The organism is Pseudovibrio sp. JE062 (assembly GCF_000156235.1).
Lineage (GTDB): Bacteria > Pseudomonadota > Alphaproteobacteria > Rhizobiales > Stappiaceae > Pseudovibrio.
Genome location: NZ_DS996805.1, coordinates 62,672 through 159,765, shown reverse-complemented (window position 1 = coordinate 159,765; position 97,094 = coordinate 62,672). Strand labels below are relative to the sequence as shown.

Below are 97,094 nucleotides of genomic sequence, written 5' to 3'. Positions count from 1 at the left end.
CAAAATTTGGCAAAGCAATCAATCGGCTCGACCGCGTCGATGGACATATTGATGCCCGACGAGATGGAAGATCGCAATATCAACCTAGTAGTTTGAAAGGGGAGAAACATCACCACGTGAAAGTAGTGTGTTTTTTTTAACACAACGGCTTTTGGGAAGGCGTAATCCGCATAAATCATACGGGCTAACTCATAGCTATTCTAATTTCACCTAACCAATTGAATTTATATGAACATTCTCCCTCACAGGCGATGAGATCGATGAGTACTAACTATTAAGATTATGCAATCCCAGAGAGTTACTGCAAAAAATCGCGCACTGGGGATTAAAATGCTGACTAAAATTTAACAAGCAAATTTGAAAGAGAAATAGGCAAGCGCATTTACTAGCCGACCTCAACAAACAGAGGAACCCGGTGGTTTTGGACACCACCGGGAATGAGAGTCATTGGAAAATCAGGATTATTGAAGGTCCAATGAAGGTCTAAGGCTTAAGTCAGCCTTAGAAAGAACGCTCTACGCGGAAGTTCAGAGTAGCAGCATCTTCCTTGCTTGAACCATCGACATCCTTCTGTTTCCAACCTGCGCCAGCAGAGAACAGAAGACCGGAAACCGGACGATACTCAAGAGTACCTGCAACAACAGTTTCATTGAAATCAGCCATCAGACGCTCATCACCAGATTCAACATCCAGATAGGACGCTTCAAGACCGGAAGAGAATTCTGTTGTCCAGCTGTGTTTGTAACCACCAGCAACAGACCATGCTGTGTTGGTTTCAACATCGCCGCCATCAAGAACAACTGCATCAGCTGTATCGTCAGCACCAACATATGCCATCGCACCATCTGCATATGCAGCCTGGAAGTTGATGACGTCACCTGGAGCAATCATGTCGAGGTTAAAGCCAACACCACCTGCTACTGCATAACCAAGTTCAGAAGAGTCGCCTTTTACAGCATCAACTTTGGTCACAGCACCAGAAAGGCCAGCCCAGCCCCACCCTTGGTTCAGGAGAACTTTCGCAACAAATGCTGGAACAGTATTACCTGCGTCATCACGGTCTTTATCAGCTGTGTAGATTGTGAAGTCATCGCTGGTATCGCCAGGCGTTCCTGCATCATCAATAGAACTTACACCGGTGATCACGCCATGCTGACGGTCAGAGTTATCTTCAATGGAAGCAGCAAGGGTCAGACCGTTTGCTAGAGCATAGGTGTAGGATGCCTGCCATGCAGTGTCGTCAGACATGTGACGGTCAAATACGTTGGAAGACAGGTTGCCAGTCCAGAGATCAAATGCGGAAGTTGCGCGACCGAAAGTGAAACCACCGATCTGAACGTAACCTTTATCCAGCTTAACGCCTTCATTACCGCGCTTGTCGGTGTCAGAAGTGAACTGGAAGTCTGCGTAAGTGCGGATCAAGCCCAGCTCAGACTGAGTGCGGGTGTCAACACGCAGGTTTGCACGAGCACGGAAGTTCTGGTTGTTTTTGTCGTTACCGTAATCTTCGTCTTCGGTCAGGTTGTTGATTTTTGCTTCAACACGGATACGACCGCCGATTTTGATTGCAGTCTCGGTACCTGGCAGTACGAAGAAGCCTGCGCCGTATGCGTCGTTGATGCGTACGTAGTCTACTGGCGCGATGTCAGCTGGAAGATCAGCAGCCTGAGCGGAAGTTGCAGCAGCTGCAGCAGCGGCTGCGATTGCGATAGCCTTAAAGTTCATAATTCTAACTTTCTTTAAAACCAGAGCAGCTCGACCCTATGTCGATCCCTGACCACTCTGGCTCCCCACTTGCGCTTGCTGGTCAAATCAATGTTTGAAACAGTGATTTTCTCAGCGGGCACCGTCATGTGTGCCCCGCGCTGTTCACAACATCAATATTTGTGATATTTAGATTTTAATCAATCATTCAAATGGAGTTTGAATTTGGTGAATTGGCAATGTGACACAATTAACACACCAGAAATGAAGGGATATATTGCGGTTTAGCATCATCTCAGAGCGCTCTCAAAGAGAACTTGAAGCAACTCACAAGTAAATATACATCATATTTTGTGATATTATGAATTAACTGATCCATTCAAGTCATACTGACTACGACCCGAGCACATTCACCCCATAACTCTATATTTTTCGCGATAAAATTCAGTGAACCAAACTTAGAAATACAGACCTAAACACGAAACTCGTGATCGAACACATCACATATGAACTGCGGCACATTAATATAAACATTTTTGATTAATAACATAGCGCCAAATACATAAAAGCAATAAAACTCAACAATATCAAATACTTAAAACTAAGATTGCTTCAAATTTGCTCACCTAAAGTCTAAATGCATTTTTTGACAATGCCGTGCGCAATGTGGACAAGCCTACCCAAAACCCGTTTTTCCCGATAAAACACACCACAAAACAGCACTCAAAACAAAAGGGCAGCCACTTATGTGACTGCCCTCTTCAATCAAAACCGTGTTTGAGACTTAAGCTTGTCCCTCAATCAACTTCCGGCGCAACCATCCCGAGAGCTGATCCATCAGCATCACAACAATAATAATGAGGAAGATAAGGTAGAGCGTGTTCTCCCAATCCTGGCGCGTGCGCATTGTCTCAATCAGCTTGAGGCCGATGCCCCCTGCTCCCAGAGCCCCAATCACAGTCGCGCTGCGGGTGTTACTCTCCAGATAGTAAAGCATCTGAGAAATGAAGAGTGGCAGGATTTGCGGAAACAGTCCGAACCGATATTTCTGAACCGGAGAAGCGCCCGTTGCCTGAACACCCTCAGCCTGCTTTTTATCCGCGTTCTCGATCGCTTCAGAAAACAACTTACCGAATGTCCCCGTATCCGTGAAGAAGATCGCAAAGATACCGGAGAGAGGCCCCAACCCAAACGCGCGGATAAAGATCAGTGACCAGATCAGCATGTCAACTCCGCGCAGGAAGTCGAAGAACCGCCGTACACCAGTCCGCGCCAATCTAACCGGATTCACATTCGCCGCAGCAGCAAACGCCAATGGCAAAGCCAGAATGCCAGCAATCAATGTCCCAACCACAGCCATGATCAAAGTCTGCAGCAAAGCAAAATAGACTTCGCCATGTTGCCACTCACTATTTGTCCAAAACTCACTGAACATAAAGCGCAGGTTGGAGATGTCCGGATCAATCCTGTCAGAAGAGAATGCCAGCGAAAGCAGCTCCCCCGAGCTCAGCCCATTCAGCTTGCTGTCAAAATCAAACCAGAAGTTCTCCCAGCCCACAAAGTAGCGATGCACCTCAACCTTGCTCTTCGTCAGCCAGATACGGGTATATAAAGAGGGACGCGCATTCACTTGCGTCTTGGAAACCTTAAGCCAGTCAGCCTCCGTACCAGAAACAAACTGCGGCACACCATCTCCAACCTTGAACACAAAGTCCTGCTCATAAGAAGGATGGGTGTAGGTCACCAACCCATCGCCAAACCGCAGCACCCCATCACCGCCAAGATCAATGGTGGTTTGACTGCCAGACTGCGCAATCCAGTTCGGCTGCTCTTTATATTTAGAGCGCCGATTACCCTCCAGGCTCACAACAAAGCCCTGATCCGCTTTTTTGAACTGATACTTCGCATGCACTTTGTGAGCATAAGCATCCAGCGCAAACAACTGCGCCATGTCCCCGCGAGCTTTTTCAATCACGCCCGGCACGCCGAAAGCAAAAAAGCAAATCACGAGATAGACAATAACGAGCAGAGAAAGCCCGGGCCCTAACAGTCGCTTTTTCCATCCCTGCTCAATGATACCCGGATAAAGAGTATCCAACCGCTGCGCATCATCGGAAAGCGCGGCATCTGATAAACGAATATCTGTCATAGTGCGCTCCCTCAAACCTGACCTGTCTGACCAATCAGCTTCTGCCGCATCCACCCGCTCAGGTAGTCAATGGATGTGATAGAAATGACCAGCATGAAGATAATGACGAGAATGTCGGCACCGTAGTTCCAATCCACCACCATCTTCAGCTCCGCTCCAAGGCCACCTGCCCCTACAAAGCCGAGGATGGCCGAGGCGCGCACATTCACCTCCAGGCGCAGCAGCCCATAAGAAAGAAAGTTCGGCAGCACCTGAGGCAGAATGCCAAAGCGGATTTGCTCCAGCCAGTTGCCACCCACACTGCGGATCCCCTCAACAGCCTTCAGGTCACAATTCTCATTCACCTCAGAAAACTGTTTGGCCAAAGCCCCGATCGTGTGCGTGGTCACTGCAATCACAGCAGCAACTGGGCTCGGCCCAAAGATCAGCACCAGCAAAAGCGCAATCACGATCTCAGGAAACGCACGGAAGATATCCATCACGCGGCGCATGGCACCAACAACAAATCGGTTGCTCACCAGATTACGGCTAGCAACGAAACTCAACGCTCCACCAAGAAAGAAAGCCAGAAGCGTGGAGACCAGTGCAATGTTCACCGTCTCCAGAAGATAAGGGAGGTATTGAAGCACAAGCCCGAAGAGACCAACCAATCCCTTTTCATAGGCCCCGACGAAAAGCTCTACCGGATAATCAAAGAACTTATCCAGCCCGGCCCAAAAACCACCGGAGTTCGCCTCGTCGGCAATGTACAAGCCGCCGAAAATGCTCAAGGCACAAAGCCCAAGCAATGATATTGTATAAAGAGTACGGCGCCGGGCAACTCGCTCATAGGTCTGAGAGATCTCGGCCAGACGGGAAGCTTCGGCAAGCGCCAGATGAGCGGCCACTTCAACATCCTCCAAACAGGAAAAAACTGAGAGCCCTCGCGACCCTCATAAAGAAAGGGCGCGGTGAGATCCGCGCCCTTTAACAATCAATGAGAGTTAGTTAGCTTTTTTCGCTTCAATCTTACGGCGACGCGCTTCAACAATGGTCTTGTAGAAGTCATGGTTCACGTCCACGAAGTCAGCATACTCACCGCCCTGTGCGGAGTAAAAACACTCGGTGTTGTCGGTCACCATGGACTTCAGCGAGGCAACAACCTTCTGCTTCACATCAGCAGGCAAAGACTTGCGCACAACAAGCGGACCATTCGGGATCAAAGGTGACTTCCACACCTGAACCAGATCGGACATATCAACCATGCCCTTATCAACCATCTTACGCAGGTTGCCAGAGGTGTAGCCCTCTTCCCATTCACCAACGCCGGATGCCCAGGTCACACCACCATCAACATCGCCATTCAACACAGCCAGAACGTTCTGCTCATGACCACCGGAGAACTGAGTAGACGCGAAGTACTCATCCAGTTTCAGGCCCATTTCATCAAAAGCAACTGAAGGCACCAGATAACCGGAGGTCGAATTCGGGTCAGCAAAACCCATGCGCTTTCCCTTCATATCTTCCAGCGTTTCAATGCCGGAATCTGCACGCGCCACCATCACGGAGTAATAGCCAGTCGCGCCATCAGTCTGCTTGGTGGTCAACACAGGCTCAACCGCATCCGGAGCAGAAAGGTAAACTGCAGAATAGCCAGAAGCGCCAAGCTCAGCATAATCCAGGTTTCCGCCCTTCAGGCCCTCAATGGTGCCAGCATAGTCCGCTGCCGGAAAAAGCTTGACCGGAACACCAAGAAGCTTTTCAAAACGATCAACCAGACACTGGTTGGAACGAAGACGATCCGCTTCGTTTTCACCACCAAGAATACCAATGCGGAACTCGGTGATTTTCTCTTCAGCCAGAGCCACAGGCGCAGCAAGAAGGGTTGTGCTGACAGCAAGAGCTGCAGCAACTTTAGCGACGATTTTCATCAGAGCACTCCAATATCAGAATAAAAATCTAAAACCCGCTGCTACTCAGCAGCAGAGACGACAGGTGAAACCTCACGTGTCGCCAGTTCCAGGGCAGCGATCTTTGCACCTTCGCTGCCAAGAGACGTAGAGGTCATCCCCTCCTCAAAGCTCTCATCTGCACCGTAAATCTCACGGGCAACGCTGGTAGAAAGCTCATCCGGCTTCCCATCAAACACAATCTCACCGTCACGCATGCCAATCGCGCGGTCGCAGTAGTTGCGAGCTGTATCAAGAGTATGGAGGTTACAAATAACTGTCAGACCATCTTCGGTGTTGATCGCCTTCAGCGCATCCATCACCACCTGCGCATTCATCGGGTCAAGCGACGCAATTGGTTCATCCGCCAGCAGCATTTTCGGCTCCTGCATTAAAGCACGAGCAATCGCCACACGCTGCTGCTGACCACCAGAAAGATTTTCGGCCCGCTTCAAAGCCGTTTCAGCAATACCCAAACGCTCAAGCTTCAAAAGAGCCTGCACCCGTTCTTCCCGGGTGAACAGCTTGAGCATGCTGGAAACAGTGCCATGGGCATTGAGCCGACCAAGCATCACATTGGTCAGAACATCAAGCCGTGGCACAAGGTTGAACTGCTGAAAGATCATTGCACAGTCACGCTGCCATCTGCGCTTATGCGCACCCTGTAGAGCCAGCACATCCACACCATCAACAAGAACCCGCCCGTCAGTGGCAGGGGTCAGCCGGTTGATCATCCGCAGCAAGGTGGACTTGCCTGCACCAGAGCGACCAATGATGCCGATCATCTGAGGCTTCTCGACAATAAAGCTTGCGCCTTTTACGGCAACATGCGCCCCAAATTCTTTTCTAACGCCTTCAAACTGGATCAAGAGTTCAACCCCGGTGCCTGTTAAAATTTCACGTACTAGGCACACGCGATTGTTACAGACAAATGACGCCTCTCCTCAAACCCACCCCGTCAAAAAACCGTCACACCCCACCTCCCCAACCTAGCTGGCAAAACAAGCGATCCATTACGTTTTTGTGACAGAGAGGGGAAATGCATCAGCGCGCAGACGCACCTGCGAGATATGCGGAGCTAGAAGAAGAATCGAAGATATGAATTAAGAAAAATCAGCTTCTTGCTTTCAGCCGATCACTCACACAGCAACTGGACATTGCGTTGCCGCCTGACACGGCATAATATCAATACATATTGCATAAAATTAATACTATGAAGCCATGAAACCAAACGAACGTCTTAGAACTGCTCGCTTCAATGCGGGCTTTAAAACAGCTTCGGCTGCCGCCAGATCTCTTGGTGTCAATGTGAGCACCTACTCAAGTCATGAGAATGGCTCCAGGTCCTTTGGCCAGGAAGAAGCGACCCATTATGCGCGCCGCTTCAAAACATCTCCTCAGTTCCTGCTGTTCGGGGAAGACCAGATACTCACGGACACAAAACCAAACGCTGAGAACCTGACACACAGCCTTCTGGGAGAAATTGCAAACGATCCTAACAGGCCCCAAACAGATAAACTTGACTTGGAGTTATTCTTACAGTCTTTTGAAGAAGGAATAAGACTCGAAGAACAGATTCTTGAAGGAAGGGGCAGCATAAGAGATTTATCTATTATAGTTGAAAATATATACAACGCAGCGAAGACGAAGAATACTAATAAATGATATTTTTTAACTAACGGATACTGCCTTATAGCTTGATCAGGCGCTCTTATCGGAAGTACCTAAAGAGAGACACATATGGAAAACGAAAGCGCACTATCACTCATCTGGCATCGCCCAACCCTCTCACATAAGGAAGAGGTACTGGACCTTATTAAAACTGCCGAGAAGTTTGACCTGATCACAGCACTTAAGATGATGTGCATTAATCTTTATGATTGCCCCTACATAGATTTACTGAGCGAAAAGCAACAAAAGGAAGTGATCAACGCCTTCCGCCCTGCGCTGGTTCTCGCCTACACACAGCAAAGACAGGAGCAGGAAGTTGCTTGAATATACCGAGAGGCGACCAGCAACAGCACTCATACTCGAAGAATTGAGCACAACGGGCGCACAACTTTTGCACATCTGGAACCAGTCCAATGGCCACCTCTCACCCGAGTTCATTGATTACGCCCGCAAAGTATTGCTCATGGCGCCTCCGGCAACACCGAGTGACAGTCCTGACATTCTAATGATCGGAACCGAGAGCTTCGCACGTCATGTGTTCGGCTCAAAATGGGCGCAGCATCCAACCAGAGCTCGAAAAGCAATGCCGCAAACCTACCGAAAACTGGTGGCGAGCAGTTACTGGAATGCCTATCAAACCAACAAGCCCATCTTTGATTTGATTGGCGCGAACCTTTCCGATGAGAGCTATCGCGAGTATTGCAGATTGATCCTGCCCGTGCATTCACGAGCAGGAATATCTCAGCTTGTTGTATTCACGCAGGAATTACCCAATCAAGCATCGCGCGCTATATCCTCAATCAACTGAGTAAGCGCATAGGAAGGGTTTGCACACAACGCTAACCCTTCAGGAAAATCCCGTGCTGGAACTTCAAAGCGAATTCCATCGGGCTGGCCGACCATCCATCCCCAACGTGCTCCATTTCCATTCAGGAAATCAGCAGGCCGCATCCAGCAATAAATCCAGTCAAGACGCCAGAGATCGAAAGCCAGAAGTTGCGCAAGTTCCATCAATCTTCGCGCATATCCCAGTTTTCTCAGGTCCGGCCTGATCCAAAGATCCCCCAGATACCCAACTTGCCCTGATATACGTTTCGCAATCTCCGGCTGAGCATCTGTCATCTGCACCGGGTTGCCATTCACGTCGTCATATCGCAAGCGCCAATAAGATGCCCAAAAATCAGAGAGCACCATCCCATGCAGCGGCTCCAGCCGAATTGCCGCAAAACCGCAGAACTTCTTTTCACCAGGAAGCCTGAGCCCTATCCAGGCGGCATTCTCTTTACTCTGTCCATTGAGAGAGTGAGCAAAATGAGGTGTAAGCCCTCCCTTGACCTTCGGCAAAGCCTTGGCCGCGTCTGCAAATGAATCTCCCTGTAAAATCTCAAAACCATTTTTTTCAAACTCAGAAATCAGCTTAGCCGCTGCCTGATAGAGCACTAAACGTGCCACCACCATGTCGGTACCTCCAAAGACTCAAAGAGCAAACAGAATCAGATATCCACACTAAACCTAGTGAATTTACCCCCTAAATCTAACAATCAACATACTCTGGCTTTTGTCCAGATTCACGACACAGGACAGCATGTGCAAAATTGATACGTTACGCATTGGGGTAGCGTCTGCGAGAGCAATTTTTTTTAACACTAAATGTGTGAGTTTAAACATCATGACTGACTTTGAAGTAATTAAGCTTCTTCGTGAACATCGAAGAAAACTATCTCGTCTTCCAGCAGGTTCAATTGTCCGTTTCAAAGGCAGCTATCCCGAAGACCTAGGAGAATGCAACATTGGCATTGTGCAACGCGATGCAGCCCTGAGTGCTGTGGTCGTCCTGTACATCGATGCAGAAGGGCAACCTCAACAAGCGGTCGCAGCTGCATCAGATCTGTCTATTGTTGAAAGTGAACGAGATGAACCTTTAGATCAGGACAACACAGCCCGAAATACACGCGATGACCTGCAGCCGGGCATTAACAAACTGACCAGCCAGATCAAAAGCGCTGCCATATCTGACACAGACAAGGCAACCCTTGCCTTGCGCGCAGGAAAAGCAATCCTCTCAAACATTGCAGATGAGATCTTGGTAAGCCAGTTCACTGAGACGCTGGAAACAGAAGACGCAACCACCATTTAATGCATCTGTTTCTGATGAGGCGCTAAAAGCAACGGCGGCTTCCGTAATAAAGTGGCAGGGCCCCGCCCTGCTCCTCTCTACACATGTGGTGCAGGAATGAACAAAGGCACAAGCCATAACAGGCTGACTTGCCTGTATTTTCATTCAATCATGTAAAGGGAAGATGGCGGACACGGAGGGATTCGAACCCTCGAGACCCTTCCGGGCCTACTCCCTTAGCAGGGGAGCGCCTTCGACCACTCGGCCACGTGTCCATGCCCGGGTAGATACCCACGAACCATCTGAAATTCAAGAGCAAGTAGCAACTGTAGCTGTGGAAACAGAAAATACCCTGTGTAGAAACTACAAAACATCGCAGACCTCCCCGATTTCTCCTCAGCAAGAAATTTTAGGCGCCCTCTTTACAAGAAACCAAAACAGGCGTAAATTTCAATCAATCGATTGATTAAATAAGAAGATGCCATCATGTCAAACACCCCTACCCCTACCCCTGACGAACTGCGCGAAGCGCTGGCATCTGACACGCCCTCCGCAAAGACAAAACGGGATCTGATTGAATCTGCCCTCTACCACTTCGGCCACGAAGGGTACGCCGGCACCTCAACCCGCTCCATCGCGCAAACCGCAAAAACAAACATCGCCTCGATCGCTTACCATTTTGATGGCAAGGCTGGATTGAAGCGTGCCTGCATCAACTTTGTCGCCATGGCCATTGGAGATGTGCTCTCGGTCATCCTGAACAGAAAGCTCACGGACATTGAGCATCTGTCGCCAGAAGAAGCACGCGCCAAAATTCTGGAGATGATCGACCGCATGATTACCTTCACCCAGACCAACAAGCGCGCGGAGCTGGTGATTGGCTTTATGCTGAAGGAAGTGCTCCACTCTCCTGATGAAATCGATACGCTCTATCACTTGCTCTTTGAACCGCTGATGGACCGCATCACCGCCCTCTTCAGCCGCGCCACCGGACAGCCCGTCACATCGGATGAGCTAAAGCTCGCCATCTTCGCCATGATCGGCCAGCTGCTTTACATCCGTCTGGCCCGCCCACTGGTGCTGAAACGCATGGGCTGGCAGGCCGTTGGCCCGGATGAGCTGGTGCAGATCAAGACGATCCTGACACGCTCCATCAATGCCCTCCTCGATGATCTGTCGAAAGGCCCGGACCATGCTTAATGTCTGCGCACTTCCCATTGTTGCTGGGTGGGTCGCGTTTTGTGCGCCAGAACCCAACCTCACCGCTGGCTATGTCGAAGGAGAGTACCTCAAGCTTGCGCCGGTGGAACTCTCCGAGATCGCTGATGTGAAGGTGGAAGAAGGAGAACTGGTCAAGAAGGGCCAGCTCATCGCCGTGCTGGAAGCCTCCGATGCCACCATGAAGCTGGCTGAAGCAAAAGCACAGCTACAGCAGACACTCGCCTCCCTGAACGATCTCAAACTCGGCAAACGCCCGGAAGAGATAGACGTGCTGAACGCCACCCTGCGCTCAGCACAGGCACAGGCCAAGCACTCCCAGAACGTCTACGACAGATATCAGGGCCTCCTCACCCGCAAAGTCATCTCGCAGGCGCAGTTTGATGAGGTGGAAACCGCCCTCCTCGTGGCACAGGCCCGCATCACCGAACTGAAGGCCCAGCTTTCCGTCGCCAAACTGCCAGCCCGGGAAGACCAGATCGCCGCGGCTGAGAGCCAATATGAAATGGCCAAGGCAAAAGTTGATCTGGCAGAATGGCTGCTGGAGAAGCGCAAGATCTACGCACCAGAAGATGCCAAGGTCACGGACGTGTTCCTGCACTCTGGCGAAATGGCAGGTCCAACCGCGCCTGTTGCCAGCCTGTTGCCCGTCAACTCCATCAAGCTGCACTTTTATGTGCCGGAAGAGCACTACGGTCAGCTGAAGCTTGGCACCAAATTCAATGCCAGATGCTCCGGCTGCACCACGCTGCAAGCCCTGCAGATCACCCATATTGCAGAAGGTCCGGAATTTACACCGCCTGTCATCTATTCTTTAGAGACACGAGAGAAGCTGGTCTACGAAATACAGGCCAAGCCTATCACCACGCATTCCCAGTTGAGACCCGGTCAGATTTTTGACGTTGATCTGGACAGTTTGCAATGAACGCAATCGAAGTCACAGGCCTGACAAAACGCTTTGGCGATAAGCTGGTCGTCAACAATGTCTCGCTTAAAGTCAAATCAGGTGAAATTGTTGGCTTCCTCGGCCCCAACGGCTCAGGCAAAACCACCAGCATCCGTATGATGTGCGGCCTGCTGCGTCCAGATGAAGGCCACGGCCAGGTGCTGGGCTACGATCTGATCAAAGACCGCCTGCTGATCAAAAGCCAGGTCGGCTACATGACGCAGAAGTTCTCATTCTACGAAGACCTGACCATCGAAGAGAACCTGAGCTTTGTGGCGCGGCTTTACAATCTGAAGCCTGTCAAGAAACACACCACTGGAACACTCGAAAAGCTCGGTCTGCTTTCCCGTCGCAATCAACTGGCTGGCGAACTGTCAGGGGGGTGGAAGCAGCGCCTTGCTCTGGCAGCCTGCACCATGCACAAGCCTAAACTGCTCCTGCTGGACGAACCAACAGCAGGCGTGGACCCCAAAGCCCGCCGCGACTTCTGGGAGGAAATCCACCGCCTCGCCGCTGATGGCATGACGGTGCTGGTTTCCACCCACTACATGGATGAAGCAGAACGCTGCCATCGCATCACGTACATCTCTTATGGCGAACTTCTGGCCGATGGCTCCCTGCACGATGTCATCGCAGATGCCGGACTGCACACATACTCACTCACTGGCCCCAACCTTGAACGGTTCATTCCTGAGCTTCAAAACAACAAAGGCGTGCAGCAGGTTGCACCATTCGGCAACTCACTGCACGTCACAGGAACAGACCTTCAGGCCCTGAAACACGCGCTCAAACCACTTGAGCAGTACGAAGACATCCAGATCGAACAATCAGAAACCAATCTGGAAGATGTCTTCATCAAGTTCATGAGCGACAGCACGGACAACATGCAATGAGCAGCATCTTCTCCCTACAGCGGCTCTTCGCCATGCTCATCAAAGAGTTCATCCAGATGCGCCGTGACCGCGTCACCTTCGCCATGATGCTCGGCATACCGCTGGTCCAGCTTGTGCTGTTCGGCTACGCCATCAACAACGACCCACGCGGCCTGCCAACAGCGCTGGTCTCTCTGGCAAATGATCCCTATTCCCGCGCAGCTGTCACCGCATTGGAGAACTCACAGTACTTCAAGTTCACGGAGCGCAACATCTCGCCTTCAGAGGCCCGCACCTTACTCAGGAAAGGCGAAGTCACTTTTGTGGTGACGATCCCGAGCGACTTTGCCAAACAGGCAGAAGCCGGAACGCCCAACGCTCTCATTGAAGCAGATGCAACTGACCCGGCGGCCTCCGGCGCAGCTGTAGCATCAGCCCCCTCCATCATTGAACGTGCCGTGGCCTCCGTGAAGCAAAAGAACCCCAGCCTGAAGCAGGATCTTTTAAAGTCCAGCACGATCATTCATCGCAAATACAATCCGGAAGGCATCACCCAGTACAACATCGTGCCCGGCCTGCTTGGCGTTATCCTGCAGCTGACACTGGTGATGATGACAAGCATTGCTCTCACCCGCGAGACCGAACGCGGCACCATGGAAAACCTGCTGGCCATGCCCGCCTCTCCCTTTGAGATCATGTGCGGCAAGGTCTTGCCCTATCTGGCCGTGGGTGCAGTTCAGGTCGCTGTGGTGCTGGTTGCTGGCCGCATCCTGTTCAGCATTCCGTTTGAAGGCGACCTGATACTGCTCATTGGCGCTATTCTGGTATTCGTGCTCTCACTGGTGCTGCTGGGGTACTTCATCTCCACTATCGCCCGCACTCAGATGCAGGCCATGCAGATGACGTTCTTCTTCTTCCTGCCATCCCTGCTACTCTCCGGCTTCATGTTCCCATATGCAGGCATGCCGGGCTGGGCGCAGACACTGGGCGAGATCTTCCCACTCACCCATTTTCTCAGAGTGGTCCGCGCGATCCTGCTCAAAGGAGCGGAATGGAATGAGATTTCCGTCAGCGTCTACACGCTCTTCCTCTTCGTTGCGGTGCTCCTGATGCTGGCCCTCAAGAGATTCAAACGCACACTGGACTAAGACAAGAAACAAAAAGAGGCACTGAACTCCAGCGCCTCTTTTTTATTCATCAGTTCGCTTCCAAAGCCTCAGCTCTTTGAGAGGTCTCTCCCTCTCCTGAACCATTTGAGACAAGGTTTGCCATCAGGCGGAAGGCTCCCGGCACCAGCTTCTCCATCTGGTGATGCAAAATAAGAGAGGTGTGAATGTGCTGGCCTTGCCCAAACGCACCAGAAAGCAGAATGCCCCGGTGAGGCGCTTCATCCGGGTCTGCCATTTCCAGCAGCGGCTCATAGGCCTCATCCCAGCTCTTGGCAAAGTACAGCCCGCGCTCTTTGTGCCAGTTCGCCCAATCATTCTCACCAATGGCGTTCGGCTGGTTGAGCAAGTCATGCTGCGGGTTCAGATAGCGCACTTCTGCGTTTTCATCAGTCACCCGCCAGCGCAGGCTTGGCGAGCCAATCTCAAGCCGTTTCATCGGAAGCTTGTCCGCATCCCAGCGATCCCATGGGCGATGATAAAGCGTGATCAGACGACCACCGGCCTTCACCCACTCATGAATCTCTTCAATGCCGTCATGCAGATCCGGCCTGTTGCGGAACGCGAAGATACCAATCACCAGAGTGTCCAGCTCTTGCAGGCGTTGCGCACTCAGCTCTCCAGCGGACAGCTCCACCACATCAGCACCAATGTCACTGAGCCATTTTCCAACCCGATCATTACCGCTGCCAACGTAACCAACACGCTGAGCTGCAAGACGAGCCTCAACCACACAAACGCGAATTGTCGCTGCCGTGACCCACACCCGCTGACTCACGTGCGGATAGGAAATCACATGCACCGTGTGAGCAGGCTCTCCATCTTGCAGGATTGGCAGCTCATAAAGCCCATCAGCCACATCATTCGGCAGTGTCAGCTGAAACACACCATCGTCTGAGCGCACCTGCCAGCCATCCGGCACATCAAGTGACAAGCCAGAAGCATTGCCACTCACAGCAGCATTGAGAGAACGCCCCACCAACGCGCTGTTGAGCACGAAGTTGGCTTCATCAAGCTCCACCACATGACTTGGCAAAACAACAGGCTCCACCTCAAACGCAAGCCGCGTTTCAACCTCCACCCCATGGGATGTAAACTGAAGCTTTGCACATGGTGCCTGAAGAACATCTGGCCGATAAATCGCGGGATACGGATCGCTGGTCGCAGCATCTGCACCCACCTGAACACGGCCCTCTTGCAGGCTCCACCCATCAGGCAGATCCAGCTCATAGCGCACGGCATCGCGGTTACATTCAAACGTGATCTCAGCCGTATCACCACGCTTCAGCTGATCCTGAGAGAGACGAAGAGAGGCAACAACGCCTTCGGAGAGCTCCAGCACTTTCGCCAGCTGCAGCTCTTTGCGCTGCAAGCGGTGTAGAACTTCATCACGCGCTGCCTCAGGGCATTCCTCCTGAGCTTTACGAACCAGCTTCAGGGCCTGCGCTGCTGCCGCCCCAATCATGGCACGGTTCGGAAACGCCTCAATCGCATCCAGGCAGTGATCGTGTGCCTTGTCCAAAAGAGTGCCCAAGGCAGGCGCACCCGCAAAGGAGGCAAGCTCCGAAAGATCACGCGGCAGGTTGTCAGAAAGAGACTGCTCCTCCGTGCCAACGGTGCTTTCTGCCAGATGCAACGGCCAGACGTTGTTGGTGCTGTAATTCCGCCAGCGTCCCATGCCTTGGGTTTTGTGGAACGCACGCGATTGCTCGCCAATCTGTGCCCAGCTCCAGCCGGTGACTTCTTCCTCACCATTGCCATCAAACTCAAGCGTTGCAGGCGGTGGCGGCACTTCATCATCATACGCCCCACCGGCGCCAGACCAGGCTGGCAGATAAAGCTTCTTCACCGTCCAGCACGGCAGATCAACATCAGGGAAATCAGGATCAGCCGCCGCTTTCATCACCTCAAACGCAGCCTGTGTCATGGCGCGGTGGTGACCATGCTGGCCGGGAATGTTCAGAAAGGTCGGGCTGATGATGTCCGGACGCTCTTGCCGGATGATCTCAACAAACCGCTTCAGCGTGCGCTGATGCCCCCATTTGCCAAGCGTCTCCACCCCACTCTTGGAGAACCCGAAATCAAAGATATCATCCTCAGCATTTTCAGAGAGCCAGTACATGCGCATGTTCAGCACATCACAAGCTTTCTCCATCTCAGCCGTGCGCAGAACACCGAGGTTCTCAGTGGCCTCAGTGCCAATATCATTCTGTCCGCCCTCACCGCGGTTAGCGCAAGCATAAGACAACGCAATTCCGTCACGAAGACCGATGGCCGCCAGCATTTCAGAAATCTCATCATCCGGATGAGCACCCGTATTCATGAAGGAGACTGTTGACTTGAGCGGCTGCAAGGCACGCCAAAGCTCCACCATCCGCACATGTTGCTTATGCGCGGCAATACGTTCTTGATCTGAAAGTGGCATCTCGTCCCCTCAGGCTACCTTCGAAATACTTGGAATATACGTGTCGTGAATAATCAGAGCCGCTGCGCCAAGCGCAGCCGTCATCCAACCGGAGGCACCGCGCACCACGCGCGGCAAAGTCCGGTCAGCGCGAACGGAAACCGTCGCATCAATCAGATCCAGCTTATCAATCAGCCGCTCCAACAATTCCGGCGGCATGGCGCCACCCAGAATAACGGCCTCCGGATCAAACAGATTCTCCAGCGTGCCAATGGCCTGCGCCAGCGGATCAGCCGCTTCACTGATCCACTCTTCCAGATCAGGATCATTGGCAGCCAGCAGATCAGAAAGATCCTTCTGGCTCTCCGCAGACTTACCGCGCTTTTGCAAAAACTCGCTGGCCGCCATACGGCTGGTGTAGGTTTCAAGGCACCCGCGATTGCCACAGGAACAAAGCCGTCCACCCCGCTCCACAACCACGTGCCCCAGCTCACCTGCGTTGCCAAACGCACCGCGCAGGATCTCACCGTTGGAGATTACACCAAGGCCAAGGCCAGTCCCGAAATAAACAAAACAGAAGGATTGCAGCTCCGTTGCCGAGCCCGTGGTCTGCTCGGCAATCGCCGCTGCCGTCGCATCATTTTCCACCCGCACTGGCACCTGCAGCACGTCTTCAAACAGCGCCTGCGGGTCTTTATCGTCCCAGCCAACCAGCTCCGCTTTACCCGCACCGGTTAATCCTACGCGTCCAAACGGGCCCGGCATAACGATTCCCGCACCCAGAACAGGTGGCGCGTTCTTGCCAATGGATGAAAGCGCCTCATCACAGGCCGCCTTCACCGCAGGCAGAACAACAGCCGGTTCACTGCTCTTGATGTGTATGCGTTTGGTATAAAGCGTGTCGCCGAGAAAGTTCACCAGCGCGCATAAAATCGCGTTGGGGCGAACCTCCACCCCCAGCGCCACAGCGCCTGCCGGGTTCAGCGTATATTGCACCGCAGGCAGTCCGCGTCCTTTTGTCTGGCGCTCGCCAGCAAGAATCAGCGCCTCACCTTCCAACTCCGCTATGATGTTACTCATCGCTTGTGTGGACAAACCAGTCAGGCGAGCAAGTTCTGCACGTCCCAGTTTACCATGGGAACGTAAGTGTCCGAGAACGACTTTCCTATTGTGAAGTCGAGTTCTTTCAGCGTTTGAGCCAATGATTTTAAGTGGTGCTTTTCGATGCATATCTATCCATTAATTCAAAACACTTGAATATTCAACTTAATTGAATTAAATCTGTTCAGCATTGTGAAATATTAAGAGAAGAACATTTCTTTTCGCAATTTATCAAAAGAAGCTGGGGCGAGGAATAGAGGGCAGCTCCGACTTTAGGACTTAGGAGAGGGTCAATGAAGCAATTGAAAAAGTGGATGCTGGGGGCAACCACCGCAGCTTGCGCAATGTATGCAGCAGGCAGCGCACAAGCAGTTGAAATTGAGTACTGGCAGTATTTCTTTGAGCCACGTGTGAAGGCCATGGAAACCCTGATCGAAAACTTCGAGAAGGCCAATCCGGACATCACCGTGAAGATGACCCACTTCCCGTATGCGGATTACCGCACGAAAGTGGCAGCAGCGATCCCTGCAGGTCAGGGCCCGGATGTGGTGCAGCTGTTCTATGGCTGGCTGAACGACTACGTCAACGCGCAGCTCATCCAGCCGCTACCAAACGACGTGTTCCCGCCAGCTGAGATCGAAGCTGAGTTCTTCCCAATGGTTCAGGCCATGAAGCGCGGCGACCAGTACATGGCCCTGCCAACCGCAGTGCGCTCGCTGGCTCTGTTCTACAACAAGCGCCTCTTCGACAAAGCAGGTATCGACGGCCCGCCAAAAACACTGGACGAGCTGGTTGAAACTGCCAAGAAACTCACCCAGACAGACGGCGCAGGCAACCTTTCTACCGTTGGCATCACCACCGGCATGAACGCGCAGGATCACCACTGGTTCCGCGAAGTGCTCGTACGCCAGTTCGGCGGTGATCCGTACATGGATAACTACAAGAAGGTGAACTACAACACAGACGCTGGTAAAGCCGCTCTGAAGTACTACTCCGATCTTGAGTTCACCCACAAAGTGACCGCAGCTGGCTTCATGGATGAGCCGCAGGCAGCCTTCAAGGCAGGCCGCGCAGGCATGCACATCGATGGTTCTTTCCGCATCGGCGCACTCAACAAGGTTCGTGGCCTCAAGTGGGGCGTGGCAGAGCTGCCAGCAGCTGCTGACGGAACCCAGTCCAACTACTCCTCCTACTGGGTCAACGGCATCACTTCCAAGGCAACCGGTGAGAAGTACGACGCAGCCGTCAAGTTCATGAAATACGTGACCTCCGATGAGGCCATGCAGGTCTGGCTCGACACCGTTGGCGAACTTCCAGCAAAGCCATCCGCTGCGATGACCGATGCAAACGCAAACCACGAAGTCTACGGCCCGTTCATCAAAGGCCTCGGCTACGCAAAGACAACCATCTTTGCCAACGAAAGTGGTCAGCGTCAGGCTCTGATGGACATGGTTGGCCGTATGCGTCTTGAAAGTCAGTCTGCAGAAGATTCCCTTGCTCAGGCAGCAGGCGAAGAGCAGAAGATCCTCGACGACTACTACAACTAAGCGTCAAAAACCGCTGCTTCTGCGAAGATTGGAACCCGCTCTTCGAAAGAAGCACGACGCAAAACAAAAGCATGTGAGGGCGATCCCTTTGCCCTCACATCTCAAGGTCAGCATATAGGGCAAAGGCTCTTTCAGCAGAGCCACAAAACACCTTAAAACAAAGAGTTAGAGCAGTCTCATGAATCATATTATGAGCAAACTGCTGCAATTCCGGCTATAATCAGGGGGCGGTTTTGGGGATTTATAAAAGGCTCTCGATCTCGCAAAAGCAGATCGTCTGGGCATGGGGGCTACTCGCCATCCCGATCGTTTTTTATGTGGTTGTGCGCTTCTATCCAACAGCGAACGCCATTCTGCTCTCTTTTCAGGAATGGAACCTGCTTGGCTCCCGCAGCTGGACCGGGTTCGACAACTACGTAAAGCTATTCAGCGATCCAACCTTCTGGAAAGTGTTCGCCAACACCTTCCTCTATCTGATATTGGGAACACCAACTTCCCTGCTTCTGGCATTCGTGATCGCATTCCATCTGGATAAGCTGCGCTTCATGCACGGCACCATCCGCGCACTGTACTTCCTGCCATTCATGACCAGCGCTGTGGCCATGGCATGGGTCTGGCGCTGGTTCTACCAGCCGGTTCCAATCGGCGTATTCAACAACGCTCTGGCAACCTTCGGCATTCCGCAGATCCCATTCCTGAACTCCACCACCTACGCCCTGCCATCCATTCTGGCACCAGCCATCTGGGCAGGTCTCGGGTTCCAGGTCATCATCTTCATGGCAGGCCTGCGCGCCATTCCGCAAACCTATTATGAGGCAGCCCGCATTGATGGCATCTCCGCATGGGAAACCCTGACAGAGATCACCATCCCTCTGCTCAAGCCAACCATCGTCTTTTTGGTTGTCTTCTCCTCAATCGGCTTCCTGCGCATCTTCGACCAGGTCTTCAACATGACCACGAACGATCCGGGCGGCCCGCTGAACTCCACCAAGCCGTTGGTTCTGATGATCTACGACACGGCCTTCAACTCTTTTGACATGGGGTATGCGGCAGCACAAACGGTTGTCCTGTTCACCGTTCTGCTCGTCGTCAGCCTGCTGCAACTGCGCGTCATGAGGGATAAGTAATATGGCTTTTTCAGAAACACTGGACACAGGCAAGAGCGCTGCATCCCTGCGCAGCTCAGCCCGCAGAAAACGCAGTCAGGCACAATTCATCCGCTGGCTCCTGCTGTTTGCAGGCGGCATCGCCATGATCATGCCAATCGTGTTCATGCTGTCCACGTCCTTCAAATACCCGTTTGAGGTCTACAACTTGAACCTCATCCCGGAAGAACCAACCATCGAGAACTACACCTACGTTCTGGAAGATGGTCGCTTCTTCGGCTGGTTCACCAACTCGCTGCTCATCGCCACCATTACAACCATCTGTAATGTGCTGTTTGACAGCCTCGTCGGTTACGTCCTGTGTAAGTACACCTTCCCGGGCCGTTACGTCATCTTCATCGCCATCCTGTCGACCTTGATGATCCCGACCGAAATGCTGGTTATTCCGTGGTATCTGATGAGTTCCACATTCGGTTGGCTCGACACCTACTGGGGCATCATGTTCCCGGGCCTCATGACAGCCTTCGGCACCTTCCTCATGAAGCAGTTCTTTGAAACTGTGCCGGATGACTTCCTAGAAGCAGCACGCATCGATGGCCTCAACGAACTGCAGATCTGGTGGACCGTGGCCATGCCGCTGGTGCGCCCGGCTCTGGCAGCTCTGGCAATCTTCGTGTTCCTCGGCAACTGGACCGCCTTCATCTGGCCGCTCATCGTCACCAACAGTCAGGAAATGTACACCCTGCCCGTTGGCCTCACCACCTTCTCCGTAGAAGCGCAGGTGGAGTGGGAGCTGATCATGACCGGCGCAGCAATCTCAACCATCCCGACCCTGATCGTATTCCTGGTGTTCCAGCGCTACATCATTCGCGGCGTAGTAATGGCAGGGCTTAAAGGATGATCGACAGTTCCAAGTTCCCGCATCCGGTCTACAAGGACACCGTGCTTGCACCGCTCTTTGAAGGGGTCAAAGCACACCACACCACCTCGATCACGCAGATCAATCAGGCACATCTGGTGATGCTGTGCGAGACTGGCATCGTGCCACTGGAAACCGGCAAGCAGATCGCCAAGGCGCTGGTCGAGATCGAGAAAGGTCTGGCCGATGCTGATCCGGAATACACAGGCGAGTACGAAGACTACTTCTTCCTCGTGGAAGCTGAGCTGAAGAAACGTCTGGGCCCGGACATTGCCGGCATGCTGCACACAGCCCGCTCGCGCAATGACATGGACCATACAGTCTTCAAGCTGGCACTGGCCAAACGCTGTGATGCCCTCACCCAGCAGGCACTACACCTGTGCGATGTGCTGATCAGAAAAGCTGAGATAGAGAAGGAAACGCTGATCGTTGCCTACACCCATGGGCAACCGGCACAGCCATCCACCTTCGGCCATTACCTGTCCGCAGCGCTGGAAGTGCTGCTGCGCGATCTGGAACGTCTGAAGCTAGCAAGAGCTGGCATTGACCACTGCCCAATGGGTGCAGCAGCCATCACCACCTCCGGCTTCCCGATCAATCGCGAACGCATGGCAGAGCTACTGGGCTTCAGTGAGCCTCTGCTCAACTCCTATGGCTGCATTGCCTCAGTAGATTACGTGACAGGCCTCTATTCGGCCATGAAGCTCATGTTCCTGCATCTGGGCCGCGTCATTCAGGATATGCAGTTCTGGAGCGCGTTCGAGGTCGGCCAGCTCTACGTGCCAAACAGTCTGGTGCAGATCTCGTCCATCATGCCGCAAAAGCGCAATCCGGTGCCGATTGAGCATCTGCGCCATCTGGCCTCCGTCACCGTTGGCCGCTGCGATGCAATCGTCGGCACCATGCACAACACCCCGTTCACAGATATGAACGATAGTGAGGGTGAAGTGCAGCAGGCAGGCTACGCCGCCTTTGAAAGCGGCAGCCGTGTGCTGGACCTGTTTGCAGCACTCATCGCAGCAAGCTCCATCAACGAGGAACGTGTTGCCAAAAACACGGACGCCTCCTGCATCACCATCACAGAGCTGGCAGACACACTGGTGCGGGAGGAAGGTCTCTCCTTCCGTCAGGCCCACGAGATTGCAGCGGAAACAGCCAAGGCTGTGATCGCAGAGCAAAAGCCACTGCGTGATGGCTTCGACCCGTTTGGCAAGGCCTTTGAGGCCCATGTACAAAGGGTCTCCCGCATGAGCGAAGATCAGTTCATGCATGCTGTCAGTGCAGAAAATTTCGTTGCCATTCGCACCCGTCCCGGCGGGCCAGCTCCGAGTGCATTGGACGCTGCTTTAGAAACCTACAAGCAGTTCGCCAAGGCATTGAGAGCCAATAACAAATCATTTGTAGATCAAAGCGCGCAGGCCACCAAGGTGCGCAGCGCTGCTTTTGCAAAACTAGTGCAGGAGTGATCGATTGACCACCGTATCTCTAAACAATCTCGTTAAGTCCTACGGGAACACGCAGGTCCTGCATGGCATCAATCTGGACATCCAGTCCGGCGAGTTCGTTGTTCTGGTCGGCCCGTCCGGCTGCGGCAAATCCACCACCCTGCGCATGATCGCAGGTCTGGAGGAAGTCTCCGCTGGCGACATCCGCATTGGCGGTGATGTCGTCAATGACATGGAGCCCAAAGAGCGCAACATCGCCATGGTGTTCCAGAACTATGCGATCTACCCGCACATGTCCGTGCGCAAAAACATCGGCTTCGGACTGCGCACCTCCAAACTCTCCAAGGAAGAGAAGGATGCCCGCATCGATGAAGTGGCAGGCATTCTGGAACTCACTGATCTGCTCGACAGAAAGCCAAACCAGCTTTCCGGTGGCCAGCGTCAGCGTGTTGCCATTGGCCGCGCCATGGTGCGAGACCCAGCCGCCTTCCTGTTCGACGAGCCACTGTCTAACCTGGACGCGCAGCTGCGCACCCAGATGCGGTTGGAGATCAAGAAGCTCCACCAACGCGTTGGCAACACGATCATTTTCGTGACCCACGATCAGGTGGAAGCCATGACCATGGCAGACCGCATCGTGATCATGAAAGACGGTCACATCCAGCAGGTCGGCACGCCGTTTGAGGTCTTCTACGAACCAGCCAATATCTTCGTGGCTCAGTTCATCGGCGCTCCCTCCATGAACATGCTCAAAGGCATTGTGAAGGGCGAAACCATCGCGCTGGAAAACGGCACAGCCATTCAGCTGCCAACCACCAAGCTCAACGAAGACCAGAAGGTCGCCGTTGGCCTGCGCCCGGATGCCCTGCTCGTTCAGGAAGGCGAAGGCCTGTTCTCCGGCGAAGTCTCCGTGATCGAGCCTCTGGGCACCGACACTCTCGCCTACGTGAAAGTGGGCGATGAGGAAGTCATTGCAAAAGCCTCCGGCAGAACACCACCAGCCGTAGGCGACACAGTCAACCTGCATGCAGCACCTGAAGCCATTCACTTGTTTGATGCAGACACCGGGGAGGCTATCCGGTGACCTCAAAAGAAACCGATGGGGCAATCGTCTGTGCGGGACGGGTTTATTGCGACCTCATCTTTACAGGGCTCACCGAACTGCCAAGGCTAGGCGAAGAAACCTACGCCAAGGATCTGGCAGTTGAACCCGGAGGCGGCGGTTTCATCACCGCTGCCAACCTTTCCGCGTTGGGCCACAAAACCACGCTGCTGGCGTCCATGCCGGGCGGCCCATTCGGCTCTGCGATCCTTGAAAAGATGCAGCGCAGCGGCGTCGACCTAAGCCTCTCGCCGTACGATCAGGCCAATGGCGCGCAGGTCACAGCCGTAATCGGTTGTCTGGAAGACCGTGCCTTCCTGACCAAGCGCAATGGCACCGCCGTTCCAAGAGACATGCTGGACGCGTTCAGCGCCTCAAAAGCCAGACATCTGCACATTGGTGAGTTGGCAACGCTGCAAGAGCTGCCAGAACTTCTGGAGATCGCCAAAGCAGCTGGCATGACCGTCTCGCTGGATTGCTCCTGGGACCAGAACTGCCTGCTCAATGGAGACGTTCAGGACCTCATCGCACAGGTGGACCTGTTCCTGCCCAACGAGATGGAAGCCGAGCATCTGGGCTACCTGAAAGATCCGGCCAACTGCCCGACCCTCACAGTGGTCAAGAAAGGCAAGGCAGGCGCAACTGCCATAACGCCCGATGGCGAAATCACCGTTGCCGCCGACCCGGTACCCGTGGTCGACACCACTGGCGCAGGCGATGCCTTCAATGCCGGGTTCTTAAGCTCGTGGCTACGCGGTGCAGACATTGAGACCTGCCTGCACGACGGGAATAAGTGCGGCGCAGCCGCTGTCATGCGCGTCGGTGGCGCGCCTTAATCAAACAAAAAAGGGTCACGAGCACCGTGGCCCTTATCCCCCTTCTATCCCCGCATCTCTCACTCTTCCGCATAGCTTGCAGCCGCAGCACATATGCGCGCATCACTGCAGTACCGATGAACGCACCCTTTTACCTCTTCAACGCAATTTTTACAAAACAACGCACATTGCAACGCAAAAATTAAAACGTATTCTCTGATTTCTTAGGAAATCGTCAACAAGACCAAAAATCCTATATTTTCAGCCATTCTTGACAGATCAAAATTTTGATTCCTAAAATACAAACGTTTTAATTATTGCTTTTTCGGTTCCGGAAGAGCGCATACTGTCGGATTTCATAAAGTGGCTCGCGCAACAATCAAAACCATCGCTCAAAAAGCTGACCTTTCCGTCGGCACCGTCTCCAGAGCTTTGAAGGATTGCTCCTCAGTTAAGGACAAGACCAAGGAACGCGTACGCCAAATCGCCGAGGAAATCGGCTACGTCCGCAACCTCGATGGCCTGCGCCTGCGCACAGGCCGCACCTACTCTGTCGCCGTTGTCATGACTACACCAACCACTGGCAGTCATGAGTGGGAGGGCGTTGAATACACCAATATTCTCAATGGCATAATGGGCGCCCTACGCGGCACCTTGTATCGCGCTGCGATCTATCCGGTCGATGATTTTGACAGCAGCTTTCAGGAAATTCGGAACATCGTCGAGCAGCGTCTGGCCGATGGCATCATCATCTCAGGCACCCGCCCCGATGACACCCGCATCAGCTATATGCTGGAAAAAGACTTTCCATTCGTCACCTACGGCATGAGCGAGCACTTCACTCCTTACTCCTATGTGGACGCACACTCCCAGCAAATGTCCTATGAGGCCACCGCCCGCCTCCTCCGCCTCGGCCACTCCAACATCGTCACTATCAACCCGCCAGACGAGCTGATGTACTCAAAACAGCGCCAGCGCGGTTACCTGCGAGCGCTGGAAGATGCGGGGATAAAAACAACAGCAGATTTCATCGCCACCGGACCGCTTACACCGGAGTTCGGCAAAGCGACTGTTAAAGCATTGTATAATCACAACAATAAGCCAACAGCCTATATTTGCGCCAACGAAGCGAGCGCACTCGGCGTGCTGTCCGCCTTTCACGAACTGGGCATAGAGTTCGGCAAGGATGCGATCGTCAACGCCACCGACGACATCAACGTCAGTGCATATTTCACCCCACCGATCACGACATATTACCTGCCCATTGAAGAAACCAGCAAGGCTCTCGGCGAGTTCATCATTCGCCGCATAGAGGGAGAGCCGGCACAAGACCTCCAAAGAATGGTCATGCCACAACTGATCGAACGGCAGGACGACCGCCTGAAACCTTAGGCTTCAGGCACACGCGGCCCAGCGCTCTGGCTAGGCCAAGCAAAATTATGAGGAGAGCATAATATGTTACGTGAATTTATTGCCGCGACAGTATTTGGAACCATGATGATCGCAGGCGCACAGGCCGCAGATCTGGGAGGACATGTCCTCAAAGTCGGCTCAGACACCACCTACCCGCCAATGGAAACCGTTGATGAGAAAACCGGCGAAATCGTTGGGTTTGACGTAGATATCATGGACGCCATCTGCGCGAAAATTAATTGTAAGGCAGAGTTTGTAACCACTGCATGGGATGGCATTTTTGCGGCGCTGGTTCAGGGCGAATTCGACGTGGTCATGTCCGGTGTTTCCATCACGGACGAGCGCAAGAAAACCATGGACTTCTCTGATCCATACCTCGTTGTCAGTCAGGCAATCCTGCTGCGCGTCGAAGATGAAGGCACCTCACTGGACGCCTTCCAGAACGGCAGCAAAACACTCGCAGCCCAAACCGGCACCACCAACGCCCAACTGGCTGAAAAACTCGTTACACGCGACAACACCCGCCTCTACGATACCTTCGCAGCCGCCATTCTGGCCCTGCAAAACGCTGACGTAGACGGCGTCATCATCGACGGAACCTCCGCTCACGCTTACGAGCAGGAATTTGCCGGCGAACTGACTGCCGCAATCAAAGGCCTGGAATCCGACCCACTCGGCATCGTGTTCCAGAAAGGCTCTCCAATGGTTGACGCCTTCAACGAAGGCCTCGAGCAAATCAAAGCAGACGGTACATGGGATGCCCTCGTCGCCAAGTACTGGGGCGTTGAGAACTAATCTCTTCAGGCACCTCGCCTAAACCTCCGGGGCGGGCCTGTTCCCTGCGAGCAGCCCGCTCTCCCAATGTATCGAAGCGATCCACGAAACACATCAACCCATTGATGTGAGTGGAGGATTCCCGTGAATGTCTTAAGAACTCTGCGGCCCAGCAATGTCATCCTCATTGCTGCAATGCCCTTCATCATCTACCTGTTTGTCTCGACCAACAATTACAAGCGCTCAATCTACGCCATTGTCGGCATCGGAGAGAACGCCAGCACGCTGTTCGCAAGCTTCCTCTGCGCACTCGCCGTCTTCTGCGCAGGCTTCTGGCTGGCCTACTCTCTGTTGAAAAATACAGAGAAAAGCAAAGCCAGCCAACTCAGCCAGAATGCAGCTCTGATAATCTACTTTACACTTCAGGCACTAATCGCCACCAACACCGTAGACCTGTCCATCTTCGCAGACTCCATCATCGCCAACAGCGTTGATCCTTACACATCCGACCTCATTCAAAAAGCCGTCAGACCACGTCAGCTCACCCCTGAAGCCCAGGTACTGGTGCTCAGCATTTTCTCCAAAGCAACCTTCGCCTACCTGATTGCCTCACTTGGCCTGCTACTGATTCATTTTCTCAGCAAGTCAAAGCAAGCCCTTGTTTCTTTAAGTAGATACGGACTGACCCTATTGCTCCTAGCCAATGCACTTGGAGCGTTCTACATCCTGTTCGTAGCCCATGCCGGATTTGCAGCTGGCCTGATGGTGACACTACGAGCAGCATTCTTCGCCTACTTCACCTCCATGATCCTTGGACTGATCTGGGCTGGCCTGCAAAGCCTGGAGAAGAAGAAACACACCAACCTCTTCTACGCCATCGCAGCGCTGATCTTCTTCGGCCTCTGCACCTTCTTCGCTATGCAACCGCAGCAGTCCTACAGTCTGATCGGCTCTCTGGAAGGCCGCGTCGCCATCATCAAGGGCACACCACAACCAGTCACCGACCAGATCCGTTTCGGAGAGTATGACGGCGCTAACCACACCAGCATCGACATCCGAAGCGTGAAGGATCCGAGCCACGCATTGATCACCGTTGAAAAGAACAAACGTGTATCAGCAGCCTTCATACCGACTGAGGCCGTTCCAGCCGATGCAAACCTCCTCTGGCAAACGTCGTTTCTGCCGGATGAAAGCAAGTACCCGGCCATCACATTTGGCGTGCTCGGCTTCTTCACCATGCTGCTCGTGATCTGCTCGATCTACCGTGCCGAACACCCACTTGCCATCGCCGCAGAGTTCTTCATCGACACCGTTCGCGGCATCCCCATGCTGGTGATCATCCTTTACGTTGGCTTGCCCCTCAGTGGTGCCATCAAGAGTGCATCGGATGGAGCAATCAACCTTTCCAACATGACCCGCGGTATCGTCGCCATTTCCATCGGCTATTCCGCCTACATGGCAGAGATCTTCCGCGCTGGCATTCTCGCAGTCCCTAAAGGGCAGATCGAAGCAGCCAGAAGCCTTGGCTTAAGCCGTTGGCAAGTCGCACGTTTTGTAGTGCTGCCTCAGGCCCTGTCTATCGTCATACCTCCACTGGGCAACGAGTTCATCGCCATGCTCAAGGACACATCCTTGCTGTCCATTCTCTCTGTTCGTGACGTTACACAGCGCATGAGAGAGTTTCAGGCGAGCAGCTTCTTACCCTTCGCCCCGTTCAACTCCGCTGCAATTCTTTATGTGGTTCTCACACTGGGCGCAGCCAGCATAATCAAATCAATCGAGAGACGTTATGAGCGCAAATCACACGAATAAACTGGAGCGCCTCCAGCAGCTGGCAAACTCCATTAGCCTCCCCAAAGATATGGTGCTTGGTGCAGCAACCGCTTCTTACCAGATTGAAGGCGCCGTCAACGAAGGTGGCCGTGGTCCAACCGTTTGGGATCATTTCACCCACATCCCCGGCAACATCGCGGATGGCACCAACGGCGACATCGCCTGCGATCATTACCACCGGTTGGAAGAAGACGTCGCCCTGATGAAAGAGCTCGGCCTCACCGCCTACCGCTTCTCCATCTGCTGGTCACGCATCCTGCCGAACGGCAGAGGCCCACTCAACGAAGAAGGCCTTGCCTTCTATGAACGCCTGACTGACCTACTGCTGGAAGCAGGCATCACCCCCTACGCAACGCTGTATCACTGGGATCTACCACTCCCCTTACAAGAAGAAGGCAACGGCTGGCTGCGCAGAGGTCTCGTGGACGATTACGTCCACTATGCCGACATCACAACAAAGCGACTGGGCACAAAGATCAAACACTGGACCACCTTCAACGAGCTCTTCACCTTCACCTGGTGGGGCTACGGCCTGAAGGAGGATGCACCCGGCCTCGGCGGAGGCGCAAAGGCAGCACTGGCCGCAAGCCACCACGCCCTCCTCGCCCATGGCAAAGCGGTACCTGTCATCCGCAAGAACGTCCCAGACGCACAAATCGGCATCGTCCTGGACCTGAACCCGGTCACACCAGCCAGCAGTGCCCCGGCAGACATTGACGCTGCACGGCGCTTCGAAGGCTGCCAGAACCGCTGGTATCTGGATGCCGTCTTTAAAGGCCAATATCCCGCTGATATGCTGGAGACTTACAAAGACGTCCTACCAGCCATAGAACCCGGAGATCTCGACAAGATCGCGCGGCCACTGGATTACCTCGGCATCAACATCTACCGCAGATCTATCATTGAGGATGGAACGGAGTTCGCACCCGTCAACTTCAAACGGTATTTACCAGAGGGCCAATACACCCAGATGGGTTGGGAAGTGCATCCGCAGTGCCTCTATGACATCCTCCAGTACGTCAACACCAACTATGCGCCGAAGCAACTCTACATCACGGAGAACGGCGCAGCATTTCCAGATACGGTAGAGGCAGATGGCAGCATTCAGGATTGGGACCGCAGCACCTATGTGCTCACCCATCTGGAACAAGCTGCCAGAGCTATTGAAGATGGCATCCCACTCAAAGGCTATTTCTGCTGGACCCTCATGGACAATTTCGAGTGGGCCGAAGGCTACCTGCCACGCTTTGGCCTGATCCACGTGGACTTCGAAACTCAAAAGCGCACCATAAAACAGAGCGGCAAGCTTTACGCCATGGTCGCAAACCAGCGCAAGGCACACCGCAGGAAAGCTGAGGCCTAGAACATCCGGTCTTTGAGCGAAAACCATGTGTAACTGAGAGCAAGAAGATGGCGCCGCATAGATCCAAACGGAAACTGTGTCGGCGCCGCTTTCAGGAACGCTGGATACGCTAGTTTGGTCGTCTCACCCAACATCTCATGGGCAATCAACCGTCCGGCATAAGTCGCCATAGCCACCCCGTTTCCGTGATACCCAAAGGCTGCATATAGCCTGGATGTATTGGGCACAGCCCCAACAAACGGCACCAGATTGTTTGTAAGACACGCCAGCCCTGACCAGAAGTCAGGCGTCTCCACCTTCGCCCATTCCGGGAACATTCGCTCAAAGTCTTGCCGCGCCGCTTGTCTCATCCGCTCTCGCGCCTGAGGCGCCGCGCTCACACTACCGCGCATGCCAAACATCATCCGATTGTCCGGTAGCAGGCGGAAGTAGTGCAGCAATGTCCGCGTGTCATACGCCATCTGATTGGAGAACCAGCCCTGACGCTTGAGTTCGTCCTCAGAAAGCGGGCGTGTCATCAGGATATTGGATTGCACCGGAAGATACTTGCTGGCCAGCCACTCCGGCATATTTTCAGAAGAATATCCGTTAGTGGCCAGCAACACCTTCTGCGCACGCAAGTGCCCCTTGCGCGCCTTCAAAACATATTGCCCATCATCAGCAGGCACGATGCCAAGCACCTCTGTTTGCTCGTAAAACCGTGCACCTTGAGCCTTCACCGCAGCAGCAAGACCTCGCGCATACTTGTAAGGGTGCAAGGCAAACCCAACGGGAATGGTCAGGCCAGCGGAGAGCCCGGACGCGTTCATGCCGAGTTCTGTCAACTCATCCTTGTCATGGAAATGACAGCTGAGCCCGTAGCGTTTTTGAATGTCAGCAGCCGTATCTTTCAGTTGATCAACACGCCGCGGTTTATGCGCCAAGAGCGTTTCGCCATTAGAGGCCACATCTGCATCGATCTCGAACTGATCCAGCAGCTCCGCAACAAGATCAATGGCTGTTCGCTCCGCATAAAAATACCGCCGTGCCTCAACCTCGCCATAGCGTCGGATCAGCTCGTCATCCTCCGCAATGGTACCACCCAGACAGCAAAACCCGCCATTGCGACCAGAAGCTCCCCAGCCAATATGCCGGGCATCCAGCACAGCAACATCAACGCCCTGCTGAGCAAGCTTCAAACCGGCGGACAGTCCTGTGTAGCCACCACCAACAATCGCAACTTCACAGGAGCGCTCCTCCTGCAAGGGCTCACCCAAAACGTCTGGCTCGAACGCACGATGCCAGAAGTTCTGTGCCACCGGTTGCTGACCATAAGCATCAGCCTGAAATATGCGCTGCAAACTCAATCGAGTCTGTGCCTCCTCAAAAGCTACTTGATGCCTTGAGCAGTAACATCAGCAGCCGTCATATCCAACGCACGATGCGCCTTTTCAATCAGCTCATCCACCTCACTGCGTGTGATGACTAGCGGCGGCGAGATGATCATGCTGTCGCCAACATGGCGCATCACCAACCCGCTCTCAAAGCAGTGATCACGGCAGATGGTGCCAACAGTTCCTCTTTCAGCTTCAAAAGAAGCACGCTGTGCTTTATCCGGTGAAAGCTCCAGAGCACCGACCAGACCGCAAATCCGCGCCTCTCCAACCAGAGGATGCTCTCCTAGCAACTTCCACTTCTCTGCCAGATACGGCCCTGTATCACTCGCTACTCGTTCAGGCAGGCGCTCATTCTCAATGATCTCAAGGTTCGCCAGTGCCGCCGCACATGCAGCTGGGTGAGCTGAGTATGTAAAGCCGTGATAAAACTCGCCGCCATGCTCAATAAAGCCCTTGGCAACCTTCTCACTCACAACAACAGCGCCAATCGGCAAATAGCCGGAGGATAGTCCCTTGGCGATCGGCATCAGGTCTGGTTTGAAGTTGAATGTCTGCGATCCAAACCAGTTACCAGTCCGCCCAAACCCGCAAATCACCTCATCCGCAATCAGCAGGATATTGCGCTCCCGACAAATGCGTTGGATCTCCGGCCAGTATGTCTCTGGCGGAATAACGACACCGCCCGCGCCCTGAATAGGCTCACCAATGAACGCGGCTACGTTGTCCTCGCCAAGGCGCTCTATCTCCGCTTCAAGCTCACGCGCCCGCATCAAACCAAACTCGGCGGGATCCATATCTCCGCCTTCGCCATACCAATAAGGCTGGTTAATGTGGGTGATATCAGGAATAGGCAGCCCGCCCTGCGCATGCATCGCACTCATGCCGCCCAGACTGGCGCCTGCCATAGTGGACCCATGATAAGCGTTATGGCGGGAGATGATGGTCTTTTTGGTCGGCTTGCCTTCACTCGCCCAGTAGTGCCGTACCATGCGCACCACGGTGTCATTTGCTTCTGACCCGGAGCCCGCAAAGAAAACATGATCCAGATGGTCCGGTGCCAGTTGGGCGATCTTCTCTGCAAGCGCGATAGCTGGCGGGTGTGAAGTCTGGAAAAACGTATTGTAGTACGGCAGCTGCTGCATCTGCCGATGAACCGCCTCGATGATCTCAGTACGGCCATACCCCACATTCACGCACCAGAGCCCGGCCATACCATCAAGGATTTTGTGTCCCTCAGAATCCCAGAGATAAACCCCCTCAGCCCGCGTAATCACGCGTGTGCCCTTGGCATTAAGGGATTTGGTGTCCGTAAACGGATGCAGATGGTGAGCCGCATCCTTTTCCTGAAGAACATGGGTAGGCGGAAGATTAGCGATATAGTCCATGGGGGTCTTTCCTTCCGAGAACGTACCTGCCCTGCAATCCGGGCAAGAGAAGCAAACTCCCCATTATTTTGTGATCACAAATGAGCGTGAGTCAATCTCTATGTCTCAACCCTGACCACCATCGCCGTCTTGCTAATCAGCTCTCGCACCGTACAAACACTGCGAGAAGCAACAGATCATCAGGCTTTATCAGAAAGGCCGAGGGATTCTCGGATGAACCCCATCCCTTGCGCAATGTCCTCTTCCAAAGCAGCTTGCAGTGCTTTCTGATCTAGTGCTTTCAGCGCCTCCAAAGCCTGTTTGTGCTGGTCTTCCAGATTCGCGGTGCCAGACCGGCCGTAGACAAGACGCATGAAAGGACCGAACTGAACCCATAGGTTTTTGACGAGCTTGATAAGAACTTCGGATCGACTTTTTGAGTACAGATAAAAATGAAACTCGTAGTTTCCGCGCATGTAGCCTTCAACATCGCCTGTCTCCAGAGCAAGATCTATCTGATCATCAATGTCTTGCAGCGCCTTTATATCATCATCACCCAAATGGAGCAGAGCCTTGGATGCCAGCTCCACTTCCAACAACCGGCGAGCAGACCAGATTTCATCAACGATCTCTTGGGAAACATCAGGAATGGAAACGCGTCTATTGCCGTGTAATTCCAGCGCATTTTCTGCAATCAGGCGCCGCACAGCCTCGCGCACCGGCATGGCGCTCACCCCCAGCTCATCCGCCAGACCACGCAGGGTCACAGCCTTGCCAGGAAGAAAGCCGCCAAACAAAATTCGCTCTCGCAACTGCCGGTAAACCTGCTCATGCACCGGTATGCCCGCATCAGCTGCAACGGCACTTTGTAAAGTCATCTTACTCATGAAAGAACTATAGAAGCCCGCGAACCAGCTGCAAAGATAATTTGATCACAAACTATTGCCTAGCTGAGAATTCTGTGGTCATCTTTCAAAACAGGCACACAAAAAAGAACAACGGAGACTGCCGGATCCAGACAGGCCAGCACCAATGCTGCGCAGCAATTTGAGGGGGAAGATGAAATGAGCTCAAACTTCAAGTCCAGACTGACGGGAACTGTGGCAACCGCAATGATGGTTGCACTCGCAGCCAGCGCAGCACAGGCAGAGGGCACCGTCAATGTCTATAACTGGTCAGACTATATCGACGAAAGCGTCTTGAAGGATTTCGAGGCTGAAACCGGCATCAAGGTCAATTACGACGTCTTTGATTCAAACGAGGTCCTGGAAACCAAACTGCTCGCAGGCACCACTGGTTATGACATCGTTGTTCCAACCGGCAGCTTCCTGTCCCGCCAGATTCAGGCAGGCGTCTTCCAGAAGCTGGACAAAAATGCCCTTCCCAATCTGAAGAACATGTGGTCCGTCGTCTCCGACAGAACTTCCATCTATGACCCGGGTAACGACTATTCCATCAATTACATGTGGGGCACCACCGGCATCGGCTACAATGTTGAAGCCGCCGCTAAGCGTCTGGATGGCAAGCCGGTCGACAGCTGGGAAATCATCTTCAACCCGGACATCCTTGCCAAGTTTCAGGACTGCGGCATCCATATGCTGGACGCGCCAACAGAGCTCATCCCGGCAGCTCTCAACCACCTTGGCCTGAACCCGGACAGCCATGACAAAGCGGATATCGAGAAAGCAGCTGAGCTGCTCAAAACCATCCGTCCATACGTTCAGAAGTTCCACAGCTCCGAGTACATCAACGCCCTTGCCAACGGCGACATCTGCCTTGCAATCGGCTGGTCCGGCGATGTGTTTCAGGCGCGCGACCGAGCCGCTGAGGCGGATAACGGCGTGACCGTCAATTACATCATCCCGAAGGAAGGCGCCTTGATGTGGTTTGACCAGATGGCAATCCCGACGGACGCTGCCAACTCCAAGGAAGCGCATATGTTCCTGGATTACATCATGCGCCCGGATGTCATCGCCAAGGCCTCCAACTACGTAGTCTACGCCAACGGCAACAAAGCCTCCCATGAGTATCTGGATCAGGAAGTGCTGGAAGATACAGCAGTGTATCCTGATGAAGCGACCATGGAAAACCTATACGTCACAACCCCTTACCCGCCAAAAATTCAGCGTGTTGTGACCCGTGCCTGGACTGCTGTGAAATCCGGTCAGTAACTCTTGGCTGCTGCGGGCAATCTTCATTGCCCGCGCACCTCCCATGTTTCCTCGGAAGCGCAATGAAAACAGAGAGTGGAGCGGGCCACTATGGAAACTCTGGTCAACACGCAACCAGTCTGCAAATTCGCACCTTGGGAAGATCCCACCCAGGAACCCTTGGTACGTTTTGAAAATGTCACGAAGAAATTCGGTGACTTCACTGCCATCGAGGATCTGACGCTCAACATTTACGAGCGCGAGTTCTTTGCCCTTCTTGGCCCGTCCGGCTGCGGCAAAACCACCATGATGCGCATGTTGGCTGGCTTTGAATATCCAACCGCAGGCAACATCATGCTCGGCCAGAGCAATCTGCAAAAAGCCCCGCCGCACAAGCGGCCCGTCAACATGATGTTCCAGTCCTACGCCCTCTTCCCGCACATGACGGTGGAACAGAACATCGGCTTCGGGCTGAAGCAGGAAAAGACACCCAAGCCTGAAATCAGACGACGTGTAGAAGAAATGTTGTCGCTGGTGCAGCTGGAGCCCTTTGCCAAACGCAAGCCACACCAACTCTCGGGCGGCCAGAAGCAGCGCGTCGCCCTTGCCCGTTCTCTTGCTAAAAAACCCAAACTCCTCTTGCTGGATGAACCTCTCGGCGCGCTGGATCGCAAGCTGCGCGAGCAGACCCAGTTTGAGCTGATGAACATTCAGGAGCAACTCGGCCTCACCTTCGTCATCGTCACGCATGATCAGGAAGAAGCTATGACAGTGGCCAGTCGCATCGCCGTGATGGACCACGGCAAGATCGTACAGGTCGCCACACCCGCTGAAATCTACGAGTACCCGAACTCCCGCTACTCCGCAGACTTCCTTGGCGATGTAAATATCATCGAAGGCCGCATCGACGTCACCACGGGCGAAACAGCCGGCCTCCACTGGGCGGAAGGCGAGACGCCACTAGCCGTCTCAACCAAACTCCGCCCACAAGCAGGCACCACAGCATGGCTCGCTGTACGCCCGGAAAAGCTACGTATCTCCAAGGACAAGCCGGAGAACACAGACAACTGCGTGAAAGGCGAAGTCTGGGATATCGGCTACACCGGCAACATCTCCACTTACCACGTCAAAGCTTCCAACGGCACGATCTTGAAAGCGCAGGTGTCCAACCGCGAACACCTCGCCGACCGCCCAATCACATGGGAAGACACAGTCTACGTCTACTGGGAAAAAGGCGCTGGCGTCTTTCTGGAAACGTGAGGTGACCCATGGCCGTTGCAGACATCACCTCACCCACGGAAGAAACGCAGGATACCACCAATCTGGACACAGGCTGGGGCCGCAGACTGCTTATTGCTGTCCCATACATCTGGCTCCTGATCTTCTTCCTCGCACCATTCGTGATCGTTCTCAAGATTTCCCTGTCAGATGTCATCCTCGCACGTCCGCCCTACTTTCCAACCTTCGACTTTGCTGAAGGCTGGCAAGGCTTCTGGGCCATGCTGCAGGCGTTTGATCTGGAGAACTATGTCTGGCTGACGGAAGACTCGCTCTATCTCAACTCGTATCTCAGCAGTCTCAAGATCGCCTCGGTCTCGACCTTGCTCACACTCCTGATTGGCTACCCGATTGCTTATTCCATGGCCAAAGCCCCCAAGGAGTGGCGGGCAACTCTGTTGATGTTGGTGATCCTGCCTTTCTGGACCAGCTTCCTCATCCGCGTTTACGCATGGATCGGCATTCTGAAAAAAGAAGGCTTCCTCAATTACTTCTTACTCTGGACAGGCATCATTGATGAGCCGCTGACGATCCTGAACACAGACACCGCCATCTACATCGGCATCGTCTATTCCTATCTGCCTTTTATGGTGCTTCCGCTCTATGCCGTGCTGGAAAAGCTGGATGGATCACTGCTGGAAGCAGCAACGGATCTTGGCTGTTCTCCCATGAAAGCCTTCTGGGTGATCACGCTTCCGCTTTCCCTGCCCGGCGTTTGGGCGGGCTGCTTCCTCGTCTTCATTCCTGCGGTCGGTGAGTTTGTCATACCGGACATTCTGGGCGGCTCCAGCACCATCATGATCGGCAAAACGCTTTGGGTGGAATTCTTCTCCAACAGAGACTGGCCAGTAGCCTCAGCGGTGGCAATCCTGTTGCTGCTCATGTTGATCCTGCCCATCATCCTGTTCCAGAAACAGCAAGAGAAACAAGCGGAGGCCAGCCAATGACCCGCTTCAACTGGTTCAACACCACAACGCTCACACTTGGCTTTGCCTTCCTGTATCTGCCGATCATCCTGCTGATGATCTACTCTTTCAATGAATCCAGACTGGTCACCGTTTGGGCAGGTTTCTCCACCAAATGGTACCAGTCCGTCTTCTTCAATGAGAGTTTCATCAACGCTGCCTGGGTGACATTGCGCGTCGGTTTCATCTCCGCAAGCATCGCCACCGTACTCGGCACCATGGCCGCACTCGTGCTTAACCGAGCTGGACCGTTCCACGGCAAAACCCTCTTCACGGGCATGATCTATGCGCCCATGGTCATGCCTGAGGTCATCACTGGCCTGTCGCTGCTCCTACTCTTCGTCTCTCTGGACTTCACCCGCGGCTTCTGGACAGTCACGCTCGCCCACATCACTTTTTCCATGTGCTACGCTGCCGTTGTCGTCTCTGCCCGTCTGGTAACGTTTGAACGAAGCCTTGAAGAAGCCGCGCTGGATCTGGGCTGCACCCGCTTTTCAGCCTTTATGCAGGTGACACTACCCATCATCTTTCCAGCCATTCTGGCCGCATGGCTGTTGGCCTTCACACTATCGCTGGATGATCTGGTCATTGCCTCCTTCGCCTCCGGCCCCGGTGCCACAACATTGCCCATGAAAATCTATTCTCAGGTGCGCATTGGCGTTTCACCTGAAATCAATGCCCTGTCTTCCATCCTCATCGCTGTCGTTGCCGTCGGCGTGGTCACCGCCTCGCTGGTCACAAAACAGGCACAGGTCAAGCGCATGAAGGAAGAACGGCTGGCCATAAGCTCAACCTGATCGAGGAACGAAACGTGTCTGATGTAAAACACCCATCCTCGCTAGATGAATACTCGCATGGAGATCTGGCCTACACCCGCTCCACGCTCTACGGCACCATAGCGGAATCCAGCTATGCCGGTGCGCTCAGCTTCATGCGCCGCAAGTTCACCAAAGACCTGACCGGCGCTGATGTCGCCGTTCTGGGCATTCCGTTCGACACCTCGGTCAGCAACAGACCGGGTTGCCGATTTGGCCCACGCGCCATCAGGCAAGCCTCCTCCATTCTGGCGTGGGATCATGCATGGGGCTGGTCTTTCGACCCGTTCGACCGCCTTGCTGTTGTCGATTACGGCGACTTTATCTTCGACCCCGGCTACCCCATGAGTGTACCGGAGGAGCTGGAGCGTCAGGCTGCCAAAGTTCTGCAAGCAGATGTCGCTACGCTCATGTTGGGTGGAGACCACTTCAGCACCTACCCCATGCTCAAGGCACATGCCCAAAAGCACGGGCCCTTGTCCCTCATCCAGTTTGATGCCCACAGCGATACATGGACGGACAACTCCACCCGCATCGACCACGGCACCATGTTCTACAGAGCAGTGAAAGACGGCTTGATCAACCCGGAAACATCGATACAGGTTGGTATCAGAACCAACAATGAAGACACGCAGGGCCTCACCACAATTACGGCGGACTGGGTGCGTAATAACGGGGCGCAGGCCACCATTGATCGCATGCTTGAAGTCATCAGCCAAACCGCCTGCTACATCAGTTTCGACATCGACTGCCTCGACCCAGCCTTCGCCCCGGGCACAGGCACACCAGTCGTTGGCGGCATGAACACCGGGGAAACTCGCGAGATCCTGCGCGGCCTTGCCGGAATAAACCTGAAAGGCATGGACCTTGTGGAAGTGGCCCCTGCCTACGACCATGCTGAAATCACGGCCCTTGCCGGAGCCACATTAGCGCTGGACTTGCTATGCATCTACGCCAGCCAAACCACCAGATAAAACAACAGACCAGATCACGACCAGAAGAGTTCGCATGCCTACCCTGACCGCTGTAAAGCCGCAATTGGATCAGTTTCGCCTAGAAGCCGATGCCTTCCTGAAACAACACCCGGATCTGGAAAAGATCGAGATCCTCTACGCAGGTTTCTGCGGCCCGCTCAGAGGCAAATGGCTACCCGCTGAAATGCTGCAAAAGCTGACAGAAGGCGGCGTTCGACTGCCTCTTTCAACAGTCGCATTGGACATATGGGGCGTCGATGTTCCGGCAACTGGCCTCGCCATTGAACGCGGCGATCCAGACGGTGTATGCATTCCCGTTCCCGGAACTTTGAAGCTCGTGCCATGGGCTAAAGTGCCGACCGCACAGGTGCTAGTGACACTCTTTGAGATTGATGACCAAAAGCCAACCCCGCTGGACCCCCGCTATGTGCTGGAAATCGTGGAGAAGAAGTTCCAGAACAAGGGCCTGACACCCGTTGTCGCCACGGAGCTGGAGTTCTACTTCATCGATATAGAGCCCGGCCCAACCGGCCTGACACTGCCGCCTTGCATTCCCGGTACCAATCAACGCCTAGAAGCTTCGCAGATTTATGATCTGGACATCATGGCCCAGTTTGAACCTCTCCTCATGGAGATCAATCAGGCCTGCAAGATTCAGGATATCCCGGCAGACACCACCATTTCTGAGTTCGGCCACGGCCAGTTCGAGATCAACCTCTTGCACGTGCCAAGCGCAGTAGAAGCAGCAGATCATTGTCTGATGTTCAAACGCGTTGTTCGTCACATCGCACGCAAACACGGCATGGATGTCACGTTCATGTCCAAGCCATACGGCGAGGAAACCGGCAGCGGTTTCCACGTTCATACCAGCCTGCTGGATGCGCAAGGCACTAACATCTTTAGCAGCACAGCGGAAGAAGCCAATCCCGCACTCCGCAATGCCATCGGCGGCCTGCTGGACACCATGCTGGACATGCAAATTCTGTTTGCCCCACACGCCAATTCCTATCGCCGCCTGCAACCCGGCTCCTACGCCCCCATCACGTGCTGCTGGGGCTACGATCACCGCGCTGCTGCCATTCGCGTGCCCGCAACCCAAGGCAAAGGCGCACGGCTGGAACACCGCGTGGCTGGCGCAGATGCAAACCCGTATCTGGTTGTTGCAGCCATTTTGGAAGGCATTCATCTTGGCCTTGAGAATCAAAGCAACCCCGGCATGCCCATCACACTGGAAGCAGACCTGACACAGTATGACCACCTCACCGGAAACTGGGAGGTCGCCATCCAGACATGGCTGCAAAGCAAAGCCGCCGAGCAGATGAGTACAGAAGAGTTCCACCGCATGTATGGCACCAGCAGAACAGCGGAATACGAGGTGTTCGCAACAACGATCACAGGGTTTGAGTGTCAGACCTACGCCAGGAAGGTCTGACACATCATTGGAGGCGTGGTCCCTGTGTTGGAAGCTAAAGTATAGCCGGGGACCAGCCTCAAATCGCAGAGCCTAACTCGGCTCCTTGATGTTCCGCTCCATCAGCTTTTGATAGGCGCGTGGAGACACCCGGTTCAGCCACCATGCCAGACTGGCGACACGTCCAACAGGCTTCATGCGGGTCTTGCGTTCATAGGCTTTGTAGATGATCTCTGCCGCCCGCTCCGCGCTCATGTAGTCAACGCCATCCGTTGAAGACCCCGGACGCACCAGCCCGTTCTCCTGCTTCTCAGCCCGGCCCACATTGGTTGCCACAAACGAAGGCGCAGCAATCAGCGTATGCACTCCGTAAGATTTTTCCTCTGATCGCAATGAGCCGAAGAACCCTTCCAACGCATGCTTGCTGGCCGCATAAGCTGTTCGTTTAATGAGCGGCGAAAACCCCGCTACAGACGAGATCGCCAGATGACACCCTTTGGAAGCACGCACTGCCTTTAAAAACGCCCGCGCCGTATGCACGGCTCCAAAGTAGTTCACATCCAGCACCTTGCGATGCGCGCTCAAATCCATATCTGCAAACAGTCCGATATGCGTAATGCCTGCATTGTAAACCACCAGATCGATGCTTGGACGCTCCGCAAGAACCTGTTCGGCCACCTGCTCAACCGCCCCGCCATCGGTCAGATCACACGCATAGATGCTCTGCTTCTCATGGCTGCCAAGAGCCTCCAGACCCGGCCCCGGCAAATCCAGCAGAACCGTATGCCAGTTCTCCCGCTGCAACCGGGCCGCAAGCGCCTGCCCCAGTCCACCGGCACCACCCGTAATAATCGCTGTCTTCATCAAAGCCCCACAGATACGCGCCAGTGTTCAAACACCTCAGCACTTGTCTTCTCCGGCGTATAACCGAACTCGGACTTCAGCCGATCATTGGCCAGCACTGGGCGGTATTGCAAAAACCGAACCTGCTCCGGCCCATAGCGTGACAACTGCAACGGCTTTGCTACACCCAGAACAAGCTTGAGCAACCAGGACGGCAACTTCAAAACCGGCTTTCTCAGCACCTCACCAAGCTGCTGCAGAGACAACGCGCCATCCCCGGCAACGTTGTAAATCCCGGCTGGCGCTTCAGTTGCTGCACGCAGCAGGATGCGGGCAAGATCCTGCGTCCAGATAAACACGAAGGCACTGTCTGATCCGGCAATGCCAAGCAGCCGAGGCTTATGGAAGAGTGAGGTGATCTGATTGTCCATGCCAGTTCCGAGCACTGTCCCAACCCGCAGCACCACTTGTTCCAGCTCAGGCGCTTCATCTCGTGCTTTGGCAAGTGCCTTTTCCACCAGACGCTTGTGATAGGAATACGCAAACTCCTTGTTTCCGCGAATGCCGTCCTCTTCGCGCAATGGAACCGGATTGTCAGCATGATAGCCATAAGCAGCGCCGGAAGAGGTCACCACCAGCCGCTTCACGCCAGACCGAGTTGCCCCATCAATCACGGCCTGCGTGCCTTCCACATCAACCAGATACTCAATCTCCCGCGTGGAGGTGGCGGATGGCGTCACAATGGAGGCCAGATGCACAATCACATCTGGTCGCTCCTCCTCAATCACCGTGCCAACCCTGTCCGTGGTCACATCTAGCATCCGATATCGGGCTGTTTCAGGCAGATCAGCAGGCTCACGGATATCTGTCGCAACAACCTCCAGATCCGTCTGCGCCAGCTCCTTCAAGAATGCCTGCCCAACACCACCTGCAGCGCCTGTTATCAGCAGTTTGGTCATAGCGTTGCCTCCGCCGGAACTTTCACCGCCTTGCGCGCCATGAAGCTGGCCAGCGCCAGACCGCTGATCGCATGCCAGATCCCCCAGGCGGCGGCCACAACAGACATACCGCCCAGCCCACCAAAGAAACTGAAGATCAGCACCAGCCCGAGACCAGAGTTCTGAATGCCCGTCTCAATGGTGATCGCCCGCCGGTCATAAGCCGACACACCCGCAACCGTCGCCAGCGTATAGCCCGCAGCCAGTGCCAGTCCGTTATGGAAAATCACCAAAGCCGCTACAGCCCCAACATAAGCCAGAAAGAAGTTCCAGTTTGCCACCAGCGCGATGAAGATGAAGCCGATGAAGATCCCCATGGATGCCAACCGCAATGGCTGGCGGATTTTCGCAGCAAGGCGTGGCTTCACCCGGTTAAGCAGGATGCCAAGAAACAGTGGCAGCACCAGCATAAAGCAAACCGTAATTGCAACAGAAAGCTTGTCGATATGTGTCTCCTGCAGGATTGCCCGCGTCGGCCCATAAAGACTGCCCCAGAACGCAATATTAAACGGCGTCGCGACGATCGCCCCCACTGTTGCAAAGGCCGTCATAGAAACAGAAAGCGCCGCATTGCCGCCCGCCCGGTGCGTAATGAAGTTGGAGATATTGCCACCCGGGCACGCCGCCACCAGAATAAGCCCCAGCGCGATGGAGGGCCTTGGCTGCACCAACAACACCAGCAAAAACGTCAGGCTCGGCAACACCAGAAACTGCGAGCACAGGCCAATCACCACAGGTTTGGGCGCCAACGTCAAACGCTTGAAGTCTGCAGGGCAAAGATCAATCGCGATGGAGAACATTACAATCGCCAGAATGCCATTGAGCAGCGTCAAAGAGCCGGAATTGAAGTTGAGAACAACGAGGTCAATGTCACTCATGCCATCTCCCTCTTCAGCGCCTGCGTTCGTTTGTTGAGCGCGGAGCGATAGCTCTGTTTGTCCACGTAGTAGGCCATACGTGCCAGTTTCAGGTAGTTCATCCCTCCGGTTTCACGCGCAAACCCCTTGGCCTTCTCCGCTTTGATCGCTTCTGCTGCAGCGCTGCCATCCTTAAGCCCGCGCAGGTATCGCGCAACCAGCTCCGCCTGATCATGCCGCCCCTGCCAGCCTAGACCGGTCGCTTCAATCATGCCCATCACAAACAGATCATTCCGTTCAGGATGCATACAGTTCAGGAACAGATGCGGCGCATCGCCCTGCCAGTTCAAAAGCTCTTTATCGATGAAAGGGTAATGCAGCTTGTAACCAGTGGCCGCAACAATCAGGTCATACTCTGCTTCTTCACCATCACGGAACCGCACCGTGTTTCCATCCAGCTCCTTGATATCAGCGCGAATGCCAATATCACCGTGACCGGCATGATAAAGAATAAGTGAGTTCACCACCGGATGGCTCTCATAAAGCGCGTAGTCTGGCTTTGGGAAACCATAGGCCTGCGGATCACCCACAAACCATTTCAGCAGCGTCTGATCCACACGCCGCTTCAGCCACAACGGCAGCTTCACCGCACCACCCATAGTGTCTGCCGGTTTACCGAAAACATACTTGGGAACAAAGTAGTAGCCACGCCGCATGGAGATATCGCAGTGAATGCCATGATGGATCGCATCAACGGCAATATCGCAGCCTGAGTTGCCCGCCCCAACAATCAGCACCCGCTTGCCCGCAAACTGCTGCGCACTCTTGTATTTGCAGGAATGGATCAGATCTCCAGCAAACTCGCCCTCAAACGCTGGCATGTTCGGTTCTGACAGCGTCCCATTCGCAATCAGCACCCCGGCAAACTCAGCTGAATGATCTCCGTCTTGATCTTTCCAGCTGACGGTCCACCCCTCACCGTCACCACCCAGCGGCGTCACACGGGTCACTTCCGCCCCAAAGTGATAGCGCCGCTTCAAATCAAACTGTTCAGCAAAATCCTGAAAGTAGGTTTTCAGCTCACGATGACCAGGATATTCGGCGATATGATCGCCCATCGGAAAGTCCGTAAACTCGGTCATCTTCTTCGATGAAATCAGATGCGCAGACTCGTACATGGTCGATTTGGGACCATCAATATCCCAAAGCCCACCCACATCACTGTGCAGCTCAAAACCCTGAAAATCTATTCCCTGTTCAATAAGTGTCTTCGCCGTGGCGAGCCCCATCGGCCCTGCCCCAATTAAGGCATAGCTCTCCTTTGAAATATTCACTGTTCGTCCCCCCTCAGAACTACAATTAGATTGAACAGTCGTACAAAATAAGGCAAGCTCTTTTTATGATTAAGAAGATTTCGCAGGAAAAACAAAGACAAAGAGCGCCCTCAAAAAGCTCTTTGGAGACGCGCCAGAAGATTCTCGACGCGGCTGAACACCTGTTTGCCTTTCGCAGTTATGATGCGGCGTCCATCAGAGATATCGCTCAAAGAGCGGACGTGAAGCTGGGCCTCGTGAACCACCACTTCGGCACCAAAGAAGACCTGTTTTTCAAAACAGTCGAGCGCCGCGCTGAAGAGCTGGCCCGCCTTCGTCTGGATGCACTGGACCTGCTGAAAGCATCCGGAGAAACGATCACCCTCAAGGGTATTCTGGAGGCCTTTTTCTACCCTTATCTGGACAAAGCCGAAAACAGCGGCCCCGGCTGGCTTGCCTATGCCCGGCTGGTGGCCATGGTCTCAGCTGAAGAACGCTGGAGTACGATCTCCAGAGCCTGCTTTGATCCCACTGCAAAAGTGTTTCTCACAGAGATCGCAAAGCTCTACCCAGAAACAGACCTGAGAAAAGCCTCCGCAACCTTTGTCTTTTCCATCTCCTCCCAAATCGCCCTGTGCACCTCCGCTTGGCGTGTGGATGCGATGGCCGGCAAAGATCACACTTCAGGTATCGCTGAGCTGAAGACTTTGCTGGTGGACTTCGCCACGGCTGGCATCCATAACGCGCTGTCACAACAGGCACTCAATATATCTGCAAATGCATAGATAAAACGTTATAGTTTAATTATTTTAAGCTTGAACATATATGTATTTGTATGTACCCTCCATCTATTCTTAGGGCTTAAGCAATAGGTTACAGAGCGCATTTCATACAAAAAGACGTGTTAAGAGCGATTTTGCAAACTGACAAACCAACTCAGATTCATCAGGAAAAATCAGCGTTAGACTGAGCTCATCAGAGCATTTGGATCCAGCATTGACGAGAGCCCGCAGACAATTGCGCCAAACGGACGGAACACTGGCGCAATCTGGGAGGGATCTATGAAATTCAATTCTTTAAAACGTGCATTTGCATCTGTTGTAATGGGTGCAGCACTTCCATCCATGTTGTTTGCCGGCTCCGCGCAGGCAGAAGAAATTCTCAAAGCAGTTTCAGCATTTCCAAAACCGCTTGCCTTCACTCAGTCCTTTCTGGGCTATGTGGATCTGGTCAACGAACGCGGCAAAGGCGTTGTGCAAATCCAGCATATCGGCGGCCCGGAAGTCTTCCCTTCCAATCAGCAGGTGGCAGCGGTTGAACGCGGCATCGTAGATATTCACTACGGCCCGGCCGGATACCACCTTGGCTCCATGCCGGAAGCTGACGCCTGGCTTGGCTCCACCATCACCGCCGCTGAAGGACGCAAAAACGGCGGCTTTGCGCTGATGGAAAAAGCCTTCAAAGATCGTCTCGGCGTCAAGCTGATGGCCCACATCGACTCTGGCATTAAGTTTCACATCTACACCATCGGTGAACCGCAAAAACGCGCAGATGGTAGTGTGGACCTGACAGGCAAACGCCTGCGCACCTCACCCGTTTACAAAAGCTTCTTTGAAGCACTGGACGCCATTCCCGTCTCAGCCCCTGTGCCAGACATCTACACCGGCCTGGAGCGCAACGTGTTTGACGGTGCAGGCTGGCCAATCGTCGCCATTCAGGACCTTTCATGGGACAAGTTCCTGAAATACCGCGTTGATCCGGGTTTCTTGCAAACAGACCTCTCCATCGTCATGAGCCCCGCCAAATGGGACAGCCTGAGCCCGGAAGCTCAGAAGATCCTGCAGGATGCAGCCATTGAGTACGAGCAGAAGTCCTACGATCAGTTCCAGACCATCATCGCTGCCACAGACACCAAGGTGCAGGAAGATGGCATGACTATTGTTCGCCTGGAAGGCAAAGCTGCCGATGACTATCTGGACAAAGCCTATGATGCTGTCTGGAACCGTATGAAAGCCAGCAACTCTCCGCTCTATGATGAGCTGAAGAAAGCCTATTACCAGCGTTAAACATGGAAGGGGCTTCAGCCCCTTTCTCCTTGCAGAGAGAACCCATGTCTCTTCCCAAAATCTACTCCGGTCTCATCACCGGCCTTGCGGTGATCGGCGCCCTTTCCTTCGTGTTCATGACCTTTGCCATCGTGATCAACGTGATCCTGCGCAACACCGGGCAACAGCCCATACAGGCGACCACCGCCCTGATCGAATACTCCCTGCTGTTCGCCACTATGGCCGGAGCACCGTGGCTGGTCCGTCAGGGCGGGCACATCGCAATCACCTCATTCACCAGTTTCCTGCCTCCGGCCATGAAAACAGCACTCGGTCGAGCCGTATTGCTGGCCTCCGCTAGCATTCTTGCCGTACTCAGCTGGCGGGCGACCTTGCTGACAGCGCAGATGTGGGAACGCGGCACTTATGACATCAGATCAATCGCCATTCCTTCGTGGATTCTTTACGCCTTCCTCGCAGCGGGCTTCGGATTAATGGCACTTGAGTTCTTCAGGCTGCTGCTTCGCGGAGATATCTACTCCGGCGAAAGCGCACAGCACTAATACCAAAGAAAAGGACCACACCTATGGACTGGCACCTTTCTTTGGTCGCAATGTTCACCACCATCCTGGCTTTGATGGCCATCGGCATGCCCGTTGCTGTCGCCTTCCTGACAATCAACCTACTAGGAACGCTCTACTTTATGGGTGGCCTGAGCGGCATTGATCAGCTCATCGCAAACTCCACTACCTCCATCACCAACTTCTCGCTGGTACCCGTACCTTTGTTTCTGGTGATGGGAGAGCTGCTGTTTCACACCGGCCTTGCCATGCGTGTGTTTGATGCGCTCGACAAATGTTTCGGCGGTATCAAAGGCCGCCTTTCCTACATGACTGTGGTTGGCGGAACAGTCTTCGCAACACTTTCCGGCTCCTCCATGGCCAACACCGCCATGCTTGGGTCAACCTTGATGCCAGATATGGTCAAGCGTGGATACAAACCGCATATGATCATGGGCCCAATCGTTGCCACCGGCGGCCTTGCTATGATCATCCCCCCCTCATCCCTTGCCGTTCTGCTGGGGTCCATCGGACGCATAGATGTAGGTGCACTGCTGATTGCGGGCATGATCCCCGGCCTTTTGCTGGCGCTCATGTTCATCCTCGTCATCCGCACCCAGATCTCACTGGACCCAGCTTCAGCCCCGGGCCACCCGGATGTAAAAGCCTCTGTGCCGGAAATGATCAAAGCCGTCACCTTCGACGTGCTGCCCATGGGATTGGTCATCTTTGCAGTAGTGGGTCTGATCCTGCTGGGTTGGGCAACACCGTCAGAATCTGCTGCATTCGGTGTGCTGGCCGTGGCCTTCCTCGCAGCACTCTACAAAAAGCTGACGATTGAAGCGATCACCAAATCTCTCCGCGGTGCACTGATCGTTTCAACGCTTATGCTGACGATCATCATCGGCTCCACCACCTTCTCGCAGATCCTGGCATTTTCCGGAGCCTCTTCGGGCCTGATCATGTGGTCATCTGGCTTTGATCTCAACGCCTACACCATGTTGGCCATCCTGTTCCTGACCCTCGTATTCCTCGGCATGTTCATGGACCAGCTTTCCATCATGATGCTGACCCTGCCGGTCTTCATGCCACTGGTCAGCCTCTACGGGTTTGATCAAGTCTGGTTCGGCGTGGTCATGCTGTTGGCGCTGGAGCTGAGCCTCGCAACACCGCCATTCGGTCTGCTGTTGTTTGTGATGGTGGGCGTCAGCCCAAAAGGAACAACCATCGGCAACGTAGCGTGGGCCGCCTTGCCTTACATTCTCTGTACACTCGCCCTGATTGTCGTGCTTGCTATTTTCCCTGAGCTGGCAACGTGGTTACCTCAAATCACGCGATAAAACGGGCTCAACTGGCCTTGAAGCGGATCACCTGCTTCAGGGCTTTTTCTCTTCATTAGGTCTCGCCTTGTCAAACTCTGGCAAGCGACGCTCCAGAAAGGCATTGATCCCTTCCTGCGCTTCATCACCACCAAGTGCCTCCGCCATGGTGTCCCGCTCCAGATCCATCTGAGCTTCAAAACTGTTGCTGTCAGACGCAGCAACCAACCGCTTGATCGAAGCCTGAGCCCCAGCCGGACCTTGCATAAGACGATCTGCCAGCCAGCTCGCCTCAACCAACGCAGGTTTATCACTGAGCACATTGACAACACCCAGCTGATGAAGCCGTTCAGCTGAAACCGGTTGCCCTAACAGACACATTTCAGTGAGCAGATGCCGGGGGATCAGGCGAGAAAGCGAGGCCGTTGCCCCACCATCCGGCACCAGTCCTACCTTCACATAGGCCAGCGTAAACTCCGCCTGCCGATCCGCCACCACGAAGTCACAAGCCAAAGCCAGAGACACACCAGCCCCCGCTGCTCCACCATCGACCGCCGCAATGACCGGCTTCGCACAGTTCCTTACCTTCCGCACTAGATTATGGAGCTTTTCAATATTATTTTCTCGCTCAGAAATCGTCATCTCGCGGCGCTTGACCAGCGTGTTCAGGTCGCCACCAGCACAGAAGTAACCGCCTTCCCCCATCAGGATGACAGAACGGATCTCGGGCTCCTCATTGGCCAGATCCAGCGCCTGCGAAAGCCCCTCATAATACTCCGGCGAAAGCGCATTGCGGCGGGAGGAGTTGCAGTTCATGACGATGAGGCGATCAGATTTCCGCTCAACGCTGACAAGAGAGGCCCGCTTCATCCTGAGATCTCCTGCGCAGCTTCCACCTGCATAACACCAACAAAGCGCTCCAGGTGGTAATCCACATCACCCAGCTGATGGTCGATCATCATCAGGCGTTTCGCATAGTGGCCCAGAGCGTACTCCTCAGTCATCCCGATCCCGCCATGTAGCTGAATGGTTTCTTCGCAAACCAACTGCGCGACCCGGCCAATCAGGTTCTTCGCTGCACTCACATGCTTATCCCGTAAGGACGGCTCAGCAGACAGATGGCCAGCCACATTGATCAATGCAGAGCGGGCCTGCTCAATCTCAATAAGGACAGTTGACATCCGGTGCTGAAGCGCCTGAAACTTGCCCAGCGCACGGCCAAACTGCGTTCGCACCTGCAAGTACTCAACCGTCAGATCCTTCGCCGCTTCCATCGCCCCAACAGCCTCAGCACACAGCGCAACCACCCCAGCTGCACGCGCAGCTTCCAGAGCAGGCAAAACAGCCTGCGAAGCCCCCAGACGCGCGTAAGCTGGAACCTCCACATTCACCAGCGCAACGTCACTGGCGTGATAACCGTCCAGATTGGGATAGGAGTACCGCTCCACACCCGCAGCATCAGCATCCACCACAAACAACAGCAAACCTTCATCACCACGCGCACTCACAATCAGCTTGTCCGCACTCGGCCCGCCAATCACCACGCTCTTGGTGCCATTCAGCCGATAGCCATAATCAATCCGCTCAGCCTTGGTCTCCACCACATCCAGATCATAGCGCGACTGAGGTTCTTCCAGTGCGGACACGATCTTCAGATCACCAGCGATCACCTCCCCAATCATCGCCTTCTGCGCATCAGAACCAAGCGTGCTGAGCAAGTGACCTGCTATAACACCAAACGCCATCAACGGCTCCACACAGGCAACGCGGCCCAGCTCCTCAAACACAACGGCTATGTCAAAGCCGCCGCCGCCAAAGCCGCCGTCTGCTTCCGCAAACAGTGCACCGATCACTCCAAGCTCAGCAAAATCACTCCAGACCTTCTCCGAGCAGCCTTGCCCATGAGAAACGGAAGTAGAGCGCTGCTCACTGCCATAATTATCAGAGAGATAGCGATGCAAAGTCTCCTGAAGCATCCGCCGTTCTTCGCTATGATTGAAATCCATGGAACGCTCCTAGAGACCAAGAATGGCTTTGCTGATAATGTTTCGCTGGATCTCGTTGGATCCACCGAAGATGGAGAGCTTGCGATTGTTGAAGTAGCCCGGGCTCGCAGCGGAGGCATAATCCGGCCCAACCCCTTGCGCATTAGCTCCGCTATCCAGCGCTTCAGACACAAACGGCATGGCATAGCGCCCAACCGCCCGCCGTGTCAGATCATTAATTGCCTGTCGGATCTCCGTTCCCTTGATCTTCAGCATGGAACTTTCCGCACCCGGCGCTTGCCCAGCCGCCGCCTTGGCAATCATGCGCAGATTGGTGGTCGCCATTGCCATCAGATCAATCTCAATCTGCGCAATCCGCCCAGCAAAATACGGGTTCTCCAGCAAAGGCTTTCCACCTGACATCTGCTTGGTGCAGATCTCCTTCAGATGAGCCAGTCCTGCAGTCGAAAAACCAACACCAGCAATATTGGTGCGCTCGTGAGTCAGCAGGTATTTGGCGTAGGTCCAGCCCTTGTTTTCCTCCCCAACAAGGTTGGTCACCGGCACCCGCACGTCCTCAAAAAACACCTCATTCACTTCCTGCCCGCCATCTATCAGCGTGATGGGCCGAACAGTGACACCCCGCGTCTTCATATCAATCAGCAGAAATGAGATGCCTTCCTGCGCTTTTACCTCGGCATCCGTGCGCACAAGGCAGAAAATCCAATCTGAATGCTGTCCCAGTGTAGTCCAGGTTTTCTGCCCGTTGACAACATAGTGGTCACCATCGCGAACAGCGCGGGTCTTCAGGGAGGCCAGATCAGAACCTGCCTGCGGTTCCGAGTAGCCCTGACACCACCAATCCGTGCCATCCAGAATGCGGGGAAGAAAATGATCCTGCTGAGCTTTGCTGCCAAACTTCATCAACACGGGCGCCAGCATGGAGAGCCCGAAAGGGATCGTCCGCGGCGCATGAGCAAGACAAAGCTCCTCCTCAAAGATATGCCGATAGACTGCATTCCAGCCCGTGCCGCCATGCTCAACGGGCCAGTTGATCGCCAGCCAGCCGCGCTTGTTCAGCGTCGCATGCCATTCTTCATGATCTGTCTTGGAAAGACGCTTACCCAGTCGGACTTTTTCCGAAAGTGTAGACGAGAGGTTCTCCTTTAAAAAGGTACGAACCTCATCGCGAAATGCCAGCTCATCAGCTGAATAGTTCAAGTCCATATGCCGCCCTCCCCGCTTCACTGGACATAACTGCCGGGAGAGCCGGATACAAAACACACCACCTCACCCCATCATGAAGTCAGAGTATCGTGCACCCAGATTATTTCAATATGTAATTTATAATTCCATCATGCAGAATTTAAAAGATACCCATAGCTGTTCAGCACGCCAATCGCAGCCAAAAGAAACGGGAAGAGTACTCAGCCGCGGTTCACCAGAACGGAAGGCAAACCAAGAGCGCGCTCCAGCTCTTTCACCCTGTCACGCAGCTTCGGCCCAACCTCATCCTGCATGCGCTCATAGCTCAGCATATCCGGCGTCGCGCCACAGCTGATCGCAACCGGCTCGCCAAAGTCGTAGGAGCGGAACCCCGTTGAAACCGCATTGATGTTCTCAGCATAGCGCTTGTCTTCATCAACAATCACAAAGCCTTGCGCCAGCAACTGAGAGTATCCCGCTGCTCGAACAGCCTCCAAATCGTCAACAGAGATGCCCTCATCACGCCCATGCACACGCTCACACACCTGCTTGAACTCTTGATCAGACACACTCGCCAGATAAGCATGGCCTGAAGATGAACCGGTGATCGGAATACGGTGCCCGACTTCCAGCCAGATGGCAGGCACACCCTTTGGTCGCCATGTCTTGGTCAGCAACATCTTGTTTTCATCAAGCACCGCCAGCAGCGCAAGCGTACCCGTTTCATCCGCCAGTTGCTGCATCATCGGGTGGGCCGCTTCAATAAAAGACACAGAGGCACTGGCAATATTGCCAAGCGCAAGAGCGGCGGGACCAAACCGATACCGGTCATGCCGCCGTGCATGGCTAAGGTAGCCAAGCTGCTGAAGGGTGAAGGTCAATCGGGAAACCGTAGACTTAGGGATTCCGGTGCGCTGAGAGATCTCCTGATTGCCAAGGCCATCATCAGAAGCCCGGAAGGCCCGTAAAACCTGCAGTCCACGTGCCAGCGTTGTTGCAAACCGCCGGTCTTTTTCTTCATGTCCCGTCAACGCTCAAACCCCGTCCCAATCAGTCACACCCATTTGCCTAGCATAGATCACAGTCCTCAAAGAACACCCGCTTAGCGTGCAGCCGCACTTCTCCAAGAAAAAGGAGGATCACACCTCCAGCCATTCCCGCCGGATATCATCTCGCGCCCGGAACTCATCAGGCGTGCCATGATAAACAATCTCTCCATGCCCCATCACATAGACCTGCTGCGCAATCTTGAGCGCAATGGAAAGCTTCTGCTCCACCAGCAGGATGGAAACTCCCGCTCGCGCTATCTCGGAAATCAGCTCCCCCACTTGCGTTACGATCTTTGGTGCAAGGCCTTCTGTGGGTTCATCAATGATGATCAAATCCGGATCGCCCATCAATGTCCGGCATATGGTCAGCATTTGCTTTTCGCCACCAGAAAGAACCCCCGCAGCCGTATCTGCCCGTGATTTGAGATTGGGGAACATGTCGAGCATCTGTTCAATGCTCCACTTGCCCGGCTTGCGCATATCTTTGATGCCAAGCAGCAGATTGTCCCGTACACTCATCATGGGAAAGATATCGCGGTTTTCCGGCACATACCCAAGGCCTTTGCGCGCAATACTATGACTTGGCTGGCCGGAGATATTCTCGCCCTTGAACCAGATGTCTCCCTTTGGCGCCACCTCCCCCATAATCGCTTTGGCTGTGGTGGAACGCCCGACACCATTGCGCCCGAGCAATGCCGTCACACTACCTTTAGGCACATCCATGCTCACCCCGCGCAGCACATGGCTTTTGCCATAAAACGCATGCAGATCACGGACTTTCAGCATTTCATTTGAAACAGGAGTGCTCATGCCGTCACCTCCGCGAAATCTGCTTCATCTCCCAGATACGCTTCCCGAACCCGCTCATTTCCGCGGATCTCCTCTGGTGTTCCAGTTGCGATGATCTCACCATAAACAAGCACGGAAATCCGATCGGACAGCCCAAAGACAACACCCATATCATGTTCCACAATCAGCAGGGTTTTGCCTTCCGTTGCCATCTCAATCAGTTCAATCGCCCGGTCGGTTTCAGAATGGCTCATGCCTGCTGTTGGCTCATCCAGCAAGATCACATCAGCCCCACCCGCAATGGTGATGGCAATCTCCAAAGTGCGCTGATCCGCGTAAGTCAGAAGCACGGCAGGCACATCGGCCTTTTCCGTCAGTCCAACCTTCTCCAGCACTTCTGCCGTCTTCCGCTGAACTTCTTTCAAATTGCCGATATTGCGCCAGAAGCTATGCCCATAGCCAAGTGACCACAGCACCCCGCAGCGCACATTCTCCCGCACGGACATGTTGGCGAAGATGTTGGAGACCTGAAAACTCCGCGACAGCCCAAGTCGGTTGATCTCATAGGGCTTCAGACCGGAGATCTGCCGCCCACCCAGACTGATTGATCCGGAACTTGGCGGAAACGAACCGGAGATCAGGTTGAACAGTGTAGACTTGCCAGCCCCATTCGGCCCAATGATCGCATGGCGTTCCCCTCGTACGATCTCCAATGAGACCCCTTCGATGATCTTTGCAGGACCGAAGCTTTTGCGCACATCCATCAGCTGTAAAGCAGGTGCTGTCATGAACCAGTCCCTCCCTGTCTGGAAAGCACTCTGAGCAAGCCCATGCCGACACACGCCAACACAAGGCCAATACCCCATGGCATCACCTGATCCGGTGCCAGATGCCAGCCAAACGGCTCAAACGCTTCGCCAAAACCATTGGAATGACGAACAGCCAGTTCCACCAGCACAACAACACCTGCTGAGGCAAGCAGTACAGAAACCAGATAAGCCCCCAGCCGGAGGAACTCCCTCACACCAAAGGAGCCTTTGAAAGCATTTGCCCCACTCAGCAACAACCCAGCAAGGCCGCCTGGAGCGAACAGGATCATCCCGATAAACAGCAGCCCCAGATAAAGCAGCCAGGCTTCGGAGTAGTCAGAAAGGTTGGACTGCATATAGGTCAGCACTACAGCACCAAGGATCGGCCCTGCAAAATAGCGTGCACCACCAATGTAAGCCATCAATAGCACTAAGCCGGATGGCACCACACTCAGGCTCTCCGGCGTAAAGATCTCATAGTTCACCGCAGACATACCGCCTGCCAAACCAGCAAACCCGCCAGCCGCAATGAACACCAGATAGCGAACCCGGTTCGGGTTATAGCCCACAAACTGCACCCGTTCCGGATTGTCCCGCACCGCTTGCGCCAACTTGCCAAGCGGCGTTCGTGTGAAGGCATACATCAGTGCAGTGCCAAGAAACGTCCAGAACGCGATGAACCAGTAAACCTCGCCCAGAGGACCAAGCGACAAGCCAAACAACTCAATGCCATTCATCCGATCACCTGTGATCCCTTCTTCTCCACCAAACACGCTGATGAACATGAACCCGGCTGCAGCCACCAACTCGGCAATACCAAGTGAGATCATGGCAAACGGCACCCCAGCTCGCCGGCAGGATGGCCAGCCGATCACAGCTCCTGCAAGTGCTCCTCCGGCAAAACCGACCAGTGGCAAGGCAAACATGGGGAACGCCGCCCAGACGCCGCCATCGTAGCTGGCATTCTCAATGGCATTCATTGCATGCATGGCCGCATAGCCACCAAGGCCAAAGTAAACCGCATGGCCAAACGAAAGCATGCCCGCCTGCCCCAGCAACATGTTGTAGGAGAGCGCAAAAACCATGTTGATGCCAATGGCGTTGAACAACGACAGCCATGTTCTGGAAGGCTCAAACAGCGGAATGCTCAAAAGGATCAACGCAAGCAGCAGGAGCGGCAATACCCGTGTTGCAAACTTGTAGCGCGCACTCGGTGCCAGATCAGGCAACCGGTCAAGACTGTGGTCGGTCAAAACTCACGCTCCCCCATCAGGCCGCGCGGACGCAGCATCAACATCAGGACCAGAAGAATGAATGGCAACATGGGCGCGAGAGACGCAATCGTAATGCGCCCGATATCTCCATCCGCACTCAAACCTGCAAACGAGAAGATCTCGGCGAAGCTGGCATCAATGGAAATGGCGAAGGTCTGCAAGAAGCCAATCAGCAAGCTGGCGATAAACGCCCCTTCCAGACTGCCCATGCCACCAACCACGACCACCACAAACACAATCGGCCCAATGGAAAACGCCATGGACGGCTCAGTCACCAGATAGTTGCCGCCGATCACGCCGGCGAGCCCCGCCAGCGCACATCCCGCCGCAAACACCAGCATGAAGATCCGCGGCACGTTATGCCCCAGGTGAGACACCATATGCGGATGCGTCAGCGAGGCCTGAATGATAAGCCCGATCCGAGTACGCTTCAGCAGGTACCACAGTCCCGCGAGCATCCCGATGGACACAGCCAGCATGAAAATCCGGTAGGCCGGATACTGGGAACCGAAAAGTTCAAAGAGAGAAAAATTCAGCTCAGGCGGAATCTCATAGGCAACAGCAAACTTGCCCCAGATGATCTTCACCAGCTCTTCAATCACATAAGCCAGCCCGAAGGTGAAAAGCAGCTCGGCCACATGCCCGCTGGCGTGTACTTTGCGCAAGCCCCACTTTTCAATGCACGCTCCAGCGGCTCCAACGCAAATCGGCGCCAGAAATAACGCAAACCAGAATCCAGTGTGCTGGCCAAGGGTAAAAGCAAAATAGGCACCCAGCATATAAAAGCTGGCATGGGCCATATTAAGAACGCCCATCATACTGAAAATCAACGTCAATCCGCTGGACAGCATGAAGAGCAACAGGCCATAGATCAGCCCGTTGAGCAGAGCAAAAACAACCGTCTCCATAACATCCCCTAGAAAACTGGGCGTACTCAAACCCGATTGCCCGAGCACGCCATTGATCAGACGAGAATGTTAGGAAGGACGACGCATCCTGCACGAGGTCGGTGTTTCTGTCGCCGCTGCCGGAATGGTGATATCTGTCTTGAACCCGTAACCGGTATTCTCAACATCACGGGCAACACCTTCAGAAAACGTAGAGATATAAAGCGGTTGCATCAGCTGATGATCGTCCGCCCGCATAGTTACCTCACCATAAGGGGTCTCATAAGTCATCCCTTCCAGCGCCGCCGCAATCTTGGGAACGTCCACCGAACCAACACCGTCAACCGCTTTATCCAGCATGTTCATCAGCGTGAAAACGCGCTCATAATAGTAATCAAGACTATTGGTTTTCTCAAAATCATCCACCCGCGCCATCTGCTTCTCAGAAGCCTCAATATTTTCATGGAACTCGGTGATCTGTTTCACCAATCCAACAGCACTTTGCCCCATTGCCGTTGGAGCCCCAAGGCCGCCGCCATAGAACGTCAGATACGGCACAGTATGACCAGACGCATTGGCCGCCTTCACCAGCAAGGTCATATCTGTCCCCCAGTTGCCGGTGAACACAACATCAGCCTTCGCGCTCATCATCTTTTGAACGTACGGCGTGAAATCCTTAACCTTGCCAATAGGATGAAGCTCTGCACCAACAATCTTGATGTCAGGACGCTTCTCCTCAATCATGGACTTCGCAGCAGCCGTGAATGCCCGGCCATAAGAATAATCCTGCGCCAGAATGTAAGCGGACTTAATGTCTTTCTGATCCCGCAGCCAGTCCGTCAGACCCGCCATTTTCATGTCCACATGCGCATCAAACCGGAAGTGCCAGTAATTGCATTTCTTGTTGGTGAGTGCCGGGTCAACAGCTGCATAGTTTAGGAAAAGTACTTCTTCTCCCGGATTACGCTTGTTGTGCTTGGCAATCGCATCCGTCAAAGCATTGGCAACACTCGACCCATTCCCCTGCGCGATAAAGCGAACACCCTGATCAATCGCCTTCTGCAGCTGTACAAGGCTCTCCTTTGGATTGATTTTATTATCAAAAGCAACCACTTCTACCTGCATGCCGCCCATGCCACCGGCAGCATTAATCTCATCCGCCGCATACCGGAAGTGCTTTAACCCCGCATCACCCGTACTCCCAAACGGACCAGACAGCGGATCAATATAGCCAATCTTGATTGTCTCAGCTTCCGCAGAGAGAACTCCACATGAAAGCAGAAGTGCAGTTAGACTAGTTTTCCAGAAAACACCTTTAGACAAAACAACCCCTCCCCTAAAATGATTTTTCTTTATAATTTTATTAAGGTAATGAGATCGGCAACACGTTCTATTGTCAAGTAATAAGTAAAACTCAATTCTGCATAGTGACTTAAGCCAGTTTCACATCCATTTCACATATGATTCAGCTGCAGAAAATCTTCATCACAAGTAACTCTGCAGCAATATTGTATGCGGCCTGCAAATTTCTTCTTCAAACGCCAGTGTTTTGTATCAAACGGCACAACACTTGATTGAGACGCCCCCTACAGAATAACCCAGATAAATCAGTAGAGTTAGGGACTGTCGAATGGACAACTTCAAAATCATTCACGACTTGATGGTTGAAGTCGGGCCGCTTCTGGAAGCCTTGGAAATATCAGAGTACGCCGAAGCAAAAACCTGGACCATTCTTCTGGAAGATTTCCTCCTCATTCTGGAGAGTGATGAGGACAACGGCATCCTGCACATCTCCACAATCCTCGCAGCTCCAACACCGGAAGCACGGCAAGAAACCTATCGAAAAGTCCTCTATTACTCCGGCCAGCAACAGGCAGAAGACAACTATCGCGTTGGCCTTGTTGAGAAAGATGGTGATCTTGCGCTGATCAAGACAGAGTACACCAACAACCTCGACAAAAACAAACTCTACACCACGCTCAGAAACTTCGTCAGCGAAGCATCAAAGCTCAACGACATGATCGAAACAAGCGCCACACCCCAAATCGCACTGACTGAAAACACCGGCGAGATCATCTTACCTGCGTAATTGGCATTTCCGTGCAGGGAAAACCCGAAATCATCTCTTAAATTTTTACTCAAGTGTTTGCTGCGGCACACCTGTGGCTTTTTCCAATTGTTAGAAGCGAAAGGTGAGTTGGCCTGAAAGCAAGAGCAGGCTGAAATCAGGAGCAGGACGTGCAAAAAATCTTTCAAACGATGTCGCAGAGAAATGACGTTCTCTTGGCATTTCTGTTGATCGCAATCGTATTCATGATGATCCTTCCGTTGCCGACGGTTCTCGTGGATACGCTGATTGCCATCAACCTCAGCCTTGCAGCAATCCTGCTCATGGCGGCGCTCTACCTGAAGGATGTTGTCGCCCTCTCGGCGTTCCCGTCCATCTTGCTTCTGACAACGCTCTTCCGCTTGTCACTGTCCATCACGACGACCCGTCTGATCCTGCTGAAAGCCGATGCCGGTGAAATCATTGACACCTTCGGCAACTTCGTTGTGCAAGGCAATCTGGTCGTCGGTATTGTTATCTTCCTGATCCTCACCATCGTGAACTTCCTCGTGATCACCAAGGGCTCCGAGCGCGTGGCAGAGGTTTCCGCCCGCTTCTCCCTTGATGCGATGCCGGGCAAGCAGATGTCTATCGACTCTGACATGCGCGCCGGTCAGATCGAGCTGGACGAAGCAAAGCGTCGCCGCTCCAAGCTGGAAAAGGAAAGCCAGCTTTACGGCTCCATGGACGGCGCCATGAAGTTCGTGAAGGGCGATGCCATCGCAGGCCTGATCATCACCGCTGTGAACATCATCGGCGGCGTCATCATCGGCACCTCTCAGCACGGCATGAGCGCTGTTGATGCGCTGGATCGCTACACCATTCTCACCATTGGTGATGGTCTGGTTGCTCAGATCCCAGCTCTGTTCATCTCCATCACCGCTGGCTTCATGGTTACCCGCGTAAGCACCGATGACTCCAGCGATCTTGGCTCTGACATCGCCAAACAGTTGAACGGCGAACCGAAAGCCCTGATGATCGCAGCAGCCATCATGGTTGGCTTCGCGCTGATCCCGGGCTTCCCTTCTGTTATCTTCCTGCTGCTGGCAGCTATCTTCGGTTCTATCGCCTACTTCGCAATGCGCCGAACCAAGACCCAGTCTGCGAAGAAAGACTCCCAGCAGCTCTCAGCCTTTGCCCCGGCCATAGCGCCGGAAGGTGAAGCGCAGATGATGCCAGATGAAGACATGGCAACCGAGGTAGAAGCCGCACAGGATCTGGCGATTACCATCACGGTTCCTTTGATCGTCGATATCTCGTCCTCCGTGCGCTCCACCCTCAACCCGAAGAAGCTGGACAGAGAAGTCGCAAAGGTCCGCAAGGCACTTTACTTCGATCTCGGCGTCCCCTTCCCAGGCATCAAGCTGCGTCTGAATGAGAGCCTGCCTGAAGGCGAGTACCGCATCCTCGTCAACGAGGTGCCGGTTGCCCGTGGCGCTGCCCGTTCAGGTTACTTCATTGCCCGCGAAACACCGCCAAACCTTGCCATGTTCAACATCCCTTACGAGGAAGGTGACAGCTTCTTGCCGAACACCCCATCCTTCTGGGTGAGCAACAGACACTTTGAGCAGGCAACCCGTGCAGGCATTCAAACCCTGACGCTGACCGGCATGCTCAGTCTGCATCTGGCTCATGTCCTCAAGCAGCACGCCGCAGAGTTCCTCGGCATTCAGGAATGCATGTTCCTGCTCAAGCACATGGAAAGCGACTTTGACGAGCTGGTGCGCGAAGTAAACCGCGCCGTCCCGCTCATTTCACTCGCTGATGTTCTCAAACGACTGGTGCGTGAAGACATCTCCATCCGTGACATGCGCACCATCCTTCAGGCCATCGTGGAATGGGGCCAGAAGGAAAAAGACCCGCTCATGCTGACGGAACACATCCGCATGGCATTGAGCCGCTACATCACGCACAAGTACTCTGCAGGCCAGCACATCATCCCGGCGTACCTCATCGACAAAGACATCGAGGACGAAGTGCGCGGTGCGATCAGACAGACCAGCGGCGCATCCTATCTTGCTTTGTCACCGGACACCCACCGCCAGCTCATCACCGTCATGCGCAGTGCCATTGGCGATAATCTGGCACACAACGGCATTGCTCCAGTGATCTTGGTACCAATGGATATCCGCCGTTTCTTCCGCAAAGTGATTGAGCGAGATTACGCGGATCTGGCTGTGCTCTCCTTCCAGGAGCTGGCACCAAACGCGAACATCCAACCACTAGAGAAAATCAGTTTACGCGGCAAGGTTGGCACCCTACCAGCCTGATCCCCGAATACCGCGTAAAACCTGCCCTTTGCCCGGGCAGTGAAGGTGGAACCCGAATAACCAAAATCAGAAGCCCCAACTTCGGGTAATCGGGTTCCACCTACCTTCAGGCTGAGTTACACATAGGTCGGTCCAAGACGATCATCTTCAATCTCACCGCCATATGTACCGTTACCAAGCGGATAAGTATTGAAATCTTGTTCGTTCACACCATCACGAACCTGACGTTCCAGCTCTGCATATGCGTCTGCAACGCCGTTGTCAGGATTCTGCCAAATATCTATACTTCCAATAATGAAAACTTCGGTGTAGTTCGCCCCGAGTGCGGCCATGACTTGCGGAATCGCAGCTGCATCAAAGAGCTCGCCATTTTCATTTTTGATACTAAGATGCACGCCAGTCACTTCGTCGCCTGTACGGGAAACGATGCCGATGCAAGAGGTAAAGGCGGTAAAACGAACTTCAGTTTTTTTCGTGCCATACTGGCGTTCCGCAATTGCCATCGGGTCCGCTGCTGGGGTTAGTTGGTAAGGCATAAGCTTGGTCCTCATCTGTCTTTAATAGAATCTATAAGAAAGAGCTCAACTACTGGCATTTCGCCTCTTTTGATTGAGCGGTGAGAATTCTTGCAATCACCAGTATAAATAACTTCAACCTCTCATACTGAGCATTTAATGAGCTAAATTGCTTACTTTATTTCCAGCGGTAGCCCTGCAACAAGCACCAAAAGCACCGCATGACCTGTCATGCAGTGGGGAAGCCAAGATCCCGAAAAACGGGGTGAGCAAGGCGAGCAGGCAGTGCCTGCGCATTGTAAATAAATAAGTTTCTTCGGCATTGGCTGCTCGCCTCGCCCGGGCGTTTTTGTATGAAACAAGATCTCCACCGAAAGGCATTGGGAGCAGGTGCCTACCCATCAGGATCAGCCCTCACAAAGCACAAGGCTTTGATCAGAACCTCCCCCTCTGAGCAGTTGCTATCTGGAACAGTTTGACCTGTCCGTGACAGCTGCAGCTGCCAGTGTAGACGCCCATCGGGTGGCCAGCTTCCGCTTGGTCCCTGCACTAAAGACTTTCAAGGGGTGTTTCAACGGACCCGCCGGATGATGCGTTACTTCACCCGGTAGCCCCGCCCAGCCCACGCCGCACTGACGGTCGGTCCGCCAGCTGCCCGTTTACGTGGACATGAGTTAAGTATGGGGCCGACGGATCTAAGGGGAATAAGTTTTTGTGGCGAGCAAATTTGCTACGGCATAACCCGCTCAAGAAACGGTTCCACAATCGGGCCCCAGACATTAGGTCCATCATTCCTCAGGAAGAGATCATGACCGTCCTCTCCCTCAAGCGGCAGTAGAGCAAGCTCTTGTCCCGCATCACTTTCCGACGTGTAAGCCTCAAAAAATGATCTGGCCAGCATTGGACTGTAGAACTCATCATTTTCCGTATAGATCCAGAGTGTTGGCAGCGTTGTCCCATCTCCGAACATCCTGAAGCCTCGTTCAGCCAGTTCTAAGTCTTCCGCAGTGTATTCATCCACTGTGAGTGTTCCCGGAGCAAAAGCGATAACACCACGCACACCTTTGGGAGCTTTACGAGAAGCAGCCAATACGCCGTTCCCGCCTGCAGAGAGCCCAACCAGAACAACATGGTCACCCGTCACAAATGCTTGCTCCTGAAAGTAGCGTACTGAACTATTGATGTCATGAACGCGTTCCTCAAGGACCTTTATCAAGCCAGAAGCATCCCCGTCCGGCACCACAGAACGCACGCCTTCTGAGCGTCCGTAACCTCGTCGGATGAGCGTGGCAACAGCATACCCCCGTGCCAGAAACCACCTGATTGCAGCATCAGGCCGAAAGTCATAAGCACCATCAGTTGGCGCATCCGCCGCCATACCGTGGTTGAAGACCGCCAAAGGAAACGGCCCCTCTCCATTCGGCTTAAAAACAGTTGCCTCAAGCGTGATTGTCCCACTGCCATCCCTTAACTGCACAGGCACACGCCAAACCTGCATGTTGAGTTCACCGAGTGGTTCTCCAATCGCACCAATCTTAAACTCAGCAGCCTCTCCCAATGCCGGTAAGGCCAAAGACACACCTATGATGGCGAAAGCACCCGCCAGCCAACATCGTTTTTTAAATATTGAAAACATAGCAACCTCATTTGAAATACAATTGAATTACAAATCAATTGCGAATGAAGCACGATTCCGTAACTACGGCAAGTCGGGTTTTCTAAGAGATGTAGCCAGCACAACTCCCCAAGTCATAGGAGCCTTAGCCTTTTTGGAAGGATAACACGAGCTTAGTTCGGCTTGTCTTCGCCAGTCTTTTTCTCATGCTCAAGATCAATCACACCGCGTTCAAGCGGTCCGTTGTAAAGGATGTCTTTGTTCTGATCGATCCAGACAAGGATCTCCGCAACCGCAGCAAACATATCCTGCGGAATAAGCTCTTCAATCTGCACTTCTGCATGCAGCATGCGGGCAAGTTTCACATTGGCAAAGATCGGCACACCAGCGGCCTCTGCTTCCGCACGCATTTTAAGCGCGGTCAGATCAAGCCCCTTGGCAACAACCAGCGGCACAGCAACTTCATCGGGGCGATAAGAGATCGCAACCGCATAGTGGGTCGGGTTCACAACCACCGCACTGGCTTTACGCGTGTTCTCCAGATTATCGCTCATCAGGATTTCCTGAGAAATCCGCTTTCTCTGGCCTTTAATCTCAGGGCTACCCTCAGACTCTTTGTGTTCCCGCTTCACCTCTTCCTTGGTCATCTTCAGGCTCTTGATGTGCGTATGCTTCTGAAACATGAAGTCCAGGATCGCCACGCCCACAAATGCCAGAAACGAAATCCCGAGGATCAGTTTCATGATCGCACCACTGATGTTCGTGATGCAGGGAATGCCGCAGGAGAGAGAGTTGATGTAAGCGCCAATGGCATACTTCACGGTGAAGTACAGCATGGTGCTGAGCAGAACGATTTTCAGGATCGATTTAAGAACCTGCACCACCTGCTTGAGCGAGAAGATACGCTTGAAGCCCTCTGCCGGACTGATCTTACTCAGCTTGGGCATGATGCTGTCGACCGCCCACAGGAAGCCAAACTGCACAAAGTTGCCGAAGATACCAGCAGCAATCGCAACACCGATCAACGGCAGGACGATATCCATAAAAGTGGAGAAGACACCAAATACGCCCTCTCCGGCTGAAGAGGAAAAGTCACGCCGTGTTGCCAGATCAGCAAGGTCATCCATCAACCCGACAAGCTTGGAAAAGTTCAGGTCCCAGGAGAACCAGAGATAAGCAATCACCGAAAACAACGAGATCGTCGTCGTCACCTCGGTACTCTTCGCCACCTGCCCTTTCTCACGAGATTCACGTTCTCGTTTGGGGGTGGGGAGTTCGGTTTTTTCGCCAGAACTCTGCCCACTCATGGACCGACCTCCAGCTTCTGATCCTGATAGATCTCCTGCCCCTTCTCAAAAATGCCAAACATCTCATCCGTAAACAGCTTCAGCTCAATCTGATGCTCTGCCGCTTCTGGCAGCAGGAAGGAGAGATAGAAGGTAAGCAGAATGACTGCCACGCCACTCTTGATCGGCATCGCCAGAATGAACACCTGAATCTGCGGATCAAACCGACTGATAATCGCCAGTGCAAACTCTGAGAGGAACATCAGAATAACCAGCGGTGCTGCCATGATGAACATCAGACGCATGGCATTATCGAAGATGGACAGGATCAACTCAGGAAACTCTTCCGGCAGCACAGGCACAAACTCGGTGACCGGAAAGATCATGTAGGAGTTGTAGACCAGCGTCAGAATGAAGAAGAAGCCCGGTGTCAGGAAGAGGTAGAGAATAAACGCACGGGAGAACAAATCCCCGATCGGCGAGCTTTCATTGCCCAGCATCGGATCAATACTGGACGCAACCGCCGCACCGCGCTGGTTGTCAATCAACGTACCGGCAGATTGCACCGCCCACAGCAGACAGGAGATCGTGTAGCCAATCAGAAACCCAATGGCATACTCCTTGAAGAAGTAGACGATAAACATCGAGCCGGTTGGCGAAAAACCGTCCACATACTGCAGGTTATAAGGATAGAGCGGAATCGCAATCACCATGACAACCACGTTGCGCGCCATGCGCGACATAAGCGTGGCGTTAAACAGCTGGGATGTTGCAAACACCGCAAAAATGCGCGGAAACGTCAGCAACAACACCAGAAAGGCGTCACGATGGAGTGAGGTGATCTCCGCAATCAGGTTCATCGGCGTTACCTGACCAGTGTCGGGAAGTCGTCAAACAATGCCTGCGTGAAACCGATGGTCTCCGACCCAAGAAAGCTGGACATCATGAACAGCGTCAGCGCCACGGCAATCAGCTTCACACCAAACTGGATCGTCTGTTCCTGCATCTGTGTCAGAGCCTGCAGCAAGGACACCGCAAGACCAACCAGCGAAGCCACAATGATCGGCGGCAGAGACAACATCATCACAAGGATCATGGCCTCGGAAATGCGGTAGACGGCGTCTTCTGGGGACATAAGCTACTCCTCTCACATTTCCGGTTAAACGTAGGTCTTGATCAGACCGAGGATCAGGCGCGACCACCCATCAACCGCCACAAACAGGAACAGCTTGAACGGCAGCGAAATGGTCAGCGGCGACACCATCATCATGCCCATGGCGAGCAGGATGTTGGAGACCACAAGGTCAATCGCCAGGAACGGCAGATAAAGCAGAAAGCCAATCTCAAAGGCCTCCCGAAGCTGAGAAACCGTATAAGCTGGCAGCAGGATCGCTATGCTATCTGCACTCATGCTGTCAGCAACTTCCGCAGGCCACAACTGACGGGAAGCTTCCAGAAAGAACGCCTTTTCCTTGCTGTCCGCATGCTTGGCCAAAAACTTTTCCAGCGGCCCTTTGGCGGCAACGAAGGTCGTTTTCATATCCTCCACCGTGGCGATGGAGTAGTTCCCCTTCTCCAAAATCTCGAAGGTCTGGAGGAAGACCGGCAGCATGATGTAGCCGGACAGAATAATCGCCAGAGCATTCAACGCCATGTTCGGCGGAATCTGCTGCACACCCAGCGCGTTACGCACCAGCAGCAACACCACCGACAGCTTGATAAAGGACGTGGCAACAATGGCCAGAAACGGGACAAGGGCCACGACCACAAGTGCCAATATGAGCGTGAATGGATCAGACGTCATCAGCAAATCTCTGGTTGGGCACCTTCAAGGCGCCTCTGGTTTTCGTTGGCTTTGGCGTGACCTAAAGCAGCTTAAAGGCCTGAGCCCCGATCAGTTTTGGAAATGCGCAGCGCAACGCGTTCATCAATCTGCACCAGATGCCCCTTGGCAATCCGCTTGCCCGCAGCACGCACGTAGACAGGTGTCTCCTCATTGAGTGCAGGCACATCAATGTTCACCAGCGTTCCAGCCGCCCAGCTCTCAAGCTCAGCAATGGAGATCTCACGCTCATCCACCTCAAAACGCACCGGTACGCTCATCTGGGAAAGATCTATGGACCCGATCTCCTCCGCGCCTGCTTCGGCAGTTTGCTCTGCATTCACCTGTTCGGCTAACTCACTCATACCATTTACACTTTCAATTCGTTCGCAGCCCCATCCCTGCTCCACCAGCACCAGGTGATGGCGGCTGAGCGGCCCGTCTACCGTGATGCGCTGCCCAAGCGCGGGCGCATCCAGAACGACGAGATCTCCGCTGCGCAGATTGGCAACATCCGCACTCGGCAAAGCCGCTTCGCATAGGGTCAGACTGATAGAGGTGTTCAGTTGCTCACGAACAGCCCGCCACGCAGGCTGAGCTGTCAGCGGCAAACCACCCAGCAAACTGGAAAGCGCATCCGGCCTCACACCAACTTTCGCCAGAACCACAGGCCCACCGATCTCGCCATACCGAACCGAAAACCAACTCAGCTGCTCCAGTTCACCAACGGAAAGCAGCGCAGAAACGGGTTGGAACGGCAGCTCGGCCTGAACCTTAGTGAAGTCCGCAGGCAGTTCATTGCGCAGGTTGGAAACAATGCCCTCAATCAGTGCATCACGCAGCCCGGCATCCAGCTCCAGAACATCCGAATAAGCCAGCGGCACACTCAGCTGAGCTCCAAACGGGAAATCTTCAAGCACGAGCATAGCAGTTGCGCCGGTATCCCCGCGCAACATGCAGCCTTGCGCGAAGGACGAAGGCGCCTCGCTCACCTGAAAGTTCAGCGTGTGGGTGCTCTCAATCGTGATATCCTGCTCTGCATAGCTAAGCGCAGCGTTCCAATAGTCAAGCGGATCTGTTTTTGTTTGATAATTCAATGCATTCATGACGTGGTGCTGTTCCCTGCAAAGATTGAGGAAAGCCCCATCATGGAAGAAGAACCGGCATCAACGCTCTCAATCTCCTGCTGTTCCAGTCGATCAAGAATACGGATTTTCCGGTCAGGAAAACGCTGCTGCAACGTGCTCATGAGACCCTGCGCGGCGGCCTGAACCTCACCTGCAATCCGGTCACCGGTGACACGTTCCATCACAACAGCAAGTCCACCTTGCGTAGACATCACCTTCAGACCAGCAAGACCAAAGCGATTAGCATCAAGAGAAAGGCTCAAAACACGGCCATCGCTCTTATCCGCCATGGCTTCTGCCCGCATGGCCTGCTCTATCTGGTTCGCAATCGCCGTCATCGCCTTATCAACGCGCGCTTCTGTCGAGGTCTGACGCACGGAGCTGAACAGCTCGGAAGGGTTGGAGACGGAAATAGTGCGGGCTTCAGCCGGATCAGAAGCAGCCAGCAATCGCGCATGGCTCAGGTCCAGCGGGTCAGTCTGCCCTTGCTGTGATCCTTCACCCTCGTCCTGCAAAGCGTCTTTGGCAAGAACCGGAACGGACTTGCCCTCAGCAGTGCGCAGCTGTTCCTGAAACAGGCTGACATCATGACGGTTAAGCCCGTCAGAGAACCTGTTACCCTGCTGCTTGCCGGACATTTTGCTATGCTCTCGCGGCTGCTTGCCACGGATACTTTCAAGATTTTGCTGCTGCTCAAGAGGCTGCGAACCCTGAGAAACCTTCATACTTCCACTTGCCTTCGCCCGGAAAACTGCTCCTCGATCTCCTGCTCCTCCGCAGCCTCCATTAAGGCATTGGCTTCACTCCGAAGATCATCCGCAACCTTTCCATACTTATCTTTGATGCGAAGTGCTTTTTGATACTCAAGGCGGGCGGCCTCCGCATTTTTAAGTGCGCGATCATAAACATAGGCCGCGCGTTCCGCTGCGTCTTCCAGCTTTTTCACCGCATTTTCAAGAATCTGCGCCTGCTCTTTCACTTTGTCGAGATCATCGGTTGAGATAACCTTCTTGATGATTTCCTCATAAAGCGCATCTTGCTTGGCAGGCAGAGCAGCGCGTTCATCCGCCGCCGTCTTGCGCTTTTGTTCCAGCTGCTCCTTGGCACGCCGGACCTTCTCCAGCTCAGCATTCAGTTCACGCTGAGCCTTTTGCTCCTTTAGTGTCTTAACCAGATGTAGCTTTTTTATCTGGCTGATCACGCAACTGTGCTCTTCAGCTTGCCAAGGGCGACATCAAACCCATCAAACTCATCCGTGCGCTGCTGCAAGAACTCCTTGATCGGTTTGTTCTTGGCAATCGCCAGATCAGCTTCTGAATCCGCCCCCTTCTGATACTCACCAATTTGCACCAGCAGCTCAACTTCCTCATACTTTGCCAGCAAGGAGTTCACTTTGCCGGACATCTCACGATGTTCAGGGGAAGTTACTGCCGTCATCACACGGCTTTTGGAGTTAAGAATATCAATGGCCGGATAATGGTTGGCAGCAGCCAGCTTACGCGACAGTACGATATGCCCATCCAGAATGGACCGCGTTTCATCAGAAACTGGTTCATTCATATCATCGCCTTCCATGAGCACCGTATAGAACGCAGTAATTGAGCCCTTATCATTCATGCCAGCCCGCTCCATCAGGCGCGGCAGCGTGGCAAACACAGAGGGCGGAAAACCACGACGGGTTGGCGGCTCGCCAACAGCAAGACCGATCTCACGCTGTGCTCGTGCAAAACGGGTGACAGAATCCATAAGTAGCAGCACACGCTTGCCCTGATCGCGGAAGTACTCCGCAATCGAAGTTGCAACAAACGCCGCTTTAGACCGCTCCAGAGAGCTCTTGTCTGACGTTGCTACTACAACAACAGACTTCTTCATCCCCTCAGGCCCAAGATCATGCTCAATGAACTCGCGCACCTCACGGCCACGTTCACCAATCAGCGCTAGGACGGTCACATCGACTGCTGCGCCTTTCACCAGCATCGCCATCAGCGTGGACTTACCGCCACCAGCCGACGCAAAGATGCCCATACGCTGACCTTCGCCAGTGGTGAGCATACCGTCGATGGCACGCACCCCCATTGGCAGAGGTTTGTCGATGATCTGACGCTGCATGGGATCAGGCGGATCCTGATTGACCGGATAGTGGGTTTCAGGCACGAACTCCTGATCAACCCCGTCAATGAAGTTACCCATGCCGTCCAGTACACGGCCCAGCAAACCCTCACCTACAGCAACAGTTTGCACATGCCCGGTTGGACGTACTTCGGTATCTGGCCCGACACCATAAAGCTCACCAATTGGAGACAGCAGTGCTTCATCATCATGAAACCCAACCACTTCGGCCATGAGCCTGCGACCGGTTGAGCGGGTATAAAGCTCTGCAATTTCGCCAATTTCCACCTTGGGCACGACCGCATGGATGAGCGTACCCACCACCTTACGCACCCGGCCTGTTAGCGGATAGGGCTCTACATCCGTTGACGCTTTGACCAATGCACGACCGAGCCCCGGCAACCGGGTTCCGATCTGCTTGCTGCGTTCTTCAACATGCTCGGCGGGTTCAATGATGGAGGCCATTATCCCTCCGCGAGCTTATTGGAGGAGGCTTGACCAGACGACGTTCTGCGCAGGATCTCTTCAATCTCTTCCAGTCGAACCTGCAGGTTGCCATCCACACGGCCAACAGGTGCATCCAGCACGATATGCGCACCTTGAAGCTCGCCATCCTCAACGATCTCAAGAAACTCAATCTGCTTGAAACCATCGGTGATCGCACGGGTCATCGCCGTTGCCTTGGCATACATCTCGGGCGCCACATGCAAGCGAACACGCTTTTCAGCGCGCAAGGATTTCAGCATGCTGCGCGCCATCAAGCGTACGCGCTCCGCATCATCAAACTCATCCAGCAACCGACGCAGCAGAGTAATAGTGACGGTGACAACATCATGTTCCACCTCACGCAGGCGCGTATCCAGCAAAGCTTGCTCCGCTATAATACGTTCACACGCCTCCGACTGCGCTTTGCGAACGCCGTCTTCGTATCCCTGCTTTTTCTGCTCTTCATAAACACGCGTCGCATCCTGCAGAACTTCCTCTGCCCTGCGCTGCGCTGTTGCGATGATCTGATCAGCCGTTTCAACAGAAGCGAACTCGGCTTCCTTGATGATGTGAGTGCCTGGCGTCAGCTGAGCGCCCAGCTCTTTCAGTCTATAAATGCTCGCCATTGTGGCAATCTCCGACGTAAATACTGGACAAAATGCTCTTGCTGCTCTGCTCGCATCACCTGCAAGCGAGCGCTAAGTTTCTCGATAAGTTCATTGGAAAAACGTAACCGCACCAACGGTTCAAGCTTCTCATCAACCGCACTGACAAAAGCCAGGATACCTTCAGCACCAATCAAAGTGAGAGCCTGCAAAGCCTCTTCATCACTGCCGCTGCACAGCTGATCAAACGCATCATCTTCTTCAGCTGAATATCCAAGAGTGCTAAAGAAAAACGCCACATCACGGATGGCGATATCAAACACATCCTCACCGAACAGCGCTTCCATCCGTTGACAATGGCTCTTGAGCACAAGGCGCCCGATCATGTCATGCACGCGTGCAATCGCGATGATGCGCAGCACACCGCCAAAATCCTCAGCACCTAGGCTGCACAGCATCAACGCCAGTCGCGCCTGATCAGAACCAGAAAGCTTATCAGTTGCAGCGATGTCTACGGAAAGACCATTGAGCCCAAGCAAACGTGATACATGCGTGTTTAAGGGGCCGCGGAAATCATCATGCCCAGAAAGGCCACGCAACACACCAAGCTCCAATCCGGTTGCAGCCAGATGGTCATCATGCGCAAAGGCGAGAGGGTTCAGCAAAGATGCAGCAAGTCTGGCCTGCAAAGGCCAGACTGCGGAGTGATGTGGAGTGCCCGTCATCATGCCCTACCCTGCACTAAGCAAGTTCTTCAGGCAGAAGCTCGTCGTCTTCTCCACCCTTGGCTTTTTTAGTGCCAGAGCTGAACTGCTTGAACAATAGGAAGCCAACACCACCAATCAGCAGCAGCAACACAACACCAACGCCGCCAAGGATCTGCCAGAAGACACCGGCATCATCACGGGCAATGCGTAGCCCAGGAAGTACAGCTTCATACTCTTGTGCAGTACGCTGAGAAACAGGCTTCAACTCACGAGCTGGTACAAGCGCAACCGAGACACTGGCGTATTCAACGCCCTCAATCGCATTGCTGACCAGACGCTTGATCTGCGGGATCAGAAATTCAATATCAAATTCAGGACGATGCTTGATGAAGATCGCAGCAGAAGACGGCTTCACCTCTTCACCCAGATCTGCTTTTTCCGGCAAAACGATATGAACACGCGCAGAAACGATACCGTCAATCTCGGTGATGGTCTCGGAAACTTCCTCACTCAGCGCATAGATAAAGCGAATGCGCTCCTCAAATGGGGAGGAAATGATGCCAGACTTCTGGAAGACCTGGCCCAGCGTATCACGCGCACGCTTCGGCAGCCCGTTTGCATTCAGGATTGTGACCGCACGCTGAATATCGTCGTCATCCACCTGCAGGGTCACGAGCCCGTCACCCAGACCAACTTTCTGAGCAGACACACCATTTTCCAAAAGCAGGCTCAGCATGGTGTTTGCTTCCTGTTCGGACAGGTTGGTGTACAGATCCGTGTTGCAGGCGGCCAAACCAATCACCATGCCTACAATTGTAATAAAACGCCGAATATTCATTTAGACTTTCACTATACCTATTGAATGCGCAGTCTTAATCAACGCATCAAAGCGTCCATACCTTGCGTGGTTTTGCCCGCAATCTTCGAGCTCACATCAACCAGCAAAGAATAGTTCGCCACTTCAATCTGCATGTTGATCAGCTTGTCGAACTGGCTGAGCTGCCCACCTTCAGAAATCGCATTGATGCTATCGCTGGTCTCAGCAAAAACGCCCCTCACCTTGGCAAGGCCATCAATGAGGAAGTTGCTGTCCGTTGGATTGACAGAAGCAACCTGAGTAGGTGCCTGAACCGCAGCCACGTTTTGCGCAGCACTCACCTGATCAACACCACCAATGACTACGTTGCCATTGACGATCTGGCCAGAAACCGGCGCTTGCACACCACCAGCAGCGCTCAGCGCTGTCTGAAACTGATCTTCAAGACCCGTCACGTCGCCCGCTGCTGCGGCGCCAGTCGATCCTGCTCCACCCTGCAGCGCCTGCTGCAGCTGAGAGGTGAGTGAACTGTCCAAAAATGTTGTCATGAATGCTCCTCACTATTTGCTGAAACTCGTTTCGCCTGAGGTCAACGCTTATTAGCGGACCATCATCGCACTGACAGGATTGGCAAGTTCATCCCTGGAGGAAAGCGCCTGAGCCGCGATCTCCGCACACGGCGTGCCTGCAGCCATCTCGCAAACTTCACTCAGGATCTCACAGGCCGTATCAATCTCGCCCTTACGCAACAACGCAAGACCGCGATACGTCTGGATCGTGTCAGTTGGTGGCGCATTTTCAAGGCAGGCAAGCGCTTCATCAACATTGCCACGCGTCATAGCAGCAAGGCTCCGCCCCAAAGGACCAGCCTCCTGATCAGGGCGCATCACCTGAAACGCCTTGAAGATGGAGTCAGCATGCTCGGCAAGACCATAGGAGACAGCGATAAAGCCCAGCTCTGCCAGCATCTTGACGGTTTCACTATCAAAATCTTCTGCGTTCATTCCACCCTCATTCCAAAGCCTGCATGCGACTTGCTCAAATCATTAAGCAAGCCGCATACGAATTCTTGTTCTCAGTCGATCAAGCAGGTCTCCCTACTCAAACCTAACGATTTTCCCAACGCGCACCCTTATGGGCCGGCACTGGTGGAGGAGTTTCCCCTAAAGGCGTTCCATCCCTCGAGATGTTCCCATAAATCGGCTGATCATCACCAAGAAGCACATCAGGATAATCACCGCTGTTCTCTACAGCACTCTCTGTCTCTGAATTTGCGTAGAGAGGCTCATTGTTCACAGCGCCACCGGCCTCCAATCTTGCGTAGGTTGGATCAAGCAGGAAGCTCCCCGGCTCAGACAACTGCCCATTGTCATGGTTCAATCTGCTGTAAGGGTTCTCATTCTCAATGACCTGGCGATCAATATCAGCCAACACCCGCGCTGCTTCCTTACGCTCATTTGCTTCTGCAGCACGTTGCTGATTTGGCGTGAAATGCCGAAGGATCGGAGCACCTTCTTTATCGCCGCCGCGCTTGTTAACTTCTGCGTACAGTTGCTCACCAAGTTCTGGCGTATTCTGCTCACTTTCAGAACGAACAGGCGCCCCCTCTTTGCCACCCGGCAGCTCTGAATAGGCCAAGCCGTAAATAGAGTTCGGCAGAACCACTGCACCGTCCCTATCAATGAAGCGGCCACCTGTTGGGTTGATAGACACCTCTTCGTAGGCAGCGTCAGACAAAGCTTCATTCACCAGCTCATTAATTGTGGCGCCAAGCTCCTTCAGCGCACCAAAACGCACGTCATTGTCATGAAATGTCGGATTTTTCTGAATACGCTCAAACGCAGCACTAAGAACCTCATCAGTCTTTGCCTGATGGTTTTGAACGCCACCCTGTTGTAAGCCCGCCGAAATTTCATTCTTCGCCAGCTGGGTAAACACAGGCCAGTTGTTCAGCTTCTTATCGTGAGTTTGCAACGCATTGCCAAACAGCTTACCGCCTGTTAGCTTCGCGACAGATGCTTTGGAAACCTTACTGTTTCCATCCTTTGTATCTGCCTGATAAATCGTTTCGCCGCCTTCGGTCCTTTGACCTCCAATACGAACCTGCGCATTATCTTTAACAAAATCTTTGTTGGCTTGATGATCGATACGATCCAGAACAGCTGACAAGTGATCTGTGCTGGAAAAGCTAACTCCGGTCATGATTGCCTCGCATTCCTTTTGGCCTCAAACGGCTAGTGATTTGATATCTCTTGAGTTTAGAATGCACGCTTAAGGCGATGAGGTGAGTGCCGTTGATTACAGGCAGAAGAGATTCTTTCAAAAAAAGCGGCAAAACACGAATTGGTTATTCTTCGTGATCTCAATGACTTAAGGTCAGGTATCAAACAGCACAAAGGCCGGTCCGTTCAGAACCGGCCTTGCTGACACAGCATGATTTCCGCTCAAGATCTAAGCAACCGCCATCTGACGAGCAATCGCCCGCATCTCCAACTCATCCCAGGCTTTCATCTGCTCTTTGAAGCTTCGCATCTGATCATTGGAAGCCGAGATACTCGCACGATCTGCCGACCCAAACGCTTTGAGCATGATCTCTGCCAAAACCTCTTCCGCAGTCTCATCCTGAACACAGCCACTGGTCCGGGCCAGATAAATGAGCCCCAGCTCGATCGTCTCTTCCGCAACATCAAACATCTTCGTGGCAATGGAAAAGACCGGTGCCGGTGGCAACACATCTTTGACAATGTCATTGATGCGCATCAGTTCACCAAAACTCAAAGGCACATCTGATGGATCTCCTTCACCAAACAGTTCTTTGAGGATCAGCTCCCTGTACTCCACAACATCGCAGTCATGCGCCTTGATCTGGTTTTCAATCAACACCACAAAATCAAACCAGCTGCCTGCATCTTCAAGATCGAGCTTTTGCTGTTCAAGCGCCTCAATTTTGCGGGTCACGAATGAGCCTTTAAGCCCAAGCTTCCAAAGCGGAGTAAACCAGCTGAAAGCCCGTGGTTTCACCAGTTTGGTTTGAAAGACAAGCTCATCTTCGCTTCGGGCACGCGCCTTCTTCAGCGGTGGGATAAGCAGATCGGACTTCTTGATTTTCAGATTCAACTCACTGCTGAGAAGTCCACTCAGCAGGTCGTCCAGTGTTGGCCTTGATGGAAGAACAAGGTCAATCATAAAGCATCATTCCAGTTGTTTTTGTTATTGAGTAGGTGCGGTTTGTGAGCTGCTCACAGTGCGAACCGCATGCGCATTTTTGCTTTGATACGCCCGGTCAAAAGCGTGCACTTTCACCCGGCGCTCAGCACGTTTTTCTTCCTCACTCTGGCGTTCCAGAGCATCTTCTTCAGCACCAGCAAATGGATCCTCAACCTGCACTTCCATGCCGCCTTCGCTTGCAGGATCACTCTCCTCTCCAAGCGGAGTGATCTTGGCAGCTTTGGTTTTCAGCTTGTCGCGGCTGTAGGCTTTATCCCGCACCGCTTCATCCTCATCAGGACCACCCGTCTCGACCTCCCCTTTCTCATCAAGAAGGTCACGGGATTGCTGTAGGGAGAGCTCAGATGCAGCAGCCTCATTCATGCTGTTAAAGACGGCCTCATAAGTCGGCTGCTCTTCATGCGGCATCTCGGGTTGAGAGCCATCCATCGGATGAACCTCGTGACCATGGCCCTGATCACCAGCTGGCTGCACAGTGTCGTCCAGCGAAGGACGTGTATCTAGATAATCATCCAGGTCCCGCTTACCCACACCGGCATACGCAAAGCGGAAATTGTCATCGCTGACATACCGCATCTGGTCCCCGGCAAGCTGAAATCCGAGAGATGACATCAACAACGCACTGGAAACACCAACGGTTGCCTTCGGCTCCTCTTTGATTGACGGCGGCAAGGACACCACCGAGCTCTGGCCTTTGAGGTAAGAACTCAGGTTCCTCAAAGAAGAAAACTTCAGACCTCTTGGGTCGCTCTTTTCTTCCTCATAGACAAACTGAGAAATATAGCTGATAGCCTCTTCAAAACGATCCTGCCGCTGCTCGCGTGCATGCTCATAAAGGCTCTGCGCCGCTTCATTCCGGAGCAGCTGATAGAACACATTCCAGTTGGAGACCTTTTGCTCAGGCCTTTCTGCCTTGTTCTGTAAAAAGCGAGTGTGCCGCGTCACGGCACGGCAAAGGCCAAGCACCTTTTCACTCAAGCCATCTTTGTTGTCCTGAGACACAGTCGCCTTGTAGAGCACCTCACCATTTTTGCTGGCGCTCTTGGTCAGGCTCACCCGCGCATCCTGAACCGATTTGCCGGAAATCGCAGCTTCAAGACGCGCAATAACGTTGGTGTAACGATCATTTTGAGAAAAGAGAATTTCTGTCATGGTGGCCCGCCCGGTACAGGCAATCGCCTCTGACCCTCCTCGGCATCAGATGAATGGCGTTGCCTTATGTTTTAAAAAGGAAATTGCGGCCCGATGGGGATGGGCCGACACGCTTAAAGGCTGATCAGTGTGGCAGGTTCAAATGTGTCCTGCGTCAGGTCATCAGATGAGGCTTCAGCTTGAGCACCCATCTCACGCACGATCTTCAGCCAACCAGCGGAAACATCAGCAAATGCCAGCACAAACTTGGCCAGCTTTTCAGCATCCCAGGCTACAGCACGCAGATCGTTGTGCATCACAAGAGCATCATTTTCTATGAGAACCAGACGCATCCCGCCAGACTGGAAGCTTTGAGTATTGTAGACGAGAACAAGCTCAAGAATACGGTCTCGTTGAACCGGTGTCAGCTCGCACAGACAAGCAGAAACGCAGATGCGATCACTGTCCGGTACGAGTTTGAATTTCAGAGAAAAAGCATCCAGATTAACAATACGAATAGATTGATCCTGTTCATCTTCTTTTGGCTCAACACCTAATATCTGACATGCATCACTGAGCAATTTCTCGAGCATGATGGGACTCCGCTTCCTTACTTTCTTAGCCATGACATTGCCAGAAAGCGAAGCAACCTAAAGTGTCAAACGATACAGTTTGAATAAGATACAATCGCAATTAGCATTTATTTTTCCGCCGGTTATGGAAGCACTTACAAGCGCCGGAAAATGAAGTTCCCTCACCTGTCTGCAACTTAAAAAAGAAATCCCCCAGAACGCAAAAGCACTCCGGGGGATAGGTGTTGCAGCTGTCGCTAACCTTAGAAAGCTGAAAGCTCGCGGCGCAGTTTCTGCGTAATGTTCTGCAGCTCAGACTGCTTGCGAACAACACGCGGTGTGATCATCACCAGCAGCTCCGTCCGCCGTGTGTCGTTTGTGGTGTTCTCTTTGAACAACTCACCAAACACAGGGATCTTGCGCAGGATCGGCACACCAGACTCACCATTCTCTTTACGTTCCTGAATGAGGCCACCCAGCAAAATGGTACGGCCAGATTCAACCACGATGTCCGAGTTGATGGTACGTGTTGCAATCGTTGGCGTCAGCGAACCTTCTTCAGTCTTGTTCTGAACCACGTTACTCACCTCCTGCTGGATCTGCAGCAGAACGGAGTTGTTAGAACGAATATTCGGCTCAACCTGCAAAACAATACCAGTGTCTTTCACGTCCACTTCGTTGGTCACAGTCACATTGCCATCATTGCTGGAAGACTGACTGCGGGACGCAAACGGCACCTGATCACCAATCACAAGACGCGCCTTACGACCATCCAGAACGGTCAGGTAAGGAGAAGAAATCACCTTCACTTTCGTGATGTTCTGCAGTGCCTTCAACACCACATCAACACCAACGGTATTCAGGGAAAGCGCACCACCAGCCGCCTTGGTTGGACGGGACGCACCATCGGCCACAGCACCAATGCCACCTGCAAAGTTGCCTTTGGCCAAATACCACTGCACACCGTAAGACAGGTTATCGTTGATGTTCACTTCCGCAATGGTCGCTTCAATCACCACCTGAGACAGCGGCAGATCAAGCGCCTGCACCACATCCCGGATGTGCTTGAACTCTTTATAGGTTGAATTCACCAGCAATGCATTGTTACGGCTGTCGGCCACGATGCCAACTTTGCTGCCCACAGCAACGCGGTTGCTAGGAGCATCAGTCAGACCATCAAACAGCTTATTTGCATTGCTGAAACGGTTGCTGATGGAATCCTCAGCTGGCCCGACAGACTCGCCATTTGCAGAAACCGGGAACTTACGTGCTGAAGAACCATTCCCACGAGAAGCCTGCTGACGCTGCTCAACTGGTGGCGCAGCAACACCACTACCGCCCTCACCTTCAAGGATCTGCGTCAGCTGTGTCGCGATCTCATTAGCAGGCAGGTACTTCAGGGTGATGATACGAACCTTCGGAGTATCCAGCAGGTTGTAGTCGACCTCTTTCGTAATCCGGCGCACACGCTGTAACATCTCACGGCTCTGCACCGCAACGAGCAATGACTGCTGCGTTTCCAGCGGAATGATCGTCAGCGGTGAAGTCAGCTGATTAGGATAAAGCTGCTGGAACAGAGTGGTAATCTGTTTCGCCACCTGGCTCGCAGAGCTCTGCTGCAGACGCAACACAGAAACAATCGTCTTATCATTATCGCGGTTATAAAGGCTGTTCACCAGCTCCTCTGCCGCTCCGATATCTTCCGGACGAGCACGAATAGCGATCTTGTTGGAACCTTCCACGGCAACAGCAGAGGCACCAGCTGGCAGAATAGCCTGCAAAACCTTCGCCGCATCATCAGAGGATGCAGAACGGACTGGCAGGATACGCAGCTTCAGGTCACCCGCAGAACCAACACCAGAAAACTGCTCAATTGCCTGAATGGTCTCAGGACGACCAATATGGAAGATCTGATCAATCAGCTTCAGGATGTAACCATTACGCCCAAGCAGAACACGCACCAAGGACAGCATCTGGTCTTTGGCGATCGGATTTTCTGTCTGGAAAGTAACTGTGCCTTCCAGAGGCTCATCAATCACATAATTGACCTGAAGAATACCACCCAGCGTCTGCTGAATGAAATACTCCAGCGATTCACCGCGGAAGTTCAGACGCACCACATCAGAAGTTGCCTTGGCATCACTGGCCTGAGCAACACGGATCTCTTGACGGTTGGCACTGTTAAGACGAGCATCAGCCAGCAGAACCTTGGCTTCTTCATCGTTAAAGAAGAACGCCGTTCCCGGTCTGCCCTGCGCCGCATTTTCACTGTTCACCCAACGGGTATTGATCGAACGACCCAGAGTGCCGCGTGAGTGGGATGCCAGTCGCGGTTGGCCTGAAAGGGCAAGATGAACATCACGCTGGTTCTCTTCTGAGAAGAAATATTGCAGCTGTTCTGTAAGCCCCGCTGGTGGAGCTGTGTCTTCCCATTCCTGATCAGCCGGCTGGGTCGTTGTACACCCCAGCAGGATCACGGAAATTGAAAATACGCCTGCTGTCTTGCGCAGCATTGAACTTAGTTTAGCACCAATCATTTCAAACCTATGCGTTCAGCACAAGCGCCCAACACGAACCCCGGGGCTAAACGAACCCGGGGCAATCGCACCTGTGCTGCCCGAACTTTCTTCGATTAAGTTAGACGCGGCCGTTATCCAAAAGCAGCTGAACTCTGCCCGCAGCGTCTGATGCATCCTGCCCACCCACTGACTGCTCTGCCACAGAAAGCGATTTGGAGATGGAGTTGGATACAAAGCCGACCAGACGCAGCGCGTACTCAGCTTCAAGAAGGGTCATAAGCGCTTTCTCGTCTTTCACGCGCTCATCGGCCAGCTCACGCACTTCTTTGCGCAGCTCTTCAATGATGGTGTGGCGCTGATCAAACTCAGGCTTGGCTGCATTGAGCTTAGTCGCTGCATCCGTCAAAACGCCTTCCAGAGTAGATTGACCGCTCTCATCCATCTCGCCAGTCTTTGGTGCGCCGGCCATCTCCTCAAGCGCAGTGCGCAGCAAGGACTGCACGGCATCACTCTCGCTGAGGTCTTCCAGCTTCACGTCAAGCTGCGCAACGGTGTCAGCAATCGCTGTTTCTACTTCACCGATGGATGTGTTGATCTGCGCAATCTCACCATTCAGACGCGCAACCTCTTTCGGATCCTTAATAAGCTCGCTATCCGGATCATCAGGGTCACTCGGCACAGTCGCTGGCAGGTTCGCCAATTCGTCCTGCTTGGAGGCAAGGCTGGTTTGCAGATCAGACAGCTGACCTTCCTGTTCCTGCTGTTGCAGATCCAGCGCTTCAATGTCAGCAGCAATATCTTCCTGCAGCGCCAGCGATTGCAGCAGTTCAGTGCGTGCAGAGCGAACCTTTTCAGATTGCCCAATCAGGTTTTGCTCTTTCAATGAAGTCTGAATTTCTTCAAAGCGCGCAACGACCTGCCCTACAAGCACCTCAAGGTTTGCTGTGTCTGGCGGTGGCTGCAAACCAAACGCTGCTGAAACGCCAACTGAAAGGAGCTGACTGGCAGACGGAATAGCTTCAACACTCTTGGCCGCCACCGGACGATCAAGCTGGATATTGCCATCTATTGCGTTGGATGCAGGTGTAGAACCAATCGATGATACTGCAGTCATGTCAGACTCCTTGAATTATCTCCACCTATATGTCGCAGATAACCCAGCGGTCATGTTGTGCCTTAAAACACAGAGCCCGCCCTCTAATGGACATTATTGGGGTAATTACGGAGTGAAATAATCGTTACTGTCATGTGTGTGCTGAACGTACAACACCCGCAGCATCCAACTGATGCAAAACAAAGAATAAGATCGGCCAGAAATCAGAAGAGCAGATTCACCCCTGAACATCAGGTCAAGCCGGCCCATCATCTCCAGTGGTCGCATCCTGCTTCGCAAGCGCCGCTCTCAGAGCTGACAAAACACCATCCGTGAGCAGCATGAAAGCATAGGCATAACCAGGTCGCCGCTTGTGCTCACTTAGCCTTGGCAACTGCGTGTATAGCCGCTGTAGCAGGTGATACCGGTTCTCAATCTTGGCAATCAGTTCATGAAGATCAGTCGGAGAGGAAGACCCGACCGAAAACATCTCCAAGCCAACTCGCGTCTCATCTGAAAATGTCAGACTCGGCTTTTCGTAGGCAAACCAACGGGATAAATCAAACTGCGCGCTGTACTTCAGATAAAGATGCTCAGCATCCCGCAAACGATTGACCGTCTGGACAGCCCGCTGAGAATACTCAAAACTATGATCTTTGGGCAGCACTCTGGTACGCGCCAGCTCAGTGCCATATTGCAGCGCCAGCTGCCGCTCGACCGACATACTGCCCGAACCGCGCGGCTTCACAGCCTCAATCCTGTGCGCAGACTTCAGCAAGCCCGCAGTAAATGACAGGTCCCGATACAGGATCCCGATATCGCCGGAAATCTTGGAATATTTCTCTGCCTGCGCAGGAGCTGTCAGCTCAACAATCCCGTTCTCATCCTCACCCAACTCATAGGGCAGATGCAGATACCCGGAGGTTGCGATCATGACGCATCGCTGTCGCGCGCCACAGCTTTCTTCTGCGCCTCCAGCGCGTAAGCAAGGCGCTTGGAATAGTCAATCAGGCTAGGCACAGGCCGCGTCTTCATCAGTTTATAGAAGCGCACCAACTCGGAGGTCGCCTCATCCAGCTTGCGGGACCATAACCAATGCTCGGCCAACCGCAGAGCAACAGCGGGATTGGCCTCATCAACCTGCTTTGCCTGACGAAGCGAGGTCTCAACCTCATCACCACCCAGCGGCCAACTCGAATGACTCAAAGCCAATCCCAGCCAGTACTCAGCATTTTTAGGGTTGAGCAAGCAAAGCACCTTGAACTGCTCTTCAGCAGAAGCCTTCTGCTGCAAATGCAAGGCTTGATACGCAAACTGATAAAGCACTTTTTCCAGTTTACCGTCCGCATTGAGAGCTGCCGAAAGCCCCTGCCCTGAACGCAGCGCATCAAGCACAGCACGTGCACTCACATCGCCGCCGCCAAGTGCTTGGAAGACCGCATCAAGGTCAACCTCAACGTCGGATGGCAGCTCGTCAGAAGCCGGAGCATTTTGTGTAGCAGGTGCTTGTGACATCATTTGTCCCCGGCCTCAGAATTTTATGAAGGTATCAGCGCAAAGACGCTAGGCGTTGTTCAGACCAGACAGCAGCTTTTGAGCCGCCTGATGGATCTCAGCATCCTTACGTTCCAAAGCGTACTTCAGCGTATCTTCCAGATCTTCTTTCGCCTCGGTGATATGGCCGAGAGCAAGACAAGCAACGCCAGAGAAGTAGTAAGGACGCGGGTTGGTAGGATCGAGCACCATTGCAGCAGAGGCTGCCTGAACCGCAAGCGTGTACTGCTGCAGCTGCACCGCGCAGTTTGCCAGACCAAGCTGAACATCAACATTGATCGGCTCAAGCAAAACCAGACCGGTATAGATCTCAAGAGCCTTCTCTGTCCGGCCTGTATCCATCAACCCCTTGGCCATCACCAGCCCCGGATTGATATCGTCTTTTGTCAGCCCCAAACTCCGGCCAATCGCGCCCTTTGCAATTGCCTTAATGTCTTCTTCTGGAGTTTTGCCCAGTTCTGGAACAAGCTCAGTCATAACGTGCCTCTTTGCGGCTCTAAAATTAGATTGTTTTGAAGGATATCGGCGAGCTTAAAGGTGAAACACCATAGCGCCATCCAGCTCATCTGAGAGCGTCGTCTGCCCCGCGCCCAACAATGGATTGCTGGCATACCCACCTGCATCAGCTGAAACCAACGGCTGATAAAGGCTCACAACCGACAGCAACTCTTCCACTAGCACTGTCAGCTTGTCCAAATCCGTGTAGCCACGACAGCTCACGGAAAGCACCAGTTCTTCTGCGCCATCATTAGTCTTGCGCAGGTTCGCCAGGCACCGGAATTGAGAAAGACAAGCCAGATTGAGATGCAGGATCTCTTCGATCTGCCTGTTTCGCGTTCCAACCGTTTCACTCAGCGCACCAATCACAGTGGTGACATCTATGCCCCCGCCATCAAGCGCGTCTGAAAACACAAGTTGAACCCCGTCAACATTCATTGAAGCGGTGTTCTGCTCGGAGAATATCGGAGCACCCAACCCCAGCTTTCGCCAGAGCTTATCCAAGCACCCTGAGTAGTTTATGGCGAACACGAGCAATCCTCTCTGAGATGCGCAAGATCAGCAGCTAATCAGCAAACGCAGAAAAACAGGTGTGCGTTGAGGGTAATAAACGCACACCTGCTTTTTCGGCTTAACCGCGAGTAATCGCAGCCGCCCGTTCGTTTTCGATTTCCCGGGATTCTTTCAGGAACTGAATGATCGCACGGATGATGTCATCCAGAGCTTTCTGGATGGATTCAGCCTGATCATTCTCCTTACGAACCTCTTCTGCCGCAGCAGCCAGTTCCTGAGAAATCGCTTCATCTTCTTTTGCATTCGCCTGAGTAAACGCACTCGCAGCCTGCGAAGTCGTGTTACCCAGAGTGTTCGCAACACCACCGATTGTGGCGATGGACTGTGCACGGGAACCAGATGCACTTGCAACAGCATCAAAGCCTTTTGCCTGAGAGCGGAAGTCACCTGCACGCTGAGAGTAGAAGTCACCCAGCTTGCCGCCTTTACCAGGCGCAACATCCGCAGCTTTGGCATCCATCTTCGCTGCCTGCGAGTTCGCATTGGCTGAGTTCTTTGCAGCACCCAGACCTTTAGCAGCACTACCAATCGCAACAGCAGACATCACGATGGAAACAGCGGAAGAAACAACAGTCACAACAAGACTGATGATCGCACCCGTACGGGTCTCTTCAGCTGCATCACGGCTTTTGCCAGCCTGTGCATGCATCTGCGTCTTCACGGTTTCACGCGCAATCAGACGAGACTCAAGCTCATTGTTACGCTGGTTGATGGCTGACTTGAACAGCGCCTGAGCAATCAGACGGGACAGATTACCAGTGCTGTCGATCTTATCCAAAGAACCTATTGCAACAGTCGCAGCTTCCAAACGCCCCAGAACTTCATCAGTGGTCGCCTGATCAAAATCTGCACTTGCAGCAAACTGCGGCAAGGAGACGAGAGACAGGAAAGTACCGTGATGCTCTGGTGGCAAAGTTGCCAGACGCGCTTCTACGCTTTGCTGGAATTTTGTTGCACGCTCTTCAGAAACAGCAAGTTTGCCGTCCTGAAAGAAACTGGGCGGCAGATAGTCACGATTGTAATTAGTACCTACAGTTGCGTTCATAAATACCTCCTCTTAACCTGCAAACTTGGTTCTGCTCAGCGTGTCAGCACGCTCATTCATGGAGCTCACTGTTCCATCCAGCGCATCTGCAAACTGCTCACCAGCCTTCGTCAGAATTGCCAGCAACTGGTCAATGATCTGACTAAGCAACTGGATGAATGCATCAAGATCTGCGGCATCTGCCTGCAGTTCTTTCGCCTGCGCAGCATCCTGACTTGCGGTGTAAGAAACCGCACCAGCTGCGATGGAACCTGCACTACTACCGATCTGAATGATCGCGGACGTGATGGAAGAGATCGCCTGGATCATCGCACCAACACTGCCTGCCTGTGCACCAGGAATGAAGAAGGATGCAGCAGCCATGACGATACCAACAACGGCACCAACCACCTTCATCGCAATGTCCACCTTCATGATGGTATCTTCATCAGCTCCGGCGGCGGCAGCTATGTGCCCGGCGATACTTCGTCCCGTGGCCGCTTGCACCGTGGCATCAATGGCCATGGCAAGCTGCACCACCCCGGCAGCAATCATAAACGCCCCGACAACCTGAAGCCCTGGAATAACCGCCAGAATACTACCCGCCACAATGGAGATCGCCGCAGCAATCCACTGGAACGCCAGAGAGATCTTCTGCCAGATGCTGAGACCCTTCTGCTTCTTCTCAGCTTCTTCCTGCTTACGGATGGATTCTTCGAGCTTGATCGCCTTATCCTGCAAAGCACCTTTCTGCTTCGCCTGAGTGAGGTTCACCTTGTTCTTCTCAACCGCTTCCTGAGTGCCCTGCATCTTGTCCAGAACAGACGCAACAAGCACTTCAATATCCTGGAAGCTGGAAGTCGTCAGAGGTGTGTCAGAACCAACCTGAGTGAGGCTGTTTGAAAGACGCGTAATGTGCTGCGCAAACGCAATGGTCGCAATCATTGGCGTACCACCAACAGACGCCAGTGCACCCGGACCAACTTTACCCGCACCTTTTACATCACCAGCCTTGCCGGTCATCTCAGAGGTCGTATCAAAAATATCGCCCAGACTATTGCTGTTCAGACCCAGGCCCAGACCTTTAGGAAGCTCCATATCTATTCTCCATACTTAAATTATTGGGATAAAAGCTAATGTCAGACCAGCTTCTGGCGCGCGCTTTTCATCATGGTTTGCGCATACTTCTTGTCGTCGTAATTTTTGACAGGATCATCAAACATACGCAGCGCAGCCTCAAAAGCATCACCAGCTTCCTGATACTCTTTCGCAGCCATCAGGCACTCACCAAGACGCAGGTAACCCTGAGGGTTCGTCGCATCCATGCTAATGAAGTGCAGATAGAGCTTCACAGCCATGCGAACATCGCCCTGAATCTGATAGGTCATTGCAAGGCCATAGGTGTACTGCTCTTCCATCGGCGCGATCTGCACCAGCATAATGAACAGTGATTTCGCCTTCTCGACCTGACCGACAGAGATATTGCGGCGCGCCATTTCATAAACAGCACCCAGCTCCTCCTTGGAGAGGTCAAGCATCTCAGAGATGGAAACACCCTGCTTCAGCAACTGGTAAAATTGCTCGTCTTTGAAGCCCAGTGAATCAACATGCTCGATGAGCGGCTCAGCGATCTCTTTAATCGTTTCGACAAAGAGTTCCGGTGATTGTTTAGGCATATCCAGAAGTGACATGGCGCTCTTTCTTTATCTCTGACTAATTCAGCATTTAAGAAAACAATAGAGCGCAATCAGAAGGTGTTCTGTGCCAAACAGAACACAAGAATAGGCAATACACATTGTGCAGTGATTTTTTATGCGTCACGAATATGTGAGCGAAGACAACACACTGCCGAACCACAGTTCGCAGCAGCGCATTTCAATCAAAAAGAGAGGAACTCTGCCCCCTCCTTGATCTCAACCCAATTTTATTGAGAGAGTTTTTGCCGTCGATTACCCAGATAGATGTCAATTGCATCCTTGGCCTTATCAGCATCATGGAGCGTATAAAGACAGCGCGCCCGAATATAGTGACGCATGGATTGCTCATCGGAGCGGGTGTACTTTCCAAACTGCTCAAGCGGATCTAGCAGGTCCAGCTCACGCAAACTTTCAAGCGCCAGATCAAACCGATTGAGCAAGAAGAGAAGGATGGTGCGAGCGAGCAAAACCTCCTTGGAGTCATCCTCCATCACCATCATGCCCTGAACCATGGTCAAAGCCTCTGCATACTTGCAGTTCTGCGTCATGATGTAGACGCTCAAGAGCAGAAAATCCCGCTGCCGACTGTTAAGAGCTGCCATAACCTCTACCCCTGCAACAACATGGCAAGCGCTGCTTGCAGGTCTTCATCAAGCAGGACATCACCCATCAGCAGATCAGCGACACTTTTTAGGATACGCTTTCTTTCCCCCTGCTCCCGCAGAGCAGCAGCAGCAAACAAGCGCTGAAGCTCCTTGCGCATTTCACTCAGCTCAGTCGGAAGAAGAATGTCTGTCTCTGACAGATCCGGCAACAACAGGGCCGGCAACCGCTCATCCAAAGTTGGACGATGAAGCACTTCATGCAAAGGCCGGACTTCAGGTAAGAATACGGGAGCAAGCTTCTTGCCCTCAGGCAACTGAACCTGATCTTCAACCTTCCAGTTGGAGACCTCGTTCACCCCAATTGTAATTGATGCAACCCGCATTCTGAATTCCGTACTCAGTTAAAGCAAAAGGCAGCCCTGACCACGAAAGCCAGAACCGCCAACTCTATAAATGTACCCTAGGAGAAGCCGCGCGCGATCTGAATGTTCAGATCAAAGCTACGACGCACTGTACCCGTCGCCTGCTCATAAGAACGGTTCTGCTCACGGTTATCCTGGTTGATATCGTTGGTCAGCAACTGCGGGTTCAACAAAGTCACCGCATCACTCAACTGCGTCGAAAACCGCTCCCACTGCGTACGCTTAAAGGAGTTCTTGCTTCCGCTACTGTTGTTGATCAAATCATGCGTCGGACGAGTGATGTTGAACTCTTTCTCGACCGGATGAGGTTTCCCTGCTGCAAGATCCTCAAACATGTAAGCGACGGCAGTACTAAACTGACCCGGATTATCAAAGGACACAGACAAACTGTGCGTCTCCTTATCAGCATCCTTACCGGTCTTTACAAATTTCTTCAGTGCTTCGTTCACAATGCGCTGCATTTCAGCATATGCCTGAGACAACTGGTTCAACTGTGTCAGCTGCTCAGTTCTCATCGTGATAACAGCTTGCTGCCGCAAGCTAGCCTGGTTCTGAATAAGCGCTACCAGCGTAGGCAAATCCAACCGAGAAACAGTTCCATCTGAATTCGTAATACCACCAGCCGACAACATCTGCTGCTCAGCTTGTTTGATAGCCAGAATGCGCTGTTCCTGCTCAATGAAAACCGCATACCCACGGTTGATTGATGCATTACTGTCTGGCGTCAGAACGTTACGTGAATTGCGCGCAGGATTAGCCAGATTCGGCGTCTTCACATCAAAATAAGCGTGCGCTCGCTCAAACCGCTTAACGATCTCCTGCATCTCTGTCCCGAGATCTGAAGGCGCATAAATTCCACTTTTCGGAACATTCTCCAGCAACATTTCAAGTTGCTTTATGTACGCCTGCTTATCCGTATTGAACTTGGTTTGATCATCCCCTCCAGTCTTATTGGTCAGAGGCTTGTTCTTAACTGCATCAATCTGGTCATTAATCTGCTTTCTGATGACAGCACGGCTTGACTCCAAATCCGTACCGGACTTGGGCAACAAATCCAGCAATGGCGCGATCTTAGTCAAAAAGACCGGATTATTTGCCAATCTCTCTTGCTCAGTCTTGGTGTGCTGGAAAATCCGGGATTTGGTCAGTTCATTCACAACAGTGATGCTGCGCTTATCGTCAGAACGAATGACACCCACCTGATTATCACCAGTACCAATCACAGTACGACCCGCCTGAATATCAGCTTCAGAAAAGTTGTCGCGCAGATAGCGCAGCTGAACAGCTGGGTGCCAGGACAAGAACTGCTGCGGCGTCGGATTGTTGTAGTTCGCAGGCAAATCCTCATCTGCAACGGTATCAGCAGGATCTACCAGAACGCTATCGACATATGCGTTGTATTTACTTGGATCTGTCGCATGAGCGGTCGTCCCTGGAATCGACAACAACGGATTCTCATAATCCGGATCATTTTCAGGCAAATTGGAAAGAAAACTATCCCAAACACTCGTCTGCGTCTCTGCGGCCTGTAACGTGCCGGACTGGGCAGCAGCTTTTTCCTGCGCACCATCACCTGCACCACCAGAACCAGCTTTGGATGCATCATCATCTTTAGGAGTGACAAGAGTATTCGGATCGACAGGTGTAGAGGAACCTGAACCTACATTATTTATCATTTTCATCTCCTCACTTCACAAAATCAGACGAGTACGACCCGCATTTCGTTGGGGCTTGATGGCTTGGGAACGAACACCTCCAGTCTCATTTTCATGATCTTTCAGGCGTTTCGTAAAATGCTCAGCAATCGCGTCATAACCCTGCAAAAAATCTTCAAAACTTCTTGAGGAAAGCAAGCCACCGATCAAACGCTGCGCAGCCGGATCTTTCTGAACCGCAGGCAAGTCCACCAGCTCCTGAAGGCTTGCAGCCATCTGAAAAGAGACGTCCTGCCACTCACCTTCTGAAGGCCAGTTCCTACCAGTATTACAAGCACTTAAGGCCTCATCCAGATAGGAGCACAAATCACCCGCATCACCAGTGACAGTGAACTGGGGAAGCAACTCATCTTTGCTGGATCTGGTCTTCGCCATACAACATTCCCATCAAAACACGATCTTCCCTCTATAGCTGTGAGGCTTAAGACCCTGCTGTTCCGATCGACACACCCAAAAATCGAAACCACAGGAAAGGCAGAATTAGCAAAATGGGTGACACCGCTTGTGCCGCCCGACACAAAGCAATTCCACTAAAAGAAGTATGAGAAAGACATATACCTATTCATATTATCAGCGGGGGACTTGCCATGAGCTTAGAGGTCTTAAGATCAACCATTGCTACTCACAATGCTGAGTCGCCTGTCGGCGCTCCGCTGGTGGCAGAAGCAACCGGTCAACGCCGCGCTGAACGCGTTATGCAGCTTAACAATCCATCCAAGCTGACAGACGCTGCCGAAGAGCTGGGACAGGCCGTCTCCTCCCGCTTGGATAAGAGATCATTGGAGAGCCGCTCAATCCGTCAGGGTCAGGGTGCAAACATCGAAGCGATCACCCGGATTGCCGATTACTACGACAAACTGCCAGACATGCCTTCGCAGGAAAAACTGCAAGGTTTGGTTCAACTGCTGCAAGACTATCAGAACAACTACAGTTCTGGTGGCGGCTCCAGTCAACTGACACCTCAGGATGTCTTCGCATTCCTGCAGCAGTTTGATGGCGATGTCACACACCAATACGCTGCCCTGCAAATCGCCATTGAGCATTTCGAGAACACTGGCGCAAATGATGCGTTACTGGGTGCTCTGCTCAATGCGCGCGAGTACATGGAAAGCGGCGAGACCGGCAGAGATGTCCGCGCTGGCTTCGCGGTGGCAGAACTGGCTCATGATAAAGCCGAGGATCTGGGAACAGACCCAGCCGTCATCCGTGAACATTACCGCGACATGCTGCGCAGTGAGGCAAACTTCGGCATCATCTTCGACAAGTTCAATGATCTGATCGCCCGCCATCACGCTTTGCACCAGGACGTCAATGGAAACGAAGGCTCGCCCCTCACCTCATTTGACGATGTCGTAGAGCTGTTCACCACCGCAGCGAGCCAGGGACTGGAGATTGCCGATACTCAGGACGAGCCAGCTCACCTGGAAGCTGTCCTGACCGAACTCGGCAAGCTGAAGAGCCTGCGGACCGTTTATGAAGGTGTCCATGTCGCGACTAAGCTAACAGGTCGTAATTTTGGGGAGTTCAATCGTGTGGTCGATGAGCTGGGCACAGACTCACTCGCCAGCTCCCTTTTCCACTATCTGGGTAAAGCGGTAACCTCACCAGCGGATGCGCAAGGCCTCGTTGCTCCACTGGCTCCGGCAGGTGTGAGCGCATCCCTGAACTACACCAACAACCTGCTGGCACTGCACCGCGAGGTTCCGGATACAATTCTCACCAATGAGAACATCCGCAACCAACAGCTCGAAACGCTTCTGGTTCTGTCAGAACAGCTGACGATATTGGAAGAAGAGCAGTATCAGACAGCATCCGACACCGTAACGTTCGAAAACGCCAACCTGATCACTGCTGGATCCACCAGTGTTCATTGAGCCTTCATTGCCAGCAAAATAACAGCAACACAAACGACGTTCAGAAAAAGCAAAGGAGAGATTTGAATGCAGTTTTCAAGTGCTATCCAGTCAAGTCTGGAAGCGTTCGCAAACAATATGAAAATCCCTTTTTCTCCTCAAGCGGATGGGAGTCTGAGTTACCTCCTATCACAATCTGGAGAGCTGACGTTTACTCCTGTCGAGAACGGCAACAGCATCGTTGTGAGCCTCGGCCGTGCTATAACAGGTGATCAAAATTCAGCAAATGAAGCGCTTTTGACCAAAGCTGGCTTTAGGCCTGAAATCGGAACCAACCTGCATGCGGGAAAATCAAAAGATGGAACGTTACACCTAGCAGTCCTTTACGAAGCAGGACAACTTAGCCCTGCAAAACTAGAACAAACGGTCGACTATCTAATAGGTGAATTGAGTTCACTTTAAATACTACGACTACTACGTGCAGGTATACACCAGCTTCAATCATATAATGACTCACACTTGTTCACATTACGGAGGGAAATCGTGACTTTTTCGCACTTAAAATCACAATCCCGAGGGATACGAACAATATCCATTAAAATATAAGTTAGATGATGACAGTCAGACTTGACTCGCCTATTAGCTGTCTTAATTATAGTTTTAACCGTGTTCTGAAGCACAATTCTTTGCAATTGTGTACAAGTGAGATTGGGGTGGAATATTGGTAGAGTATAATAAAAACAAGACGAAGTATATTTGCTCTACGGAGAACAGTATATCTTCAAACTCTGAAATAGCTGCACTTATTTAAGTAAGAGGTCACGGTACATTTCTATGGAAAAGGCAGTATATGATGCAAGCCTGGGTAGAGGCGCATCACAAGCTCATAATACTGGCACCTCATCCTCAGGTGAAAGCAGCTGGAAAGAGAATGCAGCGCTGTTTCAAGAGCTGAATGATGAATTATGTGCATCTTTAGAGCAGTCAGCGATCCGTCAAACCTACTCAAATGGCGAAAACATCTATCTTCAGGAAGATGAAGCTGAATTTCTCTACATCATCGAAAGCGGTCACGTTCGCTTGAGCCACTTGCGTGAAGATGGATCTACCTTCCTTTATGCCATCATCACTGCGGGCCAAAGCTTCGGCGAACTGGGTGTATTTCAGCGATCTGTACATGCCGACACAGCATGCGCATTGGGAGATGTTGTCGTTCATAAGATCAGACGTTCTGCATTTCATGTCATCAACGAACAGAGTGCAGAGATCTGCCGCGCGCTGGCTGTAGTCGTAGCGAAACACTATCGCTCCTACATCGAATCAACCCGCTGCCTGTCATTGCCGAGCCTATCAGCTCGTCTGGCTCACGCTCTGCTCAGCTTGCTGGAGTCTATTGGCACTCCGGCTGGGAGTGATCCGAGGGACAAGTCTGTCATCTCTGGTGCTATCGTCACTCAGAGCGACTTGGGCGCGATGGCTCGCGGCACACGCAGCAACATCAATCGCCGTCTGAAAGAATGGGAGCGCGCAGGTATCATAAAAATTCAGGATCGTTCTATCACTGTGCTGAATAGGACAATGCTGGAGCGGAACTTGCTCAATAATGAATCAAACTTTTAAGAAGCTGGTAAGCGTTGAAACAAAGGACTGACGCGTGCAGGAAGAAATCACCAATAACGAGATGTATGTCACCGATCTGGAAGAGGCTTTGAAAAGCCCACAAGGCTCAGATCATGCGCAGCTCCTCGGAAAAAAGTTGGAAGACCTTTCTGCTCAGATGCGTCGCAAGTCTGAGGAACCTCAGACCGAGGCTGACTATCAACGCATTCAGACAGTGATAAACGGCATCACTGCTGCTCAGGACGTCCTGCGCAAATTTCCAGTACAGAGTTAGAGCCGCGCAAATATTAGGAGAGTCAACATGACGTCTTTTACCCAAGGCATTACAGGCCCATACACGTCCGCAGCTCCCGCCGCTTTAGAGAACAAAGCGGGCATGAACGCACTTGACATCAGCGTCCGCTTTCAGACCGAGATGGATAAGATCAATGACAAGATCATTGAAGCTCAAAACTCCAACCTGGCTGAAACCGAAAAGATGTTCACCCTGCAGTTGCTGGTAAACACATACACCACCATGGGTCAGACACGTACCAGCATGGTGAAGGCGCACGCAGACATGGTGAAGTCCTGCGCACGTAACATTTCCTAAGTCATTGAAAGGCTCTCTTCTGCCTGCGTGAGCACGTGCATAAGAGAGCCTTTTTTTATTCAGGCACATGAGACAAGCCCGGTTATACCGAGCCTGAACAACTCATGGTATTTTCTCGTTCGCGTTTGGAAACACAGCCATAATTGCGAACTCCAGCGCTTGTTAGGTGGGACAGCGAATGGGTAAACTCATCCTCAAAATACTTGTAGGCCAACAGGCTGGCGCTGAAGTAATGCTCGAGCCGGGTGAGTATACACTTGGCTCCGACAGAAACGATGATCTGCAGATTGCTGACCTCAGCGTCGCCGCAGGCCATATGCAGCTGCGCTTGCAAGACAATAAAATTGAAATCTCCGCCAAAGCTGGCGACATTCGCACTGAAAATGGTGTCTCTCTTAACAGCGGAGATGACGAGTGGATCGAAATTGAACCATTGGATGTCATAAACATTGGTGTCGTCAAGATCGCTCTAGGCGCGAAGAACGCCCAGTGGGCGACGCTCAGCAAAGCACTGAATGCAGCCGGTGAAAGTGAAAACGAGAAAGCCGAAAACTCTGCAGCTAACTCGCTGCTAGGTGAAAACTCAAAGCATGTCGATGCGGTTATGGCTCCGCTCACAAAACACCGCAAACGCATTGCCCTTGCAACGGTTGCAAGCGCAGTGGTCCTTGGTGGGTTCTATCTCGTAGGTTCTGGTAAGATTTCCCCTCGCACCGCAAGTGCTCTCCCAAACGGTGGAATTGAAGCTGTGCGCGTAGCTTTGGCTGACCTCCCCTTCGCAGAGAGCTTAAGCCTGCGCCAGGATGTGGATGATCAGATTTACCTGACAGGATATGTCAGCGAGCCAGTTCAACGCCGCGCAATTACTGAAGCAGTAGAACGCACAGCTGTTCCTGTTCGTCTACGTGTCCGTGTCATCGAAACACTGAAAAAGGATATCGCCGGTTATCTACAATCCCGCGGTTCAAACGTGAGCTTTGCACTCGCGGATGACGGTGAACTGACCCTCAGCGGCTCCGTGCTGGATAAGGCTGAGGCTGACCAGTTGATTGCAGATCTGCGCGGCCTGAATGGCATCTCCAGCGTAACTTCCCAAATTAAGACCGCTGATGATTATCTTTTGGATGTCCGCAAACTTGCCAAACGGGCACTGATTGATGACACCATCATCTTCCGCCTTGATGACAAAACGCTGGAAGTAAGCGGCATCATTGCCAGCCAGGACATCGATCGCTGGTCAGGTTTCCTGCGCTCTTACTCTCGCCAATACGCATCTGAGATCCCTTTGCGTTCTCTGGTCAAATTGGTTCAGGAAAACGGTCAGGTTGTTGACCTCAAAGCCAACTTTGATGGCGGCATCGAACCTCTGCTTGCCGCTGTTGATCCGAAGACCAATGAGCCGGTTGAAGAACGTCAGACAAAGGTGCTTGAGCTCGCACGCGCGATCAAACAGCAGGATGGCTTTGCCCCAGAACGTCGTGGCACAAAGTCTTCCAGCCGTGTGGAAAAGAGCAACACAGAAGCAAAATCGGCAAAAGCAGAAGTATCTCCATTACAAGAAGCAACTGAACGTTTGCTAAGCAGTATCGGCATTGGCTCTGCACAAGCATCAACACCTCCATCGGGCATCTCTGAGGATTTGGAGAAAAAAGAGCCGGAAGGAGTTACCGCCCAAAGCGAAGCCGATGCACAGTTCCAACAAATTGCCTTGAACGATCCGGAGTTGAGTGAAGCAGCTGAGGTCGTCTTCCTTGCATGGATGAAATCTGCTGAGGCGAAAACTGTACCGGACGATCTGAAGAAGAACTTCCTGCCACTTTTGGTAACACCTCCATCTGAGGGACCACTCTGCTCTAAGAACCTGTCAGTGCCAGTCTCCCAGATCCCGGTAACTGTGCTTTGGCTCGATATTCTCAGCAGCAGTGAAAGTCTGGCAATCACCACATTCCCGGAAGATCGCCAACGCTACATTCTAGAAGCTGCCGTAAACCCGGCGGCCACACGTGATTGCTTGATTAAGGCGGAGCAGAGCAGCAAAATCGATCTGGTGCCCTACTCCAACTTCATTCGTGAAAGCCTGCGTAATCCAGAGTTCATCAGCTTCCTGACAAGAGATCTGAACACACCGTCGCTGACGGTTTCCGGTGCAAGTCTGATTGGAGAACGCTACGTCCTGAGCGATACCAACAAACGCTACAAAAAAGGCCAGTCCATCGACCAAAGCAGCCGTCTCGTTGCTGTAGGTGAACTTGGAGCGTTGGTCCGTGAATACGAAGGATACTCCGTCGCGATATACGGAGACCAGACGGCCTGGGTCGTCCGCGAAGCAAACGCGAAACCTTAAGCGAAAAAACCCAAGTAGCTCTCACTACAAAAGCAAAAGGCCCGGGCTGATATCAGCCCGGGCCTTTTTTATTAAGCGACTACATCCACCTGAGTGTATGAGCCATCATCATCAAGAACAACTTTGATTGTATCGGTTTGGCTAATGTTATCGAGGTGAGCAATCTTCGACCAGTTCTCACCATTGGCAGTTCCATCCACATCAACCAGCACGTCGCTTCCAGAACCATTTTCCTGAATTTTCACGTACTGCCCAGCTTCAGCAGCATCAACCTCATCATCCCCGAAGGCTTTGTTCAGAAGTGCAGAGATATCCAGTCGATCGACTGTAAGATCTACTTCACCTTGCGCAGTTCCATCAAAGTCTGTGATCGTATCGAAACTGCCGTCCAGAACATCAAAGATGAAGGTATCCAAGTCATCTTCACTTCCACTAGTCATCCGATCATAACCAGCACCACCATTGAAGGTATCCGAGTAGTTGCGATGGCTTACAGGATGCCAATCATCGCCAATCAGGAGATCATTGCCCTCACCACCAGACATATCGTTATGCCAGTTACCTTGCCCTTCAATTCTGTCATTTTGATCTGTACCATTCAGGCGATAATGCCATCCTGGATTCTTGTCAGGATCACTTTCATAGAACCTATTCTGTGAGAACGCAGGCTCGTTATAGTCGACAAAGATCGTGCTTGGATTCTCTGTATTCTCAGTCACATTGATCGTTGTAGTAGCAACATCACTCTCGTCTGAACCATTGCTGACAACCATTTCGATTGTTCTCACTGGATCGTTTGATGAGGTGTTGAACTCGATAGCCTTGATCGCTGCAACATATGCTTCATGGCTTGCATCACCTGAAAGGGTCAGAACCAGATTTCCACCCACAACAGCTGTCGTAGCGGAAATACCAGCGTAAGCACCCTGAGGAATGTAGCTAAGAGCATCACCCTGCTGATAGTTCTTCAGTGTGATGACAGCACTGGAGAGCTGATTATTGGCAGCGTTGTTGTCTCCATCAGAAACGGCAACAACATCACCGATAACTACCCCTGCCCCCCCAAGCTTGAAGTTCGTCGTATAGTCAGTTTCAGGCACATTCTCATGACCTTCAATAACAACATTGAAAATGCGAGCGTAGTCACCAGCTTCAAAATCTTCAGAGACAAACTTCAAGATTGTTTCTGATGGCACATACCCTGGCACGTCATTCAACAAATCAATTACAAAATCAGATGGAGACTGCTGTTTGGAAGCTAGATCAGTAGAGTATGTCTTCGTAACACCACTCTCATCTTCCCACTCCAACACAATCAGCAAATTATCTCCAGCATCATGAAGAACATGATCGGCATGAATAATCAGCTTTGCGTCAGTCATGTCAGAAAGATCAACAGATCTTGAAATCTCACCATCACCTTTAATCACGAGATGATAGTTAAGCAGATTGTCCCCTAAGTCTTGGTAGTTAGATACGATCTTTCCATTGTAATTTGTCGAACTGTCATCGTCGCCAACTTCATGCCAAGAACCGTCCAACCATAACCGGCTACCATCACTACCCGAGTAGCCTCCTGGTTGACCATTATTGTTGTCAGGACCTTTGAAATCATCTGCAACTGAGAAGGCAACATTCTTACTAGAAAGAGAAAGTGAAAGCTCAGCAGCCTGATCAGTCACTGACACAGAGATATCTTCACTGACTTCTTCGTGGCCGTCACTTACGACAATGTTGAAGTCATACTCTTGGTCTGTCCCCACATCTAGCGGGTTCTCAAAATCAGGTGCGGCTTTGAAGTAAACTTCATTACCTCTGATTTCGAAGAGATGAGCATCATCTCCACTCAGTGAGTATGTGAGCGCATCACCGTCAACATCAGCTGCGCTGAATTTTGCAACCGGACCTGTTCCGTTTTCGTCAAACTTGGACTGCACATCTGTAACAGTTAGTTCAGGATGATCATTCACCGGTGTAACTTCAACAGTCACCGTAATCACTTCTGAACGATCGCCATCAGCATCCTCAATGACGTAGCTGAAGCTATCAGAACCATTAAAGTTTTCGTGTGGTGAAGTGTACTGCACCGTTCCATCTGGATTGACAGTTACAGTACCTTTTTGAGCAGTCTCCCCATCGTTCTCAAGGAGGATCGTTGCTGCCTTATCAGCACCAACTTCGTCATTTGCCAGTACGTCAATCTTGAAGGACACGTCCTCCTCACCGCTGGCATTATCTGCAGCACCGGTCGGAACATCATCAACGATGTTGACGGTGAAATCACCAGAAACACCATCACCATCGCTATCCGTAGCAACAAAATCAAAGGTAAGCGAGAGGTCTTCGGCTTCTGAGCCTTCGTGATCTAACTGTCCGAGCAACTCAAATGTGTAAGCACCGGAACCATCACTAGACAACGTGACCGTGAAGACCGCATCATCAGTATCTGTAGCATTCTGAGGCACCACATCGGTGTATCCAATCAGAACAGCGCCGAATGACTTAAGGAAGACAGGTGAACCAGCGGACTTCAGATCAGTGTTTTCATCAGTTTTGGCTACTGTCCCATCAAGACTATCCGCAAAAGTTACAGCTCTGGCATTTGTGCCACTGGTTGCATCATCAGCACCCCACTTAATGTGAAGTTCATCGCTCGCAACAGCAGAGCCGCCTGCAATGTCAGCTTCATCAACAATAGGCCCGACTTTATGGAGCTGGATGTTATCCAG

The 97,094-nt window shown here is 52.9% G+C and carries 94 protein-coding genes and 1 tRNA gene (1 of these 95 cut by a window edge); 37 read left to right on the top strand and 58 right to left on the bottom strand.

The window, feature by feature from the left end:
* Positions 1-501: 501 nt before the first annotated feature.
* The 5 genes from PJE062_RS00695 to phnC form a co-directional block, all read right to left on the bottom strand.
* Positions 502-1,725 carry a porin gene (locus PJE062_RS00695; protein WP_008546195.1) on the bottom strand — a complete coding sequence of 408 codons (1,224 nt, stop codon included), beginning with the start codon at positions 1,723-1,725 and terminating at the stop codon, positions 502-504.
* 763 nt (positions 1,726-2,488) lie between these two features.
* A complete protein-coding gene (gene phnE, locus PJE062_RS00690) occupies positions 2,489-3,853 on the bottom strand; it encodes a phosphonate ABC transporter, permease protein PhnE (protein WP_008546722.1) in 1,365 nt (454 codons plus the stop codon).
* Positions 3,854-3,864: 11 nt separating this feature from the next.
* Complete coding sequence (gene phnE / locus PJE062_RS00685; RefSeq protein WP_008546437.1) at positions 3,865-4,740, bottom strand: phosphonate ABC transporter, permease protein PhnE; 876 nt, start codon at positions 4,738-4,740, stop codon at positions 3,865-3,867.
* 96 nt (positions 4,741-4,836) lie between these two features.
* Positions 4,837-5,763, bottom strand: a complete 927-nt coding sequence (gene phnD, locus PJE062_RS00680) for a phosphonate ABC transporter substrate-binding protein (protein WP_008546699.1) — start codon at positions 5,761-5,763, stop codon at positions 4,837-4,839.
* 41 nt (positions 5,764-5,804) lie between these two features.
* Entirely contained in the window at positions 5,805-6,650 is an 846-nt protein-coding gene (gene phnC, locus PJE062_RS00675; protein ID WP_008546268.1) for a phosphonate ABC transporter ATP-binding protein, read from the bottom strand.
* A 352-nt stretch (positions 6,651-7,002) separates the two neighbouring features.
* Between phnC and PJE062_RS00670 the strand changes: the two genes are divergently transcribed.
* The 3 genes from PJE062_RS00670 (at position 7,003) to PJE062_RS26255 (ending at position 8,260) form a co-directional block, all read left to right on the top strand.
* Positions 7,003-7,446 carry a helix-turn-helix transcriptional regulator gene (locus PJE062_RS00670; RefSeq protein WP_037035733.1) on the top strand — a complete coding sequence of 148 codons (444 nt, stop codon included), beginning with the start codon at positions 7,003-7,005 and terminating at the stop codon, positions 7,444-7,446.
* A 75-nt stretch (positions 7,447-7,521) separates the two neighbouring features.
* Complete coding sequence (locus PJE062_RS00665; RefSeq protein WP_008547279.1) at positions 7,522-7,776, top strand: hypothetical protein; 255 nt, start codon at positions 7,522-7,524, stop codon at positions 7,774-7,776.
* Positions 7,769-8,260, top strand: a complete 492-nt coding sequence (locus tag PJE062_RS26255) for a hypothetical protein (protein ID WP_157039010.1) — start codon at positions 7,769-7,771, stop codon at positions 8,258-8,260. The genes PJE062_RS00665 and PJE062_RS26255 overlap by 8 nt, the downstream gene beginning before the upstream one ends.
* On the opposite strand, the gene PJE062_RS00660 is transcribed toward PJE062_RS26255, so the two are convergent.
* Entirely contained in the window at positions 8,227-8,910 is a 684-nt protein-coding gene (locus tag PJE062_RS00660) for a GNAT family N-acetyltransferase (protein WP_008546875.1), read from the bottom strand. The two genes, PJE062_RS26255 and PJE062_RS00660, sit on opposite strands and share 34 nt — an antisense overlap.
* 211 nt (positions 8,911-9,121) lie before the next feature.
* On the opposite strand from PJE062_RS00660, the gene PJE062_RS00655 reads away from it, so the two are divergent.
* Positions 9,122-9,589 carry a hypothetical protein gene (locus PJE062_RS00655; RefSeq protein ID WP_008547321.1) on the top strand — a complete coding sequence of 156 codons (468 nt, stop codon included), beginning with the start codon at positions 9,122-9,124 and terminating at the stop codon, positions 9,587-9,589.
* Between the two features lie 164 nt (positions 9,590-9,753).
* Here the strand turns inward: PJE062_RS00655 and PJE062_RS00650 are convergent.
* Positions 9,754-9,843 (bottom strand) — tRNA-Ser (locus PJE062_RS00650).
* A 211-nt stretch (positions 9,844-10,054) separates the two neighbouring features.
* On the opposite strand from PJE062_RS00650, the gene PJE062_RS00645 reads away from it, so the two are divergent.
* Genes PJE062_RS00645 through PJE062_RS00630 form a run of 4 tightly spaced genes read left to right on the top strand, consistent with a single transcriptional unit; the run spans position 10,055 to position 13,752 of the window.
* Entirely contained in the window at positions 10,055-10,768 is a 714-nt protein-coding gene (locus PJE062_RS00645; protein WP_008546223.1) for a CerR family C-terminal domain-containing protein, read from the top strand.
* Positions 10,761-11,711, top strand: a complete 951-nt coding sequence (locus tag PJE062_RS00640) for an HlyD family secretion protein (RefSeq protein ID WP_008546897.1) — start codon at positions 10,761-10,763, stop codon at positions 11,709-11,711. The genes PJE062_RS00645 and PJE062_RS00640 overlap by 8 nt, the downstream gene beginning before the upstream one ends.
* Positions 11,708-12,625: an ABC transporter ATP-binding protein gene (locus tag PJE062_RS00635; protein WP_008546682.1), complete on the top strand. Its 918-nt coding sequence runs from the start codon at positions 11,708-11,710 to the stop codon at positions 12,623-12,625. Before PJE062_RS00640 ends, PJE062_RS00635 begins: the two co-directional genes overlap by 4 nt.
* Entirely contained in the window at positions 12,622-13,752 is a 1,131-nt protein-coding gene (locus PJE062_RS00630) for an ABC transporter permease (RefSeq protein ID WP_008547145.1), read from the top strand. The genes PJE062_RS00635 and PJE062_RS00630 overlap by 4 nt, the downstream gene beginning before the upstream one ends.
* A 49-nt stretch (positions 13,753-13,801) precedes the next feature.
* Here PJE062_RS00630 and PJE062_RS00625 read toward each other — a convergent pair whose 3' ends face one another.
* Both PJE062_RS00625 and PJE062_RS00620 read right to left on the bottom strand, forming a co-directional pair.
* Positions 13,802-16,195, bottom strand: a complete 2,394-nt coding sequence (locus PJE062_RS00625; RefSeq protein WP_008546939.1) for a PIG-L family deacetylase — start codon at positions 16,193-16,195, stop codon at positions 13,802-13,804.
* 9 nt (positions 16,196-16,204) lie between these two features.
* Positions 16,205-17,254 carry an ROK family protein gene (locus PJE062_RS00620; RefSeq protein WP_050773797.1) on the bottom strand — a complete coding sequence of 350 codons (1,050 nt, stop codon included), beginning with the start codon at positions 17,252-17,254 and terminating at the stop codon, positions 16,205-16,207.
* A 314-nt stretch (positions 17,255-17,568) separates the two neighbouring features.
* Here PJE062_RS00620 and PJE062_RS00615 point away from each other — a divergent pair, with 314 nt between their 5' ends.
* From PJE062_RS00615 to PJE062_RS00570, 10 genes are all read left to right on the top strand, one after another.
* Positions 17,569-18,822 carry an extracellular solute-binding protein gene (locus PJE062_RS00615; RefSeq protein ID WP_008546619.1) on the top strand — a complete coding sequence of 418 codons (1,254 nt, stop codon included), beginning with the start codon at positions 17,569-17,571 and terminating at the stop codon, positions 18,820-18,822.
* 233 nt (positions 18,823-19,055) lie between these two features.
* Positions 19,056-19,949: a carbohydrate ABC transporter permease gene (locus PJE062_RS00610; protein WP_008546210.1), complete on the top strand. Its 894-nt coding sequence runs from the start codon at positions 19,056-19,058 to the stop codon at positions 19,947-19,949.
* 1 nt (position 19,950) lies between these two features.
* Positions 19,951-20,829, top strand: coding sequence for a carbohydrate ABC transporter permease (locus PJE062_RS00605; RefSeq protein WP_008546767.1), 879 nt, complete (start codon positions 19,951-19,953; stop codon positions 20,827-20,829).
* Positions 20,826-22,313: an argininosuccinate lyase gene (gene argH / locus PJE062_RS00600; protein ID WP_008546490.1), complete on the top strand. Its 1,488-nt coding sequence runs from the start codon at positions 20,826-20,828 to the stop codon at positions 22,311-22,313. The genes PJE062_RS00605 and argH overlap by 4 nt, the downstream gene beginning before the upstream one ends.
* A 4-nt stretch (positions 22,314-22,317) precedes the next feature.
* Positions 22,318-23,376: an ABC transporter ATP-binding protein gene (locus PJE062_RS00595; RefSeq protein WP_008546641.1), complete on the top strand. Its 1,059-nt coding sequence runs from the start codon at positions 22,318-22,320 to the stop codon at positions 23,374-23,376.
* On the top strand, positions 23,373-24,230 hold the full coding sequence (locus tag PJE062_RS00590) for a carbohydrate kinase family protein (protein ID WP_008547259.1): 858 nt from the start codon (positions 23,373-23,375) through the stop codon (positions 24,228-24,230). Before PJE062_RS00595 ends, PJE062_RS00590 begins: the two co-directional genes overlap by 4 nt.
* Before the next feature lie 342 nt (positions 24,231-24,572).
* Positions 24,573-25,601, top strand: a complete 1,029-nt coding sequence (locus PJE062_RS00585) for a LacI family transcriptional regulator (protein ID WP_008546635.1) — start codon at positions 24,573-24,575, stop codon at positions 25,599-25,601.
* 63 nt (positions 25,602-25,664) lie between these two features.
* On the top strand, positions 25,665-26,417 hold the full coding sequence (locus PJE062_RS00580) for a basic amino acid ABC transporter substrate-binding protein (protein WP_008546348.1): 753 nt from the start codon (positions 25,665-25,667) through the stop codon (positions 26,415-26,417).
* A 123-nt stretch (positions 26,418-26,540) separates the two neighbouring features.
* The gene (locus PJE062_RS00575; protein WP_008546632.1) at positions 26,541-28,208 is read left to right on the top strand and encodes an amino acid ABC transporter permease; all 1,668 of its coding nucleotides are present in this window, start codon (positions 26,541-26,543) and stop codon (positions 28,206-28,208) included.
* Positions 28,186-29,592, top strand: coding sequence for a GH1 family beta-glucosidase (locus PJE062_RS00570; protein WP_008547221.1), 1,407 nt, complete (start codon positions 28,186-28,188; stop codon positions 29,590-29,592). Before PJE062_RS00575 ends, PJE062_RS00570 begins: the two co-directional genes overlap by 23 nt.
* Here PJE062_RS00570 and PJE062_RS00565 read toward each other — a convergent pair.
* From PJE062_RS00565 to PJE062_RS00555, 3 genes are all read right to left on the bottom strand, one after another.
* Positions 29,589-30,938: an FAD-binding oxidoreductase gene (locus PJE062_RS00565; RefSeq protein ID WP_008546688.1), complete on the bottom strand. Its 1,350-nt coding sequence runs from the start codon at positions 30,936-30,938 to the stop codon at positions 29,589-29,591. The two genes, PJE062_RS00570 and PJE062_RS00565, sit on opposite strands and share 4 nt — an antisense overlap.
* A gap of 23 nt (positions 30,939-30,961) precedes the next feature.
* A complete protein-coding gene (locus PJE062_RS00560) occupies positions 30,962-32,353 on the bottom strand; it encodes an aspartate aminotransferase family protein (protein ID WP_008546522.1) in 1,392 nt (463 codons plus the stop codon).
* Between the two features lie 179 nt (positions 32,354-32,532).
* Positions 32,533-33,210, bottom strand: a complete 678-nt coding sequence (locus PJE062_RS00555) for a GntR family transcriptional regulator (RefSeq protein WP_008547024.1) — start codon at positions 33,208-33,210, stop codon at positions 32,533-32,535.
* A 186-nt stretch (positions 33,211-33,396) separates the two neighbouring features.
* On the opposite strand from PJE062_RS00555, the gene PJE062_RS00550 reads away from it, so the two are divergent.
* The 6 genes from PJE062_RS00550 to PJE062_RS00525 all read left to right on the top strand — a co-directional run bounded on the left by PJE062_RS00550 (position 33,397) and on the right by PJE062_RS00525 (position 39,946).
* Complete coding sequence (locus tag PJE062_RS00550) at positions 33,397-34,503, top strand: polyamine ABC transporter substrate-binding protein (RefSeq protein ID WP_008546431.1); 1,107 nt, start codon at positions 33,397-33,399, stop codon at positions 34,501-34,503.
* Between the two features lie 90 nt (positions 34,504-34,593).
* Positions 34,594-35,742: an ABC transporter ATP-binding protein gene (locus PJE062_RS00545; RefSeq protein ID WP_008546967.1), complete on the top strand. Its 1,149-nt coding sequence runs from the start codon at positions 34,594-34,596 to the stop codon at positions 35,740-35,742.
* Positions 35,743-35,750: 8 nt separating this feature from the next.
* A complete protein-coding gene (locus PJE062_RS00540; RefSeq protein ID WP_008546908.1) occupies positions 35,751-36,707 on the top strand; it encodes an ABC transporter permease subunit in 957 nt (318 codons plus the stop codon).
* A complete protein-coding gene (locus tag PJE062_RS00535) occupies positions 36,704-37,522 on the top strand; it encodes an ABC transporter permease (RefSeq protein WP_008546957.1) in 819 nt (272 codons plus the stop codon). Before PJE062_RS00540 ends, PJE062_RS00535 begins: the two co-directional genes overlap by 4 nt.
* Before the next feature lie 14 nt (positions 37,523-37,536).
* Complete coding sequence (gene speB, locus PJE062_RS00530; protein ID WP_008546778.1) at positions 37,537-38,514, top strand: agmatinase; 978 nt, start codon at positions 37,537-37,539, stop codon at positions 38,512-38,514.
* A gap of 34 nt (positions 38,515-38,548) precedes the next feature.
* Positions 38,549-39,946, top strand: a complete 1,398-nt coding sequence (locus PJE062_RS00525; RefSeq protein WP_008546907.1) for a glutamine synthetase family protein — start codon at positions 38,549-38,551, stop codon at positions 39,944-39,946.
* Positions 39,947-40,018: 72 nt separating this feature from the next.
* Here the strand turns inward: PJE062_RS00525 and PJE062_RS00520 are convergent, their stop codons facing one another.
* From PJE062_RS00520 to PJE062_RS00505, 4 genes are read right to left on the bottom strand one after another with little or no spacing between them, the layout of a single operon-like run.
* On the bottom strand, positions 40,019-40,789 hold the full coding sequence (locus tag PJE062_RS00520; RefSeq protein ID WP_008546949.1) for an SDR family oxidoreductase: 771 nt from the start codon (positions 40,787-40,789) through the stop codon (positions 40,019-40,021).
* A complete protein-coding gene (locus PJE062_RS00515) occupies positions 40,789-41,727 on the bottom strand; it encodes an SDR family oxidoreductase (protein WP_008546547.1) in 939 nt (312 codons plus the stop codon). Before PJE062_RS00515 ends, PJE062_RS00520 begins: the two co-directional genes overlap by 1 nt.
* A complete protein-coding gene (locus PJE062_RS00510) occupies positions 41,724-42,644 on the bottom strand; it encodes a bile acid:sodium symporter family protein (RefSeq protein ID WP_008546980.1) in 921 nt (306 codons plus the stop codon). The genes PJE062_RS00515 and PJE062_RS00510 overlap by 4 nt, the downstream gene beginning before the upstream one ends.
* A complete protein-coding gene (locus PJE062_RS00505) occupies positions 42,641-43,957 on the bottom strand; it encodes an NAD(P)/FAD-dependent oxidoreductase (RefSeq protein ID WP_008547318.1) in 1,317 nt (438 codons plus the stop codon). The genes PJE062_RS00510 and PJE062_RS00505 overlap by 4 nt, the downstream gene beginning before the upstream one ends.
* A gap of 65 nt (positions 43,958-44,022) precedes the next feature.
* Here PJE062_RS00505 and PJE062_RS00500 point away from each other — a divergent pair, with 65 nt between their 5' ends.
* The 4 genes from PJE062_RS00500 to PJE062_RS00485 all read left to right on the top strand — a co-directional run bounded on the left by PJE062_RS00500 (position 44,023) and on the right by PJE062_RS00485 (position 47,881).
* Entirely contained in the window at positions 44,023-44,721 is a 699-nt protein-coding gene (locus PJE062_RS00500) for a TetR/AcrR family transcriptional regulator (protein WP_008547044.1), read from the top strand.
* 276 nt (positions 44,722-44,997) lie between these two features.
* A complete protein-coding gene (gene dctP, locus PJE062_RS00495; protein WP_008546824.1) occupies positions 44,998-46,002 on the top strand; it encodes a TRAP transporter substrate-binding protein DctP in 1,005 nt (334 codons plus the stop codon).
* 44 nt (positions 46,003-46,046) lie between these two features.
* Positions 46,047-46,544 (top strand): TRAP transporter small permease, encoded by a 498-nt coding sequence (locus tag PJE062_RS00490; RefSeq protein ID WP_008547060.1) that lies wholly within the window; start codon positions 46,047-46,049, stop codon positions 46,542-46,544.
* Positions 46,545-46,567: 23 nt separating this feature from the next.
* Entirely contained in the window at positions 46,568-47,881 is a 1,314-nt protein-coding gene (locus PJE062_RS00485) for a TRAP transporter large permease (RefSeq protein WP_008547157.1), read from the top strand.
* Positions 47,882-47,917: 36 nt separating this feature from the next.
* Here PJE062_RS00485 and PJE062_RS00480 read toward each other — a convergent pair whose 3' ends face one another.
* The 9 genes from PJE062_RS00480 to PJE062_RS00440 all read right to left on the bottom strand — a co-directional run bounded on the left by PJE062_RS00480 (position 47,918) and on the right by PJE062_RS00440 (position 57,182).
* On the bottom strand, positions 47,918-48,730 hold the full coding sequence (locus PJE062_RS00480; protein WP_008546965.1) for an oxepin-CoA hydrolase, alternative type: 813 nt from the start codon (positions 48,728-48,730) through the stop codon (positions 47,918-47,920).
* Positions 48,727-49,866 carry an acyl-CoA dehydrogenase family protein gene (locus tag PJE062_RS00475; RefSeq protein ID WP_008546648.1) on the bottom strand — a complete coding sequence of 380 codons (1,140 nt, stop codon included), beginning with the start codon at positions 49,864-49,866 and terminating at the stop codon, positions 48,727-48,729. Before PJE062_RS00475 ends, PJE062_RS00480 begins: the two co-directional genes overlap by 4 nt.
* Before the next feature lie 9 nt (positions 49,867-49,875).
* A complete protein-coding gene (locus tag PJE062_RS00470) occupies positions 49,876-51,072 on the bottom strand; it encodes an acyl-CoA dehydrogenase family protein (RefSeq protein WP_008547043.1) in 1,197 nt (398 codons plus the stop codon).
* Between the two features lie 200 nt (positions 51,073-51,272).
* Positions 51,273-52,082, bottom strand: coding sequence for an IclR family transcriptional regulator (locus PJE062_RS00465; RefSeq protein ID WP_008546809.1), 810 nt, complete (start codon positions 52,080-52,082; stop codon positions 51,273-51,275).
* Between the two features lie 108 nt (positions 52,083-52,190).
* Positions 52,191-52,886, bottom strand: a complete 696-nt coding sequence (locus PJE062_RS00460) for an ABC transporter ATP-binding protein (protein ID WP_037035925.1) — start codon at positions 52,884-52,886, stop codon at positions 52,191-52,193.
* Between the two features lie 20 nt (positions 52,887-52,906).
* Positions 52,907-53,677, bottom strand: a complete 771-nt coding sequence (locus tag PJE062_RS00455; RefSeq protein WP_008547152.1) for an ABC transporter ATP-binding protein — start codon at positions 53,675-53,677, stop codon at positions 52,907-52,909.
* Complete coding sequence (locus tag PJE062_RS00450; protein WP_008546873.1) at positions 53,674-54,951, bottom strand: branched-chain amino acid ABC transporter permease; 1,278 nt, start codon at positions 54,949-54,951, stop codon at positions 53,674-53,676. Before PJE062_RS00450 ends, PJE062_RS00455 begins: the two co-directional genes overlap by 4 nt.
* Positions 54,948-55,880, bottom strand: coding sequence for a branched-chain amino acid ABC transporter permease (locus tag PJE062_RS00445; protein WP_008546853.1), 933 nt, complete (start codon positions 55,878-55,880; stop codon positions 54,948-54,950). Before PJE062_RS00445 ends, PJE062_RS00450 begins: the two co-directional genes overlap by 4 nt.
* 69 nt (positions 55,881-55,949) lie before the next feature.
* On the bottom strand, positions 55,950-57,182 hold the full coding sequence (locus PJE062_RS00440) for a branched-chain amino acid ABC transporter substrate-binding protein (protein WP_008546660.1): 1,233 nt from the start codon (positions 57,180-57,182) through the stop codon (positions 55,950-55,952).
* Between the two features lie 307 nt (positions 57,183-57,489).
* Here PJE062_RS00440 and PJE062_RS00435 point away from each other — a divergent pair, with 307 nt between their 5' ends.
* Both PJE062_RS00435 and sctV read left to right on the top strand, forming a co-directional pair.
* The gene (locus tag PJE062_RS00435) at positions 57,490-57,948 is read left to right on the top strand and encodes a type III secretion system chaperone (RefSeq protein ID WP_008546982.1); all 459 of its coding nucleotides are present in this window, start codon (positions 57,490-57,492) and stop codon (positions 57,946-57,948) included.
* Positions 57,949-58,142: 194 nt separating this feature from the next.
* Positions 58,143-60,236, top strand: a complete 2,094-nt coding sequence (gene sctV, locus PJE062_RS00430) for a type III secretion system export apparatus subunit SctV (RefSeq protein ID WP_008546646.1) — start codon at positions 58,143-58,145, stop codon at positions 60,234-60,236.
* A gap of 116 nt (positions 60,237-60,352) precedes the next feature.
* Here sctV and PJE062_RS00425 read toward each other — a convergent pair whose 3' ends face one another.
* Entirely contained in the window at positions 60,353-60,772 is a 420-nt protein-coding gene (locus tag PJE062_RS00425; protein WP_008547095.1) for a hypothetical protein, read from the bottom strand.
* Positions 60,773-61,481: 709 nt separating this feature from the next.
* A complete protein-coding gene (locus PJE062_RS00420) occupies positions 61,482-62,330 on the bottom strand; it encodes an alpha/beta hydrolase family protein (protein WP_371256222.1) in 849 nt (282 codons plus the stop codon).
* Between the two features lie 4 nt (positions 62,331-62,334).
* Between PJE062_RS00420 and PJE062_RS26640 the strand changes: the two genes are divergently transcribed.
* Positions 62,335-62,532, top strand: a complete 198-nt coding sequence (locus PJE062_RS26640) for a hypothetical protein (RefSeq protein ID WP_208982080.1) — start codon at positions 62,335-62,337, stop codon at positions 62,530-62,532.
* Positions 62,533-62,539: 7 nt separating this feature from the next.
* Here the strand turns inward: PJE062_RS26640 and sctU are convergent, their stop codons facing one another.
* From sctU to PJE062_RS00270, 30 genes are all read right to left on the bottom strand, one after another.
* The gene (sctU, locus tag PJE062_RS00415) at positions 62,540-63,673 is read right to left on the bottom strand and encodes a type III secretion system export apparatus subunit SctU (protein WP_008547285.1); all 1,134 of its coding nucleotides are present in this window, start codon (positions 63,671-63,673) and stop codon (positions 62,540-62,542) included.
* Complete coding sequence (sctT, locus tag PJE062_RS00410; protein ID WP_008547110.1) at positions 63,670-64,512, bottom strand: type III secretion system export apparatus subunit SctT; 843 nt, start codon at positions 64,510-64,512, stop codon at positions 63,670-63,672. The genes sctU and sctT overlap by 4 nt, the downstream gene beginning before the upstream one ends.
* Positions 64,513-64,517: 5 nt before the next feature.
* A complete protein-coding gene (sctS, locus tag PJE062_RS00405) occupies positions 64,518-64,787 on the bottom strand; it encodes a type III secretion system export apparatus subunit SctS (RefSeq protein ID WP_008546860.1) in 270 nt (89 codons plus the stop codon).
* Between the two features lie 24 nt (positions 64,788-64,811).
* Entirely contained in the window at positions 64,812-65,456 is a 645-nt protein-coding gene (sctR, locus tag PJE062_RS00400; protein WP_008546256.1) for a type III secretion system export apparatus subunit SctR, read from the bottom strand.
* Between the two features lie 71 nt (positions 65,457-65,527).
* Positions 65,528-66,580, bottom strand: a complete 1,053-nt coding sequence (locus PJE062_RS00395; protein ID WP_008546565.1) for a FliM/FliN family flagellar motor switch protein — start codon at positions 66,578-66,580, stop codon at positions 65,528-65,530.
* A complete protein-coding gene (locus PJE062_RS00390; RefSeq protein WP_008546756.1) occupies positions 66,577-67,326 on the bottom strand; it encodes a hypothetical protein in 750 nt (249 codons plus the stop codon). The genes PJE062_RS00395 and PJE062_RS00390 overlap by 4 nt, the downstream gene beginning before the upstream one ends.
* Positions 67,323-67,802: a YscO family type III secretion system apparatus protein gene (locus PJE062_RS00385; RefSeq protein ID WP_008546840.1), complete on the bottom strand. Its 480-nt coding sequence runs from the start codon at positions 67,800-67,802 to the stop codon at positions 67,323-67,325. Before PJE062_RS00385 ends, PJE062_RS00390 begins: the two co-directional genes overlap by 4 nt.
* The gene (gene sctN / locus PJE062_RS00380; protein WP_008546282.1) at positions 67,799-69,175 is read right to left on the bottom strand and encodes a type III secretion system ATPase SctN; all 1,377 of its coding nucleotides are present in this window, start codon (positions 69,173-69,175) and stop codon (positions 67,799-67,801) included. Before sctN ends, PJE062_RS00385 begins: the two co-directional genes overlap by 4 nt.
* The gene (gene sctL / locus PJE062_RS00375; RefSeq protein WP_008546449.1) at positions 69,175-69,822 is read right to left on the bottom strand and encodes a type III secretion system stator protein SctL; all 648 of its coding nucleotides are present in this window, start codon (positions 69,820-69,822) and stop codon (positions 69,175-69,177) included. Before sctL ends, sctN begins: the two co-directional genes overlap by 1 nt.
* Positions 69,801-70,526: a hypothetical protein gene (locus tag PJE062_RS00370; protein WP_208982079.1), complete on the bottom strand. Its 726-nt coding sequence runs from the start codon at positions 70,524-70,526 to the stop codon at positions 69,801-69,803. Before PJE062_RS00370 ends, sctL begins: the two co-directional genes overlap by 22 nt.
* Before the next feature lie 16 nt (positions 70,527-70,542).
* The gene (sctJ, locus tag PJE062_RS00365; protein WP_008547158.1) at positions 70,543-71,346 is read right to left on the bottom strand and encodes a type III secretion system inner membrane ring lipoprotein SctJ; all 804 of its coding nucleotides are present in this window, start codon (positions 71,344-71,346) and stop codon (positions 70,543-70,545) included.
* A gap of 38 nt (positions 71,347-71,384) precedes the next feature.
* The gene (locus PJE062_RS00360; protein WP_008547294.1) at positions 71,385-71,873 is read right to left on the bottom strand and encodes a hypothetical protein; all 489 of its coding nucleotides are present in this window, start codon (positions 71,871-71,873) and stop codon (positions 71,385-71,387) included.
* Between the two features lie 51 nt (positions 71,874-71,924).
* Positions 71,925-72,329, bottom strand: a complete 405-nt coding sequence (locus PJE062_RS00355) for a hypothetical protein (RefSeq protein ID WP_008546421.1) — start codon at positions 72,327-72,329, stop codon at positions 71,925-71,927.
* A 103-nt stretch (positions 72,330-72,432) separates the two neighbouring features.
* Entirely contained in the window at positions 72,433-73,527 is a 1,095-nt protein-coding gene (locus tag PJE062_RS00350) for a hypothetical protein (RefSeq protein WP_008546822.1), read from the bottom strand.
* Between the two features lie 249 nt (positions 73,528-73,776).
* Entirely contained in the window at positions 73,777-74,511 is a 735-nt protein-coding gene (locus PJE062_RS00345) for a hypothetical protein (RefSeq protein ID WP_008546189.1), read from the bottom strand.
* A 24-nt stretch (positions 74,512-74,535) separates the two neighbouring features.
* Entirely contained in the window at positions 74,536-75,705 is a 1,170-nt protein-coding gene (locus tag PJE062_RS00340; RefSeq protein ID WP_008547326.1) for a hypothetical protein, read from the bottom strand.
* A 113-nt stretch (positions 75,706-75,818) separates the two neighbouring features.
* On the bottom strand, positions 75,819-76,277 hold the full coding sequence (locus tag PJE062_RS00335) for a type III secretion system chaperone (protein ID WP_008547256.1): 459 nt from the start codon (positions 76,275-76,277) through the stop codon (positions 75,819-75,821).
* A gap of 242 nt (positions 76,278-76,519) precedes the next feature.
* Entirely contained in the window at positions 76,520-78,793 is a 2,274-nt protein-coding gene (gspD, locus tag PJE062_RS00330) for a type II secretion system secretin GspD (RefSeq protein ID WP_208982078.1), read from the bottom strand.
* Positions 78,794-78,893: 100 nt separating this feature from the next.
* On the bottom strand, positions 78,894-79,889 hold the full coding sequence (locus tag PJE062_RS00325) for a hypothetical protein (RefSeq protein WP_008547085.1): 996 nt from the start codon (positions 79,887-79,889) through the stop codon (positions 78,894-78,896).
* A gap of 235 nt (positions 79,890-80,124) precedes the next feature.
* Positions 80,125-80,802: a hypothetical protein gene (locus PJE062_RS00320; protein WP_008546222.1), complete on the bottom strand. Its 678-nt coding sequence runs from the start codon at positions 80,800-80,802 to the stop codon at positions 80,125-80,127.
* Positions 80,799-81,383: a hypothetical protein gene (locus PJE062_RS00315; RefSeq protein WP_157039009.1), complete on the bottom strand. Its 585-nt coding sequence runs from the start codon at positions 81,381-81,383 to the stop codon at positions 80,799-80,801. The genes PJE062_RS00320 and PJE062_RS00315 overlap by 4 nt, the downstream gene beginning before the upstream one ends.
* Positions 81,384-81,431: 48 nt before the next feature.
* Positions 81,432-81,899 (bottom strand): tetratricopeptide repeat protein, encoded by a 468-nt coding sequence (locus PJE062_RS00310; RefSeq protein ID WP_008546856.1) that lies wholly within the window; start codon positions 81,897-81,899, stop codon positions 81,432-81,434.
* A gap of 54 nt (positions 81,900-81,953) precedes the next feature.
* On the bottom strand, positions 81,954-82,358 hold the full coding sequence (locus PJE062_RS00305; protein ID WP_208982077.1) for a hypothetical protein: 405 nt from the start codon (positions 82,356-82,358) through the stop codon (positions 81,954-81,956).
* A gap of 193 nt (positions 82,359-82,551) precedes the next feature.
* Positions 82,552-83,538: a hypothetical protein gene (locus PJE062_RS00300; RefSeq protein WP_008546173.1), complete on the bottom strand. Its 987-nt coding sequence runs from the start codon at positions 83,536-83,538 to the stop codon at positions 82,552-82,554.
* Between the two features lie 12 nt (positions 83,539-83,550).
* The gene (gene sctE, locus PJE062_RS00295) at positions 83,551-84,615 is read right to left on the bottom strand and encodes a type III secretion system translocon subunit SctE (protein WP_008546475.1); all 1,065 of its coding nucleotides are present in this window, start codon (positions 84,613-84,615) and stop codon (positions 83,551-83,553) included.
* A gap of 41 nt (positions 84,616-84,656) precedes the next feature.
* A complete protein-coding gene (locus PJE062_RS00290; protein ID WP_008546676.1) occupies positions 84,657-85,208 on the bottom strand; it encodes a hypothetical protein in 552 nt (183 codons plus the stop codon).
* A 233-nt stretch (positions 85,209-85,441) separates the two neighbouring features.
* The gene (locus tag PJE062_RS00285) at positions 85,442-85,816 is read right to left on the bottom strand and encodes a hypothetical protein (RefSeq protein WP_014286168.1); all 375 of its coding nucleotides are present in this window, start codon (positions 85,814-85,816) and stop codon (positions 85,442-85,444) included.
* Between the two features lie 5 nt (positions 85,817-85,821).
* A complete protein-coding gene (locus tag PJE062_RS00280) occupies positions 85,822-86,202 on the bottom strand; it encodes a hypothetical protein (RefSeq protein ID WP_008546577.1) in 381 nt (126 codons plus the stop codon).
* A gap of 77 nt (positions 86,203-86,279) precedes the next feature.
* Positions 86,280-87,917 carry a hypothetical protein gene (locus tag PJE062_RS00275; protein ID WP_008546468.1) on the bottom strand — a complete coding sequence of 546 codons (1,638 nt, stop codon included), beginning with the start codon at positions 87,915-87,917 and terminating at the stop codon, positions 86,280-86,282.
* Between the two features lie 15 nt (positions 87,918-87,932).
* Positions 87,933-88,331, bottom strand: coding sequence for a hypothetical protein (locus PJE062_RS00270; protein WP_008546696.1), 399 nt, complete (start codon positions 88,329-88,331; stop codon positions 87,933-87,935).
* A 212-nt stretch (positions 88,332-88,543) separates the two neighbouring features.
* Between PJE062_RS00270 and PJE062_RS00265 the strand changes: the two genes are divergently transcribed.
* The 6 genes from PJE062_RS00265 (at position 88,544) to PJE062_RS00240 (ending at position 94,365) form a co-directional block, all read left to right on the top strand.
* The gene (locus PJE062_RS00265) at positions 88,544-89,830 is read left to right on the top strand and encodes an HrpJ domain-containing protein (protein ID WP_037035718.1); all 1,287 of its coding nucleotides are present in this window, start codon (positions 88,544-88,546) and stop codon (positions 89,828-89,830) included.
* Positions 89,831-89,896: 66 nt separating this feature from the next.
* Positions 89,897-90,271: a hypothetical protein gene (locus PJE062_RS00260; RefSeq protein ID WP_037035716.1), complete on the top strand. Its 375-nt coding sequence runs from the start codon at positions 89,897-89,899 to the stop codon at positions 90,269-90,271.
* Positions 90,272-90,643: 372 nt separating this feature from the next.
* Positions 90,644-91,429, top strand: coding sequence for a Crp/Fnr family transcriptional regulator (locus PJE062_RS00255; protein WP_008547079.1), 786 nt, complete (start codon positions 90,644-90,646; stop codon positions 91,427-91,429).
* A gap of 34 nt (positions 91,430-91,463) precedes the next feature.
* Entirely contained in the window at positions 91,464-91,703 is a 240-nt protein-coding gene (locus PJE062_RS00250) for an EscE/YscE/SsaE family type III secretion system needle protein co-chaperone (RefSeq protein WP_008546808.1), read from the top strand.
* A 27-nt stretch (positions 91,704-91,730) separates the two neighbouring features.
* Positions 91,731-92,021 carry a hypothetical protein gene (locus PJE062_RS00245; RefSeq protein WP_008546575.1) on the top strand — a complete coding sequence of 97 codons (291 nt, stop codon included), beginning with the start codon at positions 91,731-91,733 and terminating at the stop codon, positions 92,019-92,021.
* 178 nt (positions 92,022-92,199) lie between these two features.
* Positions 92,200-94,365: an FHA domain-containing protein gene (locus PJE062_RS00240; RefSeq protein WP_008547282.1), complete on the top strand. Its 2,166-nt coding sequence runs from the start codon at positions 92,200-92,202 to the stop codon at positions 94,363-94,365.
* A gap of 71 nt (positions 94,366-94,436) precedes the next feature.
* On the opposite strand, the gene PJE062_RS00235 is transcribed toward PJE062_RS00240, so the two are convergent.
* Positions 94,437-97,094, bottom strand: the end of a protein-coding gene (locus tag PJE062_RS00235) for a DUF5801 repeats-in-toxin domain-containing protein (protein WP_008547202.1). Its footprint extends 7,662 nt past the window's final position; the window shows 2,658 of its 10,320 coding nt (coding positions 7,663-10,320); its start codon lies beyond the right edge, outside the window — the gene reads right to left on this strand; it ends in the stop codon at positions 94,437-94,439.

Coding starts and splice junctions, on each gene's coding strand:
- PJE062_RS00665 (WP_008547279.1), top strand. CDS start 7,522: ATGGAAAACGAAAGCGCACTATCACTCATCTGGCATCGCCCAACCCTC.
- PJE062_RS00300 (WP_008546173.1), bottom strand. CDS start 83,538: ATGAACGCAACTGTAGGTACTAATTACAATCGTGACTATCTGCCGCCC.
- PJE062_RS00615 (WP_008546619.1), top strand. CDS start 17,569: ATGAAGCAATTGAAAAAGTGGATGCTGGGGGCAACCACCGCAGCTTGC.
- PJE062_RS00370 (WP_208982079.1), bottom strand. CDS start 70,526: ATGACGGGCACTCCACATCACTCCGCAGTCTGGCCTTTGCAGGCCAGA.
- PJE062_RS00470 (WP_008547043.1), bottom strand. CDS start 51,072: ATGGACTTGAACTATTCAGCTGATGAGCTGGCATTTCGCGATGAGGTT.
- PJE062_RS00630 (WP_008547145.1), top strand. CDS start 12,622: ATGAGCAGCATCTTCTCCCTACAGCGGCTCTTCGCCATGCTCATCAAA.
- PJE062_RS00245 (WP_008546575.1), top strand. CDS start 91,731: ATGACGTCTTTTACCCAAGGCATTACAGGCCCATACACGTCCGCAGCT.
- sctT (WP_008547110.1), bottom strand. CDS start 64,512: ATGAACCTGATTGCGGAGATCACCTCACTCCATCGTGACGCCTTTCTG.
- PJE062_RS00500 (WP_008547044.1), top strand. CDS start 44,023: ATGATTAAGAAGATTTCGCAGGAAAAACAAAGACAAAGAGCGCCCTCA.
- PJE062_RS00305 (WP_208982077.1), bottom strand. CDS start 82,358: ATGAATGTTGACGGGGTTCAACTTGTGTTTTCAGACGCGCTTGATGGC.
- PJE062_RS00490 (WP_008547060.1), top strand. CDS start 46,047: ATGTCTCTTCCCAAAATCTACTCCGGTCTCATCACCGGCCTTGCGGTG.
- PJE062_RS00425 (WP_008547095.1), bottom strand. CDS start 60,772: ATGCCTTACCAACTAACCCCAGCAGCGGACCCGATGGCAATTGCGGAA.
- PJE062_RS00360 (WP_008547294.1), bottom strand. CDS start 71,873: ATGACAACATTTTTGGACAGTTCACTCACCTCTCAGCTGCAGCAGGCG.
- PJE062_RS00345 (WP_008546189.1), bottom strand. CDS start 74,511: ATGATTGACCTTGTTCTTCCATCAAGGCCAACACTGGACGACCTGCTG.
- PJE062_RS00260 (WP_037035716.1), top strand. CDS start 89,897: ATGCAGTTTTCAAGTGCTATCCAGTCAAGTCTGGAAGCGTTCGCAAAC.
- PJE062_RS00285 (WP_014286168.1), bottom strand. CDS start 85,816: ATGGCAGCTCTTAACAGTCGGCAGCGGGATTTTCTGCTCTTGAGCGTC.
- PJE062_RS00640 (WP_008546897.1), top strand. CDS start 10,761: ATGCTTAATGTCTGCGCACTTCCCATTGTTGCTGGGTGGGTCGCGTTT.
- PJE062_RS00445 (WP_008546853.1), bottom strand. CDS start 55,880: ATGGAGACGGTTGTTTTTGCTCTGCTCAACGGGCTGATCTATGGCCTG.
- PJE062_RS00350 (WP_008546822.1), bottom strand. CDS start 73,527: ATGACCGGAGTTAGCTTTTCCAGCACAGATCACTTGTCAGCTGTTCTG.
- PJE062_RS00570 (WP_008547221.1), top strand. CDS start 28,186: ATGAGCGCAAATCACACGAATAAACTGGAGCGCCTCCAGCAGCTGGCA.
- PJE062_RS00555 (WP_008547024.1), bottom strand. CDS start 33,210: ATGACTTTACAAAGTGCCGTTGCAGCTGATGCGGGCATACCGGTGCAT.
- PJE062_RS00550 (WP_008546431.1), top strand. CDS start 33,397: ATGAGCTCAAACTTCAAGTCCAGACTGACGGGAACTGTGGCAACCGCA.
- PJE062_RS00355 (WP_008546421.1), bottom strand. CDS start 72,329: ATGAACGCAGAAGATTTTGATAGTGAAACCGTCAAGATGCTGGCAGAG.
- PJE062_RS00645 (WP_008546223.1), top strand. CDS start 10,055: ATGTCAAACACCCCTACCCCTACCCCTGACGAACTGCGCGAAGCGCTG.
- PJE062_RS00240 (WP_008547282.1), top strand. CDS start 92,200: ATGGGTAAACTCATCCTCAAAATACTTGTAGGCCAACAGGCTGGCGCT.
- sctN (WP_008546282.1), bottom strand. CDS start 69,175: ATGGCCTCCATCATTGAACCCGCCGAGCATGTTGAAGAACGCAGCAAG.
- argH (WP_008546490.1), top strand. CDS start 20,826: ATGATCGACAGTTCCAAGTTCCCGCATCCGGTCTACAAGGACACCGTG.
- PJE062_RS26640 (WP_208982080.1), top strand. CDS start 62,335: ATGATGGCGAAAGCACCCGCCAGCCAACATCGTTTTTTAAATATTGAA.
- PJE062_RS00325 (WP_008547085.1), bottom strand. CDS start 79,889: ATGACTGCAGTATCATCGATTGGTTCTACACCTGCATCCAACGCAATA.
- PJE062_RS00335 (WP_008547256.1), bottom strand. CDS start 76,277: ATGCTCGAGAAATTGCTCAGTGATGCATGTCAGATATTAGGTGTTGAG.
- PJE062_RS00545 (WP_008546967.1), top strand. CDS start 34,594: ATGGAAACTCTGGTCAACACGCAACCAGTCTGCAAATTCGCACCTTGG.
- PJE062_RS00475 (WP_008546648.1), bottom strand. CDS start 49,866: ATGGATTTCAATCATAGCGAAGAACGGCGGATGCTTCAGGAGACTTTG.
- PJE062_RS00320 (WP_008546222.1), bottom strand. CDS start 80,802: ATGATCGCAACCTCCGGGTATCTGCATCTGCCCTATGAGTTGGGTGAG.
- PJE062_RS00525 (WP_008546907.1), top strand. CDS start 38,549: ATGCCTACCCTGACCGCTGTAAAGCCGCAATTGGATCAGTTTCGCCTA.
- PJE062_RS00270 (WP_008546696.1), bottom strand. CDS start 88,331: ATGGCGAAGACCAGATCCAGCAAAGATGAGTTGCTTCCCCAGTTCACT.
- sctR (WP_008546256.1), bottom strand. CDS start 65,456: ATGACGTCTGATCCATTCACGCTCATATTGGCACTTGTGGTCGTGGCC.
- dctP (WP_008546824.1), top strand. CDS start 44,998: ATGAAATTCAATTCTTTAAAACGTGCATTTGCATCTGTTGTAATGGGT.
- PJE062_RS00455 (WP_008547152.1), bottom strand. CDS start 53,677: ATGACAGCACCTGCTTTACAGCTGATGGATGTGCGCAAAAGCTTCGGT.
- PJE062_RS00625 (WP_008546939.1), bottom strand. CDS start 16,195: ATGCCACTTTCAGATCAAGAACGTATTGCCGCGCATAAGCAACATGTG.
- PJE062_RS00395 (WP_008546565.1), bottom strand. CDS start 66,580: ATGAATGCATTGAATTATCAAACAAAAACAGATCCGCTTGACTATTGG.
- PJE062_RS00280 (WP_008546577.1), bottom strand. CDS start 86,202: ATGCGGGTTGCATCAATTACAATTGGGGTGAACGAGGTCTCCAACTGG.
- phnD (WP_008546699.1), bottom strand. CDS start 5,763: ATGAAAATCGTCGCTAAAGTTGCTGCAGCTCTTGCTGTCAGCACAACC.
- PJE062_RS00435 (WP_008546982.1), top strand. CDS start 57,490: ATGGACAACTTCAAAATCATTCACGACTTGATGGTTGAAGTCGGGCCG.
- PJE062_RS00695 (WP_008546195.1), bottom strand. CDS start 1,725: ATGAACTTTAAGGCTATCGCAATCGCAGCCGCTGCTGCAGCTGCTGCA.
- PJE062_RS00275 (WP_008546468.1), bottom strand. CDS start 87,917: ATGATAAATAATGTAGGTTCAGGTTCCTCTACACCTGTCGATCCGAAT.
- phnE (WP_008546722.1), bottom strand. CDS start 3,853: ATGACAGATATTCGTTTATCAGATGCCGCGCTTTCCGATGATGCGCAG.
- PJE062_RS00265 (WP_037035718.1), top strand. CDS start 88,544: ATGAGCTTAGAGGTCTTAAGATCAACCATTGCTACTCACAATGCTGAG.
- PJE062_RS00635 (WP_008546682.1), top strand. CDS start 11,708: ATGAACGCAATCGAAGTCACAGGCCTGACAAAACGCTTTGGCGATAAG.
- PJE062_RS00535 (WP_008546957.1), top strand. CDS start 36,704: ATGACCCGCTTCAACTGGTTCAACACCACAACGCTCACACTTGGCTTT.
- PJE062_RS00315 (WP_157039009.1), bottom strand. CDS start 81,383: ATGTCACAAGCACCTGCTACACAAAATGCTCCGGCTTCTGACGAGCTG.
- PJE062_RS00460 (WP_037035925.1), bottom strand. CDS start 52,886: ATGCTGAAAGTCCGTGATCTGCATGCGTTTTATGGCAAAAGCCATGTG.
- sctS (WP_008546860.1), bottom strand. CDS start 64,787: ATGTCCCCAGAAGACGCCGTCTACCGCATTTCCGAGGCCATGATCCTT.
- PJE062_RS00510 (WP_008546980.1), bottom strand. CDS start 42,644: ATGAGTGACATTGACCTCGTTGTTCTCAACTTCAATTCCGGCTCTTTG.
- PJE062_RS00560 (WP_008546522.1), bottom strand. CDS start 32,353: ATGGACTATATCGCTAATCTTCCGCCTACCCATGTTCTTCAGGAAAAG.
- PJE062_RS00580 (WP_008546348.1), top strand. CDS start 25,665: ATGTTACGTGAATTTATTGCCGCGACAGTATTTGGAACCATGATGATC.
- sctU (WP_008547285.1), bottom strand. CDS start 63,673: ATGAGTGGGCAGAGTTCTGGCGAAAAAACCGAACTCCCCACCCCCAAA.
- PJE062_RS00480 (WP_008546965.1), bottom strand. CDS start 48,730: ATGAAGCGGGCCTCTCTTGTCAGCGTTGAGCGGAAATCTGATCGCCTC.
- PJE062_RS00605 (WP_008546767.1), top strand. CDS start 19,951: ATGGCTTTTTCAGAAACACTGGACACAGGCAAGAGCGCTGCATCCCTG.
- sctE (WP_008546475.1), bottom strand. CDS start 84,615: ATGGAGCTTCCTAAAGGTCTGGGCCTGGGTCTGAACAGCAATAGTCTG.
- PJE062_RS00255 (WP_008547079.1), top strand. CDS start 90,644: ATGGAAAAGGCAGTATATGATGCAAGCCTGGGTAGAGGCGCATCACAA.
- gspD (WP_208982078.1), bottom strand. CDS start 78,793: ATGATTGGTGCTAAACTAAGTTCAATGCTGCGCAAGACAGCAGGCGTA.
- PJE062_RS00655 (WP_008547321.1), top strand. CDS start 9,122: ATGACTGACTTTGAAGTAATTAAGCTTCTTCGTGAACATCGAAGAAAA.
- PJE062_RS00390 (WP_008546756.1), bottom strand. CDS start 67,326: ATGAAGGTTTCTCAGGGTTCGCAGCCTCTTGAGCAGCAGCAAAATCTT.
- PJE062_RS00670 (WP_037035733.1), top strand. CDS start 7,003: ATGAAACCAAACGAACGTCTTAGAACTGCTCGCTTCAATGCGGGCTTT.
- sctJ (WP_008547158.1), bottom strand. CDS start 71,346: ATGAATATTCGGCGTTTTATTACAATTGTAGGCATGGTGATTGGTTTG.
- PJE062_RS00520 (WP_008546949.1), bottom strand. CDS start 40,789: ATGAAGACAGCGATTATTACGGGTGGTGCCGGTGGACTGGGGCAGGCG.
- PJE062_RS00485 (WP_008547157.1), top strand. CDS start 46,568: ATGGACTGGCACCTTTCTTTGGTCGCAATGTTCACCACCATCCTGGCT.
- PJE062_RS00290 (WP_008546676.1), bottom strand. CDS start 85,208: ATGTCACTTCTGGATATGCCTAAACAATCACCGGAACTCTTTGTCGAA.
- PJE062_RS00340 (WP_008547326.1), bottom strand. CDS start 75,705: ATGACAGAAATTCTCTTTTCTCAAAATGATCGTTACACCAACGTTATT.
- PJE062_RS00310 (WP_008546856.1), bottom strand. CDS start 81,899: ATGACTGAGCTTGTTCCAGAACTGGGCAAAACTCCAGAAGAAGACATT.
- sctL (WP_008546449.1), bottom strand. CDS start 69,822: ATGGCGAGCATTTATAGACTGAAAGAGCTGGGCGCTCAGCTGACGCCA.
- PJE062_RS00515 (WP_008546547.1), bottom strand. CDS start 41,727: ATGACCAAACTGCTGATAACAGGCGCTGCAGGTGGTGTTGGGCAGGCA.
- PJE062_RS00540 (WP_008546908.1), top strand. CDS start 35,751: ATGGCCGTTGCAGACATCACCTCACCCACGGAAGAAACGCAGGATACC.
- PJE062_RS00620 (WP_050773797.1), bottom strand. CDS start 17,254: ATGAGTAACATCATAGCGGAGTTGGAAGGTGAGGCGCTGATTCTTGCT.
- PJE062_RS00660 (WP_008546875.1), bottom strand. CDS start 8,910: ATGGTGGTGGCACGTTTAGTGCTCTATCAGGCAGCGGCTAAGCTGATT.